At 31.9% G+C, this 115,343-nt stretch carries 112 protein-coding genes, 8 pseudogenes, 1 riboswitch and 1 other annotated feature (1 of these 122 cut by a window edge); of the genes and pseudogenes, 69 read left to right on the forward strand and 51 right to left on the reverse strand.

Going from position 1 to position 115,343, the window contains the following annotated elements; translation table 11 throughout:
• Positions 1-176: 176 nt before the first annotated feature.
• The gene (locus tag EKQ63_RS13980; RefSeq protein WP_087953599.1) at positions 177-389 is read right to left on the reverse strand and encodes a hypothetical protein; all 213 of its coding nucleotides are present in this window, start codon (positions 387-389) and stop codon (positions 177-179) included.
• Between the two features lie 177 nt (positions 390-566).
• On the opposite strand from EKQ63_RS13980, the gene EKQ63_RS13985 reads away from it, so the two are divergent.
• The 6 genes from EKQ63_RS13985 to EKQ63_RS14010 all read left to right on the forward strand — a co-directional run bounded on the left by EKQ63_RS13985 (position 567) and on the right by EKQ63_RS14010 (position 5,918).
• Positions 567-1,571 (forward strand): DUF1835 domain-containing protein, encoded by a 1,005-nt coding sequence (locus EKQ63_RS13985; protein ID WP_087997316.1) that lies wholly within the window; start codon positions 567-569, stop codon positions 1,569-1,571.
• Between the two features lie 147 nt (positions 1,572-1,718).
• Positions 1,719-2,123, forward strand: coding sequence for a hypothetical protein (locus tag EKQ63_RS13990; RefSeq protein ID WP_000282687.1), 405 nt, complete (start codon positions 1,719-1,721; stop codon positions 2,121-2,123).
• 159 nt (positions 2,124-2,282) lie between these two features.
• A complete protein-coding gene (locus tag EKQ63_RS13995) occupies positions 2,283-3,518 on the forward strand; it encodes a cytochrome P450 family protein (RefSeq protein WP_087997315.1) in 1,236 nt (411 codons plus the stop codon).
• 268 nt (positions 3,519-3,786) lie between these two features.
• A complete protein-coding gene (locus tag EKQ63_RS14000; protein ID WP_087997314.1) occupies positions 3,787-5,070 on the forward strand; it encodes an MFS transporter in 1,284 nt (427 codons plus the stop codon).
• The gene (locus tag EKQ63_RS14005; protein WP_143881152.1) at positions 5,060-5,692 is read left to right on the forward strand and encodes a Vat family streptogramin A O-acetyltransferase; all 633 of its coding nucleotides are present in this window, start codon (positions 5,060-5,062) and stop codon (positions 5,690-5,692) included. The genes EKQ63_RS14000 and EKQ63_RS14005 overlap by 11 nt, the downstream gene beginning before the upstream one ends.
• A gap of 70 nt (positions 5,693-5,762) precedes the next feature.
• A complete protein-coding gene (locus EKQ63_RS14010; protein ID WP_000046091.1) occupies positions 5,763-5,918 on the forward strand; it encodes a DUF1540 domain-containing protein in 156 nt (51 codons plus the stop codon).
• Positions 5,919-6,019: 101 nt separating this feature from the next.
• On the opposite strand, the gene EKQ63_RS14015 is transcribed toward EKQ63_RS14010, so the two are convergent.
• Complete coding sequence (locus tag EKQ63_RS14015) at positions 6,020-6,517, reverse strand: PadR family transcriptional regulator (RefSeq protein ID WP_087953594.1); 498 nt, start codon at positions 6,515-6,517, stop codon at positions 6,020-6,022.
• 140 nt (positions 6,518-6,657) lie between these two features.
• On the opposite strand from EKQ63_RS14015, the gene EKQ63_RS14020 reads away from it, so the two are divergent.
• The 6 genes from EKQ63_RS14020 (at position 6,658) to EKQ63_RS14045 (ending at position 15,776) form a co-directional block, all read left to right on the forward strand.
• The gene (locus tag EKQ63_RS14020; protein ID WP_087953593.1) at positions 6,658-7,872 is read left to right on the forward strand and encodes a cytochrome P450; all 1,215 of its coding nucleotides are present in this window, start codon (positions 6,658-6,660) and stop codon (positions 7,870-7,872) included.
• A 113-nt stretch (positions 7,873-7,985) separates the two neighbouring features.
• Entirely contained in the window at positions 7,986-8,564 is a 579-nt protein-coding gene (locus EKQ63_RS14025; RefSeq protein ID WP_087997312.1) for a cysteine dioxygenase family protein, read from the forward strand.
• 163 nt (positions 8,565-8,727) lie between these two features.
• Complete coding sequence (locus EKQ63_RS14030) at positions 8,728-9,582, forward strand: Cof-type HAD-IIB family hydrolase (protein ID WP_143881153.1); 855 nt, start codon at positions 8,728-8,730, stop codon at positions 9,580-9,582.
• A gap of 470 nt (positions 9,583-10,052) precedes the next feature.
• Positions 10,053-11,840, forward strand: coding sequence for a PAS domain-containing sensor histidine kinase (locus EKQ63_RS14035; protein WP_142940706.1), 1,788 nt, complete (start codon positions 10,053-10,055; stop codon positions 11,838-11,840).
• Between the two features lie 231 nt (positions 11,841-12,071).
• Positions 12,072-14,198 carry a peptidoglycan D,D-transpeptidase FtsI family protein gene (locus EKQ63_RS14040; RefSeq protein ID WP_087953589.1) on the forward strand — a complete coding sequence of 709 codons (2,127 nt, stop codon included), beginning with the start codon at positions 12,072-12,074 and terminating at the stop codon, positions 14,196-14,198.
• A 399-nt stretch (positions 14,199-14,597) separates the two neighbouring features.
• Positions 14,598-15,776 (forward strand): macrolide family glycosyltransferase, encoded by a 1,179-nt coding sequence (locus EKQ63_RS14045; protein WP_087953588.1) that lies wholly within the window; start codon positions 14,598-14,600, stop codon positions 15,774-15,776.
• Positions 15,777-15,825: 49 nt separating this feature from the next.
• On the opposite strand, the gene EKQ63_RS14050 is transcribed toward EKQ63_RS14045, so the two are convergent.
• A complete protein-coding gene (locus EKQ63_RS14050; protein ID WP_087953587.1) occupies positions 15,826-16,506 on the reverse strand; it encodes an aspartate/glutamate racemase family protein in 681 nt (226 codons plus the stop codon).
• Between the two features lie 153 nt (positions 16,507-16,659).
• Positions 16,660-16,775: riboswitch (SAM riboswitch) on the forward strand.
• Positions 16,776-16,914: 139 nt separating this feature from the next.
• Here EKQ63_RS14050 and EKQ63_RS14055 point away from each other — a divergent pair.
• From EKQ63_RS14055 to EKQ63_RS14070, 4 genes are all read left to right on the forward strand, one after another.
• Entirely contained in the window at positions 16,915-17,463 is a 549-nt protein-coding gene (locus EKQ63_RS14055) for an ECF-type riboflavin transporter substrate-binding protein (RefSeq protein ID WP_001038197.1), read from the forward strand.
• Positions 17,464-17,473: 10 nt separating this feature from the next.
• On the forward strand, positions 17,474-19,174 hold the full coding sequence (locus EKQ63_RS14060; RefSeq protein WP_087953586.1) for an ABC transporter ATP-binding protein: 1,701 nt from the start codon (positions 17,474-17,476) through the stop codon (positions 19,172-19,174).
• A complete protein-coding gene (locus tag EKQ63_RS14065) occupies positions 19,167-19,967 on the forward strand; it encodes an energy-coupling factor transporter transmembrane component T family protein (protein ID WP_140168769.1) in 801 nt (266 codons plus the stop codon). Before EKQ63_RS14060 ends, EKQ63_RS14065 begins: the two co-directional genes overlap by 8 nt.
• 135 nt (positions 19,968-20,102) lie before the next feature.
• Entirely contained in the window at positions 20,103-20,210 is a 108-nt protein-coding gene (locus EKQ63_RS14070) for a YjcZ family sporulation protein (protein ID WP_000120182.1), read from the forward strand.
• A gap of 92 nt (positions 20,211-20,302) precedes the next feature.
• Here the strand turns inward: EKQ63_RS14070 and EKQ63_RS14075 are convergent, their stop codons facing one another.
• Positions 20,303-21,571, reverse strand: a complete 1,269-nt coding sequence (locus EKQ63_RS14075; RefSeq protein ID WP_087997309.1) for a sensor histidine kinase — start codon at positions 21,569-21,571, stop codon at positions 20,303-20,305.
• Between the two features lie 88 nt (positions 21,572-21,659).
• Positions 21,660-22,541, reverse strand: coding sequence for a protein kinase family protein (locus tag EKQ63_RS14080; protein WP_087953583.1), 882 nt, complete (start codon positions 22,539-22,541; stop codon positions 21,660-21,662).
• 127 nt (positions 22,542-22,668) lie between these two features.
• Here EKQ63_RS14080 and EKQ63_RS14085 point away from each other — a divergent pair, with 127 nt between their 5' ends.
• The 15 genes and pseudogenes from EKQ63_RS14085 to EKQ63_RS14155 all read left to right on the forward strand — a co-directional run bounded on the left by EKQ63_RS14085 (position 22,669) and on the right by EKQ63_RS14155 (position 37,359).
• Positions 22,669-23,178, forward strand: a complete 510-nt coding sequence (locus tag EKQ63_RS14085; RefSeq protein WP_087953582.1) for a GrpB family protein — start codon at positions 22,669-22,671, stop codon at positions 23,176-23,178.
• 104 nt (positions 23,179-23,282) lie between these two features.
• Positions 23,283-23,813, forward strand: a complete 531-nt coding sequence (locus tag EKQ63_RS14090) for a hypothetical protein (RefSeq protein ID WP_087997308.1) — start codon at positions 23,283-23,285, stop codon at positions 23,811-23,813.
• A gap of 12 nt (positions 23,814-23,825) precedes the next feature.
• Positions 23,826-24,497 carry a response regulator transcription factor gene (locus tag EKQ63_RS14095; protein ID WP_087953580.1) on the forward strand — a complete coding sequence of 224 codons (672 nt, stop codon included), beginning with the start codon at positions 23,826-23,828 and terminating at the stop codon, positions 24,495-24,497.
• Positions 24,494-25,909, forward strand: coding sequence for a HAMP domain-containing sensor histidine kinase (locus EKQ63_RS14100; RefSeq protein WP_087953579.1), 1,416 nt, complete (start codon positions 24,494-24,496; stop codon positions 25,907-25,909). The genes EKQ63_RS14095 and EKQ63_RS14100 overlap by 4 nt, the downstream gene beginning before the upstream one ends.
• Positions 25,910-26,016: 107 nt before the next feature.
• Positions 26,017-27,006, forward strand: a complete 990-nt coding sequence (locus EKQ63_RS14105) for a zinc-binding dehydrogenase (RefSeq protein WP_087953578.1) — start codon at positions 26,017-26,019, stop codon at positions 27,004-27,006.
• 246 nt (positions 27,007-27,252) lie between these two features.
• Positions 27,253-27,852 carry an undecaprenyl-diphosphatase gene (locus tag EKQ63_RS14110; protein ID WP_087953577.1) on the forward strand — a complete coding sequence of 200 codons (600 nt, stop codon included), beginning with the start codon at positions 27,253-27,255 and terminating at the stop codon, positions 27,850-27,852.
• 361 nt (positions 27,853-28,213) lie between these two features.
• Positions 28,214-30,352, forward strand: a complete 2,139-nt coding sequence (locus EKQ63_RS14115; protein ID WP_143881154.1) for a penicillin-binding protein — start codon at positions 28,214-28,216, stop codon at positions 30,350-30,352.
• Positions 30,353-30,542: 190 nt separating this feature from the next.
• The gene (locus EKQ63_RS14120) at positions 30,543-31,139 is read left to right on the forward strand and encodes a TetR/AcrR family transcriptional regulator (RefSeq protein WP_087953575.1); all 597 of its coding nucleotides are present in this window, start codon (positions 30,543-30,545) and stop codon (positions 31,137-31,139) included.
• Positions 31,140-31,223: 84 nt separating this feature from the next.
• Complete coding sequence (locus tag EKQ63_RS14125) at positions 31,224-32,045, forward strand: SDR family NAD(P)-dependent oxidoreductase (RefSeq protein WP_143881155.1); 822 nt, start codon at positions 31,224-31,226, stop codon at positions 32,043-32,045.
• Positions 32,046-32,100: 55 nt separating this feature from the next.
• Positions 32,101-32,356 (forward strand) — a binding site (T-box leader).
• A 63-nt stretch (positions 32,357-32,419) separates the two neighbouring features.
• Positions 32,420-33,658 (forward strand): MFS transporter, encoded by a 1,239-nt coding sequence (locus EKQ63_RS14130; protein ID WP_143881156.1) that lies wholly within the window; start codon positions 32,420-32,422, stop codon positions 33,656-33,658.
• Positions 33,659-33,898: 240 nt separating this feature from the next.
• Positions 33,899-34,492 carry a GNAT family N-acetyltransferase gene (locus tag EKQ63_RS14135; protein WP_143881157.1) on the forward strand — a complete coding sequence of 198 codons (594 nt, stop codon included), beginning with the start codon at positions 33,899-33,901 and terminating at the stop codon, positions 34,490-34,492.
• A gap of 110 nt (positions 34,493-34,602) precedes the next feature.
• Positions 34,603-35,100, forward strand: a pseudogene (locus EKQ63_RS14140) (VanZ family protein).
• 211 nt (positions 35,101-35,311) lie between these two features.
• A complete protein-coding gene (locus EKQ63_RS14145; RefSeq protein ID WP_087953572.1) occupies positions 35,312-35,767 on the forward strand; it encodes a CcdC protein domain-containing protein in 456 nt (151 codons plus the stop codon).
• Between the two features lie 79 nt (positions 35,768-35,846).
• Entirely contained in the window at positions 35,847-36,353 is a 507-nt protein-coding gene (locus EKQ63_RS14150) for a DUF3189 family protein (RefSeq protein WP_014893677.1), read from the forward strand.
• 199 nt (positions 36,354-36,552) lie between these two features.
• A complete protein-coding gene (locus EKQ63_RS14155) occupies positions 36,553-37,359 on the forward strand; it encodes a DegV family protein (protein ID WP_143881158.1) in 807 nt (268 codons plus the stop codon).
• A gap of 118 nt (positions 37,360-37,477) precedes the next feature.
• Here the strand turns inward: EKQ63_RS14155 and EKQ63_RS14160 are convergent, their stop codons facing one another.
• Positions 37,478-38,050: a DJ-1/PfpI family protein gene (locus tag EKQ63_RS14160; RefSeq protein WP_143881159.1), complete on the reverse strand. Its 573-nt coding sequence runs from the start codon at positions 38,048-38,050 to the stop codon at positions 37,478-37,480.
• 590 nt (positions 38,051-38,640) lie between these two features.
• Between EKQ63_RS14160 and EKQ63_RS14165 the strand changes: the two are divergent.
• The 5 genes and pseudogenes from EKQ63_RS14165 to EKQ63_RS14190 all read left to right on the forward strand — a co-directional run bounded on the left by EKQ63_RS14165 (position 38,641) and on the right by EKQ63_RS14190 (position 43,806).
• Positions 38,641-39,030, forward strand: a pseudogene (locus EKQ63_RS14165) (helix-turn-helix domain-containing protein).
• A 63-nt stretch (positions 39,031-39,093) separates the two neighbouring features.
• The gene (locus tag EKQ63_RS14170; RefSeq protein ID WP_087953569.1) at positions 39,094-40,056 is read left to right on the forward strand and encodes a helix-turn-helix transcriptional regulator; all 963 of its coding nucleotides are present in this window, start codon (positions 39,094-39,096) and stop codon (positions 40,054-40,056) included.
• 74 nt (positions 40,057-40,130) lie between these two features.
• Positions 40,131-40,763, forward strand: a complete 633-nt coding sequence (locus EKQ63_RS14175) for a type 1 glutamine amidotransferase family protein (RefSeq protein ID WP_143881160.1) — start codon at positions 40,131-40,133, stop codon at positions 40,761-40,763.
• 402 nt (positions 40,764-41,165) lie between these two features.
• Positions 41,166-42,389: a methyltransferase domain-containing protein gene (locus EKQ63_RS14180; RefSeq protein ID WP_223290790.1), complete on the forward strand. Its 1,224-nt coding sequence runs from the start codon at positions 41,166-41,168 to the stop codon at positions 42,387-42,389.
• Between the two features lie 112 nt (positions 42,390-42,501).
• Entirely contained in the window at positions 42,502-43,806 is a 1,305-nt protein-coding gene (locus EKQ63_RS14190) for an MFS transporter (RefSeq protein WP_143881162.1), read from the forward strand.
• Positions 43,807-43,846: 40 nt separating this feature from the next.
• Here the strand turns inward: EKQ63_RS14190 and EKQ63_RS14195 are convergent, their stop codons facing one another.
• The gene (locus tag EKQ63_RS14195; protein ID WP_140168767.1) at positions 43,847-44,563 is read right to left on the reverse strand and encodes a hypothetical protein; all 717 of its coding nucleotides are present in this window, start codon (positions 44,561-44,563) and stop codon (positions 43,847-43,849) included.
• A gap of 494 nt (positions 44,564-45,057) precedes the next feature.
• Between EKQ63_RS14195 and EKQ63_RS14200 the strand changes: the two genes are divergently transcribed.
• Together EKQ63_RS14200 and EKQ63_RS14205 are read left to right on the forward strand one after the other, a co-directional pair.
• A complete protein-coding gene (locus EKQ63_RS14200) occupies positions 45,058-45,858 on the forward strand; it encodes a GNAT family N-acetyltransferase (RefSeq protein WP_143881163.1) in 801 nt (266 codons plus the stop codon).
• 45 nt (positions 45,859-45,903) lie between these two features.
• Positions 45,904-46,776: a glycerophosphodiester phosphodiesterase gene (locus EKQ63_RS14205; protein ID WP_143881164.1), complete on the forward strand. Its 873-nt coding sequence runs from the start codon at positions 45,904-45,906 to the stop codon at positions 46,774-46,776.
• A 289-nt stretch (positions 46,777-47,065) separates the two neighbouring features.
• On the opposite strand, the gene EKQ63_RS14210 is transcribed toward EKQ63_RS14205, so the two are convergent.
• Positions 47,066-47,527 carry a DUF2306 domain-containing protein gene (locus EKQ63_RS14210; RefSeq protein ID WP_087953562.1) on the reverse strand — a complete coding sequence of 154 codons (462 nt, stop codon included), beginning with the start codon at positions 47,525-47,527 and terminating at the stop codon, positions 47,066-47,068.
• 174 nt (positions 47,528-47,701) lie between these two features.
• Here EKQ63_RS14210 and EKQ63_RS14215 point away from each other — a divergent pair, with 174 nt between their 5' ends.
• Complete coding sequence (locus EKQ63_RS14215) at positions 47,702-48,232, forward strand: DUF4269 domain-containing protein (protein WP_143881165.1); 531 nt, start codon at positions 47,702-47,704, stop codon at positions 48,230-48,232.
• 44 nt (positions 48,233-48,276) lie between these two features.
• Here the strand turns inward: EKQ63_RS14215 and EKQ63_RS14220 are convergent, their stop codons facing one another.
• Entirely contained in the window at positions 48,277-49,710 is a 1,434-nt protein-coding gene (locus EKQ63_RS14220) for an efflux pump transcription regulator NorG (protein ID WP_143881166.1), read from the reverse strand.
• A 151-nt stretch (positions 49,711-49,861) separates the two neighbouring features.
• Here EKQ63_RS14220 and EKQ63_RS14225 point away from each other — a divergent pair, with 151 nt between their 5' ends.
• The 14 genes and pseudogenes from EKQ63_RS14225 (at position 49,862) to EKQ63_RS14285 (ending at position 61,304) form a co-directional block, all read left to right on the forward strand.
• The gene (locus tag EKQ63_RS14225; protein WP_143881167.1) at positions 49,862-50,776 is read left to right on the forward strand and encodes a DMT family transporter; all 915 of its coding nucleotides are present in this window, start codon (positions 49,862-49,864) and stop codon (positions 50,774-50,776) included.
• 138 nt (positions 50,777-50,914) lie between these two features.
• Positions 50,915-52,276: a family 8 glycosyl hydrolase gene (locus EKQ63_RS14230; protein ID WP_087953558.1), complete on the forward strand. Its 1,362-nt coding sequence runs from the start codon at positions 50,915-50,917 to the stop codon at positions 52,274-52,276.
• A 162-nt stretch (positions 52,277-52,438) separates the two neighbouring features.
• The gene (locus EKQ63_RS14235) at positions 52,439-53,362 is read left to right on the forward strand and encodes a nucleoside hydrolase (RefSeq protein WP_087953557.1); all 924 of its coding nucleotides are present in this window, start codon (positions 52,439-52,441) and stop codon (positions 53,360-53,362) included.
• 76 nt (positions 53,363-53,438) lie between these two features.
• Positions 53,439-53,897, forward strand: coding sequence for a GNAT family N-acetyltransferase (locus EKQ63_RS14240; protein WP_087953556.1), 459 nt, complete (start codon positions 53,439-53,441; stop codon positions 53,895-53,897).
• A gap of 30 nt (positions 53,898-53,927) precedes the next feature.
• Complete coding sequence (gene cutA, locus EKQ63_RS14245) at positions 53,928-54,266, forward strand: divalent cation tolerance protein CutA (RefSeq protein WP_087953555.1); 339 nt, start codon at positions 53,928-53,930, stop codon at positions 54,264-54,266.
• Between the two features lie 25 nt (positions 54,267-54,291).
• A complete protein-coding gene (locus tag EKQ63_RS14250) occupies positions 54,292-54,738 on the forward strand; it encodes an NUDIX domain-containing protein (protein ID WP_143881168.1) in 447 nt (148 codons plus the stop codon).
• 199 nt (positions 54,739-54,937) lie between these two features.
• Complete coding sequence (locus EKQ63_RS14255; RefSeq protein ID WP_001071372.1) at positions 54,938-55,183, forward strand: heterocycloanthracin/sonorensin family bacteriocin; 246 nt, start codon at positions 54,938-54,940, stop codon at positions 55,181-55,183.
• 102 nt (positions 55,184-55,285) lie between these two features.
• Positions 55,286-56,302 (forward strand): serine hydrolase domain-containing protein, encoded by a 1,017-nt coding sequence (locus EKQ63_RS14260; protein WP_143881169.1) that lies wholly within the window; start codon positions 55,286-55,288, stop codon positions 56,300-56,302.
• Between the two features lie 31 nt (positions 56,303-56,333).
• Complete coding sequence (locus EKQ63_RS29915; RefSeq protein WP_000653369.1) at positions 56,334-56,477, forward strand: hypothetical protein; 144 nt, start codon at positions 56,334-56,336, stop codon at positions 56,475-56,477.
• Positions 56,478-56,769: 292 nt separating this feature from the next.
• Complete coding sequence (locus EKQ63_RS14265) at positions 56,770-57,978, forward strand: L-lactate MFS transporter (RefSeq protein WP_087997298.1); 1,209 nt, start codon at positions 56,770-56,772, stop codon at positions 57,976-57,978.
• Positions 57,979-58,129: 151 nt separating this feature from the next.
• Positions 58,130-58,573 (forward strand): NUDIX hydrolase, encoded by a 444-nt coding sequence (locus EKQ63_RS14270; protein WP_000757640.1) that lies wholly within the window; start codon positions 58,130-58,132, stop codon positions 58,571-58,573.
• Between the two features lie 30 nt (positions 58,574-58,603).
• Positions 58,604-59,734 (forward strand): DNA polymerase III subunit beta, encoded by a 1,131-nt coding sequence (gene dnaN / locus EKQ63_RS14275; protein ID WP_143881170.1) that lies wholly within the window; start codon positions 58,604-58,606, stop codon positions 59,732-59,734.
• Between the two features lie 22 nt (positions 59,735-59,756).
• Positions 59,757-60,268: pseudogene (locus tag EKQ63_RS14280) on the forward strand (NUDIX hydrolase).
• A gap of 97 nt (positions 60,269-60,365) precedes the next feature.
• On the forward strand, positions 60,366-61,304 hold the full coding sequence (locus EKQ63_RS14285) for a hypothetical protein (RefSeq protein ID WP_143881171.1): 939 nt from the start codon (positions 60,366-60,368) through the stop codon (positions 61,302-61,304).
• 61 nt (positions 61,305-61,365) lie between these two features.
• Here EKQ63_RS14285 and EKQ63_RS14290 read toward each other — a convergent pair whose 3' ends face one another.
• Complete coding sequence (locus tag EKQ63_RS14290) at positions 61,366-62,328, reverse strand: MBL fold metallo-hydrolase (RefSeq protein ID WP_143881172.1); 963 nt, start codon at positions 62,326-62,328, stop codon at positions 61,366-61,368.
• Positions 62,329-62,624: 296 nt separating this feature from the next.
• Between EKQ63_RS14290 and EKQ63_RS14295 the strand changes: the two are divergent.
• The 3 genes and pseudogenes from EKQ63_RS14295 (at position 62,625) to EKQ63_RS14310 (ending at position 64,920) form a co-directional block, all read left to right on the forward strand.
• Positions 62,625-63,574, forward strand: a pseudogene (locus tag EKQ63_RS14295) (LAGLIDADG family homing endonuclease).
• Positions 63,575-63,709: 135 nt separating this feature from the next.
• Positions 63,710-64,391, forward strand: a pseudogene (locus tag EKQ63_RS30255) (hypothetical protein).
• A gap of 133 nt (positions 64,392-64,524) precedes the next feature.
• Entirely contained in the window at positions 64,525-64,920 is a 396-nt protein-coding gene (locus tag EKQ63_RS14310) for a RidA family protein (protein WP_087953548.1), read from the forward strand.
• A 725-nt stretch (positions 64,921-65,645) separates the two neighbouring features.
• On the opposite strand, the gene EKQ63_RS14315 is transcribed toward EKQ63_RS14310, so the two are convergent.
• The 6 genes from EKQ63_RS14315 to EKQ63_RS14340 form a co-directional block, all read right to left on the reverse strand.
• Positions 65,646-66,461 carry a YwqG family protein gene (locus EKQ63_RS14315; protein WP_143881173.1) on the reverse strand — a complete coding sequence of 272 codons (816 nt, stop codon included), beginning with the start codon at positions 66,459-66,461 and terminating at the stop codon, positions 65,646-65,648.
• A gap of 78 nt (positions 66,462-66,539) precedes the next feature.
• Positions 66,540-66,947 carry a DnaJ family domain-containing protein gene (locus EKQ63_RS30260; RefSeq protein ID WP_087997295.1) on the reverse strand — a complete coding sequence of 136 codons (408 nt, stop codon included), beginning with the start codon at positions 66,945-66,947 and terminating at the stop codon, positions 66,540-66,542.
• 21 nt (positions 66,948-66,968) lie between these two features.
• Positions 66,969-68,165, reverse strand: coding sequence for an alpha/beta hydrolase (locus EKQ63_RS14325; protein WP_143881174.1), 1,197 nt, complete (start codon positions 68,163-68,165; stop codon positions 66,969-66,971).
• 93 nt (positions 68,166-68,258) lie between these two features.
• Positions 68,259-68,624, reverse strand: a complete 366-nt coding sequence (locus EKQ63_RS14330; RefSeq protein ID WP_143881175.1) for a hypothetical protein — start codon at positions 68,622-68,624, stop codon at positions 68,259-68,261.
• A 253-nt stretch (positions 68,625-68,877) separates the two neighbouring features.
• On the reverse strand, positions 68,878-69,249 hold the full coding sequence (locus tag EKQ63_RS14335; protein ID WP_143881176.1) for a YxiJ-like family protein: 372 nt from the start codon (positions 69,247-69,249) through the stop codon (positions 68,878-68,880).
• 12 nt (positions 69,250-69,261) lie between these two features.
• The gene (locus EKQ63_RS14340) at positions 69,262-70,113 is read right to left on the reverse strand and encodes a patatin-like phospholipase family protein (protein WP_087953543.1); all 852 of its coding nucleotides are present in this window, start codon (positions 70,111-70,113) and stop codon (positions 69,262-69,264) included.
• A gap of 179 nt (positions 70,114-70,292) precedes the next feature.
• On the opposite strand from EKQ63_RS14340, the gene EKQ63_RS14345 reads away from it, so the two are divergent.
• Positions 70,293-70,670: a PH domain-containing protein gene (locus EKQ63_RS14345; protein WP_000522480.1), complete on the forward strand. Its 378-nt coding sequence runs from the start codon at positions 70,293-70,295 to the stop codon at positions 70,668-70,670.
• Between the two features lie 121 nt (positions 70,671-70,791).
• Here the strand turns inward: EKQ63_RS14345 and EKQ63_RS14350 are convergent.
• The 5 genes and pseudogenes from EKQ63_RS14350 to EKQ63_RS14370 all read right to left on the reverse strand — a co-directional run.
• Positions 70,792-71,265 (reverse strand): annotated as a pseudogene (locus EKQ63_RS14350) (GNAT family N-acetyltransferase); the annotation flags it as partial.
• 1 nt (position 71,266) lies between these two features.
• Positions 71,267-71,788 (reverse strand): YfiT family bacillithiol transferase, encoded by a 522-nt coding sequence (locus EKQ63_RS14355; RefSeq protein ID WP_061182522.1) that lies wholly within the window; start codon positions 71,786-71,788, stop codon positions 71,267-71,269.
• A 16-nt stretch (positions 71,789-71,804) separates the two neighbouring features.
• Positions 71,805-72,332 (reverse strand): GNAT family N-acetyltransferase, encoded by a 528-nt coding sequence (locus tag EKQ63_RS14360; protein ID WP_087953540.1) that lies wholly within the window; start codon positions 72,330-72,332, stop codon positions 71,805-71,807.
• Positions 72,333-72,395: 63 nt separating this feature from the next.
• On the reverse strand, positions 72,396-73,718 hold the full coding sequence (locus EKQ63_RS14365) for an FAD-dependent oxidoreductase (RefSeq protein WP_087953539.1): 1,323 nt from the start codon (positions 73,716-73,718) through the stop codon (positions 72,396-72,398).
• A gap of 82 nt (positions 73,719-73,800) precedes the next feature.
• On the reverse strand, positions 73,801-74,580 hold the full coding sequence (locus tag EKQ63_RS14370; RefSeq protein WP_046647268.1) for an undecaprenyl-diphosphate phosphatase: 780 nt from the start codon (positions 74,578-74,580) through the stop codon (positions 73,801-73,803).
• 132 nt (positions 74,581-74,712) lie between these two features.
• Between EKQ63_RS14370 and EKQ63_RS14375 the strand changes: the two genes are divergently transcribed.
• A complete protein-coding gene (locus EKQ63_RS14375; RefSeq protein WP_087953538.1) occupies positions 74,713-74,919 on the forward strand; it encodes a hypothetical protein in 207 nt (68 codons plus the stop codon).
• Positions 74,920-74,972: 53 nt separating this feature from the next.
• Here the strand turns inward: EKQ63_RS14375 and EKQ63_RS14380 are convergent, their stop codons facing one another.
• From EKQ63_RS14380 to EKQ63_RS14395, 4 genes are all read right to left on the reverse strand, one after another.
• On the reverse strand, positions 74,973-75,353 hold the full coding sequence (locus EKQ63_RS14380) for a nucleotide excision repair endonuclease (protein ID WP_001048948.1): 381 nt from the start codon (positions 75,351-75,353) through the stop codon (positions 74,973-74,975).
• A gap of 77 nt (positions 75,354-75,430) precedes the next feature.
• Positions 75,431-75,994 (reverse strand): GNAT family N-acetyltransferase, encoded by a 564-nt coding sequence (locus tag EKQ63_RS14385; RefSeq protein ID WP_087953537.1) that lies wholly within the window; start codon positions 75,992-75,994, stop codon positions 75,431-75,433.
• 33 nt (positions 75,995-76,027) lie between these two features.
• Positions 76,028-76,594 (reverse strand): YybS family protein, encoded by a 567-nt coding sequence (locus tag EKQ63_RS14390; RefSeq protein WP_087953536.1) that lies wholly within the window; start codon positions 76,592-76,594, stop codon positions 76,028-76,030.
• A 181-nt stretch (positions 76,595-76,775) separates the two neighbouring features.
• A complete protein-coding gene (locus EKQ63_RS14395) occupies positions 76,776-78,206 on the reverse strand; it encodes a PQQ-dependent sugar dehydrogenase (RefSeq protein WP_143881177.1) in 1,431 nt (476 codons plus the stop codon).
• 136 nt (positions 78,207-78,342) lie between these two features.
• Between EKQ63_RS14395 and EKQ63_RS14400 the strand changes: the two genes are divergently transcribed.
• Both EKQ63_RS14400 and EKQ63_RS14405 read left to right on the forward strand, forming a co-directional pair.
• Positions 78,343-78,600 (forward strand): hypothetical protein, encoded by a 258-nt coding sequence (locus EKQ63_RS14400; RefSeq protein WP_087953534.1) that lies wholly within the window; start codon positions 78,343-78,345, stop codon positions 78,598-78,600.
• Positions 78,601-78,691: 91 nt separating this feature from the next.
• Entirely contained in the window at positions 78,692-78,871 is a 180-nt protein-coding gene (locus tag EKQ63_RS14405; protein ID WP_103626718.1) for a hypothetical protein, read from the forward strand.
• Positions 78,872-78,975: 104 nt separating this feature from the next.
• On the opposite strand, the gene EKQ63_RS14410 is transcribed toward EKQ63_RS14405, so the two are convergent.
• From EKQ63_RS14410 to EKQ63_RS14435, 6 genes are all read right to left on the reverse strand, one after another.
• A complete protein-coding gene (locus EKQ63_RS14410) occupies positions 78,976-79,638 on the reverse strand; it encodes a protein kinase family protein (RefSeq protein WP_173601659.1) in 663 nt (220 codons plus the stop codon).
• Positions 79,639-79,971: 333 nt separating this feature from the next.
• A complete protein-coding gene (locus EKQ63_RS14415) occupies positions 79,972-80,412 on the reverse strand; it encodes an NUDIX hydrolase (protein ID WP_087997285.1) in 441 nt (146 codons plus the stop codon).
• Between the two features lie 204 nt (positions 80,413-80,616).
• Positions 80,617-81,732 carry an NAD(P)/FAD-dependent oxidoreductase gene (locus tag EKQ63_RS14420; RefSeq protein WP_143881178.1) on the reverse strand — a complete coding sequence of 372 codons (1,116 nt, stop codon included), beginning with the start codon at positions 81,730-81,732 and terminating at the stop codon, positions 80,617-80,619.
• 125 nt (positions 81,733-81,857) lie between these two features.
• A complete protein-coding gene (locus EKQ63_RS14425) occupies positions 81,858-82,511 on the reverse strand; it encodes a YdeI/OmpD-associated family protein (RefSeq protein WP_087953530.1) in 654 nt (217 codons plus the stop codon).
• Positions 82,512-82,668: 157 nt separating this feature from the next.
• On the reverse strand, positions 82,669-83,436 hold the full coding sequence (locus tag EKQ63_RS14430) for an arylamine N-acetyltransferase family protein (protein ID WP_087953529.1): 768 nt from the start codon (positions 83,434-83,436) through the stop codon (positions 82,669-82,671).
• Between the two features lie 138 nt (positions 83,437-83,574).
• Positions 83,575-84,078, reverse strand: a complete 504-nt coding sequence (locus EKQ63_RS14435; protein ID WP_173601620.1) for a MepB family protein — start codon at positions 84,076-84,078, stop codon at positions 83,575-83,577.
• Positions 84,079-84,577: 499 nt separating this feature from the next.
• On the opposite strand from EKQ63_RS14435, the gene EKQ63_RS29920 reads away from it, so the two are divergent.
• Positions 84,578-84,733: a hypothetical protein gene (locus tag EKQ63_RS29920; RefSeq protein ID WP_173601619.1), complete on the forward strand. Its 156-nt coding sequence runs from the start codon at positions 84,578-84,580 to the stop codon at positions 84,731-84,733.
• 189 nt (positions 84,734-84,922) lie between these two features.
• Here the strand turns inward: EKQ63_RS29920 and EKQ63_RS14440 are convergent, their stop codons facing one another.
• Entirely contained in the window at positions 84,923-85,615 is a 693-nt protein-coding gene (locus EKQ63_RS14440) for an HAD family hydrolase (protein WP_087997283.1), read from the reverse strand.
• A gap of 440 nt (positions 85,616-86,055) precedes the next feature.
• Here EKQ63_RS14440 and EKQ63_RS14445 point away from each other — a divergent pair, with 440 nt between their 5' ends.
• The 3 genes and pseudogenes from EKQ63_RS14445 to EKQ63_RS14455 all read left to right on the forward strand — a co-directional run.
• Positions 86,056-86,721: a response regulator transcription factor gene (locus tag EKQ63_RS14445; protein WP_000800744.1), complete on the forward strand. Its 666-nt coding sequence runs from the start codon at positions 86,056-86,058 to the stop codon at positions 86,719-86,721.
• Positions 86,714-88,186 (forward strand): sensor histidine kinase, encoded by a 1,473-nt coding sequence (locus EKQ63_RS14450; protein WP_087953526.1) that lies wholly within the window; start codon positions 86,714-86,716, stop codon positions 88,184-88,186. Before EKQ63_RS14445 ends, EKQ63_RS14450 begins: the two co-directional genes overlap by 8 nt.
• Before the next feature lie 458 nt (positions 88,187-88,644).
• Positions 88,645-88,788: pseudogene (locus tag EKQ63_RS14455) on the forward strand (class A beta-lactamase); the annotation flags it as partial.
• Positions 88,789-88,858: 70 nt separating this feature from the next.
• On the opposite strand, the gene EKQ63_RS14460 reads toward EKQ63_RS14455, so the two are convergent.
• Genes EKQ63_RS14460 through EKQ63_RS14470 form a run of 3 tightly spaced genes read right to left on the reverse strand, consistent with a single transcriptional unit; the run spans position 88,859 to position 92,620 of the window.
• The gene (locus EKQ63_RS14460; protein WP_143881179.1) at positions 88,859-90,019 is read right to left on the reverse strand and encodes a spore germination protein GerXC; all 1,161 of its coding nucleotides are present in this window, start codon (positions 90,017-90,019) and stop codon (positions 88,859-88,861) included.
• Positions 90,006-91,484: a spore germination protein GerXA gene (locus EKQ63_RS14465; protein ID WP_071716335.1), complete on the reverse strand. Its 1,479-nt coding sequence runs from the start codon at positions 91,482-91,484 to the stop codon at positions 90,006-90,008. Before EKQ63_RS14465 ends, EKQ63_RS14460 begins: the two co-directional genes overlap by 14 nt.
• A 56-nt stretch (positions 91,485-91,540) precedes the next feature.
• Complete coding sequence (locus EKQ63_RS14470) at positions 91,541-92,620, reverse strand: spore germination protein GerXB (RefSeq protein WP_143881180.1); 1,080 nt, start codon at positions 92,618-92,620, stop codon at positions 91,541-91,543.
• A 202-nt stretch (positions 92,621-92,822) separates the two neighbouring features.
• Between EKQ63_RS14470 and EKQ63_RS14475 the strand changes: the two genes are divergently transcribed.
• On the forward strand, positions 92,823-93,005 hold the full coding sequence (locus EKQ63_RS14475) for a hypothetical protein (RefSeq protein ID WP_071716333.1): 183 nt from the start codon (positions 92,823-92,825) through the stop codon (positions 93,003-93,005).
• A 295-nt stretch (positions 93,006-93,300) separates the two neighbouring features.
• Here EKQ63_RS14475 and EKQ63_RS14480 read toward each other — a convergent pair whose 3' ends face one another.
• The 6 genes from EKQ63_RS14480 to EKQ63_RS14505 all read right to left on the reverse strand — a co-directional run bounded on the left by EKQ63_RS14480 (position 93,301) and on the right by EKQ63_RS14505 (position 102,567).
• On the reverse strand, positions 93,301-93,978 hold the full coding sequence (locus EKQ63_RS14480) for an ABC transporter ATP-binding protein (protein ID WP_000447846.1): 678 nt from the start codon (positions 93,976-93,978) through the stop codon (positions 93,301-93,303).
• A gap of 11 nt (positions 93,979-93,989) precedes the next feature.
• On the reverse strand, positions 93,990-95,417 hold the full coding sequence (locus tag EKQ63_RS14485; RefSeq protein ID WP_143881181.1) for an ABC transporter permease: 1,428 nt from the start codon (positions 95,415-95,417) through the stop codon (positions 93,990-93,992).
• Positions 95,418-95,913: 496 nt separating this feature from the next.
• Entirely contained in the window at positions 95,914-96,513 is a 600-nt protein-coding gene (locus tag EKQ63_RS14490; protein ID WP_087997281.1) for an undecaprenyl-diphosphatase, read from the reverse strand.
• 422 nt (positions 96,514-96,935) lie between these two features.
• The gene (gene pulA, locus EKQ63_RS14495; protein WP_143881770.1) at positions 96,936-99,494 is read right to left on the reverse strand and encodes a type I pullulanase; all 2,559 of its coding nucleotides are present in this window, start codon (positions 99,492-99,494) and stop codon (positions 96,936-96,938) included.
• Positions 99,495-99,979: 485 nt separating this feature from the next.
• Positions 99,980-101,683 (reverse strand): M4 family metallopeptidase, encoded by a 1,704-nt coding sequence (locus tag EKQ63_RS14500; RefSeq protein ID WP_143881182.1) that lies wholly within the window; start codon positions 101,681-101,683, stop codon positions 99,980-99,982.
• A gap of 383 nt (positions 101,684-102,066) precedes the next feature.
• Entirely contained in the window at positions 102,067-102,567 is a 501-nt protein-coding gene (locus EKQ63_RS14505) for an AraC family transcriptional regulator (RefSeq protein ID WP_143881183.1), read from the reverse strand.
• 543 nt (positions 102,568-103,110) lie between these two features.
• Here EKQ63_RS14505 and secY point away from each other — a divergent pair.
• Positions 103,111-104,415, forward strand: coding sequence for a preprotein translocase subunit SecY (gene secY / locus EKQ63_RS14510; protein ID WP_087997278.1), 1,305 nt, complete (start codon positions 103,111-103,113; stop codon positions 104,413-104,415).
• An 88-nt stretch (positions 104,416-104,503) separates the two neighbouring features.
• On the opposite strand, the gene EKQ63_RS14515 is transcribed toward secY, so the two are convergent.
• The 3 genes from EKQ63_RS14515 to EKQ63_RS14525 form a co-directional block, all read right to left on the reverse strand.
• Positions 104,504-105,169: a TetR/AcrR family transcriptional regulator gene (locus EKQ63_RS14515; protein WP_087953517.1), complete on the reverse strand. Its 666-nt coding sequence runs from the start codon at positions 105,167-105,169 to the stop codon at positions 104,504-104,506.
• A gap of 24 nt (positions 105,170-105,193) precedes the next feature.
• Positions 105,194-106,357 (reverse strand): FAD-dependent oxidoreductase, encoded by a 1,164-nt coding sequence (locus tag EKQ63_RS14520; protein WP_087953516.1) that lies wholly within the window; start codon positions 106,355-106,357, stop codon positions 105,194-105,196.
• 200 nt (positions 106,358-106,557) lie between these two features.
• A complete protein-coding gene (locus EKQ63_RS14525; protein ID WP_087953515.1) occupies positions 106,558-107,475 on the reverse strand; it encodes a DMT family transporter in 918 nt (305 codons plus the stop codon).
• A gap of 148 nt (positions 107,476-107,623) precedes the next feature.
• Here EKQ63_RS14525 and EKQ63_RS14530 point away from each other — a divergent pair, with 148 nt between their 5' ends.
• Positions 107,624-109,057, forward strand: a complete 1,434-nt coding sequence (locus tag EKQ63_RS14530) for a MocR-like pyridoxine biosynthesis transcription factor PdxR (protein WP_087997276.1) — start codon at positions 107,624-107,626, stop codon at positions 109,055-109,057.
• Between the two features lie 97 nt (positions 109,058-109,154).
• On the opposite strand, the gene EKQ63_RS14535 is transcribed toward EKQ63_RS14530, so the two are convergent.
• Positions 109,155-110,081 carry an NADP-dependent oxidoreductase gene (locus EKQ63_RS14535; protein WP_087953513.1) on the reverse strand — a complete coding sequence of 309 codons (927 nt, stop codon included), beginning with the start codon at positions 110,079-110,081 and terminating at the stop codon, positions 109,155-109,157.
• A gap of 183 nt (positions 110,082-110,264) precedes the next feature.
• Here EKQ63_RS14535 and EKQ63_RS14540 point away from each other — a divergent pair, with 183 nt between their 5' ends.
• A complete protein-coding gene (locus EKQ63_RS14540) occupies positions 110,265-111,128 on the forward strand; it encodes a BCA family alpha/beta fold macrolide esterase (RefSeq protein WP_087953512.1) in 864 nt (287 codons plus the stop codon).
• Positions 111,129-111,239: 111 nt separating this feature from the next.
• Here the strand turns inward: EKQ63_RS14540 and EKQ63_RS14545 are convergent, their stop codons facing one another.
• Together EKQ63_RS14545 and EKQ63_RS14550 are read right to left on the reverse strand one after the other, a co-directional pair.
• Positions 111,240-111,575 (reverse strand): hypothetical protein, encoded by a 336-nt coding sequence (locus tag EKQ63_RS14545; RefSeq protein ID WP_087953511.1) that lies wholly within the window; start codon positions 111,573-111,575, stop codon positions 111,240-111,242.
• 11 nt (positions 111,576-111,586) lie between these two features.
• Complete coding sequence (locus tag EKQ63_RS14550) at positions 111,587-112,756, reverse strand: ParM/StbA family protein (protein ID WP_000025611.1); 1,170 nt, start codon at positions 112,754-112,756, stop codon at positions 111,587-111,589.
• A gap of 210 nt (positions 112,757-112,966) precedes the next feature.
• On the opposite strand from EKQ63_RS14550, the gene EKQ63_RS14555 reads away from it, so the two are divergent.
• Positions 112,967-113,368 carry a hypothetical protein gene (locus EKQ63_RS14555; protein ID WP_143881184.1) on the forward strand — a complete coding sequence of 134 codons (402 nt, stop codon included), beginning with the start codon at positions 112,967-112,969 and terminating at the stop codon, positions 113,366-113,368.
• A 172-nt stretch (positions 113,369-113,540) separates the two neighbouring features.
• Here EKQ63_RS14555 and EKQ63_RS14565 read toward each other — a convergent pair.
• The 4 genes and pseudogenes from EKQ63_RS14565 to EKQ63_RS14580 form a co-directional block, all read right to left on the reverse strand.
• Positions 113,541-113,813, reverse strand: a pseudogene (locus tag EKQ63_RS14565) (hypothetical protein); the annotation flags it as partial.
• Between the two features lie 50 nt (positions 113,814-113,863).
• Entirely contained in the window at positions 113,864-114,361 is a 498-nt protein-coding gene (locus EKQ63_RS14570) for a GNAT family N-acetyltransferase (protein WP_087953509.1), read from the reverse strand.
• Between the two features lie 25 nt (positions 114,362-114,386).
• The gene (locus EKQ63_RS14575) at positions 114,387-114,743 is read right to left on the reverse strand and encodes a DUF3862 domain-containing protein (protein ID WP_087953508.1); all 357 of its coding nucleotides are present in this window, start codon (positions 114,741-114,743) and stop codon (positions 114,387-114,389) included.
• Positions 114,744-114,855: 112 nt separating this feature from the next.
• Positions 114,856-115,343, reverse strand: the 3' portion of a protein-coding gene (locus EKQ63_RS14580; protein ID WP_087953507.1) for a YhcN/YlaJ family sporulation lipoprotein. Its footprint extends 109 nt past the window's final position; the window shows 488 of its 597 coding nt (coding positions 110-597); the start codon falls outside the window, past its right edge; it ends in the stop codon at positions 114,856-114,858.

Below are 115,343 nucleotides of genomic sequence, written 5' to 3' on the forward strand. Positions count from 1 at the left end.
CAGGGTGCTCTTTTTTTATCCCACTTTAATGGGCAGTAAGACCCCACCTCAAAATTCAGCGAAAGCAAAGAAGTTAGGTGGGGGTCGGGCTGCCCATTAAAGTCCGATTGATGAGGGCTAATAATCAGTGGGGATGAAGAACCCCCCCTGATTAAAGTTTCACTTTATCCGGATCTTTAACTTTTAATTTTAAACATGTCTTTGATGCTCATAAATATTAAAAATAAAATAATAGCAAAAATTAAGTTAGATAAATAGAAATCTTGATGAAATAGTAATTCAAAGATGACATCAAAAGCATACAAAAAGGCGATAGTAGGTAATATACAAATAAATATAAATCTCCAATTTTTTAGATAATGTTTATAATTAGGAAATATTTTCTCCATAAACATAGCTCCTATAATTTTTATTTTCTATATAATTATACATTTAAATAAAAAGATTTACAAAAGGTTATTTAGCAATCTTTCTAATACATGATTTGACTAAAAAACTTTTAATGAGTAACACTTAAATGATACACTATAATCTACGTTATTTTTGAAATGAATAGAGGGATTTACATGATAGATAAAATTAAAAATGCTGTAGAGGATATGCACGAAGATGAGGCAAAACATTTACTTCAAAGTATTCTAATCCAATTAAATTTATTAGAAGAAAAGTATAGTGAAGATACTATTAAAAATTTGATGGATATTTCTAGGCAACTAACGAGTAATACATCTTATAAAAGAAATGTAAAAGAAAGCTCACACGTACATATTGCTTTTGATGATTCAACAGCTGGATGTTTAAAGCATATGCTGGGTCAAGAAGAACGATTGGAAGAGATGGTCGTTGCTTTTTCTGAATTCTTTTCAATTGGGCCGATAAATAAGTTACATATGAATGAAGGGCAACTAGCAAGACAGGAATGGTTAGTAAACAACTTAAATGCTTATGAAAATTATTTTGAAGAAGAGTATTTACCAAGGTTTTTAAAAACTATAGAAGAACTACATGCTATACCTATTGAAATCCCTATTACAATTTGGAAAGCCGATAACGCACATGAACATGTAGGTCTATGTTTTGTAATGGCGCAATTAAAAGATAAGAAAAATATTCGCGTTATGAATACATCTGATGCAAGTAAAAAAATATTAAAACTAGAGTATGCGATTCGTGGAACTGGAGAGTTAGCACCTGAAAGTTTAGCTCTAATTCAAAAAAGTTTTGTAAAATTGCCGTATTTAACTGTAGAGAAACGTATGCAGTTTGAACAAGAGTGGGATAGTCTATCGAAAAGTACGGAATTTTTAAGAGTTTGGACAGACAATGAAGTACGTTCTGTACAAGAAAATTATTTTGATCAATTTATTATTGAATGCGCGAAAAGTATAGGCGCTGATCAAGAATTCCGAAAAGCTCCTAGAGTAATTGGTGAAGCACTTGGTCTTGTAGAACAATCAGTTGGCGATACGTTTTTAGAATATCGCTTAAAGGAATTAATTAAACAAGAAGTATTTGAATTTGAAGGTTCATTAGATGAAATGCGTTTCTATAGTGTGAAATTAAGAAAATAATACATCTATTCTGTTTATGAAGAAGCTCGTATTTTTAAATACGAGCTTTATTTTTTGTTGAATTTAGGCTATACATAAGCTTCCCAGAGAGGGCATATCACATATGAATGGTAAAGACAATGAATAAAAAGAAGGTGATTTATTAATATGTATAACCAGCAAAATTATCCATATGATCAAGCGATGTATTATAATCCACAAAACTACGGGTATGAACCTACAAATGAAGTGAGAGATATTGAACAAGAAGATTACAGACCAGATGATGCGGAAGATGCTCCAACGTCACCACCTCCGTCACAAGCGCCGTCGTTACCGTCTACATTTGCTTCTCCTGCACAACCAGGTAATATGAAATCATGGATGTGTAACTGTCTAGGAAGATGGGGCTATTTACGCTTACATCGTCCTGGTCCTTTTGGAAGGGATTTATGGTTCTTCCCGACTGAAGTGAGAAGAAATGGAGTATCAGGTTACACGTGGCAAGGTGGTCGTCGTCGTAAAGTAAGTTATCGCTATCAACAAATTAGTAATTTTATGTGCTTCGCATAAAGAGAAGTGAGGGAGTGAAACGATTTTACTTTCTCACTTTTTATTTTTCAATATACGAAGTAATATTTTGATTAAAAATTTACAATTTTCGCGTTTTTATTAGAGTATAATGCATATGTTGGGTTGGTTTTCAACAACAAATGAGAGTGAGGGAATACAATGTCAATGAAAAATAAAGTTGGGTTAAGCATAGAGGATGGCATTAATTTAGCTTCAGCTCAGTTTAAAGAAGATGCGTATGAAATTTATAAAGAATCGAGAAAAAAACAACCAATATTATTTGTAAACCAAGTTGAAATCGGTAAAGAATGGCTTATTACTAGATATGAAGATGCTCTGCCACTTTTAAAAGATAATCGTTTAAAAAAAGATTGGACAAATGTGTTTTCTCAAGATACAAAGAACATGTATCTTTCCGTTGATAATAGTGACCACTTAACAACACATATGCTAAATTCAGATCCACCTAACCACAGTCGTTTACGATCTTTAGTTCAAAAAGCTTTTACACCGAAGATGATTGCACAATTAGACGGAAGAATTCAGAGAATAGCAGATGATTTGATAGGTGATATAGAGCGAAAAGGTACATTAAATCTTGTGGATGATTATTCATTTCCATTACCAATTATTGTGATAAGTGAGATGCTCGGTATTCCAAAAGAAGATCAAGCGAAATTTAGAATTTGGTCTCATGCTGTTATTGCATCACCAGAAACACCTGAAGAAATAAAAGAAACTGAAAAACAACTATCTGAGTTTATTACATATCTTCAATATTTAGTTGATATGAAACGAAAAGGGCCAAAAGAAGACTTGGTGAGTGCTTTAATACTTGCAGAGAGTGAAGGGCATAAACTGAGCGCTCGGGAACTATATTCAATGATAATGCTATTAATTGTAGCAGGACATGAGACGACAGTGAATTTAATTACAAATACGGTATTAGCACTTCTTGAAAATCCAAATCAATTACAGTTATTAAAAGATAATCCAAAATTAATTGATTCGGCTATAGAGGAAGGATTACGTTATTATTCTCCAGTTGAGGTTACAACTGCAAGATGGGCAGCAGAACCTTTTCAAATTCACCATCAAACAATACAGAAGGGAGATATGGTTATTATCGCATTGGCTTCAGCGAACCGTGATGAAACAGTATTTGAAAATCCAGAAATATTTGATATTACACGGGAGAACAACCGTCACATTGCCTTTGGCCATGGTAGTCATTTCTGCTTAGGAGCTCCACTTGCGAGGTTAGAAGCAAAGATTGCTATTACTACTTTATTTAATCGAATGCCTAAACTACAAATAAAAGGGAATCGTGAAGACATTAAGTGGCAAGGTAATTATTTAATGCGTTCTTTAGAGGAATTACCATTAACATTCTAGAATATTTATTGTAAGACATGCATACATAGAAAATGATTTACATAGAGTATGTATGTGTTATTTAAATTCGAAACGGAAGGGTGAAAACATCCCAATGATCAACTAATTCTATTTGTAAGAGATCTTCGTTAAAAAACGAAATATTCTTCTGAATAGGATTAGTCTGTACATTTTTAGAAAAGGGATGTATTTCGCTCTGCGAAAAATATAGTCTTTTCATATGATTTGTGCTGCCTCCTGTTCAGAACATGAAATAGGAGGCTTTTTTATGTCGACAAATGTAGAAACGAAACAAAATAATGGGGTATCACAAGTATTGAAGAATAGATTTGTACAGGGAATTTTAGCTTCAGCATTATTTTTACAAATTGGAATATGGGTTCGGAACTTTGCCGTATTACTATATGTAATGGAAATGACAAAAGGTGATGCTTTTGCTATTTCGATGATTTCAGTGGCGGAATTTGCTCCAATTTTCATCTTTTCCTTTATTGGTGGAACGTTTGCTGATAGGTGGAAGCCGAAGAAGACAATGATATGGTGTGAAACGTTAAGTTCTATTTCAGTATTTGCTGTATTAATTACTCTTATGTTTGGTACGTGGAAAATTGTGTTTTTTGTCACGCTTATTTCTGCAATTCTTTCGCAATTTTCTCAACCATCTGGTATGAAATTGTTTAAACAGCATTTATCAACGGAACAAATCCAATTAGCGATGTCTATATATCAAACAATTTTTGCGATTTTTATGGTGCTAGGACCGATTCTGGGGACATTTATTTTCCATAGTTTTGGAATTTATATTTCAATCATCATAACAGGTATCGCTTTTTTACTGGCAGCAGCTGTGTTGTTATTTCTTCCGAAAGATCTTGAGAATGATAATGAGAAGAAAGAAATCACTTTATTACAGGAAATGCTGGACGGTATTAAATACGTAAAAAAGAAAAAGGCATTAACTTTGCTAGGGCTTTGTTTTATGGCAGCAGGACTAGGAATTGGTTTAATTCAGCCGTTAGGTATTTTTATTGTAACTGAGCAGTTAGGATTATCAAAAGAGAGTTTACAATGGTTACTAACAGTAAATGGTGCAGGAATGATTGTTGGCGGTGCTTTAGCGATGGTGTTTGCAAAAAACGTTGCGCCGCAAAAGATGTTAATTATCGGTATGTTTGGTCAGGCAATCGGCATCGGTATTATAGGTTATTCCACCAATTTATGGGTAACACTCACAGCACAACTTTTTAGCGGTTTAGCTCTTCCTTGTATTCAAATAGGTATTAATACGCTCATTATTCAAAATAGTGATACTGATTTTATTGGTCGTGTAAATGGCATTTTAAGTCCGCTATTCACCGGTTCAATGGTAGTAACAATGAGTATTGCTGGTTCATTAAAAGAAATATTCTCATTAAGTACGATGTATGAAGGCACAGCTTTACTATTTATAATTGGATTATTATTTATTTTACCTATATACAATTTAAAGCCAGTAATAGCGGTAGAAAGTGAAATGGATAGGAAAGGAAGTGCTGTGCAACATGAATCCTAATCCAAATGTTAAATACCCTATCGAAGGAAATAAAAATGTTCACTTTATAAAAAATACAATAACGAAAGCTAGTATACTCGCCGGAGACTATTCATATTATGATGCGAAAGATGGAGAAACATTTGAAGATCGAGTACTCCATCATTATGAATTTCTTGGTGATCACCTTATCATTGGAAAGTTTTGTTGTATTGCAAATGGAGTTACCTTTATTATGAACGGAGCGAATCATCGTATGGATGGATTTTCAGCATATCCATTTAATATATTTGGAAATGGGTGGGAGAAGTATACACCTAATTTGTCTGATTTACCTTACAAAGGAGATACAGTCATAGGTAATGACGTTTGGATTGGTATGGATGCAACCATTATGCCCGGAATCAAAATAGGGGATGGTGCAATCATTGCAGCTAAATCTGTTGTGACTAGAGACGTTGCACCATATACAATTGTTGGTGGAAACCCTGCAAATAAAATAAAGGAACGATTTACAAATACAATAATAGAGGAATTACTGCAAATTCAATGGTGGCATTTTGATATTAAAAAAATAACTGAAAATATAGATGCTATTGTACAAGGGGATATAGAGCCATTAAGAAAGCTAAAAATGGAATGAAAAATGCATAACAAAGAGTATCATACCTCCGAATTTTGTTAATGATAATAGAACAAGGAGGTGTGATACTATGGCACAAGACGTTTTATGTGAAGTAAACAACTGTAAATTTTGGGCTAACGGTAATAAATGTAGCGCAGACGCAATTTATGTAGTAAGTCATAAAGGGAAACAAGCATCGACTACAGAAGAAACAGATTGCAAAACTTTCGATCCGGAAGTATAAATTTTTGAAGGGTAGCCAAATCGTGGTTGCCCTTTTATTAATTATAGTATTGATAATAAATCTCATTTTCATTCATTGTTTTTAACTTTTCTTTTATTTTTTCATATTTTCTTCATAAGTGATGTAATCCAAAGCAATTCATGTTCGATACGTGATTTACTGAAGTCAATGACTTCTGTAATAAAAAATGAGTTAGCATCAAGAGATTGAATAGCAGTAAGTTGTTTATGTAGTATGTCTTGGCGTATTGTTAAAACTTCTTTTCTCTCTTCATAATCAAGTTTTTCAAATAGCGCGATACGAACAAGAAATTCAATATTGTTTGTCGCGAGTTTTTCGGGAAACTCGCGCAACATTTCAGAAAAGATCTCTTCTCCTGTTTCAGTTATGTCGTACATATTTCGGTTTGGCTTACCGACTTGTGTATGTACTTTTTTCGTTATAGCCCCCATATTCTCAAAACGTCGAAGAGAAGGATAAAGCATATTATGATTTAATTCAAAATTCTCTCCTAACCGATTTTGGATATTTTTCTTTATTTCATACCCATATTTTGGCCCTGACGTCAATTCTGCGAGCAATAAAATATCAACATACATAAAAATCCCCCTTATTTATTTCTCAAGTTCTCCTACGAAAAATCCCCTTTAGTATATGTTAAAATAACATATGTTAGATTATACAACTTTGAATTACCGACCTATCACTTTTATTGTAAAAGAAAAGGGAGGAAAGGACTATGGCTTCGCCTGAAAATGTGATTTTAGTTCATGAAATTTCAAAGCTGAAAACGAAAGAGGAATTGTGGAATCCGTATGAGTGGTATCAATTTATGAGGGATAATCACCCAGTACATTATGATGAAGAGCAAGATGTTTGGAATGTATTTTTGTATGAGGACGTAAATCGTGTTTTATCAGACTATCGCCTGTTTTCAAGTAGAAGGGAGCGAAGACAATTCTCAATCCCTCCTTTAGAAACTAGAATAAATATAAACTCTACTGATCCACCAGAACATCGCAATGTACGTTCTATCGTTTCTAAAGCATTTACTCCAAGAAGTTTAGAACAATGGAAACCTCGAATACAGGCTATAGCAGATGAACTTGTACAGCAACTTGAAAAATGTAGTGAAGTTAATATTGTTGAACAGTTCGCTGCACCTTTACCTGTTACCGTTATTTCTGATTTATTAGGCGTACCCACAACAGATCGTAAAAAAATTAAAGAATGGTCTGATATTTTATTTATGCCGTATAGTAAAGAAAAGTTTAATGATCTGGATGTAGAAAAGGAGATAGCATTAAATGAATTTAAAGCATATCTTCTACCAATCGTTCAAGAAAAGAGATTCCATTTAACCGACGATATTATTTCAGATTTAATACGAGCTGAATATGAAGGAGAACGGTTAACCGATGAAGAAATTGTTACTTTTTCTTTAGGACTATTAGCGGCTGGCAATGAAACAACTACAAATTTAATTATTAATAGTTTTTATTGTTTCTTAGTGGATTCAGCTGGAACATATAAAGAATTAAGGAAAGAACCTACATTAATTTCAAAAGCTATTGAGGAAGTATTACGCTATCGCTTTCCAGTTACATTAGCTAGGAGGATTACAGAGGATACAAATATATTTGGACCTCTTATGAAAAAGGATCAAATGATTGTTGCGTGGGTAAGTGCAGCAAACTTAGATGAGAAAAAGTTTGCACAAGCCTCTAAATTTAATTTACACCGAATCGGAAATGAAAAGCATTTAACCTTTGGTAAAGGTGCTCACTTTTGCTTAGGCGCACCACTTGCACGATTAGAAGCTGAGATTGCATTAAAAACATTTATAAATGCTTTTGAAAAAATAGAGTTGTCTTCATCTTTCAATTTAGAAAAATGTATATTGGAGAATGAACAAACTTTGAAATTCTTACCTATCTGCTTAAAAACTCAATAAGCTGTTCGGCAAGGCACAGATTTATTGTACCTTGTTTTTTTATTTCTCAATTGTAAAATTTTAGTGGGTTATTTAGTATGGAAGTGTGTGAATAAGAGTATAGGAGGATGCTTATGTTAACGTGTAATGGAAGTAAGACGTTCCAAACATTTATTAAAGCTGTAACAGATTTAATAAATAGTAATTTGTTAGAAAATCAAATTGTTTGTGGAATTGAAAAATTATTAGAAGAACTTTTAGAAAAGAAAACATGGCTTCCGTTAGAAAAACAGAAGGCGAATTCGGCTCAATATGCACGGCACTTATTATATGAAGATCCTTTAAATCGTTTTGAAGTACTAGCTCTTGTATGGAAAGATGGACAATCGACTCCTTTACATGACCATGATGGCACATGGGGAGTAGAAGGCGTATTTACAGGAAGAATAATGGTGCAGAACTTTATACAAACTAAGCAGCTTGAAAATTCACTTGTTTATTTAACTCATACAGGAAATCTTTATTTGGGAGAAGGAGAAACAGATAAAGTCATTCCACCAGCTGATTGTCATATCCTTGAAATAGCCAAAAATGAAAGCGTTGTCACCATTCATGTTTACGGAAAACGTTTAGAAAAGTTTAAAGTATATGTCCCAACTAAAGAAAAGAATGTATACACGTGTGAGACAAAATATATTTGTTATAATTCATAGTTTAAAATCCAAAGCTCTTGCTTTGGATTTTATTTATAATTATTTCTTGACCTGAAACGCTTTTCATAAATTATAAATAAGGAGTACTTTACGAGGTCGGTATGAAAACGATACCTTTCATTTAATATGAGCTCGTGTATATATAGAAAGTGGTGAAGAAATAATGAAATTAATCGCAATTGATTTAGATGGAACTCTTCTTTCGGGTAACAAAATGATTAGTAAAGAGAATGCAGAAGCAATTCGAAAATGTCAGGAAGCTGGCCATGTTGTAGCAATTTGTACAGGTCGTTCTATCGTCGATATTGAACGATTATTATTAGAAGTTAATTTAGAGTGTCCAATTATTGCTGAAAACGGAGCGCTTATATATAAAGATAAAAAAATGATGAAGAGATATCCAATTCAAAATATGCAGGCACTCAAGATTGTAGAATATCTTGAAGAGAATGGTTTATATTATCAGCTTTATACTGATAAAGGTGTGTACGTACCGGAATATGGAGTAGAGAGTGTACGCAATGAAATCGATTATGTGAAAAATTCAAATGAAAATATCGACTTGAAAGAGTTAGAAACGATGGCAGCATTATACCTTGAACATACAGCATTTCATAGTGCTGAAAGTTGTAAACCGATTGTAGAAACAGATATACATGTGCATAAGCTTTTACCATTTTCTTATGACATGGAAAAATTAAAAAAGTTAAAAGAAACGTTTCTGCATAATACTGATTTAGCCATTACATCTTCCTATTGGCATAATTTAGAGATTAATCATCGAGACGCTCAAAAAGGAAATGGACTATATACTTTAGCGGAACATCTGAATATTCCAGTTGAAAATACTGTAGCGATAGGTGATGGGCTAAACGATGTATCCATGATGGAAAAAGCAAATCTATCAATTGCAATGGGAAATGCAGTTGAAGAAATAAAAGCGATGTGTCAATATGAAACTTTGACTAATGAAGAACATGGTGTTGCACATGCTTTGCATATGTATGTATTAGCATAAAAAGTAAAAAAGAATCCAATGAGGATTCTTTTTTACTTTTATTAGGGGTAAGGTATTCTATGAGTTTCATAGAAGCCTTATTACATTTTATTATATAGAATATATTGGAATAAATGTTTATATTTTTCATGATAATTGTGAAAATTTTATGAACTTTATATGTAATGTATTTTTATACTGTTACTAGTACGTATGAATCCATGTCAAAAATTAACGAATGTAAGGACGTTAAGGAGAGTTCTTGCACAAAGAAAATCATGATTGGATCGGATAATAGTCAATCGGAGATGAATAAAACTTACTGATTAGAGTTTCAATGTGGACAGATATTCTTTTCTGATTTTAATTGAAAAATAAAATTTGTTCGAATAATTATTCTTCAGCTATATACCTACAGGCACATTCTTCGTATAATGGAGAAGTATGAATTTTAAATTTGTATGAATTTTACATATTGAGGTGAAAAAGGAATGAATGCGCGGCTAATGGAACTTATTGATGTGAGTACAATAGAAACCATGGCAGAACAATTTTATCAATTAACCAACATATCACATCAACTTCTTGATGCTGAAAAAGAATGTATATTTTCATTTGGAATAAATGAAAAGAAAATATGTAAACTTCCCAAAATTGAAATCCCCATTTTTTTATACAATCAATATTTAGGATCTTTTGTTGTATGGTCTCAGAAAAGCGAAATTTTCAATTGCCAAAAATACTTTGAAATGCTTTCAAATTTAATTATAGATGGAGTAATGAAAGGATTTCAAAATAAAAATACAACGTTACTTACTCGAAAAGAGGAGGAACTACATACAATCTTACAAAACATGCCTGTTATGGTTGATGCACTCGATTATAATGGAGATTTTGTTTTGTGGAATCGCGAATGTGAAATTGTGACAGGCTATACTGCCGAAGAGATAATTGGAAATCCAAACGCACTTCGATTACTGTATCCGGATCATGATTATCGTCACGAGATACAAAAGAAATTTTTGACTCGCGGAAAGAACTTTAGAGATTGGGAAATGCGCTTAACATGTAAAAATGGTGAAATTAAAACAATAATGTGGTCCAATATATCAGAGCAGTTTCCTGTAAATGGATTTAGTTATTGGGCTGTTGGTGTAGATATTACACATTTAAAAGCAATAGAAGAGAAATTAATACAACAAACGTCTGAATTAGAATTAATTTTTCAAGCTTTACCAGATTTATGTTTCTTAACAGAAGATGATGGAACAATTATTGATTATAAAGCAGGATCCCCTACAAAATTTTACGTACCCGCAGAAGCTTTTATGGGAAAAAAGTTTTACGAAGTATTACCATCTTCAGTAGCACAAAAATTTCAAGAAGCAATTTATCAAGTGAAAGAAAAAGGAACAAATGCAATTGTTGAATATCCGCTTACAATTAATGAAAGTATCGATTTCTTTGAAGCTAGATGTTTACCGTTATTACATGATAAAATTATGATTATTGTACGGGATATTACAGAGCGGAAAAAGACAGAAGAATTGCTAAATAAATCAGATACACTTGCAGCAATCGGTCAATTAGCAGCTGGTGTAGCTCACGAAGTTAGGAATCCATTAACAGTCATTAAAGGGTTTATACAGCTATTCCAAATTAATAAAGAAGATCAAGAAAAATATTTTGATCTAATGCTTTCTGAAATTGAAAGAATAGAAGCGATTCTTCAAGAATTTTTGTCGATTGCTAAAACAGACGAAATAAGTACCGAAAAGAAAAATATTTATCAAATATTTAAAAATGTCGTCTCATTAATGAATACAAAAGCAATTATGACAAATATTCAAGTTGAATTATATGCAGATTCTAAAGAGATAATTATTGAATGCTCAGAAAATCAACTGAAACAAGTATTTATTAACATTTTGCAAAATTCAATCGAAGCTATGCCTGATGGTGGAAGAATTTCAATTCACATTAAAGAAATTGGTAAAGATGGTATCATTATTAGTGTAATTGATAAAGGAATAGGAATACCTGAAGAAAGAATTAAAAGATTAGGTGAACCTTTTTATAGTACGAAAGAAAAAGGTACCGGTATTGGATTAATGTTAAGTTATAAAATTATTGAAAGTCATCAAGGGAAAATAAGTATTATGAGTGAGGTAGGTGTCGGAACAACAGTAACTATTTACTTACCGAAAGTGCAAAGTAAACAATCTATTTCGAATTGTGACGATCAATGTATAGCAATACGCACTAGTAGTAATTCTTAAGTCCTTTAATACCCAATAACAAAGCGATTAGTGAAAGCTAAGTTTTGTTATTGGGTATTTTTATATTTAATTTAGTAATCTTTACCTTTTCTTTACCTTTGTTTTAATTTCTATTAAGTTTTAAGCATTATATTAATATTTGTATAAAGAAATGTATGGAGATTGTACATTTTTTTTAATATAGAAATGTGATTATTATTTGGAATATTGTAAGGGGGAGAATATAACGAGGTGAAAAAACAAGAGAAGAAAAATGGTAGGGTAGTATCTCTTCGGCTAAATATATTATTCTTTTGTGTATTTTTATTATTTTCTGGCATCATTATTCAGTTAGGGAAAGTGCAAATCTTTGATGGAGAAACATATAAAAATGAAGTAGAGAAGAGAGAAAATGCAACTGTGGGCCTTTCTGTACCACGTGGGAAAATATTTGATCGTGAAGGAAATCCAGTAGTTGATAATAAATCTTTACGTACGATTACATATACAAAGGTGAAAGGTGTAAAACAAGAAGAAATATTAAAAACAGCAAGACAACTTGCAGACATAATAGAAATGCCACAAGACGATATAGATAAGTTAACAGAGACTGATAAGAAAGACTTTTGGATGCAATTAAATCCAAAACTTACTCAAGACTTAGTATCAAAAAAAGAAATAGATAAGTTTCGAGATAAGGATATTACCGGAAAAGATCTAGACAAAAAAATAGAAGATTTAAAAAGGAAACGCGTTACAGATAAAAATCTTCAAGAACTAACGGCTAAAGATATAGAAGTGTTAGCTATTAAAAGTAAAATGACTTCAGGTTTTCAAATGGCACCTCAAATTATTAAAAAGGACGTTAGTGAACAGGAGTATGCGGTGATTAGTGAAAATTTAGCGAACCTTCCAGGGGTAGACGCATCAGTTGATTGGGAGAGAATCTATGTAAATGATGGTCTATTCCGTTCTGTTCTTGGTAACGTTTCAAATGCTGATGAAGGATTGCCACGTGAAAGATTAGAATATTATTTAGTGCGTGATTATAGCCGAAATGATAGGGTCGGCAAAAGTTATATCGAACAGCAATACGAAGATGTACTTCATGGTACAAAAAAAGAAGTAAGAAGCATTGCTGATAAACAAGGAAATACTATTAGAACGGAAACTGTTACTGAAGGGAAAAGCGGTAAAAATTTAACTTTAACAATAGATATGGAATTACAAAAAAAAGTAGAGGAGAGCATAGAAAAAATATTAAAGGCATATAAAGGGTCTGAATCTATGTTGGATCGTGCTTTCGTTGTAATGATGAATCCGAAAAATGGACAAGTATTATCAATGGCAGGGAAAAGGCTTGTAGAAAAAGAAGGGAAAATGGAGGTTGAAGATTATGCTTTAGGAACGATGACAAGTTCATATGAGCTTGGGTCAACAGTTAAAGGGGCAACAGTATTAACTGGATTTGAAACGAAAGCAATAACACCAGGTACTTATTTTTATGATGCACCTATGAAGTTTAAAGGAACTAGAGAGAAAAAATCTTGGAAAGCGTTTGGAAATATAGATGATCTAAGAGCTTTACAAGTTTCTTCTAACGTCTATATGTTTAACACAGCATTAAAAATTGCAGGTGTAGATTATGTGAAAAATAGCTCGTTAAATATTAAACAGGAAAGTTTTGATAAAATGAGATATTATTTCAGGCAATTTGGATTAGGTGTTCCAACGGGCATTGATTTACCAAATGAAACAGCTGGACAAATTGGTAAAAAAGATAATCAACCTGGTTTCTTACTAGACTACTCAATCGGTCAGTATGATACGTATACACCGCTTCAGCTTGTACAGTATATTTCGACTATCGCAAACGGTGGTTTTCGTATGAAACCACAAATTGTTCAAGAAATTAGAGAACAGACTGTTCAAAAAGATGAAATTGGTAAAGTGGTGCATTCAATAGAACCAATCGTTTTAAATAAGATAGATATGAAAGAGGAATATATAAATCAAGTAAAAGAAGGATTTAGAAGGGTATTCCAAGAAGGTGATGGAACGGGAGTAAGGGCGTTCCAAAAAGCTTCGTATAAACCAGCTGGTAAAACAGGTACTGCACAGACTGTATACGGTGGAGAAAATGATATTGGAAGAAATGAAAAGGGCGATCGAAGAGACTGCTATAACTTAACATTAGCAGGATATGCGCCATATGATGATCCAGAAGTAGCATTTTCTGTTGTAGTACCGTGGGTTATAAATGATAAATCGGGCATTAACTCCGATATTGGAAAAGAAGTTCTAGATGCTTATTTTGATTTGAAAAATAAGCGATTAACTGGTGAAGCGCCAAAAACAGATGATTCTAAAGAGAATTAACATGTACGAAACGTCTCTAGCATTCCTGTAAACTAGAGGCGTTTTACATAGGAACGGATTAGAAAAGAGGTATATATGAAGCAATTTATTCTAAAAGAAATGGTATTTCGTCCATTTGATCATATAAAATGGATGAAATAATTCTATTAACTATTCACGTTTTATAAAAAAAATCATATATTAATTGCATAGGACAAGCAGAAAAGCTTGTTCTAACCTCACAGAACACTCCTTATCACGGTTAGGCATCTACATGGGTAGATGCTTTTTTTATGTTGATGACTGAGAATTATTTATCAACAGAATGTAGCAAGCATATTAGGACTATTAGGAGAAGATTACTTGTACAAATAACAGTATGCTGAATTAAAAAAGTGAAATGTAAGGAGTGAGAAATAAGTGCTAAATATTTTAGTGGTTAATTTTCCGGCAGAGGGACATGTGAATCCTACATTAAGTTTAGTCAAAGCCTTTACTGAACGGGGTGATCACGTCCATTATATTACTACAGAACACTTTAAAGACAGAATTGAAGATTTGGGAGCTAATGTATATACCCATCCAGATTTATTAAAGGAGATTTCTATTGATACTGAAACTTCAAATGGGCTGGACTCTTTCTTTCATGTACATGTTCAAACCTCTTTATATATATTAGAAATTACGAAAGAATTATGTGAAAGCATAAATTTTGATTGCGTAATTTATGATATATTTGGCGCTGGAGAGTTAGTAAAGGAGTATTTGCAAGTTCCAGGTGTAGTTTCTTCTCCTATATTTTTAATTCCTACTGAATTTTTGGAGACATTACCTTTTCATCCAAATGCAGAAATGCCATTCCAACCTGATGAAATTTCTGAACAGTTACTATATCGAATAGAACATGAATTTGGGGTGAAGCCTAAAAATAATCTTCAATTTATGCATAACAAAGGAGATATTACCCTCGTGTACACAAGTCGTTACTTCCAACCTAATAGTGATTCTTTCAGAGAAAATAATATTTTTATTGGGCCGAGTATTTCAAGTCGTAAAACAAATGTAGAGTTTCCACTTGAATTGCTTAAAGATAAGAAAGTTATTTACATTTCAATGGGGACACTCCTTGAAGGACTCGAACCATTCTTTAATACATGTATTGATGCTTTCTCAGATTTTGATGGGTTAGTTGTAATGGCAATTGGTGATAGAAATGATCGTTCTAAAATTAAGAAGGCGCCAAACAATTTTATAATTGCTTCATACGTACCCCAAACAGAAGTATTAAGTGAAGCAGATATTTTTATTACACATGGCGGTATGAATAGCGTACACGATGCTATTCATTTTAATGTTCCATTTGTTATAATTCCACATGATAAAGACCAGCCAATGATAGCACAAAGATTAACCGAACTGGAAGCAGCAAATCGGTTATTGAAAGAGCATGTTAATGTGCAAACGTTAAGAGAAGCGGTAACAGACGTTCTTTCAAATGAAAAGTATAAGCATGGAATACGAAAATTGAAAGATAGTTTTTTAGATTGTGGTGGTTCAAATGAAGCAATTACAATGATTACATCTCTTTTAAATAAATAGTGTGGGTCATATAAAAGCATAGAGGTGGCACCTTTATGCTTTTATATGATTATCCAGCAAACTGCACAGCAGTATTTGCATGTAAAAAAGTAGTATCAAAAACAGGAACAGTAAGATCGTTTTGGGAAATGAGCAATGGTATTTCGGTGCAACCTAGTAGTATACCTTCTGCGCCATTTTGAATTAATGACTTTGTAATTTGTAATAGCTTTTCTTTTGATACTTCTGAAATAATTCCTTTACTTAATTCATTTAAAATAACATGATGAATAAAATTTCTTGCCTCTTTATTTGGGATGATTGTTTCAATGTTATAATTTGCTAAACGTGATTTATAGAAGTCTTGTTCCATTGTTTGTTTCGTACCTAATAGTCCAATACGCTTTATATTATGTTCTACCATTTTCTTTGCACTTACATCACCAATGTGGAGGAGTGGAATGGATATTGCTTGCTCTACTTCTTCAGCAAATAGATGTACTGTATTGGAACACATTAATAAACATTCAGCCCCAGACTTTTCAACCTTTTTTGCAACGGTAACTAATTCGTTTTTCACTTCTTCATATTGATGATTTTGTAATAAATTAGTTACTTCACCGAAGTCCATGCTATATAAAACAAGCTTTGCATTTTGATCATATTGAGAGAGTGTAAGTGTATTTATATGTTTATAGTATAACGATGTAGATTCCCAACTTAGCCCACCAATTAAACCGATTACTTTCATCGTATATTCCTCCCGTAACTATTTTGAGTTCATTATTTCATAATTCCGATGAGAATACAATGATTTAAATGAATCATTTAGCAAAAAATAAAAATAATTAGAAAAGTATTGTAATTTATGTTTCTTAGTGCCATAATACGAATTACAAATTAATACTTATCCAGAGAGGTGGAGGGAACGGCCCTATGAAACCTCAGCAACCCCTATATAAATGTATAGGAAGGTGCTAATTCCGCAGAGAACACGATGTGTTTTTTGGAAGATAAGAGGATTCTTGAATGTGAAAGAAAATGACCTCTTATGTAAGAGGTCATTTTTTGTTGTATAGAAAGGGAGTGTCGATGCATAATTCATTTTGAAAATAAATATAGAGTAATAAAAGTTGACTATTAAGAGAGGGGAATTGTAATGAACAAATTATCAACAAAATTAGTAGTGGCAATCGGAATTGGAGCAGCACTATATGGGATATTAGGACTATGGGGATTTTCTATTGCACCAAATACATTTATTAAACCTGCGTTAGCTATTTTAACCATTTTTGGAGCGTTATTTGGCCCAGTGGCAGGACTGTTAATAGGACTTATCGGTCATACCGTAACAGATACAATTGCTGGCTGGGGTATTTGGTGGGGATGGGTTTTTAGTTCAGGTATTATCGGCTTTGCAATGGGGCTTATTCAAAAAAGAGTTGGCTTTAGTGTGAAAAACGGGACATATAATAAAGGAGATATTTCTTATTTAGCTATTACTGGGTTAATTGGTATCGTCATTGCTATTATATTTGCTGGGGCATTCGATATTATTGTGATGGGAGAACCGTTTGACAAAATTGTTATACAAGTATTAGGTGCAACAATTGCTGATGTTATTGTATTTTTAGTTCTTGGATTGCCAATTACAATAGGATTAGCTAAATCTAATAAGAAACATACACATTTAAAAATTGAAAAGTAGGGATGTTAACATGCAACCAATTATTTCTTTTGAACAATTCAACTTTCAATATAAGCATGCAGCGCAGCCTACTGTTAAAGACGTTACATTTCATATATATCCTGGGGAAAAAGTGTTGATTGCTGGGCGAAGTGGTTCAGGGAAATCGACATTAGCTCATTGTATAAATGGGCTAATCCCATTTTCTTATGAAGGGACTAGTACTGGTACTATTTTAATTGACGGAAAAGACCCGAGGAAAGGAAGTATTTTTGAACAGAGTAAACAGGTTGGAACAATTTTGCAAGATCAAGATGCACAATTTATTGGTCTTACAGTAGAGGAAGATGTAGCTTTTTATTTAGAAAATGAATGCGTAAATGAAGATGATATGAAAAAGATTGTTTCGGAATCATTAAAAAAGGTAAAGATGCATAATTTTCATAAACAAAGTCCACATGAGTTATCAGGAGGGCAAAAACAAACTGTTTCTTTAGCAGGTCTGTTAACGACAAATGCTAATATATTATTGTTTGATGAACCGTTAGCGAATTTAGATCCAGCTAGTAGCTTACATACAATAGAACTTATTAAAGATATACATAAACAATGTAATAAAACAATTGTAATTATTGAACATCGAATAGAAGAAATGTTAAATCTGGATTTAGATAAAATTATTTTAATGGAGGAAGGGGAAATCGTTGAGATAGGAACACCAGAAGAGATTTTGGCCTCAAATATATTACCATCTATTGGCTTAAGGGAACCCATGTACTTGGAAGGATTAAAGAGATTGCATTTTGATAGTAATAATGACGTAATATACCCATTTGAAAATCTTCAAAGAGAAAATGTTAGTGGTGTAATAAATGAGTGGATGGAGAAGCAAACTTTTTGTAAAGATACTCCTACAAAAAAAGAATTATTGAAAGTAGAGAATTTGTCATTCTCATATCCTAATAAACAAAAAGTATTAGACAATGTAAATTTCTCTCTATATAAAGGGGAAATAGTAGCACTCTTAGGTCATAATGGTGCTGGAAAATCAACATTAGCTCATAGTCTTATAGGGATAAACAAAACAAAAAATGATAGAATTTTAATTGATGGAGTAAATATCAATTCTTGGTCTATTCGTAAACGTGGTGAGGTTATATCTTATGTGATGCAAAATCCAAATCATATGATTACACAAGCTACTGTAATGGAAGAGATTTCATTTCCATTACAATTAAAAAATTTTTCGAAGGAAGAAATTAAGCTTAGAGCAGAGGAAACATTAAAAATTTGTGGCTTGTATCCATTTCGAAATTGGCCAATTCAGGCATTAAGTTATGGTCAAAAAAAGAGATTAACGATTGCATCTGTACTAGCAATAAATCCAAAACTTATCATATTAGATGAACCGACAGCGGGACAAGATTATTATCATTATAAACAATTTATGACGTTTATTAGAAAACTAGCTGTGAAGGGAATATCCTTTATTTTTATCACACACGATATGAATCTCGCATTAGAATATGCAGACAGAGCAATAGTTCTACATGAAGGAGAAATTATTGCGAATAATCCCGCGTCTATTGTATTAGGACATCCAGAAACATTAAAAAGAGCGAACTTAAAGGAGAGCTCTTTATTTAAACTCGTTAAATTTAGTGGTATTACAAATCCTGAAAGATTTATGAAACTTTATTTTGATGATATTAGGAGGGAGGAAGGTGTATAATACATATTTTCATCGCATGGACGAGGCAGTGAAATTGTTGTTATTTATTTTTTGTATGACACTTACTTTTTTATTTTTTGATTTTCGCATATTGCTATTCGTATTTATGATTGGATGTATCGGACTTCTAGTTGCTAAAATTCCATTTCGTAAAATTTTTATTGTTTTTACTGTTATATTCACATTTAGTTTATTAAATTCTGTCATGATTTTATTTATTACACCAACCCATGGATCTGAATTAACTGGATCGTATACTTCATTTGTGTATATTGGATATGCAACAATTACATACGAAACCTTATTTTATGCAGCTACACTTTCGTTAAAGTATTTTACGTTATTACCATTTACACTTATTTTTATTTATACGACTGATCCAAGCAAATTTGTGAGTAGCTTAAGTAAATTTCGAATTCATTATAAAATTACTTATGCGATAAATATTGCATTACGTTATATACCTGATATACAGTCCGAATATAAAGTTATTAAAAATGCCCAAGAGGCGAGAGGAGTAGCTTTTGAAAAAGGAGAAGCAAGTTTGTGGATTCGAATACAAAACCGTGTCTTAATTTTCTGGCCTTTAATTATTCATTCTTTAGAGAGAATTGATACAGTTTCAAACGCAATGGATTTAAGAGGATTTGGAAAGAAGGATACACGTACGTGGTTCTATACAAATAAAGCGAAAAGCGGAGATTTCATTGCTTTATTTGTAGGTGTTTTTATTTTAATTGCTGCAGTATATTTAAAGTTACATGTATTTCAAAATTTTTGGTATCCATTTTAAAGCACTCTCAAATGAGTGCTTTTACTTATTTTTATATAGACATGCTCAAAAAAGGGATACTTACATAATGTATAATACGAACCAGTTAAAATGATCAACTACCTATTAGTTTTCAAACCAAAAGGAGGAGAAAGAATGAGTTACGGTGGTTCTTGTGGTTTTGGTGGAGGTTTCGCTTTATTAGTTGTGTTATTTATTTTATTAATTATCGTTGGATGCAGCTGCTGGGGCGGAGGGTACTAATTTTTAATTAGTCTCCACAAATGTAAACTAAAAAAACATAGAAGATACTTATGTATCGAAACAAATAAAAAAGGAGCATAATTGCTCCTTTTTTATTTGTTGTTAGATGCGTTTGTATTACATTTCGGGAATGTAATTGTCAAAGTAGTACCTTTATTCATAACGCTTCGGATTTTCAAATTACCTTGCATCGTTTCAAGGATCTTAACAGCAACCATTGTACCTAAACCTGTACCTTTCGTTTTTGTACTAAAATACGGTTCGCCAAATCGATTTATTTGCTCTTGTGACATACCAATTCCGCTATCTTCAATTCGTATGATAACTTTATTATTACTAATAGAAGAGGAGATATTTAAAGTGCCACCATTAGGCATTGCTTCAATACCATTTTTTATTAAGTTTAAAAAACATTGCTGAAAGTGCTGCTTATTACCAACTATTGTTGCATTGGAGAAATCTTTCGTAATATGTACCGTATTCATATTACATAAGGGCACTATCATATTAATAACTCTATTTAACTCTTGTTCGACTGAAATATGATCTAATTTTTCTGGAGCAGGTTTGGCAAATGTTAAATAGTCATCAATAATTTCTTGAGCACGATTTAATTCTTCAAGTATATGGTCAATATATTTATCTCTCGATTCAGGAGTCAAATTGGATGTTTTCAAAAGTTGTGTAAATCCTTTTACGACAGTTAAAGGGTTTCTTACTTCATGTGATATACTAGCAGCGAGTTGGCTAACAATCTCCATTTTCTCCATTTTAATTAATTTTGATCGCATACATACTGCATCTTTTATAACTTCATTTATATAAACAATAAATAGCATCAGAGTAGTCGGTAATATTATGAAGTAAATAATATACAAATTATTTACTTCAAAATCTGATAAAGTTAATACAATTACAGTTGTAAATATTGCTAGGAAAAAGGTTAAAAACATGGAAAAAGCTACTTTTATTTTTCTATTATATGTATTAAATTTTGCGGATGCGAATGCTGTAATGATAAACATTATGCCATAAACTAGCATTGTTAACATGCTAAATCCATAAAATGAAAATCTTATAATTAATAAAATAGCAAACAATGTTATACCGACAGGAAAGCCACCATAAAGTGTACCTATTATAACCGGTATTTGTCTTAAATCATGAATACAACTTTCATCCATATAGATAGGATAACGCATACATAAAATAAGAGGGATACTCGTACAAAGTATAATAAGTAGTTTTTTATATTTCTTCACATAGCGCCCGCTATCATATATAAAATAAAAAATAAATATACTACTTAAAATGTATAAAAGATTATTTAACACGTGTTGATTGATATACACAAAGTTCATAATATTTGCCTCGTTATTTTTAATTTCCTTTTTATATATATTATCATGATAATAGTATAAACTATATATTTGTTTGAATAATATAGATTTATATCTTTTTAGTATTTAACACGTTTACCCACTCTTCATAAAATTCTTCAACTGATGCATATCGTTCGGCTCGATTTTCATTTACTGCACGATACGCTATTTCATATAAATCCCTACTTGCTTCCCATTTTGTAAAGGAGCGATCTTTTCCACCACCTAAAATTGTGAAAGCCATTGCACCCATATTAAATACATTTGTTCTCGCATCAATCATAGCGTTTAGCTCAAATTCTTCAGGAGACATAAAACGTGAGGAACCCCATAATCTTCCCATTTTATTTACGTATGGTTTTTTAGAATATAAATCAATATCACAAATTTTCGTTTCATTTGTATTAAAATTATATATAATACTACCGTCATAAAAATCTATCGCTACATAGTTTTTCTTTTCGACATATGTATGGAAAGAAAAAATGGAATTTAAGGATTGAACACGTTTTCTAACAGGTAAATGCTTAAATTTATAAAATGGAGAGTTTGGATTTTTATATTTTTCAGGAGGCGGGAAACTCCAGTGCGAATGAAGACATTCACCATCAAACCAATCGAAAATTAGTACATATCCAGATTGAACTGGAAAGTGTTCAAGTAGTTTTATAAGCGAGTTGTGTTTTAATTCCTCGTATAGGGAAACTGAATTTTTTAACCGTTCAATAGCGTCATTTATTGTTCCTTCGTATGCAATTGTTTGTGCCCCTGCGTATTTAATGAATTTTTTATGGCCATTTTTTTCAACACCAAAACTTATATTACCTGAATCTTGCTGGTCAAAAACTGCAAATACGGTTCCTAATTTCAAGAGCCAATCAAAATTATGATGTTCTTTTAATTGGAATGTTATTTGATTTAATTGAATTTCAACTGGTTTAGCTTCCATAATATACCTCGCATTTATTATAATTAAGTTGTATATTTCAGTATTCGACATATTTTATAAAAATCCTATGTGAATCACATGAAACTTTATAAATATAATAATAAATAATTATAAGAAGGTGGATAGAGTGGAACAACAAATCGTTATTAAACCATATGAAAAAGATTGGCATGAAGAGTATGTAAAAGAAAAAGAGAAATTTATTTCTTTATTCGGAGGAGATTGTATTGCTATTGAACATATAGGGAGCACATCTGTACAAGGTTTAGGAGCGAAACCTTTAATTGATATGATGATTGGCGTAACAGATTTGCAAATTATCGAAAAGTGGATTGATGATCTATTAAAAATTGGATATGAGTATGTTCCAAAAGAAATCCCTAATTGGCGTTTTTTTAGAAAGGGAAAATGGAGAGCGGGCACTCATCATTTACATGTTTATATATATAATAGTGACGAATGGAAAAACAATCTTTTATTTCGAGACTTTCTAATAAAGCATGAATGGGCACGTAAAGAATATAGAGAACTAAAAGAGAGACTTGCAGCTACATATCCTTTTGATCGTGTTTCTTATACAAATGCAAAAGCACCGTTTATTCAAAAAATAATAAAGGAAGCAAAAAGAATTAATTGATCTTGAAATTCTCATTTTATTTTAATCTTTCTTTCATGTTCCTTTCTTTTTTATTTGATATTCTGCTTGTTACAGAAGCTTTTTAAGAAAGGAGCTTTAATAAAATGGAAAAGCTACTAAGAAATAAATCTTTTCACATGTCTGTAAAAATCATAGGCTTTACTATTATTTTTTGCAGTGTAGCATTGTTGCTTATTAATGTAATATACGGCAACGTAGTAAATCTTAAAGGGTTAAATAAGAAATTAGGTTCTTTCGGTGAGTATGGGGCAATTTTAGCTGCATCGTTATGGTTTTTACGTCATGTATGGTTATTTTTTAAAAAGAAAAATATAATTGGGGTTAAATTGATAAAAGACTTATATTTGTTCATTAAAGAATTTCACGTATTCATTGGATATACTGTATTAGCTGTCTCAATTACTCACGGTGTTTATTTTTTATTAAAAGGAAGTCGACATATACTTATATTTTATAGTGGTATATTCTCCCTATTTATTTTAATTATACTGGGTGTCATTGGATTTTTCTTACAGAAACATAATAAAAAAACAAACTTGATATTGTATAGAAAAGCACATCAAATCATTGCATTGATATTTGGGTTAGGATTACTCATTCATTTAACTTTATAGGAGGAATTACGGTTGCAACACATATTAATCATTGAAGATGAAGAAAATTTAGCTGATTTTTTAGAGTTAGAACTAAAGTATGAAGGATATAAAGTCGATATACAGTTTGATGGGCGGAAGGGTTTAGAAGCTGCACTTGAAACAAATTATGACCTTATTCTATTGGATTTAATGTTACCAGGATTAAATGGAATAGAAGTGTGTCGTAGATTAAGGGCAACTAAAAATACACCGATTATTATGCTGACTGCACGTGATAGTATTATGGACCGGGTGACAGGTTTAGATAGTGGAGCCGATGATTATCTTCCGAAACCATTTGCAATTGAAGAGCTGTTAGCACGTATGAGAGTTATATTTAGACGAGAAGAACATATAGAAAACAAACATTCATCTCTTACCTTCAAAGATTTACAGCTCCAGATTGAATCTCGAACTATTACAAAAGGAAATGAAGAAATTGAACTTACAAATAAAGAATTTGAACTCTTGCTTATGTTTATGAAAAATATTAATAGAGTACTTACCCGTGATGTTTTATTAAATCAAGTATGGGGATATGATGCAATGGTTGAGACGAATATCGTTGATGTATACGTTCGTTATTTACGTAACAAGTTACATAGTGTAGATAAGGAGGAATATATCCAAACGGTCCGCGGTGCTGGATATATAATGAAATGATTAAAAATATTTTGCATCGAATTCGAAATCTACCTATAAAGTGGAAATTAACACTTTGGTCCACTACACTAGTATTTATTTTATTCATTTTATATAGCGCTTTGCAGTTTATTGTAATTAATAAGTGGACTATAGATTATGAACAGAAACAAATAAATAGGCAAGTGACAGAAGTAGCGGCATATTTCCAAGATAAAAGTGATACCCTTTCGAGTAAAACGTTTGAAAACAGGAAAGATTTTTTAAATAATATGATTGATAAGCATCAAATGATTCGTATTATCGGTATGGACGGGAAACCAATTGTTACTGTTTCTCGAGAGTTTAATGAATCGTGGATAAAACCAAAACAAGTTACACATGAGGAATTATTTATAAAAAGACATGTAGAAGATCGCATATTAGTTAAGCGTATACCAATTCAAACAAAAGAGTTCACTGGTACAATTGAACTTACGAAAAACTTAGAGGCTTTCGATCATTTATTAAAAATTATTCTAGTGGTAATGGTTATTGCCGGAATATGTGGATTAATCTTTAGTTTTTTAGGTGGGCTACTAATCACGAAAAAACTATTATCAAGCGTTCAAAATATAACGGATACGATGAAACGTATAAAGAAAAACGGTCTAAATGAACGGGTTCCAGTACGTGAAAATAATGATGAACTTGCAAAATTATCGTTTCTTTTTAACGAAATGATGGATGAGGTAGAAACTTCTTTTACACAACAGAAACAGTTTGTAGAAGACGCATCCCATGAACTGAGAACACCACTAACAATTATTCAAGGACACTTGTCTATGTTAAATCGATGGGGGAAAAATGATCCAGCAGTTTTAGATAAATCGCTCCAATCCAGTTTAAAGGAAGTCGATCGTTTAAATAAGTTAGTTTTAGAATTGCTAGAACTATCAAGGGCTGAATCAGAACAGATGCATGCAATCGCAGCAGATCCAGTCCATGTAAATAGTATATTAAAACAAGTTACACAAAATTTTACTGTACTTCAAACTGAATTTCAATTTGATACGAAACTGGATGGAGATGCAGCATATGTTTCAATACCATCATCTTACTTAGAACAAATTATTATTATCGTAATGGATAACGCAGTGAAGTATACAAAAGAAGATAATCGATATATTTGTATTGAATCTAGTGTGCAGTCAGGAAAAGTTAACATTCGTATTATAGATCATGGACCGGGAATACCCGAAGCTGATTTGCCTTTTGTTCTTAACCGCTTTTATCGAGTAGACAAAGCAAGAAGTCGAAAACAAGGTGGAAACGGTCTAGGTTTATCTATTGCTAAACGACTTATAGAGAAATATAACGGAACTATTCAAATAGAGAGTAAAGAAGCCGAAGGAACAATAGTTACGATTACACTGCCTACCGTTTCACTTTAATAATTCAAAAAGAAGGGATGTTTTGTGCATTCCTTCTTTTTTACGGTCAAATTATTTTGTTTATTTCGAACTTTCTAGTACATTAGAAATATGAAGGGGGAATAAAAATGAAAGCTATCGTACAACAATATAAAGCAGGATTTGAAGGGGTAGAATATAAAGTATTACCTGAGAGAAAACCTAGCGCTGGAGAAGTGAAAGTAAAATTAAAATCAGCAGGATTAAATCATCGAGATTTATTTATAATGAATAATAGAAAGGAAATGCAATTACCATTAGTTCTAGGATCAGATGGTGCAGGTATTATTACGGAAATTGGAGAAGGTGTTTCAAGAACTATATTGCAAAATGAGGTTATTATTAACCCTAGTATTGGATGGGATTATATTGCTGAAATACCCGAGTTACCAGAGGTGTTAGGTGGGCCCAAAGATGGAACGTTTGCTGAATATGTCATTGTGCCAGTAGAAAATGTAGTGGCAAAACCATCATATCTTACTTGGGAAGAGTCTGGTGTTTTATCTTTATCGGCATTAACTGCATATAGAGCGCTTTTTACAAAGGGTAGATTAAAGCGTGGCGAACATGTTTTAATTCCAGGGATAGGCGGCGGTGTAGCGACGTTTGCTATGTTATTTGCAAAAGCAATTGGTGCAAAAGTAAGTGTTACTTCAAGGGTAGAGAACAAAAGGAAGCTTGCCGAAACATATGGCGCAGACTTTTCCTTTAATAGTTCTGGAAATTGGGAAGAGAGTTTACGCGAAGAGAAAGTAGATTTAATAATCGATAGTATAGGGCCAGCAACATTCTTAAAATACTTTGATGTATTAAAACAAAATGGGAGAATTGTTAATTTTGGTGCCAGCTCAGGGGATAAAATTGAATTACCATTACGAGCATTATTTTATAATCAAATCGATATAATGGGAACATCTATGGGTAGCAGTGAAGAATTTAATGAAATGATTAAGTTTATAGTGAAATATAAGATTAAACCAATTATGGATAAAGTGTATTCGTTGGAAGAAGCGATTCAAGCGTTAAGACGTATGGAACAAGGCGAACAATTCGGTAATATTGCACTTCGTATGTATTAAAAATATGATTTTACAACAAGTATATTTAAGTAACTATGTTACGTATTTTATTCATGAATAGTATGTAAGTCGTATTGTTTTAAAGGTTTTTCAGCTTTATACATAATTAGCCGTTATAATTAGTCTCAATATTGTCAAATGAGTAATAGTAAAATGAGAATTAGATGAGAAAAGTTTAAGCCCATTTTCATATTGATGTTGTATACTGTGTAAATCAAGAAAGCTTTTATTTAAGGAGAGAGAATTATGAATTACACAGTATTTCAATGGTTTAATAATTTAGCTGGATCGTCCAAACTATTAGATACGCTAATGATTGCTATTACAAATAGTGCTGTATATGTAGCAATTTTGTTTATGTTTATCTTATGGTTTAATAATGGAAAAAAAGTCAATGCAATTAAAAAACAATACACAGTGTTATATACGACACTTTCAGTCATTATCGCATTATTAGTAAATGTTGTGATACATGCGGTATATTACCACCCACGTCCATTTGTATCACATGATGTACATCAATTAGTACCACATGCAGCAGACTCATCATTTGTTAGTGATCATTCAGTACTTGTATTTTCCATTGCATTTGTATTTTTGCTTAGAGGAGAAAAACTTAAATATGTCGCTCTTATTTGGGCAGTATTAGTCGGTGTTTCACGTATGTACGTAGGTGTTCATTATCCTTTAGATATACTGGGTGCTGCTTTCTTAACATTTATCACAAGTGGCTTAGTAGTGCAAAGTACACGTATGTTGGAGCCGATAGCGAAACTTGTATTCAAAATGTACGCATTAGTAGCAAAACGAATTCCTTTTTTAGAGAAATATAATCATATAGCTTAATTGTTATAAATAACTATTCGTAGTTTTTTAAGTTCTCCTTTGGAAATCCAAAGGAGAACTTTTTATTATGTACAAGATAAGGATATACGCATTAAAAGAATGATGAAGGAACAAATGAGCTAGTATCAAAAGTTTTTATTAAATTTGTAGATTATAATAAGTCAACCTAAGAGCGTCTGAATATTCGAAAATTTCACGCACCGCAATGTAAATAGATAAATAAAAAAGAAACAATGGATACTTTCAGAACGTTTTAAAGGGATTAAAAGGAAAAGTTCGAAACATATAGTATTGAAAGCAAAAACTACATAATTTATAGCACACCATCGCAGTAATTAATTGTAATAGAAAGGAGATAAATATGCATAAACTTCAAACGAATAAAGGCGCGCGGTATTTTATGGTTGCTTTTATTGTTTTGTTTCTTATTATGCTTTTGCGTTTTTTCTATATTCAAGCAGTAGGGGTCGTGCATAATGTGGATGTAAAGGATCTTGCAAATGAACAACATAATAAAAAAGGTGTTTTGGAAGCGAATCGTGGCACGATTTATGATCAAACTGGAAAAGTGCTCGTTCAAGATTCAACAACGTATCGTGTTGTGGTGAATTTGAAAGGTAATGACAAATTGAAAAATAAAGATGAAACTGCAGAGCAATTAGCTACTGCGCTTGAAATTGATAAAGAGGACGTATTAAAAAATTTCCATGAGGGGCGTACGCAAGTTGAAATCGGAAAAGTTGGCCGGAATTTGTCTAGGGAAAAGAAAGAACAAATTAAAAAATTGAAAATCCCGGGTGTTTCTTTTATGCCTGAGAAAGCAAGAGTGTATCCAAATGAAGATTTTGCATCTTATATACTTGGTTTTGCTAGACCAGACAATAAAGGAAATACAGAAGGGAAATTTGGACTTGAAAAAAGTTTGGATAAGTATTTGCGCTCGACAAATGGGAATATAGAATATGTGGGAGCGCGAGGAGGTATCCCGCTTACAAATGATATAGGAAAAATAGAACCCGCTAAACATGGAAATAACGTATATCTTACGCTTGATAAACAAATTAATAGTTTTTTAGAAGAAGCGATGAACAAGGCGCAAGAGCACTATGATCCTTCTATGTTAGTAGGTATTATAGCGGATCCAAAGACGGGGAAAGTTTTAGCTATGTCTAGTAAACCTAGTTTTAACCCTAATAAAGGGGATATTGAATACTTTCTAAATGATCCAATCGCAAATGCATATGAACCAGGTTCAACGATGAAAGTATTTACGTTAGCTGCTGCAATCAATGAAGGTGTATATAACGGGAAAGAATATTTTCAATCCGGAAAGTATTCAGTAGGTTCAGCGGATATAAAAGATCATAATGGTGGGTTTGGATGGGGATCTATAACATTTGATGAAGGTTTTGAAAGGTCATCAAACGTAGCTTTTTCTATTTTAGAAGATCAGTTATTAAAGCCAAATAAATTTAAGCAATATATGAATAAATTTGGTTTTAACCAAAAAACGGGAATAGATTTACCTGGTGAAAGTAAAAATACTTTATTATTAAATACACAAATTCAACAAGTAACAACTTCTTTCGGACAAGGTTCTACAGTAACTCCAATTCAATTAATCCAAGCTGCCACCGCTATAGCAAATGACGGGAAAATGATGCAACCATATATCGTTGACAAAGTTGTAAATCCAACAAACAAGCAAGTTATTATGGAAAATCAACCGAAAGAAGTTGGCAATCCGATAAAAAAAGAGACTGCGGACAAGGTAAGAGACTTAATGGAGCGTGTTATTACGTCTTCAAAAGGTACAGGTACAATGTATAAAGTCGATGGTTATCCAATAGGAGGCAAGACAGGAACAGCCCAAATTCCGAACCCTGAAAATGGACGATATATGGAAGGAAAAGAAAATTATATTTTTTCATTTTTAGGTATGGCTCCAATTGATGACCCAGAGTTAATTGTATACTTAGCTATTAAGCAGCCAAAGTTAAAGGGAGATGAATATGGGGCTCAGCCACTCGCTGAAATATTTAAACCAGTTGTGAAAAATAGCCTTGAATATTTAAAGGTGAAACCATACACAGAACAACAAATGGCCGATGCAACGAAAAAATCCCAATTAAAAGTGCAAAACTATGTTAATCAATTAATAGATACGGTAGAGAATAATGTGAAAAAAGAGAAACTCCAACCGATAATTTTAGGAGAAGGAAAAATAAAAAAACAATATCCACAGTCTGGTGAATTAATGAGTGAAGGTGATCGTATATTTTTATTAGGAAACAACGCAACAATGCCCAATTTACAAGGTTGGTCAATGCGTGATGTTATGTGTTTTTCTAAACTATTAAAATTAGATTTAAAAACTTCAGGTACGGGATATGTAACAAATCAAAGTATTGAAAAAGGACAATCTATACAAGAAGGCGATGCATTAGAACTAAAATTAGAACCACCGTTACAACCGTTAGCAGAGGCAAATACAAATTAATTCGAGCAATGTGAAGGGGCTATATACAATAGGCTCTTTTTTTATAAAGTTTAGTAATTTCACGCACCGTAATTTTTATAAAAAATAATAAATACGAAACTTAACAGTTACTAAAACAAAAAAACTTACATATATTGAAATTAGAACGATTGTTCAATTTTTTTGTATTAAACGACGGAAGGAGTCTACATTGAATAAAAGACGATACGATAGCGATTTAGCGAAAGAAATAATAGCAGAGAAGGCGACAGAATTATTTTCCTTAAAAGGATATACAAGAACTTCGATTGATAACATTGCAAAAGCCTCTGGTTATAGTAAAGGGCATATATATTATCATTATAAAAATAAAGAAGAATTATTTGTTTATTTAGCTAAAGACAGTATGAGAAACTGGCACGGTAAATGGGAAATAGCAGAAAAACAGTATACAAATGCTACTGGGAAATTATATGGAATGGCTAAATTTGTACTTTATAATTACAAAACGCCGTTATTAAGGGCGGGGCAAGAACTTGCCTCTGATCCGAGCACGAATCCCTCTACAGTTCAACAGCTTTATGGTTTAGCTGTTGTCCCTTTAAATGCATATCAAAAAATTTTAATTGAAGGTATACAAAGCGGCGAATTTAATATAAAAAACGTTGAGAATTCAAGTCTTTTATTAGGTTCATGGCTAGGTGGGTTATGCCAATTTATTCATTCCATTGAAACAGAGAAATTAGAAGCTTTATTTAATGAAGCCATTACAATTTTTTTACTCTCTATTTCAAAGAAACATGTGTAGCGTTTTAAGAGAATTAGAACGATTGTTCAAATACTTACACTCGTCCGTTTTCATTATATGTATTAACAACAGGAGGTTTTTTATATGGATGAACAAAGAGTCGCAATTATAACTGGCGGAGCTTCTGGTATCGGTAAAGCTTTAGCTCTTCAATTAGCAAATAAAGATATATTTGTAATTATCGCAGATATTAATGAAGCATGTGGTCAAGAACTTGTGCATAATATGAAAAATAATAATCAACTAGCTAGGTTCGAATATTTAGATGTTACTAATGCTGAATTCGTAGAGGATCTTATTATAAAAATAGTTAATGAGTTTGGTAGAATTGATTATATGTTTAATAATGCTGGAATTGCTATGTATGGAGAAGTATTCGATATGTCTTTGGATAATTGGAAGCATATTATTGAAATAAATTTATTAGGAGTAATCTACGGAACACAATTGGCTTACCAATTCATGAAAAAACAAGGATTTGGTTATATCATTAATACTGCGTCTGCAACCGGTTTAGGACCTGCTCCACTTTGTACGGCATACGCAACTACCAAACATGCTATCGTAGGTTTAACAACTTCATTACATTATGAGGCAGAAGAATACGGTGTAAATGTAAGTGTGCTTTGTCCAACTTTTGTAGATACACCCATATTTGAAAAATCAATTGCAATTAATATGAATAAGGATCAAATTTTAAAACAACTAAAAATTAATAAGCCGATTTCAGCAGACAAGTTTGCTGAAATTGCACTGAAAGCTATCCATAAAAATAAATTAGTAATATGTCCAATGCCGTTTAAAAAAACAATGGACGTATTTTTCATTGTATTTCCTTATCTTCATAAAAAGCTAATGCGTTTCGTATGTCGAATTAGCCGAAAAGCAAAAATGACGAAATTATAAATATCTGATTATTCCTTATTTACAGTCGGATTGAATTGTGATAATATGGAAAAAATCAAATGCAGTGAAGAGAAGAGTAAATAAAATGAATTTTTCACAGAGAGCTCCATTTAGCTGAAAAGGAGCAAAAATTCTTTATTGAACCAAGCCTCTGAGCAGTGCATCGGAACCTTTTATTAGAGGATGGTGTGACGGGAGCTCCCGTTATAGAGCTATGGTATAAGCATAAAGAATGCAGTACCTGATAAGGTTAATATGGTGACATATTAACAAACTAGGGTGGCACCGCGATGATAAATCTCGTCCCTAAGACTAAAGTCTTGGGGGTGGGATTTTTTTATTGGTTTAAAATAATTTGGAAAGCGGGGCCGAAAATGAAAAACTTACTTAACGATTGGAAATATCCTTTATTATTACTGTCCGGAGTTGGTATTGCAAATTTAGGGGCATGGATTTACTTAATAGCACTGAATGTACTTGTCTATAATATGGGTGGCTCAGCCCTAGCTGTTGCTACTTTATATGTAATTAAACCATTAGCCGCTTTATTTACAAACGCTTGGTCAGGGAGTATGATTGATCGTTTAAATAAACGGAAATTAATGATTCACCTTGATATATATCGTGCGGTATTTATCGCTATCTTACCTTTACTTCCATCACTTTGGATGGTTTATGTATTCGTATTCTTTATTAGTATGGCTAATGCAATTTACGAGCCAACTGCTATGACATATATGACTAAATTAATTCCAGTTGAGAAAAGACAACGTTTCAACTCATTGCGTAGTTTAATAGGATCTGGTGCATTTTTAATTGGTCCAGCGATAGCGGGAGTATTGTTAATAGCAAGTACACCAGAGTTTGCAATATATATAAATGCTATAGCGTTTCTCTTATCAGGAGTAATTACATTGCTATTACCTAATCTTGATAAAAAATCCGATATGCATACATCAAATGACACGTTATCTTTAACTGTACTAAAAAAAGATTGGAACATCGTTTTAAATTTTAGTAAAAAATCTTTGTATATCGTTTTTGTATACTTCTTATTTCAAGGGATGATGGTTTTAGCTACCGCAAATGATTCGCTTGAATTGTCATTTGCTAAAGAAGTTCTATTGTTAACAGATAGTGAATATGGATTTTTAGTTAGTGCCGGCGGGGCTGGAATTATTTTAGGAGCTATAACAAATACAATTTTATCTAAAAAATTAGCGCCTTCATTGTTAATTGGAATAGGATCATTATTCATTGCAATTGGTTATTTAATTTATGCTTTTTCAAATGAGTTTTTAATGGCTGCTATCGGATTTCTTATTTTATCTTTCTCTATGGCATATGCAAATACAGGATATTATACCTTTTATCAAAACAACGTTCCCGTTCACATAATGGGACGGATTGGAAGTATATATGGACTAGTAATTGCCGGCATAACCATTTTGATTACGATTCTATTCGGAGTTGCAACTCAATTTATTTCTATACAACTTGTAGTTATTGTAGGATCATTGGTAATGTTACTTATAACTATTATATTGTGTGTGTTTACTTTATTACCTTCAAAATCCAAGGTATATCATGCTGAATCAGTAGATTCTAAATAACTTTTTCTTCCATTTTTCTATTAGTATACATCACTAGAGGATTCTTCCATCTATATATTGAATAATAATTAGGTGGAAGAATCTCTTCTGTATATGACGGTGACAAGTATGATTAATGCAAAGGATGTAGTCCAGAAAATTATTATATCTAGATTTAGATTGTTCAATTGATTATATGTCTAAAGCAACAAGGTAGGAGTTAAAAAATTAATAAAAATATAGAGGGAGCTTTTAGATTACATGAATATTAAGATTAGAGCATATGAAAAATCTGATGAAACCGGTTGGGTACGTTGCCGTGTGTTATCTTTTTTAGATACAGCATATTACGATAACGTATTTAGAGAGAAAGAAAAATATGAAAATCCTACAATTGAATTAGTAGCAGTATGTGAAAATCAAATTGTGGGGTTAATAGATATTGAATATGAATTAGAAGAGCGTACAGTATGTTCAAGAGGAACTGGTCTTGGCGGCATGATTTGGCATATTGCAGTTCATCCGGATTTCCGTAGAATGAAAATTGGTAATCAGCTATTAAAGGAAGCGGAGAAGTTAGCGAAAGAACTTAACCTAAATCGCCTGGAAGCATGGACTAGGGACAACCTATGGGTACATGGATGGTATGAAAAGAACGGATTTGTAAACGTAGATTCATATTTACACGTGAATTCCGACCATACAGACGAGATAAAAGGTGTAATGAAAAGTAATATAGGTCAGTTACATCCAGTTCAAACATTTGCTCATTATACAGGTGAAAATAAAGAAGAAATACGAAAACAATTTAAACGGGTTCATGATTGTTTTTGTTTTGAAAAGAATTTTAGTTAACTAGAAATCTTTTATTTTATAAATAAAGGTTTTTTATAATGAAAAATAATTCTATACAAATTAAATTAAAACTTTATATTTAAATTAACAGATATTATTATGACATTAATATGAAGGGTTGTGTTAAAAGTTTATATATGATTAATGGTAGTATGTTTATCCTATTTGGAGTTATCGGTTATTTGATTGTACGAACTATATTAATTGGAATGAAAAAAAGGGTGTGCATTGGTGGAAAGAGCTAATTAGTTTTTTGTTCGCAATATATATTGGTATGGTTGTTGCAGTCACTTTATTCCCTATACCAATCGGCTTTCCTACTAGTAACGAACACCAAGGTCTTTCAGTCAATATTATCCCCTAAAAAAGTTAAAAAGACTATTTTATTAGGTTTAGTTATATCAATTAGCATTGAATTATTACAACTAATTGAGTCTTTATTTAGTGGATGGGGGCGTATTACTGATATTGATGATGTAATCTGTAACGTTATAGGTTGTATTGTTGGATACTTTATTTATAAAATCACTTTAATGCTAGCAAGTAAATTTAATTTTCGAGTGTTAAATAAAACTAATCCTAAAGGTATGGAGTTAACTGAAAAATAAATGGCTTAAATAGGTATATAAAAATACGAATATAGATACTAAAGATGTACGAGTAAAAAGTACGTCTTTTTATTTTTAAAAATAATGCTTCAGACTGATGAAGAATCACATTCCATATTTTACAATTTAAAGTGACTACCGCATTTTAAGTATGGAGTAAAAAGAGGTGAATATAATTTTATAGGTATACAAGTATAAAGGAGGTTACTAAATGGATATTTTACTTGTTATTCTTATTATCGTATTAATGCAAGGTAAGGAACGTAAAGTGAAAGTTAATCGCATTTGGCTCGTTCCGGCTTTGTTGTGCTTTGTAACAATCCAGTCCATTATTCATATGGGACAATTAACCATATTACAATTACTACTATTTGTTGCCATGCTCGGAATTGGATTGGTTCTTGGGGTTATTAGAGGAAAAGCGTTAACATTTCGAATAGATAGTGAAACGGGTCATGTATTACGAAAAGGAAATTGGTTAAGCACAATAATTCTTCTTATTATTTTAGGTGCGAAAATTGTAATTAAGCAAAGTATGTTTTCTGGCAGTACTCACAACACATTAATGGTTGTAACGAATGCCTTTTTATGCGTCACATTAGGCACAGTAATAAGTAGACGATATTATATTTGGAAAAAATATAATGAGCTAATACAAAAAGTGTAAATACATTTATCTCTTGTTTAACAATGCTGTGAGCGGTAATACTAAATAACATTGAACTTTCACAACAAGGGATGATCATATGATATTTATTTACACAGATTTCGGCGGAACACATTCAACTGCACTCGCTGCAGCTTATCATTTAAATAAATTGCCAACTGACCGTAAGTTAACGAAAGAAGAAATATTAAATGTAGATTACTTTAATAAATTGAAAACCGAAGATATGGGGAAAATTATTTTTCATGGAATAGATGAAAATGGTAATCCTGTATATACAATTGGGTGCGGGGCATCTAAAGTCGTTGTACCTGCGATGAAGCATTTAGGAGAGATTTTGCAAAAACATTATCAAAGTCATGAAAAGATTATTTTTTCTAATACATCACCAACAGTACCTTTACCAATGACTTTTGGCGGGCTGTTTTCTAGAAGGTTTCATATTGACTTTATTGGTGTACCATTACTTGTATGGGGTGCAAAACTTAGCTGTGATAACATACAAAGACTTGTTAGTTATACGAAAGAAGCCGGGCGATTAACAAATGATTATGTTGTGATTTTAGATAATGAAACTTTTAAATAATGTATGAGAAAAAGAAAATCGAGCAAATTTCTTGATTTTCTTTTTAATTTGTGAAAAAGACAAGAAATATTCACATTTATCATCTATCTACTATAGCCAAAACAATAAAGTCCTGTTACTATTACAGGGATATTCTCTTTTCATAACATAAATATATAGAAAAATTAGAAAAGAGGAATTGAATTAAGGGAGGAACAACATGAAGCGTGTTGCTTGGATTACTGATAGTACAACTGCGAGTTTTACAACAGAAGGAGATAACTTTGTTATCCCAATTGAAGTTATTATTGATGGTGTGTCGTATAAAGATTGTGAAGAAGGTGTGCGTGAGCGCGTTTATAATGCTTTAAACGAAGGTAAAACTGTCACTACATCACAACCTAACATAGGGGAAATGGTAGAGTTATTTTCGAAATGCAAAGAAGAATATGAAGAGGGATTTGCAGTTGCTATTAGCGGAAAAGTAAGTGGAACCTATCAAAACATGAAGTTAGCTGCAGAAATGGCAGGTTTCCCATTAACAGTATTAGATAGTGAAACAACAAGTTATCCAATGGATGAACTAATTAGAAAAGCGAAATCGTTATACCATGATGGTATGACTTTACAAGATATACACCAAACATTAGTAGATGAAAAAAGAAGACCTTTCCATGTATTCCCGAAAAGTTTAAAAGGCCTTTATGCAAGTGGACGTGTAAAGGGAGTTCAATTTTTACTTGGAAGTTTATTAAGTGTCAACTTAATATTAGAAGTAAAAGGCGGAGAGCTTTTACTTGAAAAGAAAGTTCGTAAAATCCAAAAATGCCGAGAATACATTAAAAATGAACTTGAAAAGGAATTACCAAAAGTACTTCACATGTTCCATGCTAACGATAAACCTGGAGCTGAAGAATGGATTGCAGATATTAGACAAGCATTCCCTGAAATGGATTTCAAACTATATCCATTACCAATTTCATTTGCGGTACATGCAGGTGAAGGTACAATAGCAATTAGTTATTAAGAAGAAAACCCGTGAATGATTCGCGGGTTTTTTATTTGAAAATGGGGACACACCATGTCTACATTAAGCAAAAGAATTCATTTTATCGTTTCCAGGACTAACCAATCACTCGACTTAATTAAAAATATAAACCTTTTCCTACTGGCTGAACAGTTTCTAGTACGATTTCAACCATTTCTTCATTAAGCAGGGTTCTTATAATCCAACCTGAGAGTTCTTGAGCAGCAAAACAACCTGCAGCAGTTGAAATATTTCCTTCGTTTACGAAACTTTTTTCAATAACGTCTACACCAAATTCTTTAAGTTGTTCTACTGCGGATGGATATGTAGTTGCTTTTTTTCCAGCTAGCAATTTTTTAGCTCCTAGTAGTAATGAACCAGAACACATAGATCCTATTAATTGTCTTTGAGGATCTACGTGAATGCTATTAATATATTCTTGGTTTTTATATAAATCTTGTACACCCTTGCCGCTTGCAAATATTACTGCGTCAGCAGAAGGAATATCAAATATGTTTCCTGTCATAGGAATACGTAAGCCAGACATGGATATATGAGTTTTTTCCGTTCCTAAAAGCTGGACATCCCAATCAGAAATACCGCCAACTAAACGTACACGATTTAATAAATCCCATGGTAGAAAAACATCAATATCAGTAAAGTTATCGAAACAGACTATTGCAATTTTCATTTTCTAATCCTCCACTTATGAATATCAGTTTATTTATAAAATAAGCATCTCCTTTTATGTTCTATATTAAGTTATAAATCCCTGTATATTACACGCATATGAAGGAGGTGTAGTGATTTTTTAACTCCTCTAAACATAGAAAGACACAAAATCTTTTTCTTGGTTTCTATCAATTTTTTGTACAAAACCAAGGTCTGTAGCAATAACTCGTAAGGTATTTCCTTGAGAATCTTTAAAAGTCTCAAAGAAATAGGTGTAATTCATAACACATACAAATAGAAATAAAAACGTCATTCTTTCTTATAAATTCACAGATAGAAACATGTTTTCGTTTGTAGTGGGCATTGTTTCATTAGCTTACTAATCTATATATAAATTGTCGGCAATCAATAAATCATATGATTTTTATAATTTCCGTAAAATAATTTTGACGTATTTATTTTTTCAATATAAAATAATATTCATTCATCCAAATTTAACCAATAGCATATAAAAGATATATCTTTTTATATGCATAGGTATGTTTCTTTTTAGTTTTAAGGGGCAAAGGTTAATATGAAAGTAAAGAAACTAGTCACGCTTGCAATACCATTTATGCAATTATACGTGTCAGTTCAAGTAACCAGAATTCTTTAAGGCAATTTTAACAACTGAAAGAAATCAAAATGGATATTATTTTTTGAGAAAAAGCTTCCAGAGCAACAAAAGGTCGTGAGCAACTTCAAAAAATGTTAGAGGATATACACGGAATTAACTCAGATTAATCGTAGTACACAAGATTTATTTGAATTAATCGATAACATACGGAGTAAAAAGGAAATTTTAAAGGTCGGTTAAAGAAGTACCATAAAAATCATGCAGGAATGAATTATGTGGTAAAGCTCTATAAAGAGGGAGATAGGACTGCAAATCAAATTTGTGAAATTACAAATGTGTCTAGATCCTCATTATATGGAAAGTTATCGGAAAGGAACAGTTGATGAGTTATACCAAAAATCAAAAATATATAATAGAAAATAAGTTTCATATAGAGGGGGAATTATATGCCTAAAATTGACAATATGTTAGCAATTCTATGGATGCTTCGTTCAGGTGAAAAAATTACTGCAAAACAAATTTCAGAAAAGTTAGAGATTAACATAAGGACTGTGTATCGTTATATTGATACAATTTCAACAAGTGGCGTACCTATAATTTCAGAACCAGGACATAACGGTGGATACTCTTTATTGAACAATTTTATTGAAGCTCCTCTTTTTTTTGATTTTGAGGAGCAAACTTCACTATTTCACGCAGCTGTTTTTGCGGAAGAAGCTGGATATTATGGAGGTGAAGCATTAGATAGGGCCATTTCAAAACTAAGTAAATACTCAAATCAAGAGCAGGAAACAAAGATAAACCAACATTTAACTAGTCTTGAAGTAATAAGTCGATTAAGCGCACTCTCTATAGAAACTTTTTTGAAGGAGTTGGAGCAGGCCGTAGCTGACGGGTACTCAGTAAAAATTCTTTACCATAAAAGTGGCGAAAAGCAATTAAATTATAGATTGGTCGATCCATACAGAATTATCTATTGGAATAATAAGTGGTATGTGATTGGATTTTGTCACCTTAGGGAGGATATCCGTAGTTTTAGAGTAGATCGAATTGAAAGTCTAATGCTAACCGAAAATAAGTTTAACCAGCCAGAAAATTTTTCAGCACGGGACTTTTTTATAAAAAGTCTTCTTCCACCTATAGAAGATAAGGAAAGTATTATTTCTTTGGTTATCAATGGGGATAAAAGTGTATTGGCTGATATTTGCCAACATTGGTTTTTAGGACATTATTTACAAGAACGGACTTCAAATCAAGCAGTTTTTCTTCTTGAAAAAGATCTAATACATAAATATGTACCTTATTTACTTTTACCGTACAATAAATCTATTAAAGTTATTGAGCCAATAAGTCTTAAGAATAGACTAATTGAAGTTCTGTCGGAATTAATAAAATTTCATCAAGTATGATAACTTCCCTGACGTTAACTGTCAGGGAAGTTATATTATAATAGCTATATAAATTGTGATTGGAGTGTTATTGGATGCAAATAAAAAAAGCTTTTCTATATGTATTTAATACAATGTCAGACTGGGAATATGGATATTTAATTGCTGAACTAAACTCAGGAAGATATTTTAAAAAAGATATACCACCTTTAAAAGTAATTACAGTAGGAGCTAATAAAGAAATGATTACTACTATGGGAGGATTGAGCATAAAACCAGATATTTCCCTTGATGAATGTACTTTTGAGAGTAAAGATCTTTTAATTTTACCAGGAGGGACTACTTGGAGTGAAGAAATTCATAAACCTATTTTAGAAAAAATTGGACACTCTTTAAAGCTTGGCACTATTGTTGCTGCAATTTGTGGTGCAACTGATGCCCTCGCGAATATGGGATACTTGGATACTAGAAAGCATACAAGTAATAACTTAGAATATACTAAAATGGTATGTCCTAACTATAAAGGAGAAAAGTTCTATGAGTTGGGATCTGCGGTATCTGATGCAAATTTAGTTACTGCATCAGGAATAGCTCCTCTGGAATTTGCTATGGAGGTACTGAAAAAAATAGATGTATTTACACCAGATACATTACATTCATGGTATAATCTAAATAAGACTTATAAACCTGAATACTTCTTCCAGTTAATGAATTCCATAAATAAATGAAATAACTAAAAAGCTCAACTTCTCTGTAATTCAAAATAGAGAAATTGAGCTTTTTAATTTAGAATTCCTTTATCGTTGTAAATCGGCATTTTTCTGACGCTACCCCTATGTAACCTTCTACATTAACCCTACTCCAATAGTTCAATAAAGTAATGCTATAATGTCCATTTATAGGTACATTTCATTAAGTAGAATATAATAAATCGATTGAGGTTTAATAATTTTGATACTGATAATTTGACATACATAAAACCAAAAGTTGCATGTTATATTATTAGGTATAACAATATATAAATAATACCATTTGTTCATCCCGTAAATAATGTTGATAAAAAAGGGAAAGGATTTTTAAAGATAAAAATAGAAATCTATATAAAAAAATATTTAAATGGTAGGGATATTATGAAAATCGGTAAGTTTGGAGAAGTAAATAACATAAGTATTGATACAATTAGACATTATATGGATCTCAGTCTCATTATTCCTGAAAAAAAAGGGGGGCACTATTTTTTTGATGAGTATTGTCAAAAAGATTTAGAACTTATATTACATTACAAAGACCTAGGATTTAGTTTGAATGAAATTAAAGAACTATTTTTTTATAAAAATTTAGCGAAATCTATGAATTACGAAAAAGATATTTTCTACCAATCTTTATTTAAATTGAAATATAACAAGATGGAACAGGAAATAGAACTTTTGAAGAAGAAACGGGACAAATTAAAGGGAGTGTTACATGACTTATTATTAACAAACGAAACTTCCAATACAGTGATAGGGCTAGAATTAAGTGTACTACATTTACTTACATGTTATAAGTGTAGCAAAAAACTAATTCTTCAAGATGGAATAATTACTAACAATCAAATTACAGAGGGGAAGTTAATTTGTAATTGTGGTAAAGAATACAATATTATTTCAGGAATTATAACTGTTGGTAAATCATTTAAAGTAAATGAACGTACGTCACTTGAAGATACTATTTCGGATTATATTCATGAAACGGATACTGCTTTTTTAGAGAATATACAAAAAGGTGGAGAATGGGCGAAAAAGAAACTAATGCAGCTAGATTTAAATAATAAGATACTACTTGATTTAGGATCCGGCCTCGGATTCTTTTTACGGAATAGTTATGAAGAACTACCGGAAGATTGTTTATATATTTCTGTTGATCGAGATTTGAATAAACTTTTATTTTTAAAAGATGTAATTGAAAAAAGAAATCCTAAAAGAAATATTTTATTTATCTGTGCTGATTTTTTAAACATACCTATTCAAAAAGATTCTGTTGATATTGTAATTGATCAGTCTGGTACAAGTAATTATAGTTTTGAACATGAGGCTTTTTTATTACACGAATTAAATTCGCTTTTTAAACACGATTGTTATTTATTAAGCTCATTTATTTTATTTAATAAATTTAGTGTAAATAGCCAAATTACAACTAGGTTTCGAGAGAATTTTAAACTTTCAAAAGTAATGAAAGAAATTCATAATCTAAGGTTTCAATCCATTGATGAACGAACGTCAAATTATTTGGAACGGGGCGGAAAATACGAGGATTTCTTTGTTCAAGGAGAAGAAATTTATACATATTCATTTTTCGGAAAAAGATGGGGTTAACCCCATCTTTTATTTATTTTCCCTTCAAACTTTTCAAATCGTACATATTGCGATTGGGTTGACCCGAGAACTTACAATGTACGTAACACAAAATTAGGCAGGGGGAAAAGTTATGGCAAGTTTACGATTACATATAGAAAATAAAAAAAGAAACCAAGAACTAAAAAATATTTGTCTATATTCAATTGCAAAAACAGTATCACTATTCGGTAGCTCTATTTATAATTTCGCATTAGGATTATATGTTTTGCAAATAACTGGATCTGCTTTAAATTTCGCGATTACGCTCATATTAGGGACAATTCCAATGATTGTTATGAATCCATTTGCCGGTGTAATTGCTGATAAGGTTGATAAAAAGAAACTGGTTGTTTGTATGGATTTACTAAGTGGCAGCATATTAATAGCTGTTTATATATTAAGCAGCCATTATGGATTAAACTTATTCATTATTTATACTACAACCTTTCTTATGACAGTATTTACAACCTTTTTTGGAATAGGATTAGAAGCTGCAAAACCCAATATCGTCTCTAAAGAAAGGCTTATGAGTATTAATTCTATAAGTAAAATTATCGATTCTGTATCTTTAATTCTTGGCCCTATGTTAGGTGGCATCGTTTTTTCAGTATTTGATATTCAAACTTTTATAATTATAAACGGTATTTCATTTATTCTTTCGGGGATAGCATTACTATTTATTCATTTTAAACTGTTCGAGTGTAATATAAATGAGGAAAATTCAAAAAGAAGAGTTAATTTTATTAAAGATATAAAAGAGGGGTTTTCTTACTTACTTGAAAAGAAAAACTTAAAGAATACGTTTCATATTTTAATTTCGTTTAATTTCCTCTTAGGCTTTGCTGTAACTATTCCATTGCCATACATTATTAATACAGTTCTCAATCTTAGTTCTAAACAATTTGGTATGATTCAAGGGACTTTTCCAGTAGGGATGATAATTGGTGCAATTGTAGTAAAAAAAATAACTGATCGTTTTTCTTACTCCTATCTTTTGAAAAAGCTAAGTTCTATGTTGTCAGTTATTATGATTATTTCAGGGATTCCAGTTTTATTCAAAAGCTTTGAAGTGAATGATTTTGTATTCGTTATTACGTATTGCGTTATTATGTTCTTTTTAGGGCTAATGATAGCATTAATCGATATCCCTTTAATTTATTTCGTGCAAAATGAGATTCCTGATCAATATAGAGGAAGAGTTCTTAGTATTGGATTAAGTATAGGTAAAATGATGCAGCCGATAGCGCTGGTATTATCAGGTCTATTATTAAATCATATTCCAGCCTACACGCTTCCAATTGGAGGAGGCATCGTATTTCTTATTTTGAATAAAATTTATTCAAATAAGTTGAATTTAGAAATTCATTCAAAAGGGTATAGTGTTGAACGTAATTAAATAATATTGAAAAAGCGCTGGATCATCATCCTGCGCTTTCCTATCGTAATTCAGCTGTTTTTCTAATAACAATCTTATCAATATCATCTTCTTCATCACCAATAAATAACCCGCGTTCTTTTAAATAGGCCTCAAAATATAAATCTGCTTCTGCACGTTCATCATATGGTTTTACAGATAGAACGAAACCTAATTTGTTTTGTTCCTCTAAATGAGAAGTAGAGATGTAGGCCGGTACATTGTGGCGTAAAAAGAGTTCTTTAACCGGAATAATCATATCTTTCATTAATTTCGTTAACATACCCATTTCAAACTCGAAATTAAAGCGATCTATACTACATAAATCAGCGAATACTACACCGATAAAACCTGTATTAAATACTTCTTGATATTCTACGTCTTCATCATGATTTCCGTAAAAATTCTTTTCGATTAAATAATTTACGAAATAAGCAACACCGTCACTTTGTTCAAATGGTTTCGTTGAAAGAACAAAGCCGATTTTCTTTTGTTTATGTAAATACACACATGACATGTATGCTGAAATTTTATGTTCTTTAAATAGAGAACTTGTTGCCCCAGAAAGACCATCAAGTACGTGATGAACAATTTGAAGTTTTTTACGAGCGAAATAATAGGATTTCTTTTGTAACTCCAATGTATCAATAAAGACAGAGCCGATAAAGCCTGTATTTGAAATGATAGGTGTTTGCTTTTTTCTTCCTCTGCGCTTTGCTTGAGCCATTGTAAAAATCATCCCTTCATGTACAATTAAAATAAAAAGAACGTTTGTTCGTATATTTATATTTTACTATTAAAACGCTATAAAGTAAAGGGTTTTTGACGAAAAAAACAACAAAAAGACACCTGTAAAAGGTGTCTTAAACGCTGTAGGGAAGAGGGTTCATCCATACAATTTATATTATGATACAGAAACAATCTCTTCTGTATCTTCTAGATCTAAATGACAGTCCATAGTACGAACATCTTGATCTTCATGACTTCCGAAATAAATAGTAATTTTCATATGTATCGCTCCTTTATTCTAGGAATACCTAAAATAATTACTAGTAATGTTAATATTTATTATATACCACTTTTTTCATTCCGACAACGTTATATCGTTTTTTATTCTTTTAGGGCGCAAAGAGTGATGTAAAGAGATATTTTTATAGAAATAGGTACATTTCTTATATGTTATATTTAATACTGAAGTATTCGAATACAAATTTTATGAAAGGAGCAAAATGAATGAATTTTAAACAGTTACTAATTGATAATTTTACATATAAAACTTCATATATTGCGCAGCAGGCACAGGGAATGAATGTGAAAGAAACGAAGGATTACATTGCTGTCGACTGTGGTTTGCCTGCAGATACATTTAATATTATTACTTTACTAAACAATAATGTAACAGAAGGTATCGAGAAATTATATAAGGAGGTAGCATACTTTAATCAAAAGAAATATCCAATGAGTGTTTGGTTTTGGGATGAGAAGCTAGAGGGTAATATAAAGAATGAATTAATAAAGCTTGGATTAAAAGAAGCAGAACAAAATATCTCGATGGTAGCAAACTTACATACAATACTTCCAACAATAAACTTGCCAGAAGGTTTTACGATACAAAAAGCATCTTCGTCAGGACAAATTAAAAAGTTTGGAGAAGCGTTAGCTAGTCTATTTGGTACATCCGAGGAAGGTATACATGTACAAGCATTCTACAATCAAACTGCTTCTTTCCATTTATGGAATAGTGAAAATATGAAACTGTACTTAGGGTTTTATAAAGATGAAGTCGTATCGGTTGGTTCATTAGTATGTACACAAGATAGTATTGGTATTTATGATATAGCAACGAAAGAAAGAATGAGAGGAAAAGGATTTGGCTCTACTATGTTTAATTACCTGCTGCAAGAAGCAAAGGAATTAAACGTTGCTCAATGCGTATTACAAGCTTCACCTGATGGGATTAATATTTATAAAAAAGCTGGTTTTCAATCTGTTGGACAAATGACTGTATTTGAAAATCGACATTTATTTGAATAAATTATCCAAGCCAAATTGCTTTCATGTAGGAGTCAATACATCATTATGAAAAAGATATATATCGTTACAATCATTTTCGCCTTTATAGTAATAGGTACTTTTGTTTATCATAAAGTAAATGAACGTAAGTACACGAAAGCTATTAATCAATCAAATCACATAAAAAATATTGCACATAGAGGCGCCTCTGCGTATGCGCCGGAACATACAATACCAGCTTATACATTAGGACAACAATTAAAAGCAGATTATATAGAAACTGATCTTCAAATGACAAAAGATGGACATTTAGTAGCTATGCATGATGAAACAGTAAATCGTACTACAAACGGTACGGGGCTAGTTAAGGAACATACATTAGAAGAATTAAAGCAATTAAAGGCAAGTTCTTTTTTTAATGAAAAACATCCAACTTTAGCAAAGAAAGAATATGAAAATGCTAAAGTTCCAACACTCGAAGAAGTAATTGAAGTGTTTGGGCATGACGCGAACTATTATATTGAAACAAAATCACCTGATGAATATCCAGGAATGGAAGAAAAGTTATTAGAAATTATCAATCACTATGAAATACAGGATAAAGTTATTATTCAATCATTTAGTGAAGAAAGTCTGCAAAAAATTCATAATTTGAATGTTAATATCCCCCTGGTGCAATTACTATCCTATAAAAAGGCAGTTCAATTAACTGAACCAGAGATAAAAAAGTATAAAACATACTGCATTGGTCTTGGGATGAACTATAAATATATTGATTCAGCTTATGTAAAGAGAATAAAAAAACACGGATTAGAAGTTCATCCATTTACTGTAGATAATGAACAAGATATGAAAAAGTTACTTTTATGGGGCGTTGATGGAATGTTTACGAATTATCCGGATCGATTACATTCAGTTTTGAAGTTAAAAAACTCATGAATTAAAAGTAGAATTCTTAAAGGAATAATATAAGAGGTTATTAAAAAACGATGCAAGGATCCACTGTTATTCAATAATAGTTCGTCATCCAGATGATAACATCATTAAATATACAAAGCCGATATTGAAATGAAATCCAAAAAAGAATCCAAGACTTATATTGGATTCTTTTTATTTAGCTCTAAATGACTAACTTAAAGCAATACGACTTTCAATTTATAAATAAAATATTACATTGAGTATGATTTTTCATAATAATAATTAGAAAGTAACGAAAATGTAATGAATTTTAACTACGCTTTTTATATTTTTTTGATACACTGGCTACGAGAGGAATACCGATTAATGTAGGTAAAAACCAAAACCATATAGGCGGCAATAAATTAATTATGGGGATATGAATACCTACGTTTACTAATAGTGCAGTAACGGCACCAATATAAGAGCCTAACATACCTCTAATATGGTGGTGAAGCCAATTTTTCCAACGCTTTTTTCGTGCAAGGTAGCCATAAATCGCAAATGAATAAGAGAAAATTGCTACATAAAATAAATATGCGATTTTATCCCAGTTTATAATGGATAATATAATTGCAGTGAGGGTAATGACAACATAGGATGCATGATATATTTCGCCCCATTCCGTATGTTTTCCTTTCTTCTTTTGAGCAACCATTGCTACAATACCAGTGATTAAACATATTGTCCCAAATAATATGTGGATGGTTAAAAGAACGTTGAAGATACTCATAATAATTCCTCCTTTTTTTATTTTTATAGTATTGCAGTATAGGAGAAAAGTTGAAACATATTGTTTATTCGTCTTAATATATTGAAATAAAGGTACTCTTAGAACAAATTTAAACGGACAAATTTTCTTGAATTTAGTGAGTCACGTATTACGTGAAATGAAGGAGAGACTTCCATGTTTACATCTATTACATATTTACAATCAGGGAATGACAAGCAACAAAAGGTATATGATGTTTTGAATAAACTAAACATCATGGAGGATTTAGCTTTGTATAGTCCCGTTCTTTGCGGGACTATACCTATAAGAATTGATACGCTTCAATCTGACTTAGATATAGTAATGGAAGTACATAACTTTGATGTTTTTGAACAAGAAATGAGATCTTTATATGGTTCTTATGAAGGATTCAAAATAAAAAAGAAAAAAATTAAAAATACCGAATCAATAAAGATGAATTTTAAATTTGAAGGTTTTGATTTTGAATTATTTGCCCAACCTAAGCCAGTGCGTAACCAAAATGCGTATAGACATATGATAGTAGAACACATGTTATTAATGCTGCATCCACATATAAGGGAAGAAATTATTCGCTTAAAAGAGAACGGTTTAAAAACAGAACCTGCTTTTGCTCAAGTATTAAATATTGACGGAGATCCTTATGACGAACTTATTTTATTGGGACAGGAAATGAGATTGTGGTAAATAAGATATACAAAAACTCCTCTATAGAAAAAGAGGAGTTTTTGTTATGCCATTAGCTTACGAATTAATTCACTCAACAATTTAATCCCGTTAGTGATGTGTTCAGGGGAAGCATATCCATACGATAAACGTATGTACTGATCTGATTCTTCTTCATAGATACGTCCTGGGTTTAATAGAACCCCTTTTGATAGTGCCTCTGAAAATAATTTCTTCATCGGAATGCTAGGCACTACCTTTAGCCATATAAAAAATCCACCACTAGGAATATCCCACGTTGCAACATCTGCACAATACTCATTTAAAGCCCGTATCATGATTTGTCTTCGTTCTTTTAGTTGAATTCTTACGTTTGCAACATGTTCCTCATAAAAACCTTTATTTATCCATTCAGCAGCAACTCTTTGAGATAATGAACTCGATCCATAGTCTGTTTGCATTTTTATATCTGACAATCTATCAATAACTGGTTCAGGTCCAATAATCCATCCAATTCTAAGTCCTGGGCTAAGTGTTTTAGATAGGCTACTAATATATAATACATGTCCATGTTTATCTATCGACTTTAAAGGGACTGGAGGTGGTTCATCAATCCATAACTCGCGGTAAATATCATCTTCAATAATAGGTAACTGTTCCTTTTCACATATTTTTATTATTTCTTTTCTTCGCTCTTTAGACATTAATATCCCTGTTGGGTTTTGAAAACTAGGGATAGAATATAAAATGTTTTTCTTTTGACTATATTTAATGCGTTTTAATAATTCGTTAGGTAAAACACCGTGATGATCCATAGCTATACCAGATAAATTTATATTTGCTGATTGAAATACATGAAGCGAATATAAGTAAGAAGGTTGTTCAAGTAAAACGGTGGACTCTCTATGTAAAAGACCAATTGATATTAATTGCAATGCTTGTAATGCACCCGAGACGATTAATATGGAACTTGGTGATGCTTGTATTCCAAATGATTTTACGTATTTACTTATTGCTTCACGTAACGGATAAAACCCTTTTTGTTCCTCATATCCAAAATAATCTAACTCCTCACTTACTTTTTTCATAATGGACTGCATCGTTTTTAACGGAAAAAGATGAGGAGCAAGTTCGCCTTTACTAAGATGGATAAGTTTGTTATTTGCTTCTGCTTCATTGATTTCTCGTACCATTAACTTGCTTGGTTTATGAATACCGGCCTTTACATATTCACTCCAATCAGGTGGTGGATTCGTTGCTAATAATGACCATGTATTATTTGTTACAATTGTTCCTGCTCCAATTTTCCCTTGAATCAATACATCAGCCATAAGTTCATCTAGTGCAGTTATTACAGTGCTACGATTTACTTGAAATGATTTTGCTAACTGCCTTTGACTAGGGATCTTACTTCCAATTGGCCATTCTCCGTTTTCAATTTTTTCTTTCATATAATCTACTATCTGCCGATACTTAGGCAGTTTTTTATTAATTGTCATAAAAGAACTCCCTCGTTCACTTTAGAAATGCTAAGTGGTTGGTTTTTACGATAAGTAACTGGTTGAAGACATTGTATCAACTATTAAATATGATGAAAAGAAATAATTGGTAATTTGAAAATGGTTGGTTTATTAGGGAGGGAGAAACAACATGCATAATAAAAAATGGGATTTACGCATTATATGTGCTCACGCTTTTACGATTCTTATATGGGGATCTGCTTTTCCAGCAATCCGTATGGGGCTTGAATCTTATACGCCTGAGCATCTTACTTTACTACGTTTATTAATCGCTTCATGTATACTTCTAGTGTTCTCTTTTATATACAAACTACGACTACCTGATTTAAAGGATATCCCAGCAATTTTTATATTTGGTGCTTTAGGGTTTACTATTTATCACATCGCATTAAATTACGGCGAAAAAACAGTAAATGCTGGGTCTGCAAGTTTAATTATTTCAGTCACACCTATAGTAACGGCAATTCTGGCTTCTATTTTTTTGAACGAAAAAATGAAATTAAACGGTTGGATCGGTGGGGGAATTAGTTTTATAGGAATTGCTCTCATATCATTTAGCCAAGGAGATGCTATTCAATTAAATAGTGGGGGATTTTTTATACTATTAGCAGCGACTTCAGAAAGTTTATATTTTGTTTTCCAAACTTCTTACTTAAAAAAGTACGGCTTCTTACCATTTACGATATATACAATTTTATCTAGTACGGTATGTATGCTTATTTTCTTCCCGGGAATGTATACAGAAATACTAGCAACTCCTCTTGAAGTGAATATGAGTGTTATATATTTAGGTTTATTTCCAACAGTACTCCCATATATCGCATTGGCTTATATCATATCTCATTCTGGTGCTGCTGAAGCAACAAGTTCTCTATATTTAACGCCAGTAATTGCGTGTTTTGTAGCTTGGATATGGTTAGGAGAAGTACCGACTTTTGTTTCAATAATTGGCGGAGGGATTACTATACTTGGAATTTTGATTGTTCATATACCAGTATTAAGAAAAGAAAAACATAGGAATTTAGCAAATGATCAATCCGTATAATGTAATTCAATCATAATTTTATGATACTTTTTCATATAGTTTCTTTCTTATGTTGATAAATATAATATTTTGTATTTCAGTTAAATATTGTATGTTACATTTTATGTAGTAAGCATTTTAAAAGGAGGTGACAACATAATGAATGGAAAAAGAAATATTTTCACATGTATTTCTATTATAGGATTTGGACTAGCTAGTTTTTCTAATTCTAGTTTCGCAGCAATTGTAACGGACAATTCAGTACAAAATTCTATTCCCATAGTTAATCAACAAGTAGCTGCTGTAAAGGAAATGAAACCATTTCCCCAGCAAGTTAATTATGCAGGTGTTATAAAACCGAATCATGTTACACAGGAAAGTTTAAATGCTTCTGTAAGAAGTTACTACGATAATTGGAAAAAGAAATATTTGAAAAATGATTTATCTTCTTTACCTGGTGGTTATTACGTAAACGGAGAGATTACGGGCGATGCGGATGGATTTAAGCCACTTGGAACTTCAGAAGGTCAAGGGTATGGGATGATAATTACAGTATTAATGGCTGGTTATGATTCGAATGCTCAAAAAATCTATGACGGTTTATTTAAAACAGCAAGAACTTTTAAAAGTTCTCAAAATCCTAATTTAATGGGATGGGTTGTCGCAGATAGTAAAAAAGCACAAGGTCATTTTGATTCTGCTACTGATGGGGATTTAGATATTGCGTATTCTCTTCTTCTTGCTCATAAGCAGTGGGGATCTAATGGAACAGTTAATTATTTGAAAGAAGCACAAGACATGATTACAAAAGGTATTAAAGCTAGTAATGTTACAAATAATAACAGACTAAATTTAGGGGATTGGGATTCTAAAAGTTCGCTGAATACGAGGCCATCAGATTGGATGATGTCACACCTTAGAGCATTTTATGAATTTACAGGTGATAAAACTTGGCTCACTGTTATTAATAATTTGTACGATGTTTATACGCAATTTAGTAATAAGTACTCTCCAAATACAGGACTTATTTCAGATTTTGTTATAAAAAACCCACCACAACCCGCACCTAAAGACTTCTTGGATGAGTCAGAATATACAAATGCATATTATTACAATGCTAGTCGAGTACCTTTAAGAATTGTAATGGACTATGCGATGTACGGTGAGAAGCGAAGTAAAGTCATTTCTGATAAAGTATCTTCATGGATTCAAAATAAGACGAATGGAACTCCTTCTAAAATTGTGGATGGTTATCAATTAAACGGATCCAATATTGGTAGTTATCCAACTGCTGTATTTGTGTCACCGTTTATTGCTGCAAGTATAACAGATAGTAATAATCAAAAGTGGGTAAATAGCGGTTGGGATTGGATGAAGAATAAGAGAGAAAGCTATTTTAGTGATAGTTATAATTTATTAACTATGTTATTTATTACAGGAAATTGGTGGAAACCTGTACCTGATAATAAAAAGACACAAAATCAAATAAATGATGCAATTTATGAAGGATACGATAATTAATTAAATTTGAGAATGGTTACTTAAAAAAGGAATTAGCATACGCTAGTTCCTTTTTAATATTTTGTAAAACATTATCCATTCTAAAACTCGCATAGATATACTTGCTTTTTTCATATACATAGTTATTGATAATTCTATGTTTTTGTGAAGGGAGGGTATTTCTTGGAAAAAGTATTATTTTTCGGAGACCCAGGTATTGATGACTCATTTGCCATTATGTATGGTTTACTGCATCCCGAAATTGAAATTGTCGGTATTGTAACCGGATACGGAAATGTTGAGCATATACATGCTGCACATAATGCATCGTATATTTTACAGTTAGCAAATAGACAAGACATTCCTGTCATTAGTGGTGCAACAAAACCACTTACAGAAGAAATTACTACGTACTACCCTGAAATTCACGGAGCAGAAGGATTAGGTCCCATCCATGTTCCAGAAAAAGTATTATCTATTCCAATATACAATTTTGGAAGTATTGCTTCAATTCTTGTAAAGTATGGAAAAGATTTAACAATTGTTGATGTAGGAAGATCTACCTCGTTAGCAATTGCTTTTAATTTATGGAATGATTTAATGCTAAATGTAAAAGGAATATATTTCATGGGTGGTGTTTTTTTAGAAGTAGGAAACGTTACGCCATTAGCAGAGGCAAACGTGTATGGCGATCCTATAGCAAGTAAAATTGTTTTCCATCAAGCAAAGAATTTATTAATATTCCCTTTAAATGTAACAAACAAAGCTGTGTTAACACCAAATGTATTTAACTATATTCAAGCTAATACAAAGAATCCATTTCATAGGATAATGAAACCAATGTATGATTACTATCTATCCGCATACAAAAAACTTAATCCATCTATCGAAGGACCTTTGCTACATGATGTGGTTGCAATAAGTGGATTAGTAAATCCAAGTTTTTTTGAATTTGTGCATCGTACAGTAAATGTAGATACATACGGAGATACGAAAGGACAAACATTTGCTGATTTTCGCCCTAGCTCTATATCTGAAGGAGCCCATATAGCATTAGAAATAGATGAACAAAAATTCATTCAAGATTTTATAAAAATCATGTTATAAGTTGTTGTCGAAAAAGGGAATTATTTCACTACGTTGAATATAAACATACATCCTCTATATAAGGGAGCTTACAATATTGAATGTCCAGTTAAAGGTTGTTACGAGAGAAAATTGGGAAGAAGCATTAAAGCTACACGTTAAAGAAAATCAGTTGAAATTTGTTCCATCCGTAGCAGTTTCACTTGCTAAAGTATATATAAAACCAGATGGTGACAATGTAGAGTACGTGCCATTTGCGATATATGATGGCGACCATATGGTTGGTTTTATTATGCATGCTGTTGTAAGAGAGACATCGGATATGTACTGGATTAACGGATTTATTATTGATCAATCGCAGCAAGGTAACGGTTATGGAAAAGCGGCATTACAAGAAAGTATATCCTTAATAAAAAATACGTTTAAGGCGTGTAAAGAAATTAGATTAACAGTACATAAAGATAATATCTCTGCTAAGAAACTATATGAACGTTATGGTTTTCAATCATTGGGACATGATTATGATGGTGAGCAAGTATATCGCTTATTCGTTTAATTATTATGTAATAAAGGTGTGAAATGAATTATGCAATTTACTGAAGTGAAAATTGAAGTATTTATCCCTGAAGAATACATTGAAATGTTGAGGAATGAGTTAAATAAAATTGGTGCTTGTAAAACGGGAGCATATGATCATTGTTTGTCCTATAGTTCTGTGAAAGGATACTGGAGACCATTAGAAGGTGCATCGCCTTTTAACGGGGAAATTGGTCAGATTTGTAAAGGGCAAGAATGTAAAATTGAAATAAAGTGCAAATGGGATCTTGTAAAGGATGCCCTTGAAGTCATTAACGAAATTCATCCGTATGAAACACCTATGATTTATATTATCCCAATATTAAATGACTATTTTAATCAAATATAAAGTAAATGAATGGGAGGAATAGCAATTGAAAAATAAATTTCATCATATTGTACGAGCTGTTATGATTAAGGATGAAAAATTGTTAGTAGCTGAATATATTGGCCATCATTATTTTTTACCAGGTGGTCATGTTGAAGTTGGCGAATCAGCTGAGATTGCATTAATAAGAGAACTACAAGAAGAACTCGGAGTAAATTGTAGTATAAAACAATTTTTAGGAGTCATAGAAAACCAATGGCAAGATCGAGAAGCTTTTCACCATGAAATCAATCATATTTTTGAGATAGATTCACAAGAGTTACATATTGATTTCATACCAAAATCTAAAGAATCTCATTTAGCGTTTCACTGGATTGATTATAATCAAGATGCTTTACATACTTATAAAATCATGCCAGTACCTTCAGTTAAAGAGTTACTAGAAAGAAAATTAAGTGATGAACTACTAAACTGTTGGATTAGCAATTTTTAAACGCCTCTATCAATAGTAAATCCGTCCGCCAAAAGGAAAATAAGAAAATAGGCTAAAAAACAAGGTACATCACCTAGTGTAAGTTCATATTTTGTTGATGTACGTATTTAGTCTATAGTCTTGTTTCTACTTTATTTACAAAAATTTATTAACTTTAATATTTGGACGGAATTTACATTAATAAATGGAGGGTTTCATAATGAATCAGTTTCAACAAGAACTACAATCATTAAACCTTAATGATTTTCAAACTGGTAATGTTGTTTATTGGGATCAACAACAAAATCAATATCCATATTATTACATCCAAGGCGATGTACGTCGTTGCGGTGGATGCGGAGGTTGTGGCGGACGCTGCGGAGGTTGTGGCGGCAGATGTGGTGGATGCGTAGGTTGTGCAGGATGTTTCGGTTGCTTTAATTGCTGGAACTGGTGGATCATTTAGGTATAGAAGATCAAAACTATTTTACATGAAAGAAAGGTGTGAAAATTATTATGCACTTTTCTTTCATGCTGTAATTTTGTATTAGTGTTAAGGGGGATTCATTTGTATACATATGATAAGTTGATTTCTTGGGTAGAGAATATAAAAGAAAAAAATCATAGTTCTGCAGCAGCACTTTGTATTATAAAAGATAATAAAATCGTACTAGAGCATTATAGTGGTTATCACACAAATACATCTACAAACAAGAGAGTAACAGCATCTTCACAATTTAACGTTGCTTCTGCTAGAAAAAGTTATTTAGGATTAATGATAGCGTATGCGCTTTACGAGGGGAAAATAAACTCTATTGATGATGAAGCGATAAAATATTTTAAAGACTTTGATCCTGTATTCCTTGGTAAAACGACGATAAGACATTTAGTAACACATTCGCACGGATTAGAAGAAACGAATGACGGGACAATTTTTCGTGAATTTGAACCGGGGCAAGGATGGGCGTATAGAGATATTAATGTAAGAATGATGACACATCTTATTTATCAGCTATATAACAAAAGTTTTCCTGAATTGTTAAAAGAGCGTGTGTTTAAACATGCTAATTTTCAAGAAACAGGTTGGAGAGTTCAGCAAGATGAAAATTTAGTTGAAGTCGTTAATGATCCAAATGAAGATGCAATTAGCACAATTGGTACAGTAGATGACGGTACTGAAAAAAATCTGTTTGTCTCAGCTAAAGAATTTGCGCAGTGGGGCAATCTTCATTTAAATCAAGGTATGATAGATGATAAACAAATTGTTCCAAAAGAAGTTATAAAAATCGCTACGAGTTTGCAGAGTCCAACATATGCAAATAAAGAGCTACCACAAAATGGCTTGTTTTGGTTCGTTCAAAATGAACCTGCACAATTAAGTGAACTAGGTGAACGCGTACCAAAAGGCTCGTATCAAATATTAGGAATTACGGGACCAACTATATTAGTAATACCTGAATATAATGTAGTTGTTGCGAAAATGTATAATAAAAGATACAACTACGGCGGTGATAATTATTTATATTATTTACGTGAATTTAGTAATTTAGTCGCGGATACATTTCGTAACGGTAATAGGGCATAATTACTCCTATAATGAAAAGGAGTGAGAGAAAGTGAAAGATAAAATGAATAAAAACAAAAAGCAAAACATTAAAGATGTAAATACAGAGCAAAATGCAATTTATAGCGATCCGAAAGATGCAGCTAATATGCAAACGGTACCGCAGCCGAAGGATTTTGATGAAATTGAATATTAATTTTCGTTTATCCGACTATATAATGATTGAAAAATACATCTTAAGTCCCATCTCATCACAGAAATTTTTTGGTATCCTATATACATAAGCATTTGAAAATGTCTTATCTTAACAAAACTTTCTTTAGAAACATCTGATATAACCTGCAAAAGACACTTCATGATGAAGTGTCTTTTTGTGTATATGAACTTAATTTCCATTTTTCACACAGTATCTTGCATTTTATGATGGTTATACTAGGTTATACTAACTGTGAAAATCTATGTCAAGATAAAAGAAGGGGACCGTTAGTATGAAACAAACTTCTATAAATCCGTTACTAATTGTTCTAGGTACAATCATTGTTCAAATTGGCCTTGGAACAATTTATACATGGAGTTTATTTAATCAGCCCCTTGTCAGTAAGTTTGGATGGAACCTTAATGCCGTTGCGATAACTTTCTCCATTACAAGCTTTTCTTTATCATTTTCAACCTTATTTGCAGGAAAGTTACAGCAAAAATTAGGACTTCGTAAACTTATCGCTACTGCAGGGATTGTTCTAGGACTCGGTTTAATACTTAGTTCGCAAGTTTCTTCCTTACCATTACTTTATTTATTAGCTGGTGTAGTAGTTGGTTATGCAGATGGAACTGCTTATATCACATCATTATCTAATTTAATTAAATGGTTTCCAAATCGAAAAGGACTTATTTCTGGTATATCTGTTTCTGCATATGGAATGGGTAGCTTAATCTTTAGATATATAAACGGAAGTCTGATCGATAGCCTTGGTGTATCACAAGCATTTTTATATTGGGGTATCATCGTTTTACTTTTAGTATTAATCGGATCGTTCTTCTTACGTGAAGCAATAGTAAGTAATACTGTAACTGAGACATTACACAATGATTATACGCCTCGTGAAATGATGCGAACGAAACAAGTATATCTTTTGTTTTTTATGCTATTTACGTCGTGTATGGGTGGTCTATATTTAATCAGTATGGTAAAAGATATTGGGGTACAGCTCGTTGGACTTAGCGCTGCAACTGCTGCTAATGCCGTCGCAATGATTGCAATTTTTAATACAGTAGGTAGAATCATTCTTGGAACGCTATCAGATAAAATTGGTCGAATGAAAATTGTCTCTGCAACGTTTATTATTATTGGATTGTCAGTCTTTGCTTTAAGTTTCATTCCACTAAATTACGGGATTTATTTCGCTTGTGTAGCCAGCGTAGCCTTTTGCTTTGGTGGTAATATTACAATTTTCCCAGCCATTGTTGGGGATTACTTCGGTTTAAAAAACCATAGTACAAATTACGGGATTGTATACCAAGGGTTCGGATTTGGTGCGCTTGCAGGATCATTCATCGGAGCATTACTCGGTGGATTTCAGCCGACCTTTATTATAATCGGTATTTTAAGCGTTATTTCCTTCATTATTTCGATATTAATTCGTCCACCAAAAGCAGAGAAGAAAAAGGAAATAAAGCAGCTACATCGAAAAATAGCTTAATTCTACAACCTGCTAGGACTCTTTTTTTATTACATTAACTTTGCTAAGAGCAGATAAATGAAATACTCAATTAATTTTTTTATATTTTAAAACAAATAAATGGTAGAATGTAACAAAGATAGAAAATTCCCGTTATTAGAGGTGAACTTAGATGAAAAAAGTAAATGTTACATATGCACTTTTATACGATAAAACAAACGAAAAGATCTTAATGGTAAAAAACAAAGGGAAGAATGGTTCTTACTACACGCTACCAGGTGGTGCAGTTAAATTAGGAGAAACATTAGAGGAGGCAGTCATTCGGGAAGTGAAAGAAGAAACCGGGTTACATATAACTGTAAACGGTATTTGTTACATTAGCGAAGCTTTTTTTGAAGAGAGAGGACACCATGCAATATTCTTTAATTTTTTAGGTGAAATAATCGGCGGGGAAACAAATATAACAAGGCCAAAAGAAATTGAAGAGATTACTTGGATGGAATTACATAGAGCAGAACCGCATTTACGTATACCAGAACACTTATTAAATATATTACAAAGGAAAGAAACAGTACCTTACTTTTTTAACGGAACAATCATTCATCAATCTTCATAAAATTATCATATCATGTAAGGCGGGGAAAAAATGGAGTTTATCGTTAATCATAAACATTTCACTCAAGCACTTTCAGAAGTAAGTAAAGCAATATCTATCAAAGCTATAATTCCTATACTATCTGGTATAAAAATAACTGCAGATCAATCTGGAATTACTTTAATCGCGAGTAATTCAAACATTTTCATCGAAAAATTCATCCCTAGTTCCATAGATGACGAACAAATTACGACTACCTTAAAAGCAGGAACAATTGTTGTACCTGCAAAATACTTCATTGAAATTATAAAGAAAATGCCAAGCGATATAGTAATAAAAAGTAAGAATGAGAAAATAATTACCATACAATCAGAAGAAATCACATTAAACTTAAATAGTTTTCCAGTGAATGAATTTCCTAGCGTACCACAAATAGACGATCATGCAGAAATACAAATAGAAACAAAACAATTAATTGATGCTTTTAAACAAACAGTCTTTGCAGTAGCGAAAAATGAATCTAGGCCCGTTCTTACCGGAGTACATATCGAGTTAGACCACAACAAATTAATATGCGCTGCAACTGACTCTCATAGACTAGCTATACGTGAAACATTAATTTCTACTAATGTGAAAGCGAATTGTATTGTACCAAGTGCAACCATTAATGAACTTTTAAAATTAATGAACAGCAATTTAGAATTCGTTTCTATTTATCTATCAGAAAGCCACATTATTTTTACATTCGGCACAACTACATTATATTCAAGATTAATTGAAGGGAAATACCCTAATATATCTAGTTTAATTCCAAATAAATTTCAAACAGTCATTAACATAGATAGACAAAGAATGTTACAAGGGGTAGATCGATCAAGCTTATTAGCAAGTGAATGGGCAAATAACAATGTTAACTTAGAAATTGTAAACGAATCTACAATTAAAGTTTCTTCTAATGCTTCTCAGATTGGAAAAATATCTGAGACACAACAGATAGATGCGATTCACGGTGAAAAACAATTACAAATATCTTTCGATGGACGATTTATGTTGGATGCTTTAAGGGCAATAAAAGAAGAAACGGTTACTTTAAGTTTCAGTGGTTCTATGAGACCGATATTAATTGAAGCAGGGGCACAATCTGCAGCAGTACATCTTATATCTCCAGTAAGAGCTTATTAAAAACGTAGGAAGGAATTACATTATGTACAAGCACACTTTATGTTTTATAAAAAGAAACGAAGAGATACTTATGTTAAATAGAGAATATGACCCTGTAAAAGGATTATGGAATGGGGTAGGAGGAAAGATAGAAAAGGGAGAAACACCTTTAGAAAATGCAATTCGTGAAATAAAAGAAGAGACTAATATAAAAGTTGCACATGACCAAATTCAATTTAAAGGCATTATTAAATGGGAGGATTCTTCATATTCTGGCGGAATGTATGTTTATCTAGTAGAGCTATTTAATGAATTTACATATCACACTCCAAAAAAGTCTCAGAAGGAATTTTAGATTGGAAAGAGGTTTCTTGGATTCTTATTGACTATAATTACGGCGTAGGAGAGATGATACCTAAATTTTTAGTTGAAGTGCTCCACAATGAATTAATATTAGAGCATAATTTTATTTTATCTAATCATAAATTAATAGATTATAGGAATAAAGAATTAGCGAAGCAGGACAACTCTATAGATAATATAATTCCATTATAAAAAGTAAGAATCTTAATCTATCATACACAGCAAAATAATTATCACCTATATATAAAAGCCATAGATTATTCGAAGAGTAGCTAAGGAGAAAATTTATATGAGGATGAGTGTGATGAAGAAAATAAGTATTTTACTTATAGGTATCGTTCTAATTACTATTGCTTTTTATCAATACAACAAAAAAGAAGGTTTAGCTAAAAATGATAAGGTGTATGTAGAAGACTTTAAAGGTAAAAATGATTCAAACAAAATACAATCTGCTATTAATAAAGCAGAATCTAGTAAAATTAAAGCAGTATTTCTTGATGATAAGAAGTATAAAATCACTTCACCAATCGTAGTGAAACAGGGTGTAAAGTTATTATTTGGTTATGGAACACAATTTGTTGTTGAAGGTAATTTTAGAGTTCTAGAGTTAGAAAAAAACGCTTCTATTGAAGGAGCTTATATAGCTATAGATGATCCTACATTTAATTCTGAAGTTATATATTTAGACGGAAAAAATAAGTATTATAACACTTGGCACAAAACAAAAATAAAAGATATAAATATTATCAATTGGACAGAAACGAATAAAGGTACCGGCATTTCTTTGTATTCTGGTGGGAAGGAAAATGAAATTTCATTTATTAATTTTGAAAATATAAAAGTTGTAGGAATGGAGACTGGGGTGAAATTAGTAGCAAAGAAACCACAATCTGGACATGCATGGATAAATGCCAACCGTTTTATGAATTTCTCTCTCGAAGATTGTGTAAATATGATTTATATGGATAGTAATGTAACAACGCCAAATGAAATTAGTGGTAACCTATTTACAAACCTTCAAATACAACCTACAAATAAAACGAAAAGTATTGCAAAGGTAAGTGGACAGCATAACGAGTTCAATGGAATGGTGTGGGATTTACAGAAAATCATTCATGAAAACGAACTCGTTGAACTAACTGATAAGAGTATGAATACAGTGATTGAAATGTCCAGTGTACCAGCAAATAGAATTTTAGATAGCGGGAAATCAAATATAGTGAAATAAGTTTAAAAACAGAAAAAGAGCGAATTCCTTATAAGAGAGTTCGCTCTTTTTCTATTTATAATTAAATTTCTCTCCACCAAGCTGATGAAGGATAGTCTATAGATTTTAAAGTAATAGATTCGCCAATTTGAGGCGTTGTAATTTTAACTCCTAAACGGTTAGCTTCTTTCGTAACACGCTCTATCGGGTCACTCCATTCATGTAATGCTAATGTAAAAGCACCCCAATGAATCGGAAGAAGTAATTCTCCTTGTACATCAATATGAGCTTGTACAGTTTCTTCAGGCAACATATGAATCGCAGACCACCTCGGATCATATTGTCCGCATTCCATCAATGTAAGATCGAATGGACCATATTTATCACCAATTTCCTTAAAGTGAGGGGCATAACCGCTATCACCACTAAAGAAAATTTTAGTCTCTTGACCAAGAATAAGCCATGAACACCATAACGAACAATCTCTATCTGTCATACTTCGTCCAGAGAAATGCCTTGCAGGAGCACATACTAACTTAATATTATCAAACGTAATTTCGTCCCACCAATTATGTTCACTAATTTTACTAGGTGAAACACCCCATTTAATAAGATATTGTGTAACTCCAGTTGGAACATAAAAATGCTTTGCACAATCTTTTAACAGCATAATACTTTTATAATTCAGATGGTCATAGTGATTATGAGAAATGATAATCGCATCAATCTCTTGAAGATCTTCACGCTCTAAAGAAAAAGTACCACTATAACGTTTACTATTAAGCAGAGGAAATGGGGAAGAGGCATCTCCAAACATCGGATCTAATAACAATGTTTTACCTTCTATTTTTAATAGTGAAGCAGAGTGCCCAAACCATGTAACACTCTCTAAAGACTTATTGTTTTTCTCCGATAAAACAATAGGTAAATTCTTTATAGGACGCAGTTTAGTTTTCATTTTAAAGTAATCAGTCATTAAACCTATAATATCTTTCGGTTTAAAACTTACATCAGTATGAATTTGATTTATATATTTCTTTTTCATTCGTTCTCCTTTTTACGTTTAACACTATACATATGTTGTTATTGTAGCTATCTGTAGTTTAAACGAAATCATTTTACCTTTCACCTTAAATACAGTACATTTCATAAATTTGTCAAATTCATTATTTGTGTATATAAAATGTAAATCCTACAGCAGCAGATACAAGGAATATGAAGTAAATGTAAATTGTTTTAATTTAGTAAAGTTCTTCTTATAAGCAACAAAGAACATATGTTTTGTTATATGTTATAGAAGAAAATATGTCTCTAATTATTAAAGGGAAGGAGAGGATGTAAGTGCAAATAGTGAGAAAAAAGAAATCAAAATGTAAACTATCAAAACCTGAAATCATTCATCTGTATGCGGAAGGGAAGGGTACCTCAGAAATCGCTATGCTTGCTAACGTATCTGCAAGGTATAATTCGTATGGTTTTAACAGACAATAACGTTCCAAGACGAGCTATAGGGAGCTGGAAGAGAAAGTATGACATAACAGAAGATTATTTTAAAGTGTGGTCAAATAACATGGCTTATATATTAGGGTTTATAGCAGCAGATGGTGTCATACAAAAAGAAAATCAATGTGTCAGTGTATCACAAAAAGAAAGGTATATTTTAGAAGATATAAAAAAAGAACTAAAAACAAATCAGCCGCTATACCAAAACAAAAAAACAGGCGTATATATGCTAAACATTAATAGTAAAACAATAAAAGACGACCTTATGAACATACATGGAATTTCCTTTTGTACCAGAAGAATATTTACATCATTTTGTGCGAGGGTATTTTGATGGGGATGGTTACGTCAAGTATGAAACTTATACAGTAAGCTTTGTAGGAGGATCATATAGCTTTATGAATTCTTTAAATCAGGTACTACAAAATCATAATTTACCAGCCGATTTACTAAATCAAAATAAACATTATCGCGTCATTTTAAGCGGAAGAAAACCAATACAACTATTTTCAAAGTGGATTTATAAAGACAAAGATATTTATTTGCATAGAAAATATGAAGAATTTCAGAAAGAAAGTCTAAGTCTAGATCAATTAAAAGATCGAAAGCTAAAAAGAACTCAAGCTGCTGTTAAGCAGAGAAAACAAAATTTCCTTAAGGAATATATGAAAAATAAATGTATCGCTAAAACTTGTTCCATTTTAGAAATAAAGGAACCAACTTTTAAAAGTTGGTTAAAAAATGATAATCAATTTAAAAAAGACTGTGAAAGAATTCATTCATTATAAAAATGTAAGAAACCTTAGTATATCTATGCTAAGGTTTTTAATTTGGGATTATTAGAGGACACTCATTTTCTTTTATAGAACTTAATAAATACATGGATTTTACAATGAATTTATTAGTAAGGGAGGGAATATGAAATGCTCACTAATAATAGTCCGGAGAATATATTACATACAGCTTATGAAGCAAAAATGATTTCGTCTGGAGATAATTCGCCATCTATAAAAATAAAGGGAACGAAGCTTCAATATTTACTTGTAATGCTTCATCTTGGTTTTGAGTCAAATATTGTGAAAATGGTGCTAGGTTGGACAAATGAGGAATTTGAAGAGCGCATTAATTCATTAGAAGTAGAGGGGCTATTGAAACATTAGATTTTGGACAAATAAATTACATTGAAGAAAACTATTTAAAAAAGAAACGACCTTTAAGAAATAAGAAACGATATTATTATGCTATTCAAGAACAAGAACTAGCAGATATAGAGGCTTTCGGGATGTATGGGAATACGTATTTAGATTTAGGAGAAGTTCAAATTGATCTTTATGGAAATTCTCGATATTCAACATTAAATTTAATAACAGCAAATAACGAAATATTTGAAGAATATTTTCAAAACACTAATACTGATATTAATTATAAGAAAAAGCAATTAGTAAAAGGTTTCGTAGCAGCAGATACTCAAAAGAAATTAATTATGAAGAGTTTTTTATCTGGTGGTATCACTTTTTCTATACAAAAGTAACTGAAGAATTAATAAAACAAGGTGTAATTATAACAAGCACACAAAAAAATCAAACGTACATAATCCATCAATAACTTTAAATTAAAGTGCTAATATATTTTTACAAATGTAGCAGCTGAATGGAGAAATAATTATTAGTAAATAAGGGAAAATCTGAAATTAAAATCTGATATAAAGAAAATAAGATATTTAAAGGAGAGAAGAATCTTGCAAAAGAAATTTACCAATCCAGAAACGATGCCACCAACGTTTGGATACTCACATGTAGTCGAAGTTAGTAACGCTAAACGAACAATTTACATATCTGGACAAGTAGCAATCAATACCGATGGTCAAATAGTTGGTGTTGGTGATATAGCTATACAAACGCGACAAGTATTCGAAAACATTAAAAGTGCATTAGATACTTTAGAATTACAATTTAATGATGTAGTAAAATTAACATTTTTCTTAACAGATATTTCTCAAATGGCCACTGTTAGAGATATACGAGATCAATACATTGATACTAAAAATCCACCAGCAAGTTCAGCTGTAGAAGTTAGAAAGTTAATTAACGATAACTTTTTAATTGAAATCGAAGCAATTGCTGTAGCAAACTAATTTTAAAAACTTATTATGAATCATATCCATGCAATTCGTTTAATGTGTTCATTTAAAACGAATTGCATTTTTTATTGTCTTAAATATAATTTATATCTGGAGACATTATCATCAACAACTCATAAAACAACAACAAATAAGCACACAATCGATTACACAGAATGAATCCGATGAAAAAGGAAGCGTAACAATATAAACTAACATATAATAAGTTTATTACTTTTATCCAGTTAACATAATATATATTATAGGTAGTTACAGAAACAAAGCAATATCAGGTATCAAAAACCAAGTAAACTATACTTAATGAGACGAAACGGAGATTTTTAGTGAGATTTACATAAATTCTTATCTAAACGGATTTCTACAGTTTTTACCGTTTGTTTTGCTATACAATCAATCACCGCAAATCTGAATCAATAATCGATTCAGATTAAACGAATTAAAATCACTTTTGATTAGCGAGAAATTTTTATACAGAAAAATCATTTCTAAACAAAACATAAATTAATAATTATATTTTATGTTTTACTGTATGAATTTATTGCTGTTTACACACGTTTTACAACTTCACATTATTTATTGTTATTTCTGCTATTTACGCTTGACTTTTGTTATACCCATTGTTTTATATTCTAGTTAACATAACGTTTATTTTTAACATAAAAAATCTCCCTCACCTTCAGGAAGATTTTTTAACTTGCTAGTATTTCATTTATATATTTTTAATAACAATCCCAATTGTAAATAACATTGGAAAAATCTAGATTTAACAAGTCTTCTTTTTTTATAAAGAAATTTGCAACACCAGAATCTCCCCACATAATATTTAATAAATCATCTGTATCGATTTGCAGTAATAAGATGTCATGCTGTTGGTATTTTTCTTCCCATTCTCTCGGATCTGTCTGTGTGAAAAATGGATATCCACCAATTTTATGTCCTTGATCTTTACATAAATCATCATACAGTTCGCCTAATTCTGTGTTATTTTCTTCATCAACAATTTCTTCCCAATCAATATCCTCACTAAAAATCTTTTCAAATCGATAATCCCCTGACGTTACGGGTTGATAATCCAATTCAAACTTTAATTTCGCTGCTTCAGGTATAATAAAGTCCTCTAATTCTAAAGTGTTTAAATAACTAAAATCAGTAATAACCTTATTTAAGTCTTCTATAATTGTAGAATGATAAATAATTCGAAAGTCTTTTTGAGTTGTTGGCAGATCAAAATCTGCTCCGTAAAGCTCATCAGCAGCACTTACGAAAAACTGTAACATTCCCTCTTGAGGCATATATTCAACATGCGGCATTTCTTCAAAGTTTAGCTGAGCAAGTAACATCATAGGTTGTCCATTTGAATCTTTAGGGTGCTCTTGATCAATAGGTAAATACGGATAACCACCAAACTTACTTTCAAAAAGAGTTGTCTCTGCTAATGTTCCAGACACTTTAATATACGGTTTTACACTTTCTTCTAAAATACTACGATACTGCTCTAGTTCTTTCGGAATTTGAAGTTGATACGTATTCTTCATTACAATTGCCTCTCTTTCATAATAAATTGAAAATGCCTTACTTAATTATATAGCAAGAGATAGCTTCATGAAAAATTGTTAAAAGTCCGTTTTCACCCTCGTTTTTTGCGCACTTGGTGGACAAAGTAAATTATGTTCTAAAACCTTTTTATTAATAGTTCGAATTAAATTCGCTGCTTCTGCAGTATTTGTATTTTCTTTTAGCCTTTCTTTTAAATCATCAATTTCTTTTGAAAGCTCAATCCACCTTGGTAAAACATGATTATTCTTTAACGTTCTATACAGTTGCTTTTCAGGATTGTACGAAAGGTCTTTATCTAGATTTAGAGGTTTCCCTTTACCAGGCATATTATCAAAAGACCCTTTCTTTTCTGCTTCTTTAATGATAGAACTAATATGATCCTCATACGTATAAGACCAAACTTTCTCATCTTTTACTAAAATCTCTTGCTTTTTTAGTTTCTTATCTAGTTCTTCTTGATTCATAGATTCTCTCTCCTTTTTATTTTATAGTGTGTTTTTTGTAAGTTTTAAAGCTTTCACCCCGTCAAACAACTTTTCTCGCCACCAAATACCGCCATGTCCGCCTTGGAACTCTTCATAAGTGTTTTGGTATCTATTTTCTTTTAAAGCTTTATATAGGCGTCTATTAGCCGTTAAAAGAGGTTCGTTTTCAAGTTCACCTACTGCTATGTAAGAATAGAGATGAGTCGTATTAGAATCTATTGATGAAATTTGATTTTCAATCCAAGGAATTTGATTTTCATAACTATCTTTTTTCCAATGTACGGATCCAGACATTGACAACACATTCCCGAAAATATGCGGATTTTGAAGTGCTGCATAAAAAGCTGCTAGGCCACCAAGACTGAAACCTGCAATTGTTGTATGTTTCGCTTCTTTATGCACACGATACTTAGCCTGAATCCACGGAAGTAATTCTTTCGTTAAAAATGCGTTCATTTTATCGTTATAAGTTAGCTCTTCTAATCGGTCAATAGGATCTATAGCAACAGCAATACAAGATGGGATCTCTTTTTTGTAAATTAAATAATTAAGTGTTTTTGCGATTGAAAGGTTATTAATGAATGACTTCCCATCAAATACAATGAGAAGTTCTTGAAGATGTGAAGTGTGAGAATAATCATGAGGCGTATAAATATGAATTTTACGTGTGTTATTTAAAATCGTACTATGAAATGAATATGTTTCAATTTTTCCGGATGGATAATGGGTTGAAGGAAAACGACTGCTATACTTTACTTCCATCTCTATATTTAACAAAGACGCTTTATTGGTACCTTCTCCAAATGTGTTTTTATTAAATTGGTCTAGTTGATACTGTTCACTACGCTTTATCCAATCATTTTCGAAAAAATCGTTTACTGAAAAATAGTAAGTTGAAATAAAATGTTCATTTGTCCTAAACGTTACATACCAAATATCTGTCTGTAACAGTCGTTTTAATTGACTTACAGACAGATCCCAACCGGGAAAACTGCCGAATACATAAACGTTTTCAGTATTTTGATCGCCTAACCATATATACGTTATAAGCTTATGCTGACTTTCTATAGGACATTGTTCTATTAGTGGCGTGTGATTTGACTTTATTTCATGCAAAAAAGTATACAAAGCTTTCTCATTTCCATTCTTTAATTGATTATTAAGCTCCTCTAACTTAGGACTAATTATTGAAGTCACCCATCTTCTTCCTTTGTAGTCTTCTATACGTAGTTTTTTCTTTTTATTAGAATCCCTATATTAAAGCAGTCGTAAATTATGTGTTTAGAGATGTTATTTATTAGAAAAATGATCAATTGCCTGAATAGAAAGTTCCAACGCTTTTATTCTTCTTGTTAAAAGTGTTCTTTGCGGACTACCAGCTTTAGACTTATCATAGGCTCTCTCAATTGATGGAAGTAAACCAGCAAGGACGTTACGAGCGTCTGCTAACTCTTCTTGGCTATACTGATGACTTTCTTGATTCCAAACGTTTTCTAGCACTACTAACCCTATGCAAACAGCTTTAAGTCGTTTTTTCACTAATGTAGTATTTGCACCTTTTTGAGTCATCTGAGAGAGTGCATTTTCAAGTTTACGGATTGTTGACTGTAAAGACTTTATTGATTCTACTTTATCTACATTTGATACGTTTTCCATTTTAAACCTGTCCCTTCTCCATTTCTAAATTAGTTTTCCTGATATTTGATAATACCATTAAGAAACGAATTTTACTCGAAATATTTGAGTTGGACATGAATTGAAAGGAAAACAGCTAACAAACTTCAATCTCCTCCCTCGCACATATTCTATATGTACTTCTTTTTTCTCGTTAAAATACCTACATGGACAAGTTGTTAATATTGTATATTTTATGAACAAAAAACGTACAAGCAGCATAACTTGTACGTTTTTAATCAGCAAGGTAATAAAGTAATAGCTTTCGAGTCTTTTCATAATTCATGAAATCTCTATACAAAATGGGATACTTCATAATCTCTGTTTCTAGAAAACGATATTGCGGAAACCACTCGAAAAACGATATCCTTAGCCACTTTATTTGATTAAACACAATCTCCTGTTCATTATTATTAAGCACGTAACTTAAAGTACCTGTTGTATGCATCCAATAATAATTTAACTCAGCGCTTATACAATCATCTTCTGTAAACATATTATTAAAATCTTTTCGTATTTTTCGAATGTCACAATTCGGAAACGGTTTATACAGCAGACTATGCATTTTCTGCAATTCATTAAAAATAACCCTTTTTCCTAACTTCAACTTTCCACCCCTTTATTTCTCTATCCAATTTAATAAGTTTTCATAATGATATTGAGCATCTGTATAGCCAAGATTATATAAATTAACGAGCTTTTCTTTACTTCTTTCTATTCCGCTTATTGGAAGCTGTACGCTAGGCTGAATAATATAAAAGTTGTCTTTTTGTTTTATTTGATTCATATAAGATATCGTCTCATTATAAAAACGATAATGTTCTACTAAAGATTCTGCGATATTCGGATATTTCCTATATAAAATTTTAGCTAGCCCAGAAAATTTATTTCGCTGTTTCTCATATCCTTCTGGTTTTGTCATAATTACAACGTTCTTTTCATAACCATCAGTTTGAGCTTTTAAAACTGGTATAGGATCTATAATTCCTCCATCTAGCAATTTTCGATTATCATATTCTACAGCAGGTGCTATAAACGGCACTGAGCTAGATGCACGAATGATTTTTAAAATATCATTTCCATGTTCTGCTTTATTATAATAAACAGCTTGTCCTGATTCGCAGTCAGTCGTTCCTATAACAAACTGTTCATTTGAGTTTAAGAAAGTTTGAAAATCAAATGGTACAATTTTATTAGGTACTTCATCAAATAAAAAATCCATTCCGAATAATTCACGTTTTCGAATCAAATTTCGATAAGATATATAACGATGATCTGCTACTAGCTCTGTATTTACTTTTTTATTTCTCCCTTTTTGACGTGATAAATAAGTTGCTCCCATACAAGCTCCAGCGGACACGCCAACTACATAAGGGAAAAATAAGCTCTTTTCCATAAAATATTCGAGTACGCCTGCAGTATATAAACCTTTCATTCCTCCGCCTTCTAATACTAAACCGATATTTTTCATGCTATATCCCTCTGCTTCTTTTTTCTTACTTACATATTAGCATAAGATATTAAGATGAGGTTATATAAATGAATTGCAACAATAACCAGAAACTACTAAAGTAATATCATAATTTCTTAGTAAATAGCATGGTACAATATAAGTAACACATTCCACAAATAATGGAGGAGGAATTTCCTATGGGTTTATTTAGCGGTATTTTAGGAAATGCATCAAATACGAGTACAGAAAGTGTAGAACGGGATTTAGAGAAGATTATGTTAGACGATGAGAAAGTTGAACATGCTTATAAATTAATTCGCGATTTAATCGTATTCACAAATCGTCGTCTTATTTTAGTAGATAAACAAGGGATATCAGGTAAAAAAACTGAGTATCATTCTATCCCTTATAAAAGCATTACACAATTCAGCATTGAAACAGCTGGGCATTTTGATTTAGATGCAGAACTTAAAATTTGGGTATCTAGTTTGAGTACGCCAATTACGAAAGAATTTAAAGGTGACGATAGTGTTTTAAGCATTCAAAAAGCGTTAGTAACATATACGACAAAATAACGTCTTTTTGTATTTTTATTCATATCTAAAATTACTAACCCGAGTATTTTGGAAGAATATTCATCGTTTGTGTATATTCAATCTAAAATAACATAAAAAGGTAAAGCGTATTTCAAATGCTTTACCTTTCTTTTTTGTAATAAATTAGTGTAGTTTTATCATTTAATTTCTTTCTTACTTCTGTTCTTTTATACCCCATTTTTTCGTACAGAAAACAATTTCTTTCTTCTTCTAAAATCGTAGCAAGTTCAAAACATTGTGCTTTTGGAAACATCCCTTCAATTAAAATAAGTACTTTCTGAGCGATTCCTTTCCCTTGATAGATTGGATGAATAAACATCGGACTGATCCAAAATTTATAAGGTAGTTCTTTTTGGGATATACATATCGCTCCAACAAGTCTCGAATCTATTATCATCTTATAAAAATTACTGTTGGGATTATTTATTCTAAAAATAGTTTTTTCAATAGATTCATTTGCTGGGTTTGTTTCGTAGTCTTTATATTTATTTAATAAAGAGCTAAATGAGTCTATTTGCATTTGAAATAAAACTGCTGCATCACTTTCTGTTGCCTTTTCTAATGTAATCTCCATCTTACCAATTTAGTCGCTTTCTTAATGAAGTGATATGAGCTGTATGATGACGTCCGTGCCATGCGTATAGTCCTATTGCAACAGCAAGTTTTGTTTCACCAGTCTCTGGGTGGTTAAATGTCTTTTCTAGATCTTCAAGTTCTAAAGAATATAAAAGGTTAACCCATCTTTTATGTAATGAATCTAACATTACTAGTGAAACATCTACTGGTAATTTAGAATCAGGTAATTCTGCCCACTTTTCTTCTTTATATGGTTTAATCGTTGGATTCTTTTCTGTTAGTGCTAACTTAAAACGTATGTAGCTATTCATATGGCTGTCAACAACGTGATGGACTACTTGACGAACTGTCCATCCACCAACGCGGTACGGTGTGTCTAACTGTTTCTGATCTAAATCTTTAATTGCCTTCGTTAGTTCATTAGGTAAATCTTCAATTTCTTGAATCCATGTATCAATCATTTCTTCCGTTATAGGACGTTTATATGTAAATTGCCCAATTGGATAACGTAAATCATTCATGAATAAGTCCCCCTTATTATAAGCGCGAAGTATTTCTCCAAATATAATGTACAAAATTCACATGTTCTCCATTTAATACTACAGATGTTGTATCTGCTTCGTTTTGATAAGAAGAAAATCCGCTTTTTTCTAGTACAATTTGTGATGCAAGATTATTAGTAGTTGTTTTAGCATGAACCTCATTAATTTCATTATTTTTCGCTACGTCTAAAATTAATTTTACAGCTTCTGTTGCAACTCCTTTTTTAGTAAACTTTTCTCCGACCCGATAACCTAACGAACTGATTCGAGTTTCCGAATCTATATCTACTAAATTTATTCTTCCTACAATTTCATTTTCTTCGTTACGAATTAAATAAAAATAAGATTCTCCATCCGCCTGTTCTATTAATAAATCATCTAGTAGTTTTTGGAAATATTCAAAATCAAAATATTGCGAGCCACGATTAGGTACCATTGTTTCAAAAAAAGACTTATTCGTAAGTTCAAACGTAAATAAATCTTTAGCATCGTATTTCTTTAATTGTTCTATGTATATTTTCATCTCGATTACCCCTTCTATATCTACTAACTGTTATATATTCTTTTTTAATCAAATATTTTCCTGCTATTTTTTTTGCTTCAGTAACACAGCAAATAGCACTTTTGGATGAAATAGGTGAAATGGGCTACGAATTAAATTCATCACCTTTACTAATCGAATATAAACGTCAGAATCAGTTGCAGATAGTTGATATATTTGTTTCGTATACCATAGCTGAAATTTTTGTTTTATCGTTAATTCTCTTTTTAGCTGTGGATGACGTGATATTTCCGTTGTTGTCATTTCCCACGGAGTTTGTATGATATGAGCGGTCTCTTTATAAAACTGCTGTGTAAATGCATGATCGAGCTTTTGTCTCCTTTGTAAAAGTAACTGCAATTGGTGAGCTTCCATAGCTGCAACTGAAACACCTTGCCCGAAAACAGGATCAAAACGACAATGTGCATCTCCAACGACTAATAATCCTTCTGGCATATTTGTGGTGAGATCAAATCTCCGACGTACTTGATAAGGAATTTTATACGTTTTGATATCTGAGATTGCTTCAGCTTTATTTAGGAAATCTGTAACATTAGAAATTGATAGGTTTTCAGCAAAATCATAAAACTCATCATCTGTTTGTGGTGCTTTCTCATTTGCATATCCGCTGAAAGTAACAAAATAACGATGATCCTCAATCGTTTGAATAAGAACACCATACGGATTGTCAGGGAAACTTGGAGACATTAGCATATTACAGCAGTCTAATTTCTCATTTTCTTTAAGTTTAAACATTCTCGTTACGTAAAATAAATCAATACGTACTTTCTCTTCTTGCACTTCAATTTCGTATTCTCGTAACCACGCTATGCTTTTTGAACCGAATCCACTTGCATCAACAATAATATCTGCATGAATTTCTTCTTGATTTTCTGTATTTAAACATTCCATTTTTACTCCGCACACTTTATTAAGCTTTTCATTTACTACTAACCCCTCAACCAATGTTTCATATTTAATAGTAATATTTGAAATTTGTTCAATGCGTTTTTGAATATGTGATTCGAGCATAGAACGACTTTGCTGAATCATATGTACTTCTCCTATGAATGGCTGTTTCCATAAACCAAATTGATGCCATTTTAAATCACGAGTAAAGTTATGTACGACACTACCTGCTTCTATTAATTCATTCGTAATATTAGGAAACAATTCCTCAATGGCTTTTTCTCCACCTTTTAATAACACATGAGGATGATTACTTTGTGGGACTCTTTTTCTCGAGGACTTTCCATCCCATCTTTCACCGGCTTCTATAATGATTACTTCTTTAAAAGCAGTTGATAATGCTTTTGCTGCGAGCTTTCCTGCGATACTTCCACCAATAACGATAGCCTTATTAAACATGTTTTCCCCCTTAATAAAAAGAAATCCTGCCTTATATGAATGAAACAGGATCTTAAACTCATTAACTTCTTTATCATTATAATTAAAACACACGAGTAAATTGTAACGTTAAAATTAAAATACCTAATCCCCAGACGTAATACGCGAATACTTTTAAGGAGTGACGTTTTAAATACTGAATCATCCACGAAACGGCTATGTAACCGAAAAACGCAGCTGATAACGTTCCAACAATTAAAGATGTACTAGAAATAGATTCTGCTTTCCCTTGAAAAACGTCTACAAATTGCAAAATGATAGCTCCAACAATGGCTGGTGTCGATAGTAAAAAAGAAAAGTAAGCAGCAGTTTCGCGGTCTAACTTCCTCCATAATGCAGCGACGATTGTCATACCAGAACGAGAAATTGCAGGGAAAATAGCAACCGCTTGAAATGAACCGATGATAAATGCATCTTTATATGTAATGTCATCCATTTTTTTACGACCATTCTTTTGTTTATCCGCCATGTAGAGAAAGAACCCTGTCACTAAAAACTCCCAACCAATCGTAATACCTGTTTTTGAAATATCCTCAAAAAAGTCTTTAAATAACAATCCAATCACAACCGCAGGTATCGTCCCGACAATAAGTAATAGCATTAGTTTTGAAAATGGATTTTTGATTAAATATATAAATTCTTTTTTGTAATAAATAAACACTGCAAGTAAAGTGCCAATATGCAGCATCGTATCTAAAAACAATCCTGCTTCATCTAATTGAAACAAATGTCTTCCTAAGTAAAGATGACCTGTACTACTTATCGGTAAAAACTCTGTTAAACCTTGTATGATTCCTAATATAAAAGCTTCTAACCAATTCATGATGGTCCCCTTTCTTGTTTGCTTGTACCAATATATGAAGGTTAAATTTTCGATATGAAAAAAACTATATTTCTCTATGAATTTACTTTCATTTTATGGATATATATGTAAAGAGGATTGAGGAGGGTTATTATGTGGAAGCATACAAAATTCGGAAATGTATTACTTTGGCTAGGACCGATCCTTGTGTTTGTAGGATTATGTATGACAAATGTTATTTCTGATATTCCTTTCTTTTTGGGAAAACATAAAATGATTGGAATTGTACTTATATGTATAGGAGTATGCTGCTTTATTGCTGCGAATCATTTAAAAAAAGGAGAAAAATATGAGGAATAAATTTAAATAAAAAACAATCCCAGTATATCTACTAGGATTGTTTTTTTTATTACTTATTTATAGAATACTTTATCAACGTTATATTTTGCTTTGTATTCATTAATGATATATGTTTCATAAATTTCTCTTTCTGTTGGATCTTCTACGATACATGCATCAATGCGGTATACTTCATCACGGTGATTTTTAATTGGTGAAACATTGTCTTCGAAATGCTTCTTAATACGTTGTCTAATTTTACGAGCTTTACCTACGAAAAGTAGTTCGTCATTAATATTGTAAAACATAAAAATGCCGCCTTTATCTCTAGGGAACAAGTGGAAATCGATAAAACCATTGATTGGCGTAATTCTTGGCTCGTCTCCTTTAATAACTTGTTTACGTTCAGTAATTGTAACATCAACTTCAGGGATACTAATTTTAATCAAGTTCATTCACGTCCTCTTTTATTATAAAGATAAATAATAGCATACATATGTAAGAAAAGCTACGTTCAGAGGCATATTTCATTTTATAATTCAAATATTATAGGTGTATCATGTAAACTCTTCTTCCAAATCATATGATCACTTGATTCTCCCCAATAATCTTTCAGTACATAACTAGGCTCTCCAAACTTCTTTGTCCATATACTTTGCGCTTTTCTGTATCCACTATCTAAACAGAATTCTGTTATTCCTCTGCTAAGTAACGTAAGAAACATTGTATGTAGCAGTAAACTCCCGATACCCTTTCTTTGATACTCTGGAAGTATAAATACAGTTCCTATTTCATACAAATCCTTAAGTACACCACCTGTACAACTAGTAATCAAAGTACTTGCTGGACCAACTTCAATTGTTCCAATGATTTTATCGTTATTTGTATCAATTGCTAATAAAAAGTAACGTTTTTCTCCATTACTATCAAAATCTGTTTTCAAATATTGCTTTTTCATGTTAATTTCATTTTCTATGTCATCCAATAGTTGTGATAATCCTTCGTCTTTATATGTATTCGTAATAACTATACGGAAAAATAAGTGAAGTTCCTCTAAATCATCCAAATTTGGTCTCCTAATTGCAACGTTATACATGTTTTAAGTCTCCATTCTATACAAGTGTTAAAATCATACTCTATATACTCTATTCAACAATATTCTACAAAGCCCTGTATAGATCCAGCAGTATAGAAAGCTCAGTATAAATATAGATAAAATAATTTTTATATCCATAGTTGTATGAATAGCAGGACCAAGTACGGGAAAACGGAAAAGATCTAGAACAATCATAATTCCTATAAGTAGACAAATCGCAGAAAAGGAAATCACCCAAATTCTCCTCTTAAATTGTATAAAGGAAAATCCTAAAGCTATACCTAATAAGCCTGTAGTAAAGGGAAATACAATTAGTTCACTAGGCTCAATAATAAATAATAGGAAAATAGTAAGAAGATAAGAGAGTACTCCCTCACGAATAGAGTAGCAAATAGCCAAAAAAATTGGTAATGTCGCAAAAGGACTAATGAATAATCCTATACCAGGAATTAAGTTTCCAGCTGCTTGAAACATGGTGGCCAAAGCACTCATTAAAGCAGTTATGACTAACTTATTTGCTAGGGACAATTTTCTTTTATGAACAAAGTTCGTATCATTCTCTATCATAAGTTGGCACCAATAACGTACAAACCGATTCATCAAAATTCCCCCTAAAGATATCTAATTCATCACTTTCTATCTTATTCATACACTATTGGTTTATGAGCTGCTTTCTACTTGTTATGAGTTACTATACAATAAAAGGCTTTTAGGGGGATAAATTGTACGTTTTAAAACAAAGTGAATTCTTTATATTATTAAACTACGAGTGTATATCGTGTTAAGGAATAATTTCAAAAATGGTACCTTTGTTAAAATCAGTTACTTTCATAGAACCGTAAACTCCTAAATATAACCTAGTTTGATCCAAATTTGTTCCTAAACTCATATAATAAGCTGCTTGCGTACCAAAATCATAATTGGTTTCAATAACATGAAAGTCAGTATGTTTACCGTCTGTACCAGCTTTAATATATGCTAAAACACCTTTAACTGGTGGCCGGGACTCTTCTTTCTTAGCAAGATCAGTAAATACAACGCTACCATATAAATTTGGGATTGCAGTTCCCATATATGGCTGAACGCCTGTAAGTGAAGTTCCTCCAAACTTATCTGGTCTCGGGTCTTTATGAAAATAACTAATGAGTGGCTGCATACGCTTTGCGGATAATTCTATTGTTTCATTATAATAAACCATTGTTCTCTCATCTAAAGTAGGATTATCAGCACAGTGCTGTATAAAAGAAGTAGGTAATTCTCCTTCCCATCCTCTCCAACCAAAATTAATAAATCCATCTTGATTAGAAGTCAATCTCATTACATGCATTTTAATAAGTTCGGTAACCGGAATTGGTTTATATTGAACAAATGAGAAAATAGACTCTACAATATCTTGCCCGACATTACCGGCGTATTTGATATATTGATTATAAAATCTTTGGAATGAAATACCGGTTATATTACGAACACCTTTCGCAATTAATGTAAGTGTTTCTTGTATAGATAGAGGAAGTTCATTAAAGCGTGTAACGACTGGGGGATTATTTATGAATGTATCTCTACTTACATCGATTTCAATTATTTTACCCGCTATTTCTAAATCATCTTGACTTAAATTAAACGGATCATAACCCGACCCACCATCTCCATTTGTAAAAACAAGTTTTCCCGTTTCTGGAGAAAAATTTAAAGTATTTACTCCATTATGATTAAAAAATGGGCGTTTTATATTAAGTAATGTTCTTCGTTTTTGAGGTTGCCCGTTTGATTGTAAAATCCATTCTTCAATTGTATCAATATGATCATATTGCGTATCTCTATTTGTCCACTTTAAGTTTAACGTTTTCGGGTCACAAGGATTCGGTTTAAATTGTTCAGAAAGTGCACCGGGTCCTTGAGTTCCAGCTACTGAATAATGAAGATAAAATAAACCGTTATGATTAAATTGTGGATGAAATGCTAGTCCAAGCAATCCACGTTCATCATAGCCGCTACTAGCAACACCTTCTTCAAATGTACCTAATTTAATAATTCGGTGACGAATATTTAAAAATGTCTTTATATCTCCGTCTCCTATGTAAAACACCTCTCCTAATTGGGTTGCGATAAATAGTCTTTCAACTGATTCACCTGGAAGTATTGCTGTTTTTATGACAGTCGGTAAATTTATGTTATGAACAATGGGTCGTAAATGAACCTTAACTTTTGTCAATTAACTTTACACCCCTTTATATTCTTTTTAATAGAAGAGTATGATTAGAGTGATCTCATTAGTATCAAATAAGTAGCATTCCTTTTTATTACAATTCTGTATATAATGTAATTATAAATAAACTAGGGGGCTACTTATGACACTTTTACTACAAATCATCTTACCACTTATATTTGCACTATATTTATTTACCCTCTATCGTAATACAACTATTGGAAAAGCTGCTTTTCTTTTAGCGGTCATTATTGGGATTTTTGGATTAGAGAACATTTTTCAGCATGCTAATCTTACAGATCATGCTATTTATCCATATTGGGGCAGTTTGAAGGCTGTTGTTATCGTTTTATCAGTCGTATTTCTATTTAAAAAAGGTGGTTTAACAGGAAAATATTGATTTGTAATGCTATACATATTTTATTGTTACACTGCTTTTGATTTATAAAAAAAGAAATGTTTATGTAAAAACACGAAGGGATGTGTTACATATGTCTATAAATATTATTTCTATAGTTTCTATAATAATATGGATTGTGTTGATTACAGAACTTATAAAACCTTCAAAAGAACAGAATGGACGAAAAATAGTAATGTTATTAACTACTGGTTCCGCATCAACACTTATTTTGACGGTTTCATTTATTCAAAATATCTCGTTTTGGAATTGATAGTGAAATAACTAATAAAAAAATATATAAGATTAGGACCGTATATTTTAGAAATGTACGGTCCTTTTGTTTACTAGTGGTCCACTTATAAGTATGTGATCTTTTTACAATTCGAATTTCTTTTTAAGTTTCTTATATTTTCTATACGAACGTCTAACAATGTTTAACATAAAATACGGTATTTTAACAGGGAAAGGCAATTTATAAATGAAAGGCAAATAAAATGTAAAATATGCCTTTTCTAGGTCTCTCCACTTACTATCTTCTTTTGTTTTTAAGAAATCAGATACATCGACTACATATCCCCTTCCTTTTTCCATCATCACATTTTTTCCGTGAACATCACAAGGAGTTAATCCTTGTTTCCTTGCATACTCTAAAGCTTTATTTATATCAAGGATTACCTGCTTAGGAATTTTAATTCCTTTATGAATAGCATCGTATAAGGTAATTTCTTTTAAACGTTTCAATACTATAAAATTTTCTCCTTTATATATAAGCTTTGAATAAGAAGGATGATTTCCGATTCTGCGGTATACTTCTGACTCTTTTTCAATTCCTTCTCCTTCTCGCGCGTAAACTTTCACTACCCAATCTTTGTATTTGCTATGCATGAATACTGCGGCATAATTACCTTTCCCTAAACACTTCCAAAGTCTAGGAATATCTTTAACTACTACAGGCTCAAATTCATCCTCACTTCTTATGATTACCTCTTTTAATAATTCATCCTTTATCAATCCCACAAAACAATTTACACTCATCATTTCCACTCCGGTTTTGCTAAAAGGGGCTTACCCACATTTTAACGAAAATATACACTAAGCGAATTTTAGCATAAAACGAGTCATCTTTCTTCTTCAATTAAAAAGATGGCTCGTTTTATTTGAACTGTTGAATACTTAATATGTATTCCGCTATTCAGAGCCAAAAACCATACAACAAAAAAATAATTCTAACTATTTTCATTTTTTCAGAGGCAACTGTATAGAGCTTTTCTTAGTGCAAGTTCTCTTGGTTCATTGACCATGCCAAATCCATGTTTGATTTTTAGTAGTGTTCAATTCTTGTTCTTCTACTATCGTTGTTAGCTAACACTTTTATTGATTTAATAGTCTTTTGTTTAATTCCCACAATGCTGTTTTATTGCTATCCCACTTCAAATACGTTACGGCTTCCTCAAAGCATAACCATTTATAATGTAAGTGTTCTTTAGATAATGAGATGTTTTTTGTAGGTACTTTAACTCCAAAAGAAAATTCTTTTATTACATAAACGTCATCTCCCCAAAGGAATCCTCCAACTACATCCTCTACTGGTAGTGAAGACACAGAATCTAATTGTATATATGAACATTCTCTTGTAATACCAGCCTCTTCAAACGCTTCACGTCTTGCTGATTCAATAGGAATCTCACCGTCTTCTCCACCACCAGCTATGCCTTGCCAATAACCATAATCACTTCGGTTGAAAATCGCATATTGAATAGAATCGTAATTTTTTATATAAGGAAATATTAATACTTGATATGGTGCTCTCATTGCTTAACCTCCTCTCGAAAAAAAGCTTTAAATACATATGAATAAAGAGCCGACATCATAATTCTACATTAATAATGCAGGTTTATGGTGTCAGCCCTCTATTTTTGAAGAATTTTATTTTTCATAAACTGTCCAATTCTTCACGAAGAAAAAAACGCTTATTTTCTATCAAATTTGCTTAGTGTATTTTTTTCATACCCGGTGTTATTCAATTGCGCCTGCAACGTCATAATCGTTTAAATCTAATTCAATTGGTTGTCCTAGCGCTAATTTAGCGAGTTCTGAACCTAAATATGGACCAGCAGTTAAACCTGAAGCTCCTAATCCGTTTGCAACAAGAATACCGTCTAAGTTAGGAAGCGGTCCAATAACAGGTAAGAATCCTGGAGTAAACGGTCTAAATCCAACTCTCGTCTCAAGCATAGTAGCATCTTCTAAGCCAGGTGCAACTGTTAATGCTTTATGGAATACTTCATGTAAACCACCAGCCGTTACACGGTGATCGAAACCAGTATCATTCTCATGTGTTGCACCAATTACGACATGGCCATTGTCAAATGTTAAAATGTATTGATCATTTGGCGGCATAACAACTGGCATATTTTCTGTTGCTGTATTTTCCATTTGCAAGTGAACAATTTGTCCTTTTTGGAACGTAACTAAGAAATTAATTCCTAAAGGGTTTAAGATTTCGTTCGCCCATGCACCTGCAGTTACAATAACCTTTTCTGCTAAAATAGTTTCATCGTTTACTATAACTCCCGTAATATGATTACCTTCACGGACTAATACTGCATCTCCTTTTATAAAAGTTGCACCATGTTTTTTCGCAGCGCTTATTAATGCATTACGTAATAATCTTCCATTTACTCTTGCAGCACCACTAATATAAACAGAACTAAATTCTTCTGATAATGCTGGGAATAATTTTTTTGTTTCTTCAGCTGATAAGCGAGTGATTTCACCAATCTCTGGGGCATCTTCACGACGTTTGTACGCTCGCTCTTCCATTTGATCAAGTTTTTTCTCATCGGTATGTAAACTAATTGCACCTACACGGTTATAACCTGTGTCCGTTTCACCGTCATCTTCTAATTGCTGAATTAACGAAGAATAGTAACGTGCACCGCCTTTAACGATTTTATACCATGCTTTATTACGACGTTGCGAAAGCCATGGACAGACAATACCTGCTGCTGCATCTGTTGCTTGACCTACTTGTTGACGATCCACGATAATAACATTCGCGCCAGCCTTAGCAAGATGGTAAGCAGTAGACGCTCCTAAAATACCCGCTCCAACTACAATATACGATTTCATTTCAAACACCTTTTCTCTTTTGCTAATTATTTAAATATAAGAACATACTTTAGTATACTGAAAGGAATCCTTTTTTCAATGTGCCAAATGCAATTAATTGTTGCATCATTATGAATTGCCTAGCCTTACTTTTTCTTTTTACGAAATAATTCAATTGTTTTATATCCTTGCGAAAGAATTTCAATCATTTTCTCAAGACGTTTTTCACGTGTTTTTTCTTGTTTTACAGAAAATAAATTACGTGCCCAATCTTTTTTGTATCCAGGTGTTAAACTTTGATAAAATTTAAGTTCATTTGGGTGATTTGCTAATAAAGCTTCAACATCTTGAATTCGATCTGCATAATCAGCTACACATTGGCTCATTGCAGGCGTTTTTGTCGCTTTTTTCTTCTCACGCTTTAAACCTACAACAGTAAAAACATCATCCATACTTACCATTCGCGCAAATTTAATATCGCTTTCTCCCACATATCCATCTTCTCCAACGTTTAATGCTGGAAACATCTCATCACGGTGAATAAACGTACTGTAGCGAGAATTACCTTTTTTCGGATATGCGAAGAATACGTATCCTTTTTCAATTAATAATTCTTCATTACTAATAATATAATTCGTTTGTTTCACCATTTCATCCAGTGTTTCTACAAAAATAAAAATGGCATCGTGTTCTTTTGAAAATACAGTTTCTTTTCCTTTAAAAACTTCGTAATCACTTGGTTCATTAATAACAACCATATTCGTATACTTATTAAGTTTCAATTTATCGATAATTGACATGAAAATCTTCCTTTACATTCAAAATTCACTGTTTATAATTTTTCATACTGTTCTAGTGTATTATATCTATTAAGAAAATCAAACTTTAATAGTTGTTTTAAATTAAAATTAATAAAATAGCCGGTTCTGAACAAGAACCGGCTAGCTATTTGTGTTATCATAACTCAATAGCAAATAAAGTATATAAAAGCTCTCTATATTGATCTTCTGTAATTTCACGTTTCGTTTTTTCACCATGAACTATTTCAGTGAAACTAGTATTGGTTAAAGAGACATGGCCAGATTCCGTCAATTTGACTGCAATCGGTCCTTTATTGAAAATAGATTTCTCATCTTCTACTACTCTTTTTTGAACATCATACACTACTGCCTCATCAATGATACGATTATAAAAAGCATGACATACTTTCCACTCACCGTTCGTATCTTTTCTTTCTAGAACGTAATTCCCTTTACTCGTATCTTTTCGTCTCACTCGATACGTACCATTTTTAGAAGAAACAGGCTCACCAGTAAAAGGTACCGGGACTAGAGGTACTAATGAAGCGATACCTACATCAATTACGTATCGTACGTTATCATAATTTAGAATAATCGTTATATGTCCATCCTCAAGTGCCCATGCCTTTATATCATTTTTATATACGGTACCTAATGCGAGTCGTACATCATAACCACAATCTTTTAAAAAGTAGTAAAAAAGAGTATTTAATTCATAACAAAGTCCACCGCGGGATCTAGTTAAAATTTTATCCTGTAAATTTTCCATAGTAATTGTATTCGTATTACGTGCTATAACATCTAAATTCTCAAATGGTATAGTGTGTGCAAATGCAAAGAGAATTGTATTTAATTCCTCAAATTTCACTTCAGTACGCTTTGCAAAATTCAATCTTGTAAAAAGCTTATGTTGTAGACTTGTCATAGTCAGCACCCCTTAAAATGTATAAGTTAAAATAGTATATACTGATTGTAATTTTGATAGGGTACTGAAACAATGTACATTTCGTTTAACTGTACCGGTACAAAAATTCTAACCAACAAGATTACTTAAGATAAGAAGCTACGAATACAAATGTAATAGTTTGTCTATAGGTAAATTATTATGATCGCTTAAATCAACAAAATACTGAAGCTGCCACATTTGGCTCTTTTTAGCTTGATTGCTGACAGGGTTATCCCATATAGGATAAATTCTCATAGCCATCTTGCCTTTTTGGTTTTGTGTTCTCAAGATTTTTTCCTTAAGAAGAATCTCTTTTGGGAAAATAAATTGTCCTAGTTTATTATCATCTATACAATTGATAACTAATAAGTCAGGAGCAGCGTCATAAGAAAACGCTTGATTTTGCATATTGTCATCTTTCTCCCAAAAAGAAACAAATTGACCAATTTTATTAGGAGTAATTTTTGATTTTCTAAAACGAATGGTTTTGTTATTTAAGTGAAATATACATCCTGCATATTCTACGTTTTGCTTTTCTTCTTTTACATTCGTTATCATTAAATTAATAGGTTTGTAAACTATATTGTCTAAATTTCGGATCGTATCATTATAATTGTTCAAGAAAACTCCCCCTTTGTTCATTTCTTAGTTTAACACAAACATCAGTTCTTCTACATTGTATAGAATGTATATAATCATGAGTGACATGAAAAAGGGAAGATATAATTATTACTTTAATTTACTTTTTACTTAAATAAAAAAGCCTCCATTTGGAGGTTTTTTTATGCAAACACTTCAGGATATGTTGTCGCTAAATACTCTTTCCAATAACCATTGTCTCCATCCATATCATGTAGCCACCAATACATCATTAGCGTTTCTTATTCTTGTTTCTTGCCTTGTATAAATGCCTTATGGGGTAATTTTCTGTACAAAGCGTCTATATTGAATAGATTTTTCCGCTGCATGTAATCATATTCAAACCCTTGTCACTTGTCCTTACTCTTCTTTTTATAATTCCCACTTTACTTTAAATAAAATGTGTTTAACTATTCGTGGGATGAAGAGTGTATTTTTGTAAATAATAAGTTTGTAAAGTATTAAATTGAGGAGGGTTTGTATGCAACACCTTAAAAAAGCTATAAAGTCTGCTTCTAATATGAAATCAGATTTTGCTACAACTGATGCGCAAAAAGTAAAACAAGAAATTCAAAATGATGTAAGAGCAGGACAAGGAGCAATGACTTCTCGAGAAGCGGGGGCAATGCGAGATTAAGAATACATTCCTTACTTGTATTTTTAGTTTGTTTATTTCTTAAACATTTACCAGTAATGAGTGTTTCCATAAAGTCACTGCCCTTAAGTAAAACTTTAAGTGTTTCTTTGTTTTTACTTACAATGCGGTAAATGAAATCTTTCTTAATTATTTGTTTAGAATATAAAAATTCATTACTCCGCAATATTTTTACTTATTATAAAAAAAATGCGGAGTAATATAACTTAATAAACTATCAAAAGTGTCAATCTCAGAATACGGTTTTATTTCAGTCTTATTTGTGATTCTATGAGGATTAAACCATATCCCTTTTATATTTACATTTTGAGGACCAGCAATATCCTTTTCTAAGTCATCTCCAATAAATAATACATCTTCTGGTTGTACATTAAGCTTATTTAATGCTAGTTCAAATATACGCTTATCAGGTTTACTAAATCCCACTTCTTCAGAAATAATGATCGTATCAAAGTAATTGTTTAAATTCGTGTTACTTATTTTAGCCTTTTGCCTTTGAGTTGAGCCATTTGTTATAATTCCAACTTCAAAGTGCTTCTTTATATGATGTAAGAAATGAATAGTATTTTTGTCTATTGAAAAACATTTAGGGAAATTATGATTCCAAAAATCTTGGATATAATTGCGTTGTAACCTATACTTTGGTGGGAATTCATCAAACAATGATTCTAAAACTATCGTTTTATCACTCATGCCGTATTCCCTTTTATCATATTCTTTAAATTTTCGTAGCATATTGTTTTTAACTGTATCACTAACATTCTCATAACACTTTTCTAAAACAAATAAAAACAATTTATCTACTGCCTTATCCCTATTAAGTAACGTATCATCTAAATCAAACAGCATAGCTTTATAACCCATTAAATAAATTCACAACCTTTCTCACATGATTTAAATAATCCTTAGTTCGCATCTTAGACCTTTACTAAATTAGCAAAAAAACTACAAAGTTTGTGGCGTACGCTCTAGAATTTCGCTTGCTTCTTTTATATTTAAACTCATCTCCCTTCTAGTAAAGTATCGAAAGTGTATTTTCAAACAGTTAAAAAAAACTACATGTAATTTACATTATTATACATTAGTTTTTCGTAAATATTAATCGTTCAACTTTTTATATGATAAGTTTTTTCAAGCACACAAATATCCCCCCATAAAAAAGGAAGATCGGTAATAATCCTTTTTACGGAGAATACACAATCTTGAAAATGGAGTTAATACGTTAAACGTCTTATAAAGTTTCCTATTGTATCTCCACATAAACTACAGATAGTACGGCTATAATGACTACCAGAGGTGATATTATGAAAAACTATCATATCCTCGTGGTTGAGGACGATCAGGAAATTCAGGAATTAATTAAACAATTTTTAATGACACAACAGTATACAGTGGTAGTTGCTTCAGATGGACTAGAGGGTATGACACAATTTAATAAGCAATCCTTTGATTTAGTTCTTCTAGATGTAATGATGCCCAATCTTAATGGATTTGAAGTTGCTAAAATGATTCGAAGTCAGTCAAACATACCAATTATTATGCTAACTGCGTTAGAAGAAGAGGAAGATCAAATGAAAGGGTTCGATCTTGGGATTGATGATTATATAACAAAACCCTTTTCGTTTCATGTTTTGATTAGACGAGTCGAAGCTGTACTTAGAAGAAGTTATGATAACAATGTAAATAATCATTTGATATTTAAAGAAGTACGCATTGATGTTGATGCATATCGAGTATATGTAGATGATGTTGAAATTTTCTTAACGACAAAAGAGTTCGAAATTCTACAACTACTATTTCAAAATGAGAGAAAAGTACTGACAAGAGAAAATATCGTAGAGAAAGTTTGGGGATACGATTATTTTGGAGAAACACGAATAATTGATACACATATTAAAAACCTACGTAAAAAACTAGCTATCCCCTACATTAAAACAATAAAGGGTATTGGTTATAAAGTTGATGAATAAAATTTTAAAAATCATGAAGATGAAACGAATTACTTATAAACTCTTTATGACTACATCCCTCATTTTGTTATCCTTTGCAGTGTTGATTTATTTAACTTTATATTTCTTTCTTCCTACGTTTTATGAGCAATACAAAACAGATCAACTTCAAACAGGGATAAAAGAAATAATTGATAAGTCCAAAAATCTTACGTTTCAAGATGCGATACCACTTTTTGATGAATACGCAAAAAAAAATAACGCGATGCTTTCGCTTCAAAATAAAGAAGGAGTAATTATTTACTCGCCTTCATTTTCTTTTATTCAAAGTGGTACACAAACAACAGTAGTTACTAAAGCCACACGATTTGAGAATGCAGGTACCATTAGCAATTCATATAATGTTACGGAACCAATTCAATTCCAAGATGGTAGTTTAACGCTTGTAGTGTTCGCAACATTTCAACCGATTGATGAAGCTTCGCAGGTATTAGTGCGCTTTCTCCCCTATATTAGTATCATTGTGCTCGTAATTGGTATAGGGAGTGCTTATTTCTATTCCAGGTTTATTACAAAGCCACTAATTTATATTAATGAAGGTGCACAAAAGATGGCAAATTTAGATTTCTCCGAAAAAATTGAGGTTCGCTCTACAGATGAGTTAGGAGAGTTATCTAATAGTTTGAACGACATGTCTATTAACTTACAACAAGCTATGTTCGATTTAAAAAAAGCAAATGAACAACTAAAAAATGATATTGAAAAAGAAAGAGAAATAGAAACAAAACGCAGAGAGTTTTTTGCGATTGTAGCACATGAATTAAAGTCCCCTCTTACTGTAATGAAAGGGTACTTAGAAGGGATGATATACAATATTGGCCCTTATCAAAATCGTGATCAATATTTAAAGAAAAATCATCAAATTATTGAAAGTATGCAACAATTAGTTCGTGAAATTTTAAGTATGTCAAAGTTAGAACAACACACTTTTAAACTAAAAATAGAAGAAGTTAATCTTTCAAAGTTATTAGGTACAATCACAAAAGATCTCGAATTTTTCGCTTCTCAAAAAAGCATCCAAATAATAAAAGAAATTGACTCTGACTTTTCTGTTTATACAGATCGTGTTCTATTTGAAAAAGCATGTAAAAATATTATCCATAATGCAGTTATGTATTCACCACATGATGAAAAAGTCTATATCAAGTTAAATAATGATTCTAAACATGGTCAAATCAAAATGCAAATTATAAATACAGGTGTCAATATTAAAGATGAAGATATACAACAAATTTTCAAACCATTTTATCGAATTGAAAAATCAAGGAATCGAAATACTGGGGGAAGTGGTTTGGGACTATATATTGTTAAACAAATTCTTGAAACGTTAAATATAAAGTATACTATAAAAAATATGGAACATAGTGTGCAATTTTGCATGAACATTCCTTTATCTAAAAAACAAACAAACAAACTCCCCTCTTAGTATGGCGAGTTTGTTTGTTTTTGTAGCAAGTATAATCTTATTAGGAATCAATTAGGGGGACTTTTCGTTTTTTAAGCTCTTTATTTCTACCATCCAACTTTAAAATGAAATCAGTAGTTGTTATTCCTTATTCTATCCGAGACGAGGTTGTTATATATGCGCTATCCAATTGAAATTCCCGTTACAAGAAAAACTCACTCTAAATCCATATTAATTTAAATGGAGTGCAAAAAAATGGAGTTTGCGATGCTTAAAAACAAAGATAATAGATATATTAAAAAGCTTAATCATAAATGGAACAAATGTGTTACTAAGATTGTCTATTAAGTATAAAAAAGGTGTTCTTGGTAGTCCTCTCATTTTGTACAAGAGGAGTGCTATCCAGTGCATTTGTTAATTGTATAGGTATGTAAAAACCTATACAAAATCCATATATTCTTGAAAGAAATTGAAAATATATGATAGTTTCAAAGAAGTTTTTTCACATTGCACATTATAAAAAGATACTACCTGTAGTATTACTTTCATGTGTAACGCTTATAGGCTGTTCTAATAGTAATATTCAATCCGAACCATCGAAACAAACCAAACATGAAAATACAGAATGGTCTTTCACGTTCGAATCACTTATTTAGAGTTAATATTTTATGTTTCCTTTCACTTTCAACCATTCTAATGCTCAATCATATTACGCTTATTTTTAGATTTTCCATTTGTAGCTATATTAATCGAGACATTTAAATCTAATTCTTTATTTTGAAGAAATACCCCTCCCTCTTTTTCGTGTTTTTTCCATAATTTATTATTCTGACGATATAAAGAATGTGATAACTGATACGTGTCAATCCCTCTTTCGATTCCTTTTCGGTACGTTGTTTTAATTTCTTTTTCAACTTGGGCCTCTGCAATTTTTTTAATATCATTTACGGGCATAGAGTGTATTAATTGAAAAATATCAGCATCGAAATGGATGTTCATAAGTATGCGTAACTTTCCATTTTTCACAAAATGTTTTGTATCTATCTTCGGGTTTTTCAATACTATATGTCCAATAATTTTCTGATTAAATTTTAAAAGTAATGGAGCTCGTTTCGTATTTCCATCCGTCCAACGAATCCCAGCAATATCATGGCTGTTTAAATGATTTATATAGGATTTATCACTTATAAAACCATAACCACTAAATTTTAACATTGGAAATGATGTATGCCCTTTTTTCCAATATGCTTTAGTCGTAGCTAAGAAAGGAATACGAGTTGTCATCCCAGGTTCATAATAATTTCTTTGAAATTTATATAAAGGTAAAGGATCTATTATTGTATATTGCTTGGTTATCTCTTTTGGTAAATTAATGATTGTATATAATTGAGAAATATTTAAAATATTATTGTTCGCTAATATATTTTCTAAAGGTTCCTTAGTTCCAAATATCCACATAGTATCTCGAAATTGAAAAAAACGAGAGAAAAAATCATTAAATTGATTTATGTCACCATGTTTTAAAAATCGCTCTGTTACAACAATTGTTTTGAGATGCTCCCATGAGATTTCTTGTTGAGCCCCCTTATAAAAATCAAATGCTGCCTCATCTAAAATGGAGCCTTTTCCCTTTCCAATATAGGCCTGGCTATAATTACGGGTAGTGCTCCCTTCTTGTTTAGCTATGTTAGAGAAATTAATAAATTGCGGACGGATGATATAATTATTATCTTTAAAATCGATACCTAGACTATTTATATATAGAACGTGATGCAACTCTCTTTGATCCCAACACCCTGTTAGAAACGTACACATCATAAAAAGAAATACAACTATTCTTTTATTTTTCTTCATCTGTACTCTCTCTTTTCCTTGTATTATCTTGCGTATGCAATTCTTCAGGTCTTTTTTTCATATACGTGAAAGGAATTCTAAATGTGGCTGCTAGCATACTTTTAAATACAGGGGGTGAATATGGTGTAAAGAATGGGACTCCAAAAGATCGTAAATTCACTACATGTATCGCCATCACAAGAACACAGAAGATAAATCCTACTATACCTAATAAAGAAGACACTACAAATACTATATATCGCAATATACTTATTATCCCTGTTACCGACTGATTAGTTAAAGCAAATGTCGAAACAACCGAGATTGCTATTATAATGACCATAGATGCTGAAACAATTCCAGCACTAATAGCGGCTTGTCCAATAATCAATCCCCCTACCACAGATAATGTTTGACCAAATACCGCAGGAACACGCAATCCTGCTTGCCTCAAAACTTCAAATAAGGTCATCATTATTAGCCCTTCTAAAGGAGCAGGAAAAGGAATCCCTTCTCTTGATAAGCTTAATGTAGCTAACAACGTATAGGGAATCTGATCTGGATGATATGTAATTAATGCTATCCAAATTCCTGGAAGAAATATAGAAATTGCTATCCCCAAAAGACTTACAAGCCGTACAAAGCTACCGAATATATAGAAAAAATCTTGATCTTCAGATGTATTCACAAAAAAAGGAAACGTAACTGGAGCAATAGTGGCTGTCGGTGACCCTTCGACTAATAAAATAAAACGCCCATACAACAAACAATTCACAGCATAATCAGGACGTCCTGTATATTCAACTAAAGGAAATACACTAAATTGATTGTTTGTAATTAATTCTTCAATCTGTGCACTTGAAACAATCCCATCTATTTTAATTTGTCTTAATTTTAATCGAACTTGATTAATGATATCTTGGGATGCAATATCTTTTAAATACAAGAGGGCTACTTTAGTTTGTGTTCTTTCTCCAATAATAAATTCTTCATAACTAAGAGAACTTGTTTTTAGCCTTTTTCTAATTAATCCTATATTTGTGTTTAACTCTTCAACAAATCCATCACGTCCACCACGAATGGTCATCTCTGTATTTGTTTGCTCAACTGATCTTGTAGGTATTTGGGCAATATCAACTATATACCCTTGTTTATATTCTTCAAAAATAATGAGGAGGTTACCTTCAAATATAATTTTAGATATAGTTTCATTCGAATTTACTATATCTAATTTTTTTACTGATAACTGAGGAATTAATGTTGAAAGGTTAAATTCTTCTATAGAATTACTTAAAAGCTTTTTGCAAACTTGAGATGATGTGGCTTGTTTTAATTTTGTATTATCAATTAAGTTTTGACAATACATAAACAATACTGAACTCGTTTTTTCTTCCTCGTCCAATTCATGCTTTATTATTTTTACATCGTTGCATCCTTCAAACCACTCTAGTATTACCTTCTCGTTTAATTCTACTCGTTTGTTCATCTACGTTGTCTCCTTCAAACTCAGCAACCTCATATAAATTATATACTCATACTCTTTCAAGAGCTTTTCTTAAATTTAACAACCCATACAAACACCATTAGTAATATAGAAAACAAAAATAGTCCTATTGCTGAAACTGGCAAAACAATTTGAGATACAAACCAATAGAAACTAGAGTCACTGATGGGTAGTATACTTATTACTAAAATACATGAAAGTATTGCAAACATAACCCGATTTCTTGTTTTCCGATTTGTAATTGATAACAATTCTGGAATGAGAAAAACAACAAGCGATAGACGAATAAAGATCCCTACAAGCCACTGATACACGGAGAGAAAGTCTAAATTTTCAATGTACCTTCCTATTGACACAAGTCTCCATTCTTCAAATGCTGGATATCGTTGGTTTGCTGCTGCGAAAGGACCAAATTCTATAATAGCTGCCATAACTGGGCCTATTGTGATACCAATAATAACAATACCTAAAGCAATCAATTGATATAATTTTACTTTTGAACAAATATGATGTTGTAAAAAAAGAATAAAAATTAATTCTAGAAATCCTGCTGCAGGATAAACCATCCCCCTAAATATTGGATTCATTCCATTTTCCATCATTGGCTGAAGTAAAGAATAATCTTTATGTGGAACATTTGCAAACATTACAAAAAAACCAAGTAAAAATACAATTGGCAACAAAACACCTGTTGTAAGTGCAATAGATTGAATTCCTTTTGTAGCATTATAGAGACAAATCAACAAAAAAAGTATTCCTAATACAAAGTGAGGTGTTTCTGGTAAATAAAAAGAGAAAAAGGTTAAGGTTTCTTTTAGTGCAACGACACCAATCGTTATTAAATAAAGTGCAACTATGAATATGATTGGATATACACTGAATTTCCCGAAATTATTTTTTAGCCACAAAAACAAATGTTCATTTTTTATTTTTTTATATATGATGAATATTATTGAAATCCAAAGCAAGTATAGGATGCTTACTAATATGATAGAGATCCACGAATCTCTACCTGATGTATCTAATAACATAGGAATCATAATGACATGATTAATTATCCCAATACTACCAATGAGTATCATAGAAACTTGAAATAAAGTAATTGTTTGCTTATTCATACTTACCACCATGTTTAGTAATGAAGAAATATTACATAGTATAACTGATACATTACTTCTTTATTCCAAATGGTTAGCACTTAGAGACATGGACAATTAAACTTTTTTTACATTAGATGTAAGTTAGCTCCTTCTATTCTATACATAATTTCTTTAGGCAGGTATACTATAAACACAATAGTTCTAGAAAGGTGATGATGTTATGTATGAACAACAAAATAATAGAGATAGAGATCAAAAAATGATGTTTTCTATGCAAGGAGTTCCCACAAATAAAATTAACATGAATCAATTACCTAAATGGATTAGAATCTTCGGCTATTGTGCATTTGGCTGGATGATAGTATTTAGTTTAATTATGATAATAGGTTTAATTCTTCAATAACTATGCAGATAAACAGTTAAACGGGACAGTAATTAGATCATAGATCTAATTACTGTCCCGTTTTTTATATGTAATTCTTCAATAATATAGGTAACTGATCATAGCAAAAAGAACCTGTAGAATATCCTACAAGTTCTTTTTCAAATTTAGTTAAAAAGGAAACAACAAAATAACGTAACATTCAATACAGGGAGACCATTTTGATTATGGCTTGATTTTATTATATATCAAATATAAGCTTTTGAAATGAGTGATATTTGAAAATTATGTGAATTAAAAAGCTAAGATGTTTGTATTAGATTTGGTTTACGACCAACTTCTTCTTACTTAAATACACTGCACGATCTGATTTTTTAGCAACTTCCTGTGAATGCGTTACAACAATAATACATTTATTCTCTTTATGTGCAAGTTCTTGAAACAGTTCTATAATATCCATTGCCGTTTCTTCGTCGAGGTTTCCTGTCGGTTCATCTGCAATAAGTAAATCAACATTACAAGATAACGCTCGAGCAATTGCTACACGTTGTTGTTGCCCGCCACTTAGTTGCAGGACGTTTCGTTTCGCTTCAACTTCTGTGAGTCCTACTTTCTCTAATAATTCTAATGCCCTTACCATCTTATTTTTCACTTTGACACCTGTAATTTCCATTGCTGTTAGGACATTTTGAAGAGCAGTCATATAGGTAATCAAATTATAAGATTGGAAAATTACAGATACATTTTGATTACGGTATCGATCCAAACCAATTTTTCGAATATCTTTGCCATTATACAGTACGTAACCATTTTTAGGGACATCCAGTCCACAACCTAAGCTTAGAGTTGTGGTTTTTCCAGATCCGGATGGTCCTAAAATTGTGTAGAAATGACCTTTTTGAAAAGAAAAGTTAACATTGTCTAGTATCGCTACATTTTTTCCATTACTTTCATAATAATAATCCAAGTTTTTAAATTGTAAAATCGTTTCCATATCGCGCCTCCTTATTCATCTTTTAAAAGAATTTGTTTTGGATTTAAACGTAGAATAGATAATGCCGGAAGAAGCGTTGCAATTATAGCAATAGCTAGTCCAATTCCACCCATTTTCCCTACATCTTCTCCTGTTACACTTACATCAATTTTATCAATTGGATTTTCTTTTTGATGTTGTAGAGTACCACCAGGCCCAGCCATCATTACAGTACCATGTTGCGAGGTATCTGTTTCTTCGCTCGCAGTAGCAATTTCACTCGAAAGTAAATTATTCCCTATAAATTGAGAAACTTTGGCTCCTGTTGTTATGGATAATCCAAATGCTAAAATAGCGATACATACTACTTCTACTACGAACTGCGCCATCAGTTTCCACTTTTTCTCTCCAATAGATAACAAAATCCCCATTTCCTTACGACGCCCTTTAATTGATAGCATAATGATTAACCCTAATATAATCGCACCTGCAATCGATACAATATAAATAATCATTTGAGAAGTAGAAGAGATATTTTCGATAGGACCAATCATTTGTTTGTACAATGAATCATGTGCATCTAATTTAAAATAATTAAAATCAATATTAGATTTTTTTGCTTCTTTTTTAAATGCATCAATGTATTGTGGGTCATTCAAGAAATACACGACTTGAACACTATTTATACCTTGATCTACTTCTAATTTTTTCATAGTTGAATGCGGCATATATAGTTTATTAGCTGGATCCATTATAGGAGGGGCCTGTTGACCCATTGCTTGCTCATTCGTTTCGTAAATACCGATAATTTCAATCTCGAGGGTTTCCTTCTTATCCCCTGATTGCACTTTTACTTTGTCTCCTACTTTCAAATTGTTTAATTCCGCTAATCGTTTTTCCATTAAAGCTACATTCTGATCTTTCATCTGTTCTGTAATTGGTTTTCCATCTATGATTTTACTTTTTCCATTTTTAAAGCTTTCTTGTAATGCTGTCTTGCGAACTCCCTCAATCGTAAAAGATGCATTCATATCTATTTCTGTACCTGAGCTTGAACCGCCTCGTACAGCCGCCATTCCCACTTTACCTTTGCCTTCTTCTTCATCTGAGGCTCCTACTAGTTTAAGTTCATCAGAAATTCCGAAAGTGTTAGTTATGTAATTATAGTCTTTTACATATTTTGACTTCGCTAATTGATCTGTTTCTTTTATATTGAGCTGCGGCGGTTTTGGCATTTCTCCAGTTTCTCTAGCTTTTTGACCTAATTTTTCAAAATCAAGACTTAAAGTAACATCTGCACCTAGTTTTTTTCTTGCAGCATCAGCTGCTTTTTTTGATGCATTTTGGATTGTGAACCCTGAAAGAACCAAATTTGTAACAATTAGAAAAACTGCCATCAAAATTAATGATGTTCCTATTCTTTTTTTCATACTGAGAATTGCACGTTTTATAAAATTCATTTTTTCTTACCTCCTTGATAACTTGTATTCTATATATGTTATCTAGAGTCTATATGGAGCTAATCGGTAGTTTATCTAGAGATATAAGGAGTTTATGTGTAGTTATTTATTCATTGGCCTAATCAAGAAAAACCGAAAAAACAAGCCAAAAGCGTAAACGGTTTTGAATATCGGTAAGAAGTTTGTCCATTTAAGGGACTTATAGAAAAAGAAAAGGAGGTTAAGTTTAATTTAATGTATGTAACATGAAAAATATATTTATTGTGCAATTTCTACACGATAAACATAGAAATCACGTCATTTTAAAAGGTGAACCCTTTAATAAAAAATAAGCTATTTTGAATGGTTGGATAGAGTTGAAGAAACTTATATTTAACTATGGGGTCCCGATACATCATTATCAATCTAATATTTTGCAATATCGATAAAACGAAAAAGACGTTATCCTTTCTGTAGAATTTTAGGAAAGGATAACGTCTTTTTTATACTTGTATACTCAAAGTTCCTTTGAATTGTTTTTGGATGGTAAAACATGTTTCTCTACTCTTTCATATTGAGTAAGTAATTGCCTAATAAAAGATAATTTCGGTACTAACCAATACGAAAATACCGCTGAAATACATCCTATTAAAGCCCCAATTGCAACATCAAAAGGATAATGAACCCCTACCCAAATTCGAGAGATTGCTACACAAAGTGCAAGTATAAGCCATAGCCATCCAGTTTTTTTACGAACAAGCCAAAACGAAAAACAAATTGAAAAAAAGAGAATCGTATGGTCACTAGGAAATGAATTATCTACAGCATGGTCGACAAGTTTATTAACATCAGGCAATACTGCAAACGGTTGATAATTTAGATGGAATTTCCCTGCTATTTTCCCGATTACCTCAGCAATTACAAAAGCAACCATCGCTTGAATTACCATCATTCTACTTTTTCTGGACCCAGTAAACCAATAAGCTAAAATAATTAAAGCAAAAATATATACCATATATTCAGCCAAAAATACGATGGCCGGGTTTAGGAATGAAAACTGTTTACCTAAATCATTAATTGTTCGAAAACTATCAATATTGAATTGTGAAAAAGTCATTTTCAACTCCCTCCTTTTTAGTAAGTTGTTTTACGGAATGCCATATACTTTCGTTACATAAATAGTTTTGGTTATTGTACGCATATTAAAATATCAACCTCTTATGACACCGCTTTCTTCTTATTCACTTTAATAAAAAAAGAAAAAAGAAAACATCGAACTTTCTTACAAATATTCGTGCATTCTTACAGTTTTGTCATTTTCTCGTCACTTTGTAAATAGGTTCATCATCTTTCCTTTTGATATATTCATAAACTCTCATATCTACAATTGTGGAAACTCTAATTACACATAAAAAAGAGAAGAACCTTGTTAAGTTCTTCTCTTTTTTTATTAAATTGTAATATAATTACAGTATGTGAAATTATACTATTTTAAGTTTAAAAGCGAAGTGAAAACAATCTTCCGTCCACTTTTGGCATTTATTTAATCGGTTTCTCTGTTTTTAAAACAAATGAACTTAATCCAGGAACTTTAATTTTATTGTCATGGACAACATAAAGTGGTTTACTTCCCGCCTGCTTCCCGTCTACTAGCACTTTCCAAGGACCTTTCGATGGAAGTGTTATTTCAACAGCTTCTCTATTTGCATTGTGAGCCACCGTAAAGTATTCATTTTTATTACCCTCTATTGTATAAGCTACAGTATTTTTAGGAGCATCAATAAATGATACATGTGTTTTTATTTGCTCTGCAGATGTCATTCGAAAAGCTGAGTACTTTTTGCGTAATTCTATTAACCCCTTCATATAATCTACTTCATTGTTAAATGCTACACGGCGTAACCAATCCATTTGGTTAATTGAATCGGGAGATTTGTAACTGTTATGATCACCATATTTCGTGCGCATAAACTCTTGTCCCGCATGTAAGAACGGAATACCTTGTGATGTTAATAAAATCGAAGAAGATAATTTATGCATTTGTTTTCGCACTTCTTCACTGTCACTTGGATTAGTCAACTCAAGTTTATCCCATAATGTATGATTATCATGCGCTTCCACATAAGTTAATACCTGTTCCGGATCTTGATAGGTAGACGAATTTGTATCGTAGTCAATGCCTGCCGTAATGCCTTTTTTCATACGGTCTTCCATGTTTTCCTTTCCATTTACGAATCCATTTTCTTTCTCTTCAAATACACTACCTTTTAATCCATCACGTATATTATCGTTAAAATGAGCAATCCCTTTCATTTTCTTTGCATTTTTTTGATTTGCTTTCAACTCTGCTGCAAGAGGTGTATTTAAATCCCAACCTTCTCCATGCAGTATAATAGAAGGATCAATTTGATTAACAGCTTTACGTATTTCATTCATCGTTTCATAATCATGAATACCCATTAAATCAAAACGGAATCCGTCTAAATTGTACTCTTTTGCCCAATATGTGACGGAATCTATCATAAATTTCCTCATCATTTTTCTTTCTGAAGCAGTATCATTTCCTACTCCGGTTCCATTTGCAAATGTTCCATCTTCATTGTAACGATAATAATAACCTGGAACTAACTTATGAAAATTAGATTCAGTAGCACTATACATATGGTTATACACTACATCCATTACAACACGAAGATTATTATCATGCAGTGTTTGAATCATTTGCTTTAATTCTGTTATTCGAACAGTTGGCTCATATGGATTTGTAGAATAGGATCCCTCTGGAACATTAAAATTTTTCGGATCATATCCCCAGTTATATTGTGATTCGTTTACATTCTCTTCATTTACTGAAGCATAATCAAATATCGGTAAAAGCTGAACATGTGTAACACCAAGATCTTTCATATGATCAAGTCCTGTTTTTACACCTTCAGGACCTCTTGTTCCTTTTTCTGTTACTCCTAAATATTTCCCTTTCTGCTTAATCCCACTTTCAGGTTGGATGGAAAGATCGCGTACATGTAATTCATAAATAATAGCATCTTCCGGATTTTTTAATTTAGGCTTTTTGTTAGTGTTCCATTTTTTCGGATTTGTTTCTTCTAAATCAACAACCGCACCTTTATCTCCATTTACAGAAGCAGCACGTGCATACGGATCAACTGCTTCCGTCCACTTATCACCAATTTTCACCTTATATGTATAATAGAGACCTTTTTGGTTCCCTTTAAGTTCTGCTTTCCAAGTGCCCTTTTCACCTTGTTGCATGTTTATTTCATTACCTATTTTATCGTTCCATTTTTTATATGTAACTAATTTTGCTTCACTCGCAGTAGGAGCCCATACACGGAACTTTGTATGTTGTGGTGTATATATATTCCCTAAATCGTTACCACCATAATAAAATAAATGATCAAACTCTTCACTACGAATGACTTTACCGATTTCAGTATTTGTATCAGCTACGTTTTCAATTTTAACTTTGTATGTCTGCTTTAAATCAATTTTCTGCTCCGTAATTACTTTCACCTTATTCGTAACATTTCCACTGTTTATATCATAAGGACTAATATTCTTAATTTTAATACCTTCAATTTCAATTTTCTGTTCCTTAATATGAAATGGGACATTAGTCGTTACAGTGATTTCATTGAAACTATCAATCGTTGCTTTTTGAATTGATAGATCCGAAGAAGGCTTAGCGTTATATACCTTTTCATCACCAGAAAGAATCCATACTTCAGCACGACCGTCCTTTATATTTTCAATCCAACGATCCCCACCATCTTTTTCCCACTCATTTGTACGAATGATGAATCCTACACGATTATAGTCACCATCTATATTAATCTTAGCATACTTTCCAAATTCATCTTCACCAGTAAATTCATAAGATGTACCATTTGCACTTTCTCCCCATAACCAAATATTCCAGTCTTTTGTATTTCCAAGCTTCTCTTTGTAATGAATGATAACTTCAGTTGTTTTCGAATTTGAAACTGCATTCACACTTTGAATAGAGAAAACAGATGCGAACATAACAATTATAGTAAGTAATAAAACTGATTTGTTAATTATTCTTTTTATCATTTGCACTACATACACCCTTTCTTTAAATAGCATGAACCTTATATTCTGCTCGTACTACATTACAACTACTTCAATTAATCTAAAAATCTCTTTTATTTCACCCCCATATTGGCTGATTTAACATATGTATTTCAATGATCTTTTAATACGAAAACGTTTGCATTAATGTATAAAAAAATAGGTTTGTTTATGTCTTCATATATTTGTAAATACGAAAAGATCAGGGAAATCATTATAAAACAATCGTTTGTTATCGCTTTCATTTTATAGTACTTTCCGTTAAGAGGTCAATATATTGTTAATTTTCTGTTTTTATACACTATAAACCTTTCATTTTTGACGTAACTTTTAAAGATACCCTCCCTAATTATTGTTAAGTAATTATATTTTCACTAATGCATAGTTACGTAAAAAACAGCTAATGTCCTTTTAAGGATATTAGCTGTTTTTTCATAATGTAATAATATATGAATGATAACTATATTTCTAACTTACTTAATTTTTGCTGCATCAAATGCCTTTTGTACCGCTTGAACTTCAGCTGTATTCGCACCATATTTATTAGTTGCCACTCGAATACATGCTGATCTCAATTCTTTGAAATTAGAAGTCATGTTTAACTCATCTGTATTTGCATAATAGAAAATATCAAACATTTTATCTTCACCAATTCCTTTAACAGTTACTCCGTTATGAGTTCCGCCTTTTGCAATAAGATATGCAACTTTATTAATAATACTTGAATTAAAATGAACGCCACCTTGATCCCATCCATTAAAATCGTTAAATTCACTGTAATCATCTGGATAAGGTACTCCAAGTGAAGATGGAACAGAAGCTGGGTTTTCCATATCACGGAAGACAGATCCAGTTTGTTCTCCCATCGTCCAGTTAAAGCTTCCATTATTTACGTATTTCTCAATAGATGTTCCCATAATATCAGATAGTGCCTCATTAATCGCACCAGATTCACCGTAATATTCAAGATTAGATTCACTAGAAGTAACAGCATGTGTAAATTCATGCCCAGCTACGTCATATGCTTTGACGATAGGATCCCCATATACAAGCATACTACCATTATTAGCACTTAATGCATTCTGCCAATTTTTCGGATCATTCGTATCTCCAGAATCCCAAGCATGTACAACTGAAACTACCTTTTGTCCCTTATTATCAAAGCTATTACGATTGTATTTATCTTTATAAAAATCAAAAACTTTTGTTGCTAAGTAATGAGCACTTACTGCTTTTGGATCGTTAAATGTTGTCGAAGTACTAGTTGCTAATGTACCAGGATAATAGCTTTCTTCTTTCGTAATATCTCTGTAATTCACATCATATGTTTCAATTCCTTGCCCTCTTGTATAATCAGCAAGAGCATATTTGCCATTACTTTGTTTAGAAATACCAAATGTACGTGATATACCTAAATCATCTTTTCCTGTTCCAGTTAATGATGTAAGATTGCTTTTTTTACTTTTCTTTAATGCTCCAACTAGTTTTTCACTTGCTTTTAAGTTAGATTCTTGTACCATATTTTTTAACATTTCACCATTTTGAGCATTTATTAAATAAGTTCCGGAAACATAGTTTGGTGTTGCAGCTTCAAATGTAACCTGGTATGCATTGCTAGCTTGTCCATTCTTTTCATCCACAAAAATAACTTCCTTAACTTCTGGCTCAGAAATAAAATTGATATCGTTCCCGTACTTCTTATAAATATATTGTTTCGCTTCATCTTTTGATAGATTGATAGGTTTTTTTAATTCTTCTTGTTTCAAATTTTGCGCGCTATCACCTGAAACACTTTTAATAACACCATCATTATCTACGTGTGCAGTTAATTGATGGCCATATACTTCTTTTCCTTCATATGTTTGCTGTATACGTACAAGTGTAGTCCCATCATATGAATCACGTTTTTGAAGAACTTTATAATCTACTCCAGTTTCTCCATTGACTTGCTTTGGAGAAAGGGCTTGTTTGGTTTTCTCCTTAAGAGCATCTTTTACTACATTCTCTGGTGCCTTTTGTGACGGTTGTGTAAGTTCACCTGAACGGAATGATTCCTCCTGAATTTGAACTTGTAGTTGATCTGTTTCCTCTGCATGACCTACTCCATACGGTGCTACTGCTGTTAAAGCTAAACCTGTTGTTAATGCTACCTTAGTTAACGTTTTTTTGTTTTTCATTTTTTCACCTCGTATAATTTTGAAATAGAAAGCTTGTACAAAGTATACTTCCTGTTTCTGTCGAAAAAAAGGGAAAATACACAATTTATGTAACATTATGCAAAATTACATAATATAAGGACGATGATCCAAATTAAGAACAACTTATATAAGTGCATGAATTTCAATAAAAAATAGAGCACTTTAAGGTGCTCTTCAAATACGATTATAAATTATGTATTGTGTCATTTATTAGTATATGCTCGTCTCATTTAATTGTTTATTTAATGATTTCTCTACTCAATAACCTTTTAAAAATACATCATCCAATACACCGGTATCCTCTGTTACTGTTTGATTAGCAAATAAAAAATATAGTAAAGATAATGCTAGAAAAAAACATACTACTTATTTGCATTCATATTTATTGGTACTTTTTTAATTGGCACAAATAAATCAACCTTTAATTTTCCTTCTAAATCTTCTGCAATATTATTTAAGCAAAACTCTAAATTATCTCTATCATAATCTGCATCATACTCACTATTTGGTAGCCACTCTGCGTACATGTATTGATACGCTATACTTAATTTATGAGGTTCATCATAGAATTGGTATAGAGCGTATAGACCGCTATCTACACTTTTAAATTGCACATCCTCATGTTGTTCTTTTTCAAAGTTTTCAGGTATGGTCACGCAAGCATCATGTCGGCACATATGGCTTGCAACAAGTTCAGGATTATCTAATGAGATCCCGATAAATGATTGCTCCGGTGGATAAAGTTTATTTTCATTTGCCCACTGTAATAACCTTCCCCAGTGATCTTGTGGTTCAAAATAACTACCAGTTCGTCTTATATAGGCTACTTTTAATGGTGGTAATTTTTTTATAGTCACTTTCATTTACATCAACCCCCTTTAACAAATCTCTACTCTATTTATTTATTTATTTAGCCTTTATTTTCATATATTCCTTCGTAAATAAACAAATTCTATAAATGCATATTCTTTAATTAAAACATAAGTCGTTGTTTTTGAATTGATACTACATTACTAAATTTGTAGAAGTTATAGGTATGTAAAATTTTATTTCAACTCTAAATAAAGAATCTCTTTCATCGTTCTAGCAACTTACTAGAAATATAATAATGAAAAGCAATGTTCTTTTAATTTATCATTAAATAAATGTAAAAAATGCCTCTATTCACTCATTTTTCATGCGTATGTATGTACATTTGTTAATTTATTCGATATATTATGTGTATTGAATGATTACGAAAAGCTTATAGGTCGCTAAAAAACACCTTATATTTTTATATCCATGAAAACTACAAAATGTATAAAATTCCATTTGTCAAATGAATTTAATGCGGAAGGAGGTTTGTGGTTACTTCATCGGGATATAATAATCAGTTTTAAACTGATAAAAATATAGGAGGCGACATTATGTTTCGTACGATTTCAAATTTCATGAGAGTAGCTGAGATAAGAAGGAAAATCCTTTTTACATTAGCGATGTTAATTGTTTTCCGAATTGGCACGTTTATTCCAGTTCCTCATACTAACGCAGAGGTATTAAAAGTACAAGATCAAGCTAACGTTTTAGGTATGCTAAACGTATTTGGTGGAGGAGCACTGCAACACTTCTCAATCTTTGCTGTAGGTATTACACCTTATATTACAGCTTCCATCATAGTACAATTACTACAAATGGACGTTATACCTAAATTTTCGGAATGGGCAAAGCAAGGAGAAATGGGCCGTAAGAAGTCAGCTCAATTCACTCGATACTTTACAATCATTCTCGCATTCATACAAGCCATTGGGATGTCTTATGGCTTTAATAATATAGCAGGTGGACAATTAATAACAGATCAAAGCTGGACTACATACTTATTTATTGCGACAGTTTTAACTGCAGGTACTGCATTTTTACTTTGGTTAGGTGAACAAATTACCGCTAACGGAGTTGGTAATGGTATTTCGATGATTATTTTCGCAGGACTTGTTGCAGCGATTCCAAATGTTGCGAACCAAATTTATTTGCAACAATTTCAAAATGCAGGCGATCAATTATTCATGCACATCATAAAGATGGTCTTAATTGGTCTCGTAATTTTAGCGATAGTTGTTGGGGTTATTTACATACAACAAGCAGTGCGTAAAATACCGATTCAATATGCAAAAGCTGTTTCAGGCAACAATCAATATCAAGGAGCAAAAAACACTCATTTACCTCTTAAAGTAAATAGTGCTGGTGTAATTCCAGTAATCTTTGCTTCTGCATTTTTAATGACGCCGCGTACAATTGCGCAGCTTTTCCCTGATTCAAGTGTATCAAAATGGATAGTTGCTAATCTGGATTTTGCACATCCATTTGGAATGACACTTTATGTCGGTCTTATCGTTGCTTTCACATACTTCTACGCATTTATTCAAGTAAATCCCGAACAAATGGCTGAGAATTTGAAAAAACAAAATGGATATGTGCCTGGTATTCGTCCTGGTAAGTCAACAGAACAGTATGTAACTAAAATTTTATACCGTTTAACATTTATCGGCGCGATTTTCTTAGGTGCAATTTCAATTTTACCGCTTGTATTCACAAAGATTGCTACATTACCACCTTCTGCTCAAATTGGTGGTACAAGCTTACTTATCATTGTCGGTGTAGCACTAGAAACTATGAAGACTTTAGAAAGCCAGCTTGTAAAACGTCATTATAAAGGCTTTATTAAAAAAGTGAATTAATTATAAAAAACACACTATGGTTTAAAGACATAGTGTGTTTTTTATTTTATATAAATATCGCCATTAATTCTTGATTTTAAAATCCTTATTATTGTGCATGTAAAATACCTTGAAGTACAACCTCTAATCCCCAGCGGAACCTTTCTTCTCCACCAGACAACATATCCTCTTGTAAACTTACAATCATCGGATACTTTACTTCATCTAATGTTTCGTACGAAGCGCGAATTGCGTCAAGTGTAGCTCCCTTTTCTTTACGTGCTGTTTGTTCATATGCGACTGAAGCAGCATATAACAGTAGAATATCTACTCCCCATGCTGATGATTTCGCATTCACTCCTCCTACGTATAATTGGTGCAAAATCTGTTCGGTAAGAGCTAACGAATTTGGTCCAATTGGAATTGTCATTAAAGCCAATTCCGCCATTCCAGGGGAATTAAACAAAATTCTGAAATATGAATATACAAGTTCAAATAATGCTTTTTTCCATGCCTCATTTTTGACATCTATTTCTTCAATTTTTCCTAGACCATAGTCTAATACAAACGCTCTTAATTCATCAGCATTTTTAACATAAACATATAAAGAAGATGGTCCTGTATCTAGCACTTTTGCAATTTTTCTCATACTAAGACCTGATGTCCCTTCAGATTTCAGGAGGTTATATGCAGTTTTCACAATAATTTCTTTACTCAATGGTTCTTTTGCTGGTCGCGAACGACGGCTATTCGTTGTATTTGTTTTCTCTTTCATAGTTCTCCTTAATTACATTCAGTTTTATTGTTGTTCATGAAGTTGATTCATAAGATTATACATTTTAATAGCAGCATCTTCTGAAAAACAAATTTCCAGGTTATCATTTGAAATAGTAGCAGATTGTGAAGAATAATCGTACATTTTTCCTTCATAATTTTTGATTGCTTCGTTCAAATCGTCATATTTTACAATAGCTAGTGCAAGTTCTGCCGCATCACGCATAGCTAGGTTCACACCTTCTCCAGCAAATGGAGACATTAAATGAGCAGCATCACCAATTAAAGTAACACCAGGTGTACTATTCCAGGTTAGCCCCACAGGTAACATATAAATTCGTCTAGGAAAAATTGCACCATCTGCACATCTAATATAATTTTTAAGAGTTTCATCCCAGTCCTCAAAATATTGTAGAAGTTGACTCTTTGCTTCTTCTAAATTTTCAAATGGAATCCCACAATTATCAAGCCATTCTTTATTCGTTCTAAAACTTAAGTATACTCGAATACTGTCATCTCCATTTAACTGTGCCAAAATACCTTTTTGATCCGAAAGTGCAAAGACTTTACCACGTCGATTAAACTCCGCTATTTCCGGATGTTTTTTCGTGACATTTTGTAAATTCAATTCAATCATACTAATTCCAGTATATTGCGGTACCGAATCTGTGACAAGTGGGCGAATTCGTGAAAAAGCCCCATCTGCCGCTACAACTAAATCCACAATATCTACATGTCCATTTTCAAAATGAAGTTTATGCATACCGTTTTCTAGAGAAACGGCTTTTATTAAATTATATCCCCAACGTATACATTCTGAATCAACAGAGTTTAAAAGCAACTCACGCAAAGTACCACGATCTATTTCAGGACGATCCCCGCCAGCTGAATCTGCTTCTTCATCTAAATATATATTTCCACTCTTATCAAATAAACGAAAGTCTTCTCCCTCATATCTAGCAAGTTCATAAAATCGCTCTAACAACCCTGCTTCTTTTAACGCCTCTTGACCAGAATCATGATGGATATCTAATGAACCTCCTTGTTGACGACTCATTGGTGATGTTTCTTTTTCATACACCACACTTTTTAAACCATGTTTTTGTAATATACGAGCTAATGTTAATCCTCCTGGTCCAGCACCTATAATGGCAATTCTTTTTTTCGTATTGTTTGTTCTTTCCATCATTAATCACACCTTACATGTTTTTGAATTACTTGTTCTATTTATAACACAACGAACACCGTTCGTAAAGTACACTGTTCGTTAATGTCACAAGGAAATTATGGAAACATATCCAATAAAGAAAACATGCTACAAATTGGTAATAGCATGTTTTTTGTTTCATCTATTTATTTAAGTTTTTAAAATACTTCAGGCGTTTCTATTTAAAGCTCCTTCTTTAATAACTTCCCTTGCTTAAAATAAGCTCCAATTGTTGTACGGTTTGCTAAAAATACACCTATCAAAATGAAACAAGCACCTAATCCCATTGCTGGATTTAAGGGTTCTCCTAATACGATATACCCTACGATAATTGCTATTAATGGTGATACATATAACCACGTCGATGGAAATACTGGATTTGTTTTTGATAAGAGCCAATAATATAATCCGTGCCCACCAATTGATCCGATAAAGATAAGATATAAAATAGGCCATTGTACACTCCATGAAGTTAATACAGTTACATTTGGCTGTTCTACAATTATTGATGCAATTAGTAGTAAAATCCCTCCATAAAACATTTGAATACCGTTAATAAGAAAAGGTGATACATTTGATAAATCTGAAAGTATTTCTTTCGAACGAATAGAGCCTATTCCGTAAAATAACTCACCTATAACTAAAACAATACAAGCAATACTCCATATAAAACTTACTTGTTGATGCATTCCTGGTAAAGAAACAAATGTAACACCTATTAGTGCAATAACTAAAGCGACAAGTTGTTCCTTTTGTAATTTCTCCCTATTCCTCTTTGTCTGTATTAACAAAATCATCATTGGTCCTGTAGCAGAAAGAACAGCAGCTAATCCTGAAGAAATATATTGTTCTGACCAATACAAGCTTGCGAATGTCATGAATGTTAAACAAAATCCAGCATACATAATACGTTTTGAAAATACATGTGGCATAATTTCTTTTCGCTTTAACTTAAATATAACCATTAAGATTACTCCTGCTAAAAAGAAACGAATTCCCGCTGAAAATAATGGGGGCGCTCCTGCTTCAATTCCAATCTTTATCGTTAAAAATGTTGTCCCGAAAATAATACATACTAAAATGTAATTAAAAATGACCATTTTTCTTCCTCCTTTTTACTCTTAAAATGAGTATAGAGGGTATGGTGTATAACAGTGTATCGGTACATATAACAGTTACTTCAAGTTGTAGTTGATTCCCTATATATTTTTCGATTTAATTAAATTAAAAAGAAAAATAGGTGAAACTATGAAGATTGTATTGCGTAAAGAATCAAACATACCGTATTACAAGCAAATATATATGCAAATTGTTGAAAGAGTACAAAGTGGTATGCTTTCACATGGTGAATCCCTTCCCTCTTTACGTTGTATGGCCACAGATTTACAAATCAATGTATTAACTGTTCGTAAAGCATATAAACAGTTAGAAACGAAAGGGTATATACACATCGAACAAGGAAAAGGTGCTTACATATATAAACGGGTAAAGAAAGATTTCAAACCAATCCCGTATAAATGGCAACAAACGAAAACGATTAATGTTATGCGTTCTCAATATGCAATGAATAAGCACCGTAAATATTATAATTTTTCACAAGCGATTCTGTATCCTCGTCTGTTACCAAATCCATTTTTGGCAGACGAAATGCATAAATTGCTGGATAAAAATCCGATGTTGTTAGCAACTTATGGGCCAGTTCAAGGCGATTATGAACTGCGAGTTGAAATAGCAAATTACTTACATGAACACCAAAAATTAGTGACAGATCCATCTCAGTTATTAATTACAAGTGGAGCACAACAAGGCATTGATTTAATTGCTCAAACATTATTAAAACCTGGTGATATTGTATTAGTAGAAAGTCCATGTTACAGTGCTGCACTTGATATTTTCATCAATAAAGGTGTTCAAATCATTCCCGTTTCTCTTGATGAGCATGGAGTTCGCTCCGACTTAATCGATGATATTTGTCAAAGTAAAAATCCCGTTTTATTGTATACGAATCCAACTTTCCAGAACCCAACAGGTTCAGTAATGAGTAAAGAACGGAGAATGGAACTTATAGAACTAGCAGAGTTATATCAATTTTTTATCATTGAAGATGATTCTTTCGGTGAAATATATTTTGAGGGTGCGACTGTTCCCCCTCCTATCAAAAATTTTGATACAAATGGCCATGTACTATATATAAAAGGATTTAGTAAAACGTTAGCACCAGGATTGCGTATCGCAGCACTTATTGCCGATGGCCCTATTTTTGAATGGCTATATGCAGTAAAAGGTTCAATGGATATCGGTAGTCCTTTATTAACACAAAAAGCACTTCTACCGTTTTTACGTGCAGAACGTATGAAAAACCATTTAGAAAAATTACGTACAGCTTTACAAATGAGACGTGATTTAACAATTGATATATTATCGCCATTAAAAGAACTGAACTTTGAAATACCAAATGGTGGTTTTAATTTATGGATTACTCTTCCCGATTCGATAGATCCCTTTACCTTATTACAAAAAGCAAATGAAGTAGATGTCTCTTTTTTACCAGGAACAGCTTGTCTATTAAATCCCGAAACAAATAATAATCATTTAAGAATTAGCTATTCGATGTTAAATGAAAAAGATATGATAATTGGATTAGAGAGATTACATGATACAATGCGAAAGTTTATGCTATAAAAGCAAATACCCCAAAATATTTTGGGGTATTAAATTCTGAAGCGTTCTAATTGCTTTTTATTACATAAAACTTACCATATAAATAATATTTTCATTATCATTCCATTTTAATTACAATTTTACCTCTAACATGCTGACCTTCACTCAAAATATGAGCTTCTCTAATCCCTTCCTCACTAAACGGTATAACTTTACTTATAATTGTTTTTACTTTTCCATGTACAATTAAATCTGATAATGCTTCTAATTGTTTTCCGTTTGGTTTTAGCCATAAAAAACCTGATTTTATCTCTTTTACTTTTTGAATTGGTTCATGGACAATCGAAACTAATACACCACCAGGTTTTAAAATTTGAAAGCTTTTTCCTTGTACTTCCCCACCTATTGTATCTAATACAATATCAAAATCTGATAGTAATTCTTCAAATTTATCTTTTTTATAATCAATAACGAGATCTGCCCCTAAAGACTTTAAAAACTCTTCATTCTTACTACTGGCAGTTGTCGCAACAAAAGCTCCAAATGATTTTGCGATTTGGATTGCTAAACTTCCAACTCCACCAGCTCCAGCATGAATAAGTACTCGGTCATGTTTTTTTATTTTTGCGTAATCTACAAGACTTTGCCAAGCAGTAAGTCCTGCAAGAGGAATAGAAGCTGCCTCTTCAAAACTCAGATTTGTAGGCATATAGGATACTAAATCCGATTTTACTGTAATGAATTCAGCATAAGAGCCCTGCCCTATATTTTCAGGTTTCGTATACACCTTATCTCCTATTTTGAAACATTCTACATCTTCCCCAATTTCTTCAATAACTCCTGCTACATCTAGCCCTAAAATGATTGGAAATGAAAAACGCAACTGTTCTTGTAAGTCTCCTTTTCTTATTTTCCAATCAACAGGATTAATAGATGTTGCGAGAATACGTATTAATACCTCGTTATTCTTAACAACCGGTTTTAAAACTTGCCTTTCTTTTAATTCTTCAACACTACCATATTGATCTATAACAATCGCTTTCATTTCCTCTCCCCCTTGCCGTTTATTTTAATAACATACAAATATTTCTCAAATTTTTTTGCCTTGAATTATCATAAACTTATTTTTGGGGGTAATTACGCAAGAAACATAGAAAATCTTACACACACCTTAGAGTCATTCAAAATTGTATTTTTAGTTAAATTCAAAAGAAATGGAGAGAACTCTATGACTGAAAAGATATTTAAAATAAACGGGATTGATATATGTACAGAAAGCTTTGGAAACCCTAAAAATCCTGCTGTTTTATTAATTATGGGTGCTACGTGTTCAATGGTTTATTGGGATGAAGAATTTTGTGAACGATTAGCTAACAGCGGGAAATTTGTTATTCGTTTTGATAACCGTGATGTGGGACGCTCTGTTGCATACGAGCCTGGAACTTCCAATTATACAGTTACAAATATGGCTGAAGATGCAATTGGGGTACTTGATGCTTATCATATTGATCAAGCGCATCTATTTGGGATGTCTTTAGGGGGTATGATTGCTCAAATTGCTGCTGTAAAACATCCCGAAAGAATTTTATCGTTAACATTATTAGCTACAAGTGTAATAGGCTCTGACGATAACACGCGTGATTTACCTCCGATGGATGAAAGAATTTTAACACATCACGCTAATGGTGCACATTTAGATTGGACAAATGAAAAAGTAGTAGCAGAATATTTAGTTTCAGGGTCCCGTCTATTATGCGGGTCCAAACGAACATTTGATGAAAAAAGAGTCTATAAACAAGTAATACAAGAAATAGAACGAGCTAACAATTTATTAAGTATGTTTAATCACGCTTTACTTCAAGGGGATGATGCGTATGAAGGGGTGCTTCACACTATACAAGCACCTACATTAGTCATTCACGGATCAGACGATACAGCACTCCCTTTTGAACATGGTCTCGCACTTATTGATGAAATTCCTAACTCAGTCCTATTAACCCTTGAAGGCGCAGGACATGAGAATCATCCTGATGACTGGGAAGACATCATTCATGCTGTTACTGAACATACAGCTAAAATAATAGATAAATAACGAATAAAAGGGGCACGCCACAATTTGTGCCCCTTTTATTTATTACATGTAAAAAAGCCCATCACTGTATCCGTATGTATAGTGATGGGCAATACTTATATTTTTCTATGTTTAAAAAAATGGACAATCTAATTGGTCAACAGCTTCCCATGATCTTTTTTTAATATTATCGGTGGATTTATTTGCTTCTAGTGGTACGCTTTTAAAAGGATTAACTTCTACTTTTAATAAGGATGATGGCTCCACGTATAACGAGAAAACATGGCTACTTGGTATAGCTTTTGACACATCAATATCTCCTACTTGTTTAAAAAGTTGCTGCGCTGCAAAGAAAAAGAAGTTGGTTGGATTTGATTGTTTATTCAGCCATGCAAGCATTTCAGGTGATACTGACTTATGAATATTAATTTTTACTCGGTCACCACGTTTATATCGCCTAGATCGCATACTTCCACCAACTAACTTATTGTTAAGTTTGTAAATCCTAACTCTTTTTGCTTATGCTCTCTATATTTTGGTGAACAAGTGTAGACTAATAATCCACGTGCATTTGTAAATAATGGATTATCTACAAAGATTACATTTGTTAAACGCCCTTTTTGTTTTAAAATCATTTTCAGACTATTTTTTATGATAACTGCGCCCCCGCCATAAATAAATACATATGGATCGTCTTTCATATCATCAATTTTGTTAATAATATCCGTTGCAACACGCGCTGCTAAACCTAATAGTGCTGGTTGTGATTCCTCAACTAATAATGCATTTCTAGGGTGTTTATCATTTAAATAAATTTGATTGAATTCTGTAATACTATCAATTGTCTTTGTTGGATACTTCCGGTTCCATCTCGTAATAATTTGTAGTAACGTTTCTTTCACACCGTACGATAAACCCTTACTTAGTTGTGGTCTAAAGTTTACACCTAGTGAAACGACTTCTTCTGTCGTTCCTGCGCCAATATCAAAAGATAATAGTGTTTTATCAACAAAATCAATTTCTGACACTTTATTTTGTTCACATTCTATTTTATGTTTCACAACATTTCCTTCTTCATCATATACAATGCCCCATGTCCCAGAAGCACCCTCAGGTAGGCATTTGCAATATTCGATGGAAATATTAATTGTAACATCACGTCCGTTTGGATAATGGAACACAACCTTATGATTCCCCATATAACGTTTCGCATTTTCCGCAGCTATTTCTTGTGTAATAAGCTGCATAGGGAGAGCAACAGATAAATCATAACGAATGTTAATATGACTAGAAGTTGGACTTTGACGCATAGCACTTACCGCTAAACCAGATAGAATCGTAATAACCATTAACTCATCAGTTGACTTATTCGATTTCTTCTCAACTTCAGTACCTTTTAATTGATCTTGAATGACTTTTTCTCCAACGATATACCGCACATTATTTAACATTAACGATGGAGAACTAATGGTCACGTCAATGTGATTTTCTAATTCAGATAATGAAACATCTCCCTCATCTAACAATCCTGTAGGCTCTCCTATATATAAAGCATATATACTCGGAATAAAAATAGGATCTTGCCCTTTCACCATTAACTTCAAACCGTTATTTCCTGCATCAGCACCAGCTTTTAAAAGAATAGACATAACTACCCCCTAAATTAATCTGACATCCCTTCCAAATATATGCGAGCCCATTCTTTTACATTCAAATGTAATGTAATTTTTTATTAATCGCAAAAATAAAATATTATATTATTCCACCCTTTATGTAAAAAGTATTTGACATAAAATTTCTCCAATTTTATACTATTAATGTAAAGAGTTTTTTACAACTATGGAGGTGCTATTTCTAAATTGAATCATAAAAAAATTATTTTCATAATTATCGTTTTATCATTAATCGGAGTTCTCATACATGGCGCATATAAATATGTAACAGAAGGTTTCATTTTGGGAGGAACACTATTCGCTATTTCGTTAATACTTGGTAATTTAATTAATCAAATTACTTGGGGAGATCCAAACGGAGTATCGAAAGAAAGCCAAGATGAAATGGGCCAGCAAATTAAATATAAAAGTTTTAAAGTTGCTTATTTTGTACTTATATGCCTTATGTTTTTAATTTTAATAGTATCAGAAGGATTTGCATTTCTATTACTTGATGAAATAAAAAACCTTCCTCTGTTCATCGCGCTTTGTTCTTCATTTTTTATTTACCCTATTGTCGAACTTATAGTCGCAAAACAATATAAATAAAATAGATGAGATTTTCTGTTAGCGGAATGAGAATCATTATCTAATTTTGTTGTCTTACAATCTATTTCCTCTTTATCTACATGATATCATAAGAAAAAAAGAAACAAACATTCGCACTCAAAAAATTACTATGGGGGAAACAAGAGAGTTCAGCCTACCTTCTGACGGCAATTCATCTCCACCTGAATTGTTGGGTTTCACCCGTAACACAAATCAGATGGAGTTTTCTTGCCGAAAAGGACAAAATAATAGATTCACTTGAAAAATGATGATATTGATTCGGTTTACAATGTGCTAAATCATTTTTATAATTCCAAAATTTCTTGTCTAATTCATTAATCAGTTTAAAATGTTCCTCATCTATTTTATTACAATGATTTCTTAATATTGAAATTATAGAATGAATTGTTCGTCGTAAAATCTCTTTTTCATTTTGCGACCAGTCACTAAAAAAACTTACTACTTTGTGACGCAAGGAGTAAGTTTTTCTTTTCATTATTTTATGATAGGTAAATGCATTATGATTTGTTGACCAATTGGTCCCATTCTTCTAAAACCTTTATCTTGGAAGCCAACTTTTTCATATAAATGTTGTGCAGGAATATTTTTTTCATTCACAGCAAGTACAACTTCATTTTTCATCGGAAAATAACGTTGTACAAACTCTTGTAGTAGTGCCAATGACTTTTTGGCATATCCCTTTCTTTGTCTATTGTGGTTTATAGAAAATGAAGTTAAAAGTAAAGCGTTCTCATTTCCTGTGAACTCCTGCACTCTATCTCCTGTTTGCAATGCAAAAAGACCAACAGGTACCCCATTGTAATCTAAAATAACAATCACATTTTTTGTACAATCATTTTTTGCTTTTTTCAATAATTCGGTTGGGTCCGATGTAAATTGAACTTGTTCACTTGGTAAAGTAAATGTTTGTATAACTTCTTTATATTCCTCTTTATACGGAACTAATTGAATTTCCCCTGTATGTATGTTCATGATAAACTCTCCCATTTTCAACTTATTAACTTAAGCCTTGCTGCGCTTTAGAATGCACTTTTCCATCTAAAAAGGTAATTTCAACTAATGCAGTTGGATTGCTTCCTTTCCAAGCAAAAATTTGTTTAATTTGTGTAGAATGTTCTACGCCTTCTTCTATGAGTAAATCCCCTTCAAAACCAATTAAATCTTTCACTTCTTTATAAGTCATTCCTTCATTTATATTTGAAAAATGATTTATGTTAATAGATTCTTTCTTCTGATTTTTCATCACAGTAGAAGAAGTCGCTGTTTGCTTTTTTACTTCTTTCTTCTGTTCACACGCTGTCATACTGAAACCTAAGCATAAACTACATAATATTATTGTGCTTTTTTTCATCATAACAGTTGTCCCTCCCATAATAATTAAACCATATATTCCCTTAAAAATAAACTGAATATTTAATATTGTAATGAAAAACCCTGCACAATTTAGTACAGGGTTAAGGTTAACTCTATTTATTCAAATGCTTATTAGATTGGTCATCCTGTTCTTTTCTCAGTTCTTGTTCCTCATCTTTTGGTAATTGTTTATCATTATCTTTAATTGGATTCGTTTCTTTATTTTCAATCATATCATTTGGAACTTGTGGCATTACTCGGCCAACAATTGCTGCTAACTCATCCAGTATACCTTCACCTGTTTTTCCTTTTTTAATTTGTTTTCCAATTTGTTTCAGTCGTTCGTACGTATCAACATCTGCTACAACGACTGCATTAGCACCATCAGGATCGTTTTTTAAACTTTCTGCAACAGAGTATTTAATGGACTCAACGCGAGTTCGATCAAGTTTCGCTTTTACATCAATTCCTACGATAGCATATTTCCCAACTACTACCGCTGTCGCATCATTTACACCTGGCACACTTGCCGCTAAAGATGCTAAATGGTCCGCTGCTTTTTCATTTGGCTTATTTGACTTATTTGTATAATTAACATTTT

Origin of the sequence: Bacillus sp. BD59S (assembly GCF_007363175.1) — a bacterium.
GTDB classification, from domain to species: Bacteria; Bacillota; Bacilli; order Bacillales; family Bacillaceae_G; genus Bacillus_A; species Bacillus_A pacificus.

Bases quoted from the DNA above. Each gene is read 5' to 3' on its own strand.
- EKQ63_RS13980 (WP_087953599.1), bottom strand. From the start codon at position 389: ATGGAGAAAATATTTCCTAATTATAAACATTATCTAAAAAATTGGAGA.
- EKQ63_RS13985 (WP_087997316.1), top strand. From the start codon at position 567: ATGATAGATAAAATTAAAAATGCTGTAGAGGATATGCACGAAGATGAG.
- EKQ63_RS13990 (WP_000282687.1), top strand. From the start codon at position 1,719: ATGTATAACCAGCAAAATTATCCATATGATCAAGCGATGTATTATAAT.
- EKQ63_RS13995 (WP_087997315.1), top strand. From the start codon at position 2,283: ATGTCAATGAAAAATAAAGTTGGGTTAAGCATAGAGGATGGCATTAAT.
- EKQ63_RS14000 (WP_087997314.1), top strand. From the start codon at position 3,787: ATGTCGACAAATGTAGAAACGAAACAAAATAATGGGGTATCACAAGTA.
- EKQ63_RS14005 (WP_143881152.1), top strand. From the start codon at position 5,060: ATGAATCCTAATCCAAATGTTAAATACCCTATCGAAGGAAATAAAAAT.
- EKQ63_RS14010 (WP_000046091.1), top strand. From the start codon at position 5,763: ATGGCACAAGACGTTTTATGTGAAGTAAACAACTGTAAATTTTGGGCT.
- EKQ63_RS14015 (WP_087953594.1), bottom strand. From the start codon at position 6,517: ATGTATGTTGATATTTTATTGCTCGCAGAATTGACGTCAGGGCCAAAA.
- EKQ63_RS14020 (WP_087953593.1), top strand. From the start codon at position 6,658: ATGGCTTCGCCTGAAAATGTGATTTTAGTTCATGAAATTTCAAAGCTG.
- EKQ63_RS14025 (WP_087997312.1), top strand. From the start codon at position 7,986: ATGTTAACGTGTAATGGAAGTAAGACGTTCCAAACATTTATTAAAGCT.
- EKQ63_RS14030 (WP_143881153.1), top strand. From the start codon at position 8,728: ATGAAATTAATCGCAATTGATTTAGATGGAACTCTTCTTTCGGGTAAC.
- EKQ63_RS14035 (WP_142940706.1), top strand. From the start codon at position 10,053: ATGAATGCGCGGCTAATGGAACTTATTGATGTGAGTACAATAGAAACC.
- EKQ63_RS14050 (WP_087953587.1), bottom strand. From the start codon at position 16,506: ATGAAAGTAATCGGTTTAATTGGTGGGCTAAGTTGGGAATCTACATCG.
- EKQ63_RS14055 (WP_001038197.1), top strand. From the start codon at position 16,915: ATGAACAAATTATCAACAAAATTAGTAGTGGCAATCGGAATTGGAGCA.
- EKQ63_RS14060 (WP_087953586.1), top strand. From the start codon at position 17,474: ATGCAACCAATTATTTCTTTTGAACAATTCAACTTTCAATATAAGCAT.
- EKQ63_RS14070 (WP_000120182.1), top strand. From the start codon at position 20,103: ATGAGTTACGGTGGTTCTTGTGGTTTTGGTGGAGGTTTCGCTTTATTA.
- EKQ63_RS14075 (WP_087997309.1), bottom strand. From the start codon at position 21,571: ATGAACTTTGTGTATATCAATCAACACGTGTTAAATAATCTTTTATAC.
- EKQ63_RS14080 (WP_087953583.1), bottom strand. From the start codon at position 22,541: ATGGAAGCTAAACCAGTTGAAATTCAATTAAATCAAATAACATTCCAA.
- EKQ63_RS14090 (WP_087997308.1), top strand. From the start codon at position 23,283: ATGGAAAAGCTACTAAGAAATAAATCTTTTCACATGTCTGTAAAAATC.
- EKQ63_RS14100 (WP_087953579.1), top strand. From the start codon at position 24,494: ATGATTAAAAATATTTTGCATCGAATTCGAAATCTACCTATAAAGTGG.
- EKQ63_RS14105 (WP_087953578.1), top strand. From the start codon at position 26,017: ATGAAAGCTATCGTACAACAATATAAAGCAGGATTTGAAGGGGTAGAA.
- EKQ63_RS14110 (WP_087953577.1), top strand. From the start codon at position 27,253: ATGAATTACACAGTATTTCAATGGTTTAATAATTTAGCTGGATCGTCC.
- EKQ63_RS14115 (WP_143881154.1), top strand. From the start codon at position 28,214: ATGCATAAACTTCAAACGAATAAAGGCGCGCGGTATTTTATGGTTGCT.
- EKQ63_RS14125 (WP_143881155.1), top strand. From the start codon at position 31,224: ATGGATGAACAAAGAGTCGCAATTATAACTGGCGGAGCTTCTGGTATC.
- EKQ63_RS14130 (WP_143881156.1), top strand. From the start codon at position 32,420: ATGAAAAACTTACTTAACGATTGGAAATATCCTTTATTATTACTGTCC.
- EKQ63_RS14135 (WP_143881157.1), top strand. From the start codon at position 33,899: ATGAATATTAAGATTAGAGCATATGAAAAATCTGATGAAACCGGTTGG.
- EKQ63_RS14145 (WP_087953572.1), top strand. From the start codon at position 35,312: ATGGATATTTTACTTGTTATTCTTATTATCGTATTAATGCAAGGTAAG.
- EKQ63_RS14150 (WP_014893677.1), top strand. From the start codon at position 35,847: ATGATATTTATTTACACAGATTTCGGCGGAACACATTCAACTGCACTC.
- EKQ63_RS14155 (WP_143881158.1), top strand. From the start codon at position 36,553: ATGAAGCGTGTTGCTTGGATTACTGATAGTACAACTGCGAGTTTTACA.
- EKQ63_RS14160 (WP_143881159.1), bottom strand. From the start codon at position 38,050: ATGAAAATTGCAATAGTCTGTTTCGATAACTTTACTGATATTGATGTT.
- EKQ63_RS14170 (WP_087953569.1), top strand. From the start codon at position 39,094: ATGCCTAAAATTGACAATATGTTAGCAATTCTATGGATGCTTCGTTCA.
- EKQ63_RS14175 (WP_143881160.1), top strand. From the start codon at position 40,131: ATGCAAATAAAAAAAGCTTTTCTATATGTATTTAATACAATGTCAGAC.
- EKQ63_RS14180 (WP_223290790.1), top strand. From the start codon at position 41,166: ATGAAAATCGGTAAGTTTGGAGAAGTAAATAACATAAGTATTGATACA.
- EKQ63_RS14190 (WP_143881162.1), top strand. From the start codon at position 42,502: ATGGCAAGTTTACGATTACATATAGAAAATAAAAAAAGAAACCAAGAA.
- EKQ63_RS14195 (WP_140168767.1), bottom strand. From the start codon at position 44,563: ATGATTTTTACAATGGCTCAAGCAAAGCGCAGAGGAAGAAAAAAGCAA.
- EKQ63_RS14200 (WP_143881163.1), top strand. From the start codon at position 45,058: ATGAATTTTAAACAGTTACTAATTGATAATTTTACATATAAAACTTCA.
- EKQ63_RS14205 (WP_143881164.1), top strand. From the start codon at position 45,904: ATGAAAAAGATATATATCGTTACAATCATTTTCGCCTTTATAGTAATA.
- EKQ63_RS14210 (WP_087953562.1), bottom strand. From the start codon at position 47,527: ATGAGTATCTTCAACGTTCTTTTAACCATCCACATATTATTTGGGACA.
- EKQ63_RS14215 (WP_143881165.1), top strand. From the start codon at position 47,702: ATGTTTACATCTATTACATATTTACAATCAGGGAATGACAAGCAACAA.
- EKQ63_RS14220 (WP_143881166.1), bottom strand. From the start codon at position 49,710: ATGACAATTAATAAAAAACTGCCTAAGTATCGGCAGATAGTAGATTAT.
- EKQ63_RS14225 (WP_143881167.1), top strand. From the start codon at position 49,862: ATGCATAATAAAAAATGGGATTTACGCATTATATGTGCTCACGCTTTT.
- EKQ63_RS14230 (WP_087953558.1), top strand. From the start codon at position 50,915: ATGAATGGAAAAAGAAATATTTTCACATGTATTTCTATTATAGGATTT.
- cutA (WP_087953555.1), top strand. From the start codon at position 53,928: ATGCAATTTACTGAAGTGAAAATTGAAGTATTTATCCCTGAAGAATAC.
- EKQ63_RS14255 (WP_001071372.1), top strand. From the start codon at position 54,938: ATGAATCAGTTTCAACAAGAACTACAATCATTAAACCTTAATGATTTT.
- EKQ63_RS14265 (WP_087997298.1), top strand. From the start codon at position 56,770: ATGAAACAAACTTCTATAAATCCGTTACTAATTGTTCTAGGTACAATC.
- EKQ63_RS14270 (WP_000757640.1), top strand. From the start codon at position 58,130: ATGAAAAAAGTAAATGTTACATATGCACTTTTATACGATAAAACAAAC.
- dnaN (WP_143881170.1), top strand. From the start codon at position 58,604: ATGGAGTTTATCGTTAATCATAAACATTTCACTCAAGCACTTTCAGAA.
- EKQ63_RS14285 (WP_143881171.1), top strand. From the start codon at position 60,366: ATGAGGATGAGTGTGATGAAGAAAATAAGTATTTTACTTATAGGTATC.
- EKQ63_RS14290 (WP_143881172.1), bottom strand. From the start codon at position 62,328: ATGAAAAAGAAATATATAAATCAAATTCATACTGATGTAAGTTTTAAA.
- EKQ63_RS14315 (WP_143881173.1), bottom strand. From the start codon at position 66,461: ATGAAGAATACGTATCAACTTCAAATTCCGAAAGAACTAGAGCAGTAT.
- EKQ63_RS30260 (WP_087997295.1), bottom strand. From the start codon at position 66,947: ATGAATCAAGAAGAACTAGATAAGAAACTAAAAAAGCAAGAGATTTTA.
- EKQ63_RS14330 (WP_143881175.1), bottom strand. From the start codon at position 68,624: ATGGAAAACGTATCAAATGTAGATAAAGTAGAATCAATAAAGTCTTTA.
- EKQ63_RS14340 (WP_087953543.1), bottom strand. From the start codon at position 70,113: ATGAAAAATATCGGTTTAGTATTAGAAGGCGGAGGAATGAAAGGTTTA.
- EKQ63_RS14345 (WP_000522480.1), top strand. From the start codon at position 70,293: ATGGGTTTATTTAGCGGTATTTTAGGAAATGCATCAAATACGAGTACA.
- EKQ63_RS14355 (WP_061182522.1), bottom strand. From the start codon at position 71,788: ATGAATGATTTACGTTATCCAATTGGGCAATTTACATATAAACGTCCT.
- EKQ63_RS14360 (WP_087953540.1), bottom strand. From the start codon at position 72,332: ATGAAAATATACATAGAACAATTAAAGAAATACGATGCTAAAGATTTA.
- EKQ63_RS14365 (WP_087953539.1), bottom strand. From the start codon at position 73,718: ATGTTTAATAAGGCTATCGTTATTGGTGGAAGTATCGCAGGAAAGCTC.
- EKQ63_RS14370 (WP_046647268.1), bottom strand. From the start codon at position 74,580: ATGAATTGGTTAGAAGCTTTTATATTAGGAATCATACAAGGTTTAACA.
- EKQ63_RS14375 (WP_087953538.1), top strand. From the start codon at position 74,713: ATGTGGAAGCATACAAAATTCGGAAATGTATTACTTTGGCTAGGACCG.
- EKQ63_RS14380 (WP_001048948.1), bottom strand. From the start codon at position 75,353: ATGAACTTGATTAAAATTAGTATCCCTGAAGTTGATGTTACAATTACT.
- EKQ63_RS14385 (WP_087953537.1), bottom strand. From the start codon at position 75,994: ATGTATAACGTTGCAATTAGGAGACCAAATTTGGATGATTTAGAGGAA.
- EKQ63_RS14390 (WP_087953536.1), bottom strand. From the start codon at position 76,594: ATGAATCGGTTTGTACGTTATTGGTGCCAACTTATGATAGAGAATGAT.
- EKQ63_RS14400 (WP_087953534.1), top strand. From the start codon at position 78,343: ATGACACTTTTACTACAAATCATCTTACCACTTATATTTGCACTATAT.
- EKQ63_RS14405 (WP_103626718.1), top strand. From the start codon at position 78,692: ATGTCTATAAATATTATTTCTATAGTTTCTATAATAATATGGATTGTG.
- EKQ63_RS14410 (WP_173601659.1), bottom strand. From the start codon at position 79,638: ATGATGAGTGTAAATTGTTTTGTGGGATTGATAAAGGATGAATTATTA.
- EKQ63_RS14415 (WP_087997285.1), bottom strand. From the start codon at position 80,412: ATGAGAGCACCATATCAAGTATTAATATTTCCTTATATAAAAAATTAC.
- EKQ63_RS14420 (WP_143881178.1), bottom strand. From the start codon at position 81,732: ATGAAATCGTATATTGTAGTTGGAGCGGGTATTTTAGGAGCGTCTACT.
- EKQ63_RS14425 (WP_087953530.1), bottom strand. From the start codon at position 82,511: ATGTCAATTATCGATAAATTGAAACTTAATAAGTATACGAATATGGTT.
- EKQ63_RS14430 (WP_087953529.1), bottom strand. From the start codon at position 83,436: ATGACAAGTCTACAACATAAGCTTTTTACAAGATTGAATTTTGCAAAG.
- EKQ63_RS29920 (WP_173601619.1), top strand. From the start codon at position 84,578: ATGCAACACCTTAAAAAAGCTATAAAGTCTGCTTCTAATATGAAATCA.
- EKQ63_RS14440 (WP_087997283.1), bottom strand. From the start codon at position 85,615: ATGGGTTATAAAGCTATGCTGTTTGATTTAGATGATACGTTACTTAAT.
- EKQ63_RS14445 (WP_000800744.1), top strand. From the start codon at position 86,056: ATGAAAAACTATCATATCCTCGTGGTTGAGGACGATCAGGAAATTCAG.
- EKQ63_RS14450 (WP_087953526.1), top strand. From the start codon at position 86,714: ATGAATAAAATTTTAAAAATCATGAAGATGAAACGAATTACTTATAAA.
- EKQ63_RS14460 (WP_143881179.1), bottom strand. From the start codon at position 90,019: ATGAAGAAAAATAAAAGAATAGTTGTATTTCTTTTTATGATGTGTACG.
- EKQ63_RS14465 (WP_071716335.1), bottom strand. From the start codon at position 91,484: ATGAACAAACGAGTAGAATTAAACGAGAAGGTAATACTAGAGTGGTTT.
- EKQ63_RS14470 (WP_143881180.1), bottom strand. From the start codon at position 92,620: ATGAATAAGCAAACAATTACTTTATTTCAAGTTTCTATGATACTCATT.
- EKQ63_RS14475 (WP_071716333.1), top strand. From the start codon at position 92,823: ATGTATGAACAACAAAATAATAGAGATAGAGATCAAAAAATGATGTTT.
- EKQ63_RS14480 (WP_000447846.1), bottom strand. From the start codon at position 93,978: ATGGAAACGATTTTACAATTTAAAAACTTGGATTATTATTATGAAAGT.
- EKQ63_RS14485 (WP_143881181.1), bottom strand. From the start codon at position 95,417: ATGAATTTTATAAAACGTGCAATTCTCAGTATGAAAAAAAGAATAGGA.
- EKQ63_RS14490 (WP_087997281.1), bottom strand. From the start codon at position 96,513: ATGACTTTTTCACAATTCAATATTGATAGTTTTCGAACAATTAATGAT.
- EKQ63_RS14500 (WP_143881182.1), bottom strand. From the start codon at position 101,683: ATGAAAAACAAAAAAACGTTAACTAAGGTAGCATTAACAACAGGTTTA.
- EKQ63_RS14505 (WP_143881183.1), bottom strand. From the start codon at position 102,567: ATGAAAGTGACTATAAAAAAATTACCACCATTAAAAGTAGCCTATATA.
- secY (WP_087997278.1), top strand. From the start codon at position 103,111: ATGTTTCGTACGATTTCAAATTTCATGAGAGTAGCTGAGATAAGAAGG.
- EKQ63_RS14515 (WP_087953517.1), bottom strand. From the start codon at position 105,169: ATGAAAGAGAAAACAAATACAACGAATAGCCGTCGTTCGCGACCAGCA.
- EKQ63_RS14520 (WP_087953516.1), bottom strand. From the start codon at position 106,357: ATGATGGAAAGAACAAACAATACGAAAAAAAGAATTGCCATTATAGGT.
- EKQ63_RS14525 (WP_087953515.1), bottom strand. From the start codon at position 107,475: ATGGTCATTTTTAATTACATTTTAGTATGTATTATTTTCGGGACAACA.
- EKQ63_RS14530 (WP_087997276.1), top strand. From the start codon at position 107,624: ATGAAGATTGTATTGCGTAAAGAATCAAACATACCGTATTACAAGCAA.
- EKQ63_RS14535 (WP_087953513.1), bottom strand. From the start codon at position 110,081: ATGAAAGCGATTGTTATAGATCAATATGGTAGTGTTGAAGAATTAAAA.
- EKQ63_RS14540 (WP_087953512.1), top strand. From the start codon at position 110,265: ATGACTGAAAAGATATTTAAAATAAACGGGATTGATATATGTACAGAA.
- EKQ63_RS14545 (WP_087953511.1), bottom strand. From the start codon at position 111,575: ATGCGATCTAGGCGATATAAACGTGGTGACCGAGTAAAAATTAATATT.
- EKQ63_RS14550 (WP_000025611.1), bottom strand. From the start codon at position 112,756: ATGTCTATTCTTTTAAAAGCTGGTGCTGATGCAGGAAATAACGGTTTG.
- EKQ63_RS14570 (WP_087953509.1), bottom strand. From the start codon at position 114,361: ATGAACATACATACAGGGGAAATTCAATTAGTTCCGTATAAAGAGGAA.
- EKQ63_RS14575 (WP_087953508.1), bottom strand. From the start codon at position 114,743: ATGATGAAAAAAAGCACAATAATATTATGTAGTTTATGCTTAGGTTTC.